Raw genomic sequence first — 112,688 nt, 5'->3', positions numbered from 1 at the left:
CCGGGCATGCTCCGCCGGCCCACAACTCGATGGACGGCGGCAGGTGGCTGCGCAGCTCGCCCAGGCAAGCCTGCGCCATCGCTCCGTTGTGTGCGCTGCTGAAGCTCAGCCCCACGATGTCGGCGCGATGCGCCCGCGCGGCCTGTGCCACGTCGCCGATGGGCGTCTGGGTGCCCAGCGATACGCAGTTGCAGCCTTCCAGGGCCAGCAGGGCTTCGACCATGAGCAGCCCAAGTCCATGCATCTCCTGCGGCAGCGTGGTCAGCAACACCTTGGGCGCGGGTGGCGGGGAAGGGGGGGCGAGCGAGGCGATTGCCTGCCTCAGGACGCCGGTGAGCACCTCGGTGTACAGGTGCTCTTCAAACACTTCAAAACGCCCCTGTGCCCAGAAATCGCCGACCGCCGTGGTCAGCGGGGCCACGAGCGTGGTCACGAAACCGGCCAGACCCATGCGCGACTGGGCCAGGCTCAGGCAATGCCTGAGCTGGGCGGGATCATGGGCGGCAATGGCGTTGAGCATGGGGGCGAAGCGGTCAGAGTCTGCTGCGTTCTCTGAATTTGTCCTGGACAAATCCTTGCCCGGCGAGGTGTCGGCGCGGGCCAGCAGCGTCTGCAGGCCGTCCAGATCCACGCCCATCAGCTTGCTGGGGCGCAGCCCCGTATCCATGAGCCGCCGGATCAGGGTCAGTTGTCGAACCTGGTCTGCCGGGTAGCGGCGATCGCCTGCCGAATCCCGTTCAGGCCTTGGAAAGCCGTAGCGTCTTTCCCAGACACGCAGGGTGTCCTTGGCAAGTCCGGTCTCGCGTTCGACGGCCGAGATAGGCAGCCCGGGGCCAGGCGCCAAAGGCAGGGGGTCAGAAAGTGGCGTCATTGATCTGAAGGGGACAAAACGTCCGGTCATGGCCGGGATGTTTTGAGGGATTTTCTGAATTGTCTAGGACAAAAATATGTTTTGTCCAATATATTACATAGAGAAACAAAGCGCAGGCCCGCTGGTCGCCACCCGGCAGCCGCTGGCGCGAGTGCTTTGTAGATCCCGGCCAGGAGATGACGGCCCCAGGCGCAGGCGAGGCTTCACACCATGATCGCCGCGCCCTTGTGCAGTCTTTCCGGCCACGCAGTTCGTACCGATGATCATCATGAATTTGTCCAACTGGCCACTGGCCCGCCGTCTCGCAGCTGCCTTCGCATGCGTCATCGCCATTTTTCTTCTTGTCATCGCGCTGGCCGTGAGCAGCCAGTCCCGGCTCAAGGAGGCCCAGCAATGGAACGAGCACACCTTCAAGGTCATGTCCCAGGGACAGCGCATGCTCACGGGCATGGTCAACATGGAGACGGCCTCGCGGGGCTATCTCCTGTCGGGTGACTCCCGTTTTCTTGCCCCCTGGGATGAAGGACTCAAGGAGTTCGAGGCCTCCTGGCAGGAGGCCGTACGCCTGACCGAGGACAACCCCGCCCAGCAGCGCCGGCTCGACGGTATCCGGCTGCGCCACCGTGAATTCGTGCAGGCGGTGCAGCCGCTGCAGGCGCTGCGGCGGCAAGTCCAGGACGGCACGGCGACGGTCGAGGATCTGGTCCGCGAGTTCTCCCTGGGGCGCGAGAAGGCGGCCATGGATGGGCTGCGCGCACTGCAGGCGGACCTGGTGCGAGAGGAGGAGCAGCTCATGGCCGAGCGCCTGACGCGCACCGAGTCGCTGGCGGCAATGACGCTGGCGTTCGAGCTGGGCGGCGCGCTGGTGGCCGTCGTGCTGGCCGCTCTGCTGGGTACCTGGGTCACGCGCTCCATCACCGGCCCCATCGGCCGGGCCATCCAGGTGGCACGTGCGGTGGCATGCGGGGATCTGACGCAGCGGGTGGAGGCCACCACCCACGATGAAGTGGGGACCCTGCTGCGCAGCCTCGGCGAGATGAGTGATGCGCTATCGCAGGTCGTGGCTGTCGTGCGCAGCGGCAGCGAATCCGTGGCAAGTGCAAGCACGCAGATTGCCCAGGGCAACACCGACCTGTCCTCGCGAACCGAAAGCCAGGCCAGCGCGCTTGAACAGACGGCGGCCTCGATGGAGCAGCTCGGAGCCACCGTGACCCAGAACGCAGAGGGTGCCGGCAAGGCCAACGCGCTCGCGCAGCGGGCCAGCGGCGTGGCCGGGCAGGCGGGCGAGGTGGTCACCCAGGTCGTGGACACGATGAAGGGCATCAGTGAAAGTTCGCGCCGCATCGCCGACATCATCAACGTCATCGACGGCATCGCGTTCCAGACCAACATCCTGGCGCTGAACGCTGCGGTGGAGGCTGCGCGTGCCGGTGAACAGGGCCGCGGCTTCGCTGTGGTGGCCTCCGAGGTCCGCAGCCTGGCCGGCCGCAGCGCGGCGGCGGCCAAGGAGATCAAGGCCCTGATCTCCGACAGCGTCGAGCGGGTCGAACAAGGCTCTGTGCTGGCCGACCGCGCGGGGGGCACCATGGCTGAAGTGGTGACGAGCATACGCAGCGTCACCGACCTCATGGGGGAGATCAGCGCGGCTTCCGCCGAACAACGCAGCGGCGTTGCGCAGGTGGGCGAGGCGGTCATGCAGATGGACCAGGCGACACAGCAAAACGCGGCCCTGGTGGAGGAAATGGCGGCGGCAGCCACGAGCCTGCGCCAGCAGGCGCATGACCTTGTGCAGTCCGTGAGCGTTTTTCGCCTGGGGCCTCAGGCGCAGGGTTGAGGCAGGGTTGATGCACCGGGTGAAGACACGGTGCGGGACCCTGGGAGAGCGGGCCCCTCTACAGGCGCCGGAGCATCAGCCGCTGCTGCCGTTCTGCCCGGGCACCGGCCGGCGTTCAAACAGTTGCGCCATGGCTTTGGCGGCTGCCTCGGCCGCTTCGGCGCGGCGCATCTCGGCCGCGTCTTCAAACCCGCAGCCCATGGCCTGGGCCTCGGTGCCTGCGTAGTCGGCCAGCGTCTCGGCGCTGTCGCGGATGCTTTGCAGGGCGCGGGCCACCACATCCATGTGGCGATGGCCCTTGGGCGTCTCCAGCCATGCCAGGGCGAGCTGGGCGATGGCAGAAATCTCTGCACAGCCTTGCTGCACTAGATGGTCCATCTGGGTGAGGGCATTGGACAGCTGCCGGGTGCTGTGGCTGTCCTTGGCGAGGGTGGGCTGGGTGGTGGGGTTCATGCCTTGGCCCTCCGTGTGGAAGGGGCGGCGCCAAGAGAGGGCGCGCAGGCGAGTGCGAGGAAAACGGTGTTCATGCTTGATGCTCCATTGCAAAGCGAATTCACTGGCCTTTGCGATTGCATTGATCCGTGAATTGCATTGACAGACCTCGCTTTCGAAGAGGTTGTGCCGCTGTGTGATGGAGGTGTTTTGAAGCACCGGCCCCGTGACAGGGGGCCGGTGCGGATGATAGCGCCGGCCGGGAGGGCCGGAGGCGGCATGCCCGGCCATCCGGTTTTCCGAACGACGCAGGCGTTCCATCGTTCGGATTTCCGTTCCACCTTATGCATAAAAGTAAGGTCGATATAGGCGAATCAAGCAGTTAGCGCGGGGTGCAGGTGCCGGATGCGGCTGGCACGGTCTGTGCACTGTCAGGCGCAGGCCACGTGCATCGTGGTTGTGTATGCAGGGAGACAAGCCCGTCTTCGCTGTGGCATCCGGCCCGTGGCCGGCAGCCGTGGTGGGCGGGCTCGCTTGCAAGACCGAAATACGTCCAACGAAAAAATCCGCATGAAATTCAACCGCTTGACCACCATGGTGCTCGTGGCCATGGTCCTCGGCGTGCTGGTGGGCTATGCCTGCAACAGCTACGCACCCACGCCCGAGGCCGCCAAGGAAATCGCCAGCTACTTCGGCATCCTCACCGATGTCTTCCTGCGCATGATCAAGATGATCATCGCGCCCCTGGTGTTCGCCACCCTGGTGTCGGGCCTGGCCAACATGGGCGACGCCAAGGCCGTGGGCCGCATCGGCGGCCGCGCGCTGGGCTGGTTCATCGTGGCCTCGTTCTGCTCGCTGGCCATCGGCCTGATCTATGCGAACGTGCTGCAGCCCGGCCATGGCCTGAGCGTGGCCCTGCCGTCGTCGGCCGAGGGCCTGAACCTCAAGACCTCGGCGCTGAACCTCAAGGACTTCATCGCCCACGTGTTCCCCAAGAACATCTTCGAGGCCATGGCCACCAACGAGGTGCTGCAGATCCTGGTGTTCGCGCTGTTCTTCGGCATTGCGCTGGGCAATCTGCACAACCAGGCCGCGCGCTCCATGGTGGGCCTGATGGACGAAGTGGTCCACATCATGCTCAAGGTCACCGACTACGTGATGCGCTTCGCCCCCGTGGGCGTGTTCGGTGCCGTGGCTGGCACCATCACCATCCATGGCCTGGGCATGCTGTCGGTGTTCGGCAAGTTCATGCTGTGCTTCTACCTGGCCCTGGCCACGCTGTGGGTGCTGCTGATCGTGGCCGGCTACTGCGTGCTGGGCCGTGACATCTTCCGCCTGCTGAACCTGATCCGCGGCCCGCTGCTGGTGGGCTTTTCCACGGCCAGCAGCGAATCGACCTATCCCAAGCTCATGGAGCAGCTGGAGAAGTTCGGCATCAAGCCGCGCATCATCGGCTTCGTGCTGCCGCTGGGCTACTCGTTCAACCTGGACGGCTCGATGGTCTACACCACCTTCCTGGCCATCTTCATTGCCCAGGCCTACGGCATCGACATGACGCTGACGGCCCAGATCACCATGCTGCTGGTGCTGATGGTCTCCAGCAAGGGCATTGCCGGCGTGCCGCGCGCCTCGCTGGTGGTGGTGGCCGCCGTGCTGCCCATGTTCGGCCTGCCCGAGGCGGGCATCCTGCTGATCCTGGGCATCGACCACTTCCTGGACATGGGCCGCACGCTGACCAATGTGCTGGGCAATGCCATTGCCACGGCCGTGGTGGCCAAGTGGGAAGGCGCCGTCGACCCGACCGCGGCCACGGATGACGACGAGTCCCTGCTGCCCACGGACCATTCCGAGCAAGGGCGGCCCGCTGTCTCGGCCTGAGGCCCAGGCGGCGCTGGGGGGCACTGATAACATCGGTGCCTTCACCATGCCCGCCCGCCGCCCCCTGCGCCAGCTCATCCTGCTTTTGCTGTGGCTTGCCCTGAGCGGGCTGAGCGGCTGGGGTGCGTACCTGCTGGCGCAGCGGCTGGGCATCGCCGATCTGCGTGCCACGGGCATGCACCGGCTGGAGCTGTACGGCGCCAGCCTGCAGCGCGAGATCGGCAAGTACGCCTTCCTGCCCGACGTGCTGGCACTGGAAGGCAATGTGCAAAGGCTGCTGGCCGAGCCCGGCGACGAGCAGCTCACCAACCGCGTCAACGCCTACCTGGAGCAGCTCAACGACCGCGCTGGCACGCTGACCGCCTACCTGGTCGATGCGCGCGGCCACGTCGTGGCCTCCAGCAACTGGCGGCGCTCCGACAGCTACATGGGCGAGGACCTGAGCTTTCGCCCCTACTACCGCACGGCCATGGCCACGGGCAGCGCGCGCTTCTTCGGCATAGGCACCACGCGTGGCGAGCCCGGCTACTACCTGGCCTCCACCCTGGGTGACGACACCCACACGTTGGGCGTGGCCGTGGTCAAGGTCAGCCTGGACCAGCTGGAGCAGTCGTGGTCCACGGTGGAGGCGCCCGTGCTGGTGGGCGACGAGAACGGCGTCGTCATCCTGGGCACGGTCTCCGACTGGAAATTCACCACCCTGCGCACGCTGGACGAGGGCACGCGCGCCGCCTTCGACCACACGCGCCAGTACAACCGCCGCGCGCTGGAGCCCCTGGGCCTGCAGGTGCTGCGCGATCTGGGCCAGGGCGCGCGCCTGGTGCGCATTGCCCGCCATGGCGAGGAATCGCCAGGCTCGGTCTACCCGGTCAGCGGCCGCTTCCTGGCCCAGTCGCGCCAGCTGCCTGGCACGCCCTGGACGATCACCGTGCTCTCGCACCTGGAGCAGGTCGACCAGCTGGCCCAGAGCCGCGCGCTGGCCGCGGCCGTGGGCGCGGCCTTTGTGCTGCTGCTGGCCATGATGGTCAACGAGCGCCGCCGCCACCTGCGCGACCGGCTGGCAGCGCGCGAGGCGCTGCAGGCCGCGCACGACGAGCTCGAGCGCAAGGTGGAGCAGCGCACGGCCGACCTGTCGGCCGCCAACGAGGCGCTGCAGGCCGAGGTGGCCGAGCGCACCCACGCCGAGGCCACGCTGCGCGCCGCCCAGGACGAACTGGTGCAGGCCGGCAAGCTGGCCGTGATAGGCCAGCTGTCCACGGGCGTCGCCCATGAACTCAATCAGCCGCTGACGGCGCTGCGCACCCTGGCCGGCAACAGCCAGCGCTTTCTGGAGCGCGGCGATACCGAAACCACGCGCGTGAACCTGGAGCGCATGGCGCAGCTGGCCGACCGCATGGGCCGCATCACCGGCCAGCTGCGCAACTTCGCGCGCAAGTCCAGCGGCGCCAGCCAGCCCGTGCCGCTGGCGCATGCGCTGGACAATGCGCTGGCGGTGCTGGAGTCGCGCGTGGCCGAGACCGGCGCCCGCATCCTGCGCGATGACGGCGTGCCCGAGGCCGTGGCCTGGTGCGACCGCAACCGCATCGAGCAGGTGCTGATCAACCTGATCAACAACTCCCTGGACGCCATGCGCGGCCAGCCCGCGCCCTGCCTGGAGCTGGCCTGCGCCGTGGCCGATGGCCGCGCCCAGGTCACCGTGCGCGACCACGGCCCGGGCCTGAGCGAAGCGGCGCAGGCCCATCTGTTCCAGCCGTTCTTCACCACCAAGGAAGAGGGCGTGGGCCTGGGCCTGGGGCTGGCGCTGTCGGCCGGCATCGTGCGTGAATGCGGCGGCACCCTGACGGGCAGCAACCATCCGGGCGGCGGCGCCGTCTTCACGCTGAGCCTGGCCCTGGCACCCTCCACACCTTCTGCCGACACACCATGACCGACGCCCTCAAAGTCCTGATCATCGAGGATGACCCCGACATCGTGCTCGGCTGCGAGCAGGCTCTGCAGCTCGAAGGCATCGCCTGCGAAAGCGTGGGCAGCGCCGAGCAGGCGCGCCGGCGCCTGTCGCGCGACTTCGCGGGCATCGTGGTCAGCGACATCCGCCTGCCGCGCATGGACGGCATGGCCTTCCTGCGCGAGCTGGTGGCCATGGACCCGGAACTGCCCGTGGTGCTGATCACCGGCCACGGCGACATCTCCATGGCCGTGCAGGCCATGAAGGACGGCGCCCAGGACTTCATCCAGAAACCCTTCGCCCCCGAAACCCTGGTCGGCGCCGTGCGCCGCGCCCTGGAGCGCCGCCGCCTGGTGCTGGAAGTGCGGGCGCTGCGCCAGCAGCTGGACCAGCGCGACAGCCTGGAGCACCGGCTGATAGGCCGCGCGCCCAACATGCGCCAGCTGCGCCAGATGCTCACGGGGCTGGCGCAAAGCGCGGCCGATGTGCTGATCCAGGGCGAGACCGGCACGGGCAAGGAACTGGTGGCGCGCTGCCTGCACGAAGCCAGCGCGCGGCGCGAAGGCAACTTCGTGGCGGTCAACTGCGGGGGCCTGCCCGACACGCTGTTCGACAGCGAAATGTTCGGCAGCGAGGCCGGCGCCTATACCGGCGCGGGCAAGAAGCGCATCGGCAAGCTGGAGCACGCCAGCGGCGGCACGCTGTTCCTGGACGAGATCGAGAGCATGCCCCTGCCCATGCAGATCAAGCTGCTGCGCGTGCTGCAGGAGCGTGTGCTGGAGCGCCTGGGCTCCAACACCCTGATCCCCATCGACTGCCGCGTGATCGCGGCCACCAAGGTGGATCTGCTGGAGTTGAGCCGGCAAGGGCTGTTCCGCGCCGACCTCTACTACCGCCTGAACGTGGCCACCGTCTCGCTGCCGCCGCTGCGCGAGCGGCGCGAGGACGTGCCGCTGCTGTTCGAGCACTTCGCGCTGCAGGGCGCCGCGCGCCACCAGCGGCCCGTGCCCGAGCTGACCACCGCGCGCGTGCAGCAGTTGCTGGGCTATGACTGGCCCGGCAACGTGCGCGAGCTGCGCAACGTGGCCGAGCGCACGGTGCTGGGCATCGAGACCGGCTCGCCCCCCTTCGGCCAGCCGGCCGGCACCACCGCGCAGGACGCCGCGCCCCGGCCGCTGTCCGCTGCTGTCGAGGCCTTCGAGCGCGCCCTCATCGCCGACGCCCTGCGCCGCCACGCCGGCAGCCTGGCGCGCACGGCCGAAGCCCTGTCCATGCCCAAGACCACGCTGCACGACAAGATCCGCAAGTACGGGCTGGATGGGTAGGGGCTGGTTGCCCGCCCCCAACCCGGATTTTCCGGAAACGGCCTGGCCTACCTGGATTCGTAGGACGGGCGCAGTGCCGCAATCGCCTTTTGAATCGCAGCACGCACGGCGGGCCGGTCGATCACCTCGCCACAGTGCAGCACGGGCAATGGCTTGCCCTGTCCGGGACGGGTTTCGTCGCGCATGACGGCCATATCGCCGTTGGCGCCGTTGGTGTTCTCTCGCTGCACCTGCTCGGCAATGCCCGCCAGCGTTTCGATGTCCCCGTGCATGCGCTGCACGACAACGGATGCCCAGGCATCTCCTTGGTCCTTGAGATAGGGCTCGGCCTGCTGGGTCAGGCAGCTTGCGATGGCATAGCTTTCAACGTCGCGCTGCACTTGCGTGCGAGCGCCACCTGCGGGATTCGTGTCGGGGGTGCAGCCGGCGATGGCTGGAACCAAAAGAAGCAAGGCCACGCGCATCAAGTCAGCTCCCAAATTTCGCCTGTTGAGGTTGTGAGGGTCGACTGGCCCGGCCCGGCCCGGCCCGGCCCGGCATGCGCAGCCGCTGTCTTGGCCTGGCTGTCCACAGTCCACTCCATTTAGCCAAGCAATATATGTGAAAGGCCTGAGGTACCGGGAGTACCCAGGCCCTCAGCCGTTCGCAGCCGCCCTCAACCCCGCTCCCCGAACTCCACGCTTTCGCGCGTCCAGCGCCGCGCCTGCTCGCTCAGGCTCAGTCCCAGGCCGGGGCGCGTGGGCACGAGCATGCGGCCATCGGCGATGTCCAGGCGTTCGTTGAACAGCGGCTCCAGCCAGTCGAAGTGTTCCACCCAGGGCTCGTTGGCGCAGGTGGCGGCCAGGTGCACGTGCAGTTCCATGGCGAAGTGCGGCGCCAGGCTCAGGTGGGCCAGTTCGGCCTGGGCGGCGATCTGCAGGAAGGGCGTGATGCCGCCCACGCGCGGCGCGTCGGGCATGAGGAAGTCGGCGCTGCGGTGGCGTATGAGGTCGCCGTGCTCGGCGGCGCTGGTCAGCATCTCGCCGGTGGCAATCGGCGTGTCGAAGCGCGTGGCCAGCGCGGCATGGCCTTCGTGGTCGTAGGCGTCCAGCGGCTCCTCGATCCAGACCAGGTTGAACTCCTCGAAGACACGGCACATGCGCTGGGCCGTGGGGCGGTCCCATTGCTGGTTGGCATCGACCATGATGGGCGCGGCATCGCCCAGGTGGGCGCGCATGGCCTCCACGCGCCGTATGTCCAGCGCGCAGTCGGGCTGGCCCACCTTGAGCTTGATGCCCCCAATGCCGCGCTCCAGCGAGGCGCTGGCGTTGCGCTTGAGCTCATCGAGCGGCGTGTGCAGAAAGCCGCCCGAGGTGTTGTAGCAGCGCACGGATTCGCGCTGCGAGCCCAGCAGCTTGGATAGCGGCAGGCCCGCGCGGCGCGCCTTGATGTCGTACAGCGCCACGTCAAAGGCCGCGATGGCCTGCACGGCCAGCCCGCTGCGGCCCACGGAGGCGCCGGCCCAGCACATGCGCGTCCACAGCCGCGCAATGTCGCTGGGGTCTTCGCCCAGCAGGGTGGGCGCGATTTCGCTGGCATGGGCGAACTGGCCCGGACCGCCTGCGCGCTTGGCGTAGCTCAGGCCCAGGCCCCGATGGCCGTCGCGGGTCTGGATTTCGGCGAACAGCATGGCGACCTCGGTCATGGGCTTTTGGCGGCCCGTGAGCACCTTGGCATCGCTGATGGGCCGGGCCAGGGGGAGGTAGCAGGACGACAGGCGTATCCACTGGATGCGGTCCTGGCTGGTGGTTTCGGAGAGCGCGGAAGAAGTCATGGCTGCGGGAGTGCGGTGGTTGGAAAAATGTCAGGGGCAGGCATCAGTCGATGCTGATCTTTCCGGCCTCGATGACCGACTTCCAGCGCGCGTATTCCTGGCGCTGGAATTCGGCGAACTGCTGGGGCGTGCCGGCCACCATCTCGTAGCCGATGGAGACGAACTGCTCGCGCACCCGGGGATCGTTGAGCGCCTCGACAAAGGCCGCATGGGCCTTGTCGCGCAGCGCAGGCGGCAGGCCCTTGGGCGCGACGATGGCCTGCCAGGAGGCGACTTCCACGTTCTTCACCCCGGCCTCGGCCAGCGTGGGCAGGTCCGGCAGCACGGGCGAGCGGCGCGGGCTGGTCACGGCCAGGGCGCGCATCTTGCCGGCCCGGATGTGCTGGATCACGGCATTGATGTTCTGGAACGAGGCATCGACCTGGCCGCCGATCAGGTCGGCATGGGCCGGTGCGCCACCCTTGTAGGGGATGTGCACGCCCTGGGTGCCCGTCTGCTGCCAGAACAGTTCGGCCGTCAGGTGGTCGCTGGAGCCGTGACCGGCCGAGGCAAAGCTCATCTTGCCCGGATGGGCCTTGAGGTGGGCGACCACGTCGGCCACGCTTTTGTGCGGCGAGCTTGCGGGCACGACCAGCACGTTGGGCGACTGCACGGCCACGGTGATCAGGTCGAAGTCCTTGAGCGCGTCGTAGGGCAGGTTCTTGATCAGGTGGGGCACGATGACCAGCGGGCCCAGCGAGGTGACGAGAAAGGTCTGCCCGTCCGCCGCCGCGCGCTGCACGAAGGCTGCGCCGATGGTGCCCGTGGCGCCGGCCTTGTTCTCCACCACGAAGGACTGCCTCAGCTTGTCGCCCAGCCTGGGCGCCACGGCGCGCGCGACCTGGTCGGTGGAGCCGCCGGCGGGGAAGGGCACGACCAGGGTGACGGGCCTGTCGGGCCAGGCCTGGGCCGATGCAGAAAAGGCGGTGAGCGCGGCCAGGGCCAGCGCCATGGCACGAAGAATGTGATTCATCTTGTCTCCTGATTTGTGAATGACATCGTTGTCATTTCCGAGGAAATGAAAAAGCGCCGATGCCAATTTGTAGATGCAAGGATTTGCGCTTTCAGCAAAATGATATCGTTGTCATTTTGGCTGTCAATCACGATTTCTGCGATGCAGGGCAGGCTTGGCACCCGTGCGTGGAGGGCGGTCTGCTATCTTCAGGCCCGTCCCCGATACCAGCCCGCGATCGCGCTTGCCCATGAACACACCCACACCACCCAGGCCCGCCACGCTGCACGACGTGGCCGAGGCGGCCGGCGTCTCGCTGATCACGGCCTCGCGCGCACTGGGCAATCCTTCCATCGTTTCGGAGAAGACGCGCGAGCGCGTGCGCCAGGCCGTGGAGGCCACGGGCTATATCCCCAATCTGCTGGCGGGGGGCTCAAGTCCAGGCGCAGCCGCATGGTGGCCGGCGTGGTGCCTGCGCTGTCGGTGTCGCAATTCCTGCCCACGGTGCAGTCATTGACGGCCACGCTGGCGCAGGAGGGCTATCAACTGCTGCTGGGCCAGACCTTCTACGACGAGCAGCGCGAGGAAGAGGTGCTCAACGCCATGATCGGGCGCCAGCCCGACGGCATTGTGATGATGGGCCTGGTGCAGTCCGACAAGGCGCGCGAGCGGCTGCGCAGGACCGGCATTCCCGTGGTGGAAACCTGGGACTTCAGCGACCGGCCGCTGGACATGGTGGTGGGCTTTTCCCACCTGAAGGTGGGCAGCGCGCTGGCCGGCTATTTCCTCTCGCGCGGCCTGCAGCGCGTGGGCATGGCCACGGGCAGCGACCACCGGGCCCAGCAGCGGCGCGAGGGCTTTCTTGCAGCCTGGGGCCGCGAGGTGCCCACGGTCACCGTGTCCGCGCCCGGCAGCCTGGAGCTGGGCCGGCAGGCGCTGGGCCAGTTGCTGGCGCAGCAGCCCGATCTGCAGGCCGTGGTCTGCAGCTCGGACATGCTGGCCCACGGCATTTTGGTGGAAGCCCAGGCGCGCGGCCTGCGCGTGCCCGTGGACCTGGCCGTCTCGGGCTTCGGCAATGCCGATTTCGCGGCCCACCTGCTGCCGTCGCTGACCACCGTGCATGTGGACGGACCGGGCATAGGCCGCCTGGCCGCCGAACTCGTGCTGGCCCGCTGCAAGGGCCACAGTGCCGGGCGCTCGGCGTGCGACCTGGGGTTCGAGCTGATCGAGCGGGATTCGACCCGCCGAGCTTAGAGGGTCAGCACACGGCAGCCGCCTGGCGCTCGGCCGCCAGCCCGAAAAGGCTGCCCAGCGCGTGCTGGATTTCATCAGGCGCCAGCTGCCTGGTCTCGGTGCCGCTGGCCGTGATGGTCTTGAGCGCGTCGCCCACCAGGATCATGCGGCCGGCCGGCTGGTGCAGCACCACCACCCGCTTTTGCACGAAGATGGCGTCCGGGTGCGTGGAGTTCAGGTAGTTGGCGGGGGCGAAATCCACCCATTCCTGGGGCGACAGGTTGAAGGCGTACTGGTTGGCCCATTCACCATCCACGCGGGCCTGCAGCAGGTATTCGCCCTGGTCGTCCAGGCTCAGGCGGAAGGTGTCGCCGTCCTGGCGGACCTCGGTATCCAGCTCGTCCAGTGCCATGGGGGCGCGTATGCCGTAGCTGCCAAAGCCCAGGTCGCACAGCCAGCGCCGTCCCTCGACCTCGGCCACCAGGGCCATGTGGGTGCGGGGGCGGCGTGCCGGATAGAACATGGGCCGCGCCGCCACAAAGCGGTAGGCAATGCCCAGGGCCTGCAGCGCCATGGCGAACAGGCCGTTCACCTCGTAGCAGTAGCCGCCTCGGGCGCCGCCGAGGATCTTGCCCGCAATGTCTTCGGGCACCAGAGAGACGATCTTGCCGGCCTGCACGTCGAGGTTCTCGAAAGGCACGGAAAACAACTGCTGGCGCATCAGCGCATGCAGGGTGGCGGCACTCGCCTGGGCGGAGTCCCCGGCACTGAAGCCGATGCGGCGAAAGTAGGCCTGGAGATCGAAATTGCTGGCTTGCATGGGTTTCCTCGGGTTGCTTGATGGCTGCAACGATAAATCGGGGCCACCAATGCCTGTATAAGCAGAATCCAAGAAAACTGACCTGTACAGATTGGCATGCCCATCACCAACGAACCCTTGCCCCAGTACCGCCGCATTGCCCAGGCCCTGCGCCAGACGCTGGCCTGCGGCGCACTGCGCCCCGGCGACAGGCTGATCTCCGCCCGCAGCCTGGCCGAGCGCGAACAGGTCAGCCTGCCGACCGCGCTGGAGGCGCTGCGCTGCCTGGAGGCGGAGGGCCTGATCGTGGCGCGCCCGCGCTCGGGCTACTTTGTGCGCCAGGCAACCGGCGGCGCGGCGCTGCAGGCGTCCCGCCCGTCGTCTCGTCCCGTGCCCGTGACCCTGTCGGCCCTGGCGCGCTCGCTGTTCAGCAGCCCCGACACGCGCCTGATCCCGCTGGGTGCGGCATTGCCCGATCCGGCCTGGCTGCCCACGGCCCGGCTGCAGCGCGCGCTGCAGACCGCCGGGCGCCGCCTGGACGCGCACGGGCAGACCTACAGCATGCCGCCGGGCCGTGCCGACCTGCGCGGCCAGATCGCAGCCCGGGCCGCGCAATGGGGTGCGCGCTTCGGCCCCGATGACCTGGTCCTGACGGCAGGCGCCACCCAGGCCGTGCGGCTGGCCCTGCGCGCCGTGTGCAAGCCCGGCGATGTCGTGGCCGTGGAGCGGCCCGCCTATTTCGGCAGCCTGCTGCTGCTGGAGGACCTGGGCCTGAAGGCGCTGGAGATTGCCACCGATCCCCGCGAAGGCCTGCTGCTGGAGCCGTTGGCCGAGGCCATTGCCCGCCACCGGCCGGCTGCCGTGCTGGCATCGCCCACTGTGCAGAACCCGCTGGGCGCCAGCATGCCGGTGGAGCGCAAGCAGGCCCTGGTGGCGCTGCTGGAGCGGGCGGGCATTCCCTTGATCGAAGACGATGTCTATGGCGACCTTGCAGGCGACGGCCAGCGCCCGCCGGCCTGCAAGGCCTTCGACGGCAGCGGCAACGTGCTGTATTGCGGCTCGGTGTCCAAGACCCTGGCGCCGGGCTGGCGCGTGGGCTGGATTGCGGCGGGCCGCTTCCATGCCCAGGTGCTGCAGGTGCGCCTGGCGGGCGACTGGGCCGGTGCGCCGCTGCTGGAGGCTGCCGTGAGCGAGGTGCTGGCCAGCGGCGACTACGACCGGCACCTGCGCCGTCTCAAGTCCCGAGTGCAGGCCGGGGTGCAGGCCGTCACGGCCAGGGTCGAGGCCAGCTTTCCGCCCGGCACCCGCGTCTCGGCCCCGCGCGCGGGCTTTCTGCTGTGGGTGGAACTGCCGCGCCAGGTGAATGCACTGGAGGTGCACCGCCGCGCGCTGGAGCTGGGCATTGGCGTCAGCCCCGGCCCGCTGTTCTCATCGCGCTCGGACCTGCCCAACCACCTGCGCCTGAACTGCGCCAACGAGCCCACGCCGCGCCTGCTGGGGCCGTGGGGCAGGTGGGGGAGATATGCCGGGGTTTGGTCGAGGGTGCTGCGGCGCGCCAGGGGGCACAGGTCGGCCAGCCTACTTCTTCTCGCGCGGCACGTGCTCCATGAGAAAGAACTCGGTCAACGCGCTTGCTTTTGAGTCGAATGTATTCGGATGGCTGAACGTTGCTTTATTGCAGGAAAAATTGCCATGCGCGCTATTTTTAAATAGAACTATTGAAATTTTGAATATGTAGGATATCTTTCATAAGAGATTGATGTTCCGACTTTTTTAGATTTATCCAATAAAATTGCATCTTCTCCAAAGATTTTTTGTCGCCGTCGATGATTTCTTTTGTTTTGACAATATGCAGTTGATTTTTCTTTCCAGAAGAGAACTCTAGTTCTAAGGAGGCAAGCAGCAAAAGATAGAGTGCAGTCTTTGCCTCGTCGTCGAATTTTCTCAATTCTAGTGCATTCAATAATCTGGGAATAATTTCAGGATCTGCAAATTCTATTTCCCAATCCTGTTCTTTGCCGCTAGTGGTTATTCCAATCAAAGTGCTGGCCATTTTGGCTGCCTTTACCGTGGGTCCATAGTATTCTGACATATTCATAGCTCAGGATATGCGGTTTTTACTCCATTGGTGCTGGGTACTATACGCACTGATGTTGCTGGTACATATTTTCCGTCAGGCATAATAATTCTGGCGGGAAAGTTTGGAGGTATTGGTACAGATATTGCTCCATTTTTTAGGTTGTTTAAATTATCAGAGATAAGCCGTGCTGCGGTCTGATCGTCGAGAAACTGCCCCGTTGGCAAACCTGATCCTGCTGCACGCTTTGTTAGGAAATCCGTCGAGTTTTGTCCATGAACTGTGAAGGTATGACCAAATTTCGCTTTAGTAATTGGAATTATGGAACTTGCGGAATTTGTTGCTCGATAAATGGAAAGACCAATACCCGCGCCTCCAGGTACCACAGGTATCGCCGCCGCAACCCCATCAATCGCGATACCCGCCGCATCCACCGTGGCACCGCTCCAGTTCCCTTCCTGGACATTGCTGACCAGGCTCTGGAAGCCCAGGGAAATATTGAACGCGTCCCAGACGGTTTCGGCAAGCTTGCCGTCCGGATCGATGTAGCTGTTGGGGTTGTTGTTGGCGTAGGCGTAGCGGTTGAAGCTGTGGATCTGCTCGGGATTCATCTCCTTGGGGTCCATGCCCGTGAACCGGCCCAGCAGCGGCATGTAGTACCGCGCGCCCATGTAGGTCATGCCCGTATCGGGGTCGTAGGGCCTGCCAGCGAACCACAGCTTGTTGTCCGCGCTGGCCGGTTCCACCTTCTGGCGGTAGCCATAGGGCAGGTAGTTTTCCTTCCAGAGGACGGTACCGGCCTGGTTGGTGGCCAGCCAGGGAGTGCCTGCCGCGTCGTTGTGGAAGTAGGTGATGGTGGCCTGGGCCAGCGCAGCGGGTGCGGTCAGCAGGACTGCCAGAAGCAGCGCGACAGCTGCGAGCAGGCGCCGGCAGGATTGGTGGATGGCGTTCTTCATCGGGCGCTCACTTTCTGTGCAATGCGCTTGCCGTTGAGGTAGATGTATTCGGTGAGCTGGCCGGAGCCGTATTCCGCGAGCAGGTTGCCGTGCACACCATGGAACTCGTAGGTGGTCACGCCTGCCTTGGTGGTGTGGGTGCGTTTCTGGTCGCCGTCGTAGGCATAACGGATGGGGGAATTGCCCCAGCAGTCGGCGCACAGCAGGTTGGGGACGGCGTCGTAGGTGTAGGACTTCTGGCTGCTCTGGATGAAGTTACCCGCCGTGTCGTAGGTGAAGTGGTTGGTCGGGCCGCCATTGACGGTGATGGAGGACAGGCGGTGGCGGCTGTCGTAGCGGTAGTCGATCAGTTCGCTGCCCAGGCTCTGGCGGGTGATGTTGCCGGAGCCGCTGTAGCTGATGCTTCCGCGCCCCCTGGAGGTGCCCATGGATACCAGTCTGTGCACGCCGTCATAGCCGAAGGTACGGTCATAGTCCGCATCGGCCCTGTCCCTCACGCTGGTGAGATTGCCCGTGCGGTCATAGGTCAGGATGGATCGGTGGAAATAGCTGCCCTGGCGCGAGGTGGCGAACGAAGCGGGAAGCAGCCTTTCGTTCTGGCCATATTCGGACTGCACTCCGTTGGCATAGGCGATGCGCTGGATCTGGCTGGACGGCCAGTAGCTGACGCTGCTGATGTAGCCGGGCATGGCCGTGGGTCTGCCCAGACTGTCCAGTGTGTAGCTGACGGTGGAGCCAGACAGTGGGTAGGTGATGGATGCCAATTGGTCATTGCCGTTGTAGCTGTAGCCAGCATTCCAATTGAAGCCACCTGCAGCCAACTCCTCCCGCGTGAGGTTGCCGTTGCGGTCGTAGGTGAAGCGACGTGTGGCTTCGGATGTGGCCGTGCTCAGCAGGCGGTGGGCCCTGTCGTAGCTGTGCGTGACGTCCGGGGTGGAGCCGGGGTAGCTGATGGACTGCAGGCGGTTGTGCCCGTCGTATCGGTATTGGATGGTGCCTACGGTCCCTGTGATCCTTGAGATCATGTTGCCTGCGGCATCGCGGCCCAGGCTTGTGGTGCCGGTCTCTGGGTGTGTGATGGATGTCAGTTGGTAGCTGCCGTTGTAGCCGTAGCTTCGTGTGATGCCCGCTTGCGTGACTGAGGTCACCAGTCCCCTGGCATTGCGGCCGATGGACAGGTTGGTGGACGGCTCCGGTGTGGAGATGGCCATCAGCAGCGGCTGGTCGGGGTCGCCGTAAGCGCGGTAGCGGTAGGTGGTTGTCAGACCGCGTTCGTCCACCACGGCGCGTGTGGCGGGGCCGTAGCCTATGCCCTGCGTGCTGCCATCCGCATGGCGTATGGAGATGACGCGGTCCAGGATGTCGTGCCGATAGGCGGTTCCTGCGCTGGTGCCCGGGTCGGATTCAAAGGTTCTGCGGCCCAGCGCGTCGACGCTGAAACTTCGCACGATGCCGCCATAGTTGACGGACACGGGCTGACCGAAGCCGTTGAAGCTGGTGGTCTGGGTGAGCGCTCCCCGGCTGACGGTGCGCGTGGTGGTGCCATGGCTGATCTGTACGCTGTTGCCTGCGGGATAGCCGACGGAGATGATGCGGTTGAGACTGTCATAGCCATAGGTCCAGGTACTGCCGTCACCCCGGGTCTCGTAAGTGACGTTGCCCGCATCGCTGACCGTCCGCGAGATGGAAATGCCCTCGGGCTGCGATTCCGATTGGGCTATTCCCCGCCTGTAGCCACCGTAGTAGTGTGTCAGCCCTCGCGGGAAGGTGGTGGCGCTCAGGTTGCCTTGGCCGTCATACGCGTGGCGGGTCTGGATGCCATCGCGGGTGATGGAGGTCATGTTGCCATTGCCGTCGAAGCTGCGCGATATGCTGCCGCCCGCATGGCTTTCGCTTTGCACCTGGCGCACTATCCATTTGGACGGGTTGATGTAGTAGCTCAGGCTGGTGGTGCGGTTGCCGCTCGATGGGCCGTATTCGGAGATCGTGCCAGGATTGCCATAGGTGTCGAAGTTGCTGTAGCGGGTCGTATAGCTGGCGTTGTCTCGGGTGATGGTGCGCTCTGCAAGAAGCGGGGCGTTGAATTCACCGATATCGACCTTGGTAGCGAAGGCGCCGGGACGGAAGTTGTTCTCGCTCGATATCTTCTGCTTGCCCCAGGTGTAGGTCTCGGTCTGGCTGCTACCCAGGCTTTTGGAGGCCAGCAGGCCCACCATCCATACGCTGCCCGAGCTAGAGTAATTGGGCCCTATGTGCCGGTAGGTCACGGTGCCTGAGGGGGTGTTGACGGTGGTTACGTCGTGTGCGCCGGGGCGTCCGGGCGCGTAGCTGAAGGACCAGTTGCCTCCCGTGCTTGTGGACTTGGCCGTGACCACGGTAGAGCGGCTGGCGGGATTGGCCTGGGTGTCGAAGTGGACGAAACCGTATTGATAGCCGATGGAGCCCCCTGAGGGTAGGTCAGGCGCCGCATGATGTGGCTGCCGGGGGTGTTGTTGAGGTTCCCGTTGTAGTCATAGATCCAGCGCAGACCGTCGGGCCGGGTGACGGAGCCGAGCTGGAATTTGTCCCTGACGTTTGAGATGCCCTGATAGGCGTAGTGGTAGGTCTGGCCTGCCGCGCTGATGGCGGTGATCCTCCGGCTCGCCATACCGCTGTCCGCATAGAAAAACTGGACTGAGCGACCATCGCTTGTGACCACGCTGGATATCTGCGGCGAGGCGGCCGCCGCGTACTGGATGGTGGCGTAGTTGCCGTTGCGGTCCGTGATGCGGCTCGTCAACCAGGCATATGTGGGATAGGGGCCGCCACCCAGATTGACCAGTTGGTTCATGTCGTAGCGCGTGCCGTCGGGTGATGTGACGGCCAGCCCACCCGCGCCGCTGGTGATGCAGTCGGCGCGCCAACGCTGCGTGGTGACCAGCAGTGGTGCGGTCGTGCCTGTGAAAGCCAGGAGCTGGCGGCTGCCGTCAGGCAGCTCCAGCACGGGGTTGTCAGCGATGGTCTGGCTGTTCTTGTTGAAGCAAATACTGGTTTCGCGGGACTTGAGCACCCTTCCAAAATGGATGTTCCAGCCCACGCCCGCCAGCGATTCATGGAGCGCCGGATTAGTGGGCTCTACCGATGTGCTGTTGTACGAACGTACTACTTTCAGGTCGAAGCCGCCATTGCCGGGCAGGTGGATATCCACGTAATGCAGTTGCAGTGCGCCGGTGAATGGATCAATGAATTCACCGAATCCCTGGTTTACATAGCTGCGATTGGGTTGAATTCCCGGATCTTTGTAGAAGTCGGGAATGACTTCCTGGGAATGGACGGGCCATGCCGCCATTGTCATCAGCAGCGCCAAGCTGCCCGCAATTGCCTTTATTGCCGGATTCATGGGTTCTCCCTGAAGAAACTGGACAGGTGCGCACGCGCGGCTCGGGCAGTTGGTTCTGCTCTTGGCTGGCTGCAGGGCCATGCTGTGCATTCTCAGGGAGGCCGGCAAGAGAGCCCCCTTGGGCGGCAGGGTGGCTTCGAACGGTTCTTTTTACGCCGGAGTGCGGGAATCCAGCTAATGCGCTACATCAGGAATCCCGTGTTAATGACTGTCAAGAAAAGAAAATAGCCAAGCGTCCATCTTGAAAAGCGCACCGAATCATGACCTTTGATCGGTATTTTTCCAGAATATCTCTCAGCTTATTTTCAGATTATTCCTAGGATCATTGGAGGCTACGGGATTGGATTTTCCATGAAGCCGTCCCACTCTGACGCCTTATTTCTTCTCGCGCGGCACGCGCCCCATGAGGAAGAACTCGGGATTGGGCTGCATGCCGGCAAAGCTGGCCATGCGGTTGGACAGGCCGAAGAAGGCGGTGATGGCGGCGATGTCCCAGATGTCCTCGTCGTCGAAGCCATGCGGGTACAGCGCCTCGAAGTCGGCCTCGCAGATTTCATGGCTTCGCTCGCAGACCTTCATGGCGAAGTCCAGCATGGCGCGCTGGCGGGCGCTGATGTCGGCCTTGCGGTAGTTGACGGCCACCTGGTCGGCCACGTAGGGCTGCTTTTCGTAGATGCGCAGGATGGCGCCGTGGGCCACCACGCAGTACAGGCACTGGTTGGCCGCGCTGGTGGTGGTGACGATCATCTCGCGCTCGCCCTTGGTCAGGCTGCCTTCCTCCTTGAGCATGAGGGCATCGTGGTAGGCGAAGAAGGCGCGCCATTCGGCGGGGCGGCGCGCAAAGGCCAGGAAGACGTTGGGAATGAAGCCTGCCTTTTCCTGCACTTCAAGGATGCGGGTGCGGATGTCCTCGGGCAGGCTGGACAGTTCGGGCTGGGGGTAGCGGGCGGTGGCCATGTGTCTTGTCTCCTGGGTGTGGTGGTTGTCGTTGCGGGCCATGTTCGCATGGCCTGCGCTGCGCGGGGTGAACGCGCATGACAGCCTGTCTGCCGCCGAGGTTGCAGATTGCGCCCGGGCTCAGGCGGGCGCCATCTCCGGCTCAGGCCGTTGTGCAAACCAGTCGCCCAGAAAGCCGGTGAGCGCGCGGATTCTGGCCGACATCTCGCTGCGCGTGGCGTGCACCAGGTAGATGTCGGCCGCAGGCAGTTGCCATTGGGGCAGGACCTCGCGCAGCGCGCCTGCGGCCAGCGGCGCGGCCACGTCCCAGAGCGAGCGCTGCAGGATGCCGTGGCCGTCCAGCGCCCAGGCCAGGGCCGCTGCGCCGTCGTTGGTGCTCATCACGCCGTTGACCTTGATGTTGTGCTCGCTCAGGCCCTGGCGCGTGCGCCGGCTCAGGCGCCAGCTGCCATAGGTTTCGTCGCTCTCGCGGATCACGATGCAGCGGTGGGCCTGCAGGTCGGCGGGCTGGCGCGGCTCGCCGTGGGCGTTGAGGTAGGAGGGCGCGGCGCACAGCACGCGGCGGTTGGGCAGCAGCAGGCGGGCGGTGAGGGCGGAGTCGGGCAGGGCGCCAAAGCGCACCACGGCGTCAAAGCCCTGCTCGACCAGGTTGACGGGCCTGTCCGTCAGCTGCAGTTGCACCTGCACCTCGGGATAGGCGCGCGCAAAGGCCGACAGCGCGGGCGCCAGCCGCTGGCGGCCAAAGCCCAGCGTGCAGGCAATGGACAGCGGGCCGCGCGCCGTGGCGCGCGTGCCCGAGATGCTGCGCTCCAGCGCCTCCAGGTCGGCCAGGATGCGCGCGCCGTCCAGCAGGTAGGCTTCGCCTTCGGGCGTCAGGTGGATGCGCCGTGTCGTGCGCTGCAGCAGGCGCACGCCCAGGCGCCGCTCCAGCAGGGACAGGCGGCGGCTGACGGCGGGCGGCGTTACGCCCATCTGCTGGGCCGCGGCGGCCAGGCTGCCTTCGCGGATCAGCAGCGAGAAGAAACGCAGGTCTGAAAAGCCGTCCATGGTGGATGCGGTGGATGGTTGATTCGTAAATTGAACTGATGGATCAATGCAGTATTTTGCTATTTATGCAGCCTGGTTTACTGATTAGCATGGCAGGCTGACAGTCATGAACAACGTAGAAGGAATCTCCGGGATGCACACAGATCCATGGATGCCGGGCCTGCGCCAGCAGCGCATCACGGTCGATGACGGGGTGGAGATCAACGCCTGGGTGGGCGGCCAGGGGCCGGCCCTGCTGCTGGTGCACGGCCACCCGCAGACCAGCGCCATCTGGCACCGCGTCGCGCCCCGGCTGGCGCAGCGGTTCACCCTGGTGCTGGCCGACCTGCGCGGCTATGGCGACTCCTCGCGCCCGGCCGGCGACCCCGAGCATGTGAACTACAGCAAGCGCACCATGGCCCGCGACCTGCTGCGGCTGATGGCCCGGCTGGGCCATGAGCATTTCAGCGTGCTGGCGCATGACCGGGGTGCGCGCGTGGCGCACCGGCTGGCCATGGACTATCCCGCCAGCGTGCAGCGCCTGGTGCTGCTGGACATTGCGCCCACGCTGGCCATGTACGAGCAGACCGGCGAGGCCTTTGCGCGCGCCTACTGGCACTGGTTCTTCCTCATCCAGCCCGCGCCGCTGCCCGAGCGCCTGATCGAGGCCGATCCCGCCGCCTATGTGCGCGAGATCATGGGCCGGCGCAGCGCCGGCCTGGCGCCCTTCGATCCCCGGGCGCTGGCCGAGTACCAGCGCTGCCTGGCGCTGCCGGGCAGCGCGCACGGCATGTGCGAGGACTACCGCGCATCGGCCGGCATCGATCTGGAGCATGACCGCGAAGACCGCCAGCTCGGGCGCAGGCTGTCCATGCCGCTGCTGGTGCTCTGGGGCGAGGAGGGCGTGGTGCACCGCTGCTTCGATCCGCTGCGCGAGTGGCAGCTCGTGGCCGACGATGTGCGCGGCCGGCCGCTGGCCTGCGGGCACTACATCGCCGAAGAGGCGCCCGATGCACTGCTGGACGCGGCCCTGCCATTTCTGCTGCAGGCCGGGTGAGTGCCGTCATTGGAGGCACTCGATACGGCATTCGGGCAAGCCGGCAAAGAGGGGAAAGGTGCATTCACGCCATATCCATGACGCCATATGCATGACGCCATAGCGTTTTCCTCCGAATTCAATTGGCATGCCAATCATGTGCGGCAATGGTAAGCAATTGAAAAATCCGGGTGCCTGTCTTGCGCGGGCAATGCCGGGGGCGCAGATCCTGAAAACCGCTGCAGGCAAGGCCTGGCAAGCCCTGGGCAGGGGCCTGCGTCCATGCGTGCCTGCGACAGGAGGCATGGCTGCGTCAATGCGCAGCCCACTGCCGATCTGTGGTGAAACGCCGAACTGATACAGTCGCGCGGCCCGCCCGAGGGGGAGGGTCTTATTCATCACGGGATATTCACAATGAGCAACAAGAAAACCGTAGTGGCCGCTGCCGTGGCATTGGCCGTCGTGGGCTATGGAGGAACCACCTGGTATACCGGCCAGCGGGCCGAGGCTGGCTACAAGGAGGCCGTGGCCGAATTGCGCAAGGTGCTGGGCGAGAAAGTCGTCGTGACCGACGAGTACCACAAGGGATTCCTCTCCTCCCAGGCCAAGCTGGTGCTGCAGTGGCCTGCGGCGGAAGCTCAGGCAGCCGAGGCGGCTGAAACGGCTGACGCGGCAAAAGCAGCCGACACAGCTGAAGCACCCGCCGCAGCAGAGCCGGTCGCTGCGTCCAAGCCCGTGCGCCTGGTGGTGGACACCACGGTGCGCCACGGCCCGCTGGCCGGTGGTCGACTGGCGGCAGCGGTTTCCGAGACGCGCTTTGCGCTCGACGGCCTGGACGAAAAGAGCACGCAGATGCTGGCCAAGGCCGCAGCCCCCACGCTGACCAGCGTGCACCACTTCACGGGCGGACAGGATGTGCGCCTGCTGCTGCCCGCCGGCGAGCTGGGCGACCAGGAAGTCACCATGCGCTGGCAGGAAATGGTGCTGGACACGTCCCTGGGCGGTGGCAGCGTCAAGGGCACCTGGCGCTGGCCCGAGGTGGCCCTGCTGGGCCTGCCCAGCCGCGACAAGTCCATGGGCGTGGAAGAGGAAGAGGGCGAGGAGGAGGAATCCGACAACGACGAGGCCCTCCCCACCCAGCCGGCCGCAGTGCCGGTGGAGCGCACCAGCATCATGCTCACGGGCCTGGAGAGCAGCTTCGAGAACAAGGTCATCGACGGCCTGTGGGGCCTGGGCCCCGGCAAGGCCAGCGTGCGCATCGCCCGCTTCGGCATGAGCAGCACGCCCGCCGAAGGTGGCGAGGCCAAGACGCTGCTGGACCTCAAGAACGTGGACGGCAGCTCGGTCATCGAGTCCGACAAGACCACGCTGGGCATGACCACCCAGGTCAAGGGCACGGGCCGCATCGGCCCCATCGATTTCGAGTCCGTGGGCTACGAGGAAAAGATCCAGCGCCTGGATATCGAGGCTCTGCGCGGCTTCCAGCGCGTCATGGTCGAGGGTTACCGCAAGGAGGGCCTGGCCAAGGCGCTGGAATCGCTGGAAGAGCAGGGCATGGGCGTGCTGATGCAGAACGCCCCGCGCCTGGTGGCGGCCCTGCCGGCCTACTCCATGAAGCTGCAGGCCACCTACCAGGGCCAGACCGGCCACCTGGAGTACGGCGCCGAAGTGCAAAGCGCGCCCACGCAGGAGCAGGTCGCCCAGGCCGGCTGGATGCCGGCGCTGCTCAAGACCTCGGCACTGCAGGCCAATGCCAGCCTGCCCAAGGCCTGGCTGGAGCCGCTGCTCAAGGCATCGGGCAAGCCCGATGTCTCGGCCGAGGATGTGGAAGGCATGCTGGGCATGGCCCAGGCCACGGGCTATGCCCGCCTGGAAGGCGACAAGCTGGTCAGCGCGCTCAAGATGCAGGCCGGCCAGGTCACGCTCAACGGCAAGCCCATCGCCCTGCCCATGGGCGCGCTGCAGTAAGCGGCCATCCACCTTCCGGGCGTCGCCCCGGAAGGGGGTCTCAGGGATGCCACTGGCTGGCGCGCACCACAGGGGCCTGTGTGCTGGCGCTGCCCGCCAGCGCATAGGACAGCTGGTTGGCCGCCGCCACCACGGTCTGCGCCATGGCTTCCAGCCGGGACTCGGGCAGGCGCGATGCCGGCCCCGAGATGCACACCGATCCCATCAGCCGCCAGTGCATGCCGAACACCGGCGCCGACACCGTGGCCACGCCCTGTTCGCGCTCGCCGATGGACCAGTGGTAGCCGCGCTGGCGGATCTGCTCGTACACCGGCCCCGGCTCGCCTGAAAACGCCAGGATCACGCGCCCTGGCGAGCCCTGGTCCAGCGGCAGCCCCTCGCCCATGCGCGCATGGTGGCGCAACGCCTGCGGCCCTTCCACGCGCACGAGGCAGGTGCGCACATTGCCTTCGCGCACATAGAAGGCCGCGCTCTCGCCGCTGGCCTGCGTGAGCGCGCGCAGCGCGGGCTCCAGCACGTTCTGCACATCGAAGCCCGCCTGGTAGCGCGCACCCAGCCAGCCTGCGGCCGGGCCCAGGCGCCAGTCCCCATCGTCCCTTTGCACCATGAAGCCCGACTGCGCCAGCGTGCGCGCCAGCCGCAGCACCGTGGTCTTGTGCAGCGTGCAGCGCCGGCTCAGTTCCGCCAGGGACAGGTGCGACTCCCCGAGGGCGAAGGCGCCAAGCAGCTGCAAGGCACGCGTGACGGCGATGACGCCGCCGTCCTTGGCCGCGCTGGCCCTGTCATCGGGTGGTTGCGCCGGGGAAGGGGTGCTGGGGGGCTTGTTCATGGTGCAAGGCATGCAATTGGTTGCGCTGTATGAAACGGCATTGTATGGGTTGAAACGTTTTCATAAAGTTCGTCCCACGCACCGCAGCCATGCGGGCGTTGGACACAACAAACGGAGACAAACCACCATGCCGATTCCCTCGCTTTCGCGTTGCCTCAACGCACGCCTTCTTGCCGCCCTGGTCGGCGTTGCTGCCATTGTGCCCATGGGTGCTGCACAGGCCCAGGACACCTATCCCCGCAAGCCCATCCGCCTGGTCGTGCCGTTCCCGCCCGGTGGCGGCACGGACATGATTGCGCGCACCGTGGCCCAGCGGCTGGCGGACCACAACAAGTGGACCGTGGTGGTGGACAACCGGCCCGGCGCAGGCGGCAACCTGGGCGTGGATGCCGTGGCCAAGGCCGCGCCGGACGGCCATACCCTGGTCATGGGCCAGACCAGCAACCTGGCCATCAACCCCTCGCTGTACGCCAAGCTGCCCTATGACCCGCTGAAGGACCTGGTGCCCGTGGCGCTGGTGTCTTCCGCACCCATCGTGATGGCCGCGCCGGCCAACTCGCCCTACAAGACCTTTGACGACCTGGTCAAGGCCGCCAAGGCCAAGCCCGACGGCCTCACGCTGGGCTACTCGGGCAACGGCACGGTGGCGCACCTGGCCGGCGAACTGGCCGAGAACGCAGCCGGCATCAAGCTGCGCCATGTGCCTTACAAGGGCGCGGCCCAGGCCATGACCGACCTGGTGGGCGGGCAGATCGATTTCTACATGTCGGCCGTGCCCACGCTGCTGGGCCAGGTGCGCAACGGCAAGCTGCGCGCGGTGATGGTGACCTCGCTCAAGCGCTCCGACCAGCTGCCGCAGACGCCCACGCTGGCCGAGTCGGGCTACAAGGACTTCGAGGCCGTCACCTGGTTCGGCGTGCTGGCCCCGGCCGGGACGCCCCAGGCCATCGTGCAGCAGCTGAACAAGGCCATCAACGACACGCTGCTGGTGCCCGAGGTGGCCGAGAAGCTGCGCTCCGAAGGCGGCGAGGTGCTGGGCGGCTCGTCCGAGAAGTTCGCCGCGCTGCTGCGCGCCGAGGTGCCGCGCTGGGCACGCATCGTCAAGGACTCGGGCGCCAGCCTGGACTGAGCCCCGGGGGCAGGGGCGCCAGCCCTTTCGCTTCCTCCGCGCTTCCTCCTCCCTTCCTTTTTCTTCCTCCATCGAGATCTCGCCATGGACTGCGACAGCCTTGCCGTGCCCGTCCGTTTGGCCTTTGCCTCGGGCGGCAGCGGAACCATCTTGCAGATGCAGGGCGAGCTGCTGCAAAGGCAGGGCGGCGTGCGCTTCATCCACGTGCCCTACGAGGGCGACACGCCCGCGCTGGCCGTGACCTCGGCGGCGCGCCTGAAGGCCCTGCCTGACGTGCCCACCATGGCCGAGGCCGGCATGGTCGGCGGCACGCCGCGGCAATTGGGCGAGCTGCAGAAATCCGACTCCGCCAAGTGGGCCCAACTCATCCGCGAGGCCGGCATCAAGGCCGACTGACGCGCGCACATCTTCCTGATCTTCCTGTTTTTCTTCCCCCCATCTCACCGAACCATCATGAGCCAACTCCCAGAAATCATCCGTGACATAGAGCGCGTGGACGCCCAGGTCGTGCAACGCGCAGCCGGCTTTCAGGCCGCCATCCTGGCCGACGTGGCGGGCCGCCGCGGCACCATGCATGCGCGCGTGGCGCCCGTGCACCAGGGCATGAAGGTGGCCGGCCCGGCCTTCACAGTCGAGGTGCGCCCCGGCGACAACCTCATGATCCACGCCGCCATTGCGCTGGCCCGGCCCGGCGATGTGCTGGTCATCGACGGCAAGGGCGACCAGACGGCGGCGCTCATGGGCACGCTGATGCTCAGCGCCTGCAAGAAGCTGGGCCTGGCCGGCGTCATCGTGGACGGCGCCATCCGCGACCGCCTGGAGCTGCTGGAGCTGGACTTCCCCGTGTTCAGCGCAGGCTTCAATCCCGCAGGCCCGACCAAGTTCGTACCGGGCCGCATCAACCACGCCATCTCCGCTGGTGGCACGACGGTTCACCCGGGCGACCTGGTGGTGGGCGATGCCGATGGCGTGGTCGTCATCGAGCGCGTCAAGGCACCCGCCATGCTGGAGCTGGCCGTGAAGAAGGTGGCGGACGAAGCCGCCCGCATCGAGGCCATTGCGCGCGGCGACACCGCATCGAAATGGCTGCCCGCAGCCCTGCGCGCGGCCGGCGTGCTCAAGGAAGGGGAAGCGCTGTGAGCACCATCATCGTCACCGGCGCCGATCTGGCGCAACAGGCGCTGGACCTGCTGGCCCGGCACGAGATCGTCTATGCGGGCAAGACGCCCACCGAACAGGACCTGGTCGCGCTGTGCCGCGCCCATGATCCCGTGGCCATCATCGTGCGCTACGGCAAGGTGGGCGCGGCCGTGATGGACGCGGCGCCCTCGCTGCGCGTGATCTCCAAGCACGGCAGCGGCATGGACACCATCGACAAGGTGGCCGCCGCCGAACGCGGCATTGCCGTGGTGGCCGCCGCTGGCGCCAATGCGGCGGCCGTGGCCGAGCAGGCACTGGCCCTGCTGCTGGCCTGCGCCAAGTCGGTGGTGGCGCTGGATGCACGCATGCACGCAGGCCACTGGGACAAGGCCACGCACAAGAGCCTGGAGCTGGGCGGGCGCACCGTGGGCCTGGTGGGGCTGGGCGCCATCGGCCTGCGCTTTGCGCGCATGGCCGATGCGCTGGGCATGCGCGTGATCGGCTTCGATCCCTTCGCAAAGAACCTGCCCCCCTACGTGCGGCCCGTGGACCTGGAAACCATCTGGCGCGAGTCCGACGCGATTTCGCTGCACTGCCCGCTGACCGAGGAAAACCGGGGCATGCTCGACGCCTCCACGCTGGCGGCCTGCAGGCGCGGCGTGATCGTGGTCAACACCGCACGCGGCGGCCTGATCGACGAGGCCGCGCTGCTGGCCGCCGTGCGCTCGGGCCAGGTGGCGGCCGCAGGGCTGGACAGCTTTGCGGTGGAGCCCATGGTGGCCGGCCATCCGTTCCAGGGCGAAAGGAACTTCTTGCTCAGCCCCCATATCGGCGGCGTGACCGGCGATGCCTACGTGAACATGGGCGTGGGCGCGGCCCGCAATGTGCTGGAGGTGCTGGCCCGCGTGCCTGCGGCGGCCGGCGCCTGAGCCAGGGCAGGGGCGCCGTGCGCGCCCTTGGCCGATGCATGTGCATGCATGTGATTTGAGGAGACAAGCGATGTCGAGGAATTTCCAAGAGGTCCGCCGCCTGGCCTTGCGCGGCAGCCTGCTGGCCGCCGTGGGGCTGGCCGCGCTGGGCGCCCAGCCCGCACTGGCGCAGAAGGACTATCCGGCCAAGCCCGTGCGGCTGGTCGTGGGCTTTGCGGCGGGCGGCCCCACCGATGTGGTGGCGCGCGCCTTTGCCGACCATGCGGGCAAGGCCCTGGGCCAGCCCTTCGTGGTGGACAACAAACCCGGGGCCAACACCATCGTGGCCGCGCAGGCCGTGGCTGGTGCGCCGGTCGATGGCTACACCCTGCTGTTCGGCGCCACCAACCACAGCATGATCCCGGCGCTGTACCAGGGCCGCGTGAAGTTCGACGTGGTGCGCTCGTTCCGGCCGCTGTGCACGGTGGCCAGCAGCCCCACGGTGCTGGTCGTGGGGCCGGGCATGCCGGCGCGCAGCCTGCAGGAGTACATGGACCAGGCGCGCAGCCGGCCCGGCAGCGTCACGGCCGGCACGGCGGGCATGGGCAGTTCGGGCCATTTCGCCACCGAGATGTTTGCGCGGGCCAAGGGCCTGAAGCTCAACCACGTGCCCTACAAGGGCGCGGCGCCCGTGGTCACGGATCTCATGGGCGGCCAGCTCGACAGCTCCTTCGCCACGCTGGGCTCGGTGCTGCCCCAGGTGCGCAGCGGCAAGCTCACGGCGCTGGCCGTGGCCTCGCCCAAACGCGCGTCCCTGCTGCCCCAGGTGCCGACCTTTGCAGAAGCGGGTGGCGGCGACTACTCGGCCGATGTCTGGTACGGCGTGCTCGCGCCGGCCGGCATTCCCGACGGCGTGGCCCAGGCGCTGGAGCGCGTGGCCGTGGAGTTCGCCAAGAGTGCATCGGCTGCGGAAAAGCTGCACGGCCTGGGGATGGATGCCGAGTCGAGCTGCGGCAGCGCCTTTGCGCAGCGCGTGGCAGGCGAAGTGGCGTCCTATGCGCAGATCGCCCGCGAACTGAACCTGAAGGCGGATTGATTCGGCCGCCGCCCCCTCTAAAAATCTGGAGACAAGCCATGAAATTCCTTGCCGGAACCCTGATCGCGGCCTGCGCCCTGGCCGCCGCCGTGGCCCAGGCCGCCTTTCCCGAGCGTCCCATCACCCTGGTCGTGCCCTATGCGCCCGGCGGCGGCGCCGACGCGGCCGCGCGCCTGCTGGCCACGCGCATGGGCGCGCGGCTGGGCACCAGCATCATCGTGGACAACCGGCCCGGCGCCAGCGGCACCATTGGCGCCAGCCAGGTGGCCAAGGCGCGCGCCGACGGCTACACGGTGCTCTACGACGCCACGCCGTTTTCCATCAACCCGCATCTGTTTGCCAAGCTGCCCTATGCGCGCAGCGCGCTGCAGCCGCTGTCGCTGGTGCTGCTCATGCCCAATGTGGTCGTGGTGAAGGCCGACTCGCCCGTGCGCAGCGTGGCCGACCTGGCGGCCAGGGCCAAGGCGCAGCCGGGCAAGATCAACTTCGCCTCGGGCGGCAGCGGCACGGTGCAGCGCCTGGCGGCCGAGCTGTTCCGCCAGCGGCTGGATCTGGACATGGTCCATGTGCCCTACAAGAGCGGCGGGCCGGCCATTGCCGATGTGATGGGCGGGCAGGTGGACTTCATGTTCGGCACCATGGCGGCCACCTATCCGCTGGTCACGGGCGGCAAGCTGCGCGCCCTGGCCGTGGCCGCGCCCCAGCGCTCGGCCCGCCTGCCCGATGTGCCCACCGTGTCCGAGACCGTGATTCCCGGCTACGAGGCCTATGAGTGGAACGGCATCTTCCTGCCCACGGGCACGCCCGAGCCCGTGGCCGCGCGCCTGCACCAGGCGCTGTCCGAGGTGCTGCAGGAAGCCGAGGTGCGCCAGCGCCTGAGCGACCTGGGCGCCCAGCCCATGGGAACGACGCCGGCCGAGTTCGCGGCCTTCCTCCAGAAGGAAGACGCCAAGTGGGGCGAGGTGGTGCGCAAGGGCGCCATCGTGCTGGACTGAGCGCATGGCCATGAACGCATCGACCATCGCCGTTGCGCATTCGGCCGGCACGAACCGGCCTTTGCGCACGTTGCCGCCGCTGGCCTGCGACAGCCACATGCACATCTTCGATGCGCGCTTTGCACCGTCGCCGCACTGGCCGCGCACGCCGCCGCATGCCGACGTGGCCATGTACCGTCAACTGCAGCAGCGCCTGGGCACTTCGCGCGCCGTGGTGGTCACGCCCTCGACCTATGGCACGGACAATGCCTGCACGCTGGATGCGCTGGAGCGCCTGGGCGATGTGGCGCGCGGCGTGGCCGTGGTCGCCCACGACGTGGCCGATGCCGAGCTGGACCGGCTGGCCGCGCACCGCGTCTGCGGGGTGCGCGTGAACTTTGTCTCGCCGCAGTCCTGGGGCGAGACCACGGCCCACATGCTGGTCACGCTGGCGCACCGGGTTGCACGGCTGGGCTGGCATGTGCAGGTCTTTGTGCAGCCCGAACAGCTGGTGGCGCTGGAGCCTGTGCTGGGTGCGCTGCCCGTGCCCCTGGTCGTGGACCACCTGGGCCGCATCGACCCGGCTGAAGGCATGGAGGGCGTGGAGGGCGCGGCCCATGCTGCGCTGCGCCGGCTGCTCGATGGTGGCAACACCTGGGTCAAGCTCTCCGGCGCTTATATGCGTTCATCGGTGGGCGGCCCTTCCTATGCCGACACGCTGCTGCTGGGCCGCGACCTGGTGCGCGCCGCACCCGAGCGCCTGGTCTGGGGCAGCGATTGGCCGCACACCACCGAGGCGCCGGGCTCCGTCAACGATGCCGACCTTGTCGATCTGCTGCAGGCCTGGGCGGGCACGGACGAGGCCATGGACCGCATCCTGGTGGACAACCCCGCAAGGCTGTATGGCTTCGACGGCGCGGCCTGACACTCCAAGAAAGACAGACACCATGTTCCTGCTGCAAGCCCCCCAGGTCTGCGACCTCGAATCGTTCACCACCATGCCCGACGCGCTGCGCCGCCCCGAGCGCAGCGACTGGGCCGATGCCAACCGAGGCGGCGCCGTCACCGACTCCTTCCTCGAAGGGCCGGTGTTCGACGCGGCCGGCCATCTGTACGTGGCCGACATTCCCTGGGGCCGCGTGTTCCGCATCGATCCGCAAGGCGCCTGGACCCTGGTGGCCGAGTACGACGGCGAGCCCAACGGCATGAAGTTCCTTGACGAGCGCACGCTGCTGATCACCGACTACAAGAACGGCCTGATGCGCCTGGAGGTGGCCACGGGGCGCGTCAGCCCCTATCTGCAGCGGCGCAACAGCGAGCGCTTCAAGGGCGTGAACGACCTGGTCTTCGATGCCGAGGGCAACCTCTACTTCACCGACCAGGGCCAGAGCGGCCTGCACGACCCCAGCGGCCGCCTGTACCGCCTGCGGCCGGACGGCCGGCTGGATCTGCTGCTGGCCAACGTGCCCAGCCCCAACGGCGTGGCGCTGTCGCCCGATGGCCGCGTGCTCTACCTGGCCGTGACGCGCGGCAACTGCGTCTGGCGCGTGCCCCTGCTGCCCGATGGCAGCGTGGCCAAGGTGGGGCAGTTCTTCACCTCCTACGGCCCCAGCGGCCCCGACGGCTTGGCCGTGGATGACCAGGGCCGGCTGCTGGTGGCCAACCCGGGCCTGGGCCTGGTGTGGGTGCTCAACCACCGTGCCGAGCCCGTGCAGGTGCTGCGTGGCGTGCCGGGAAGCTCGCTCACCAACTTGGCCTTTGGGGGCGTGGACCGCCGCACGCTGTATGTGACGGACTCCACGCACGGGCGCATTCTGCGTGCCCGGCTGGAGGCGCCGGGGCTGGTGCTGCACGGCTTGAACAAGGGCTGAGGCGGCCGTCGCACCGTCTCAGCCGTCTCAGTCGTCGCAACCGTTGCTCAGGGCCTGGCCGGCATGTCCAGGATCTCCCGGGCTTCCTGCAGCAGGCCTATCCACAGCTGCTCCTGCTGTATGCCGGCCTTGAGCACCAGGTGCTGCAGCCGCCGCTCGCGCGTGGGCGGCTTGTCCAGGAAGTCGCGCTGCTCCAGGCGCTGGTAGACGTCCAGCTGCGCCTGGTGCAGTGCCAGCAGCCGCTGCACTTCGTCCTGCAGTCCGCAGGGTCCCACCACCGCCTCGGCCCGCAGGCGGACCATCCATTCCTCGCGCAGCGGCTTGGGGTCTTCCTGCTCGGCCACCCAGCGCTTGAGCTCCTTGCGGCCGGTGGGCAGGATGCGGTACTGGCGCTTGCGGCCCCGGCCGGATTCGGCGGGCAGGGCCTCGATCCATTGCGCCTCTTCCAGCCGGGCGAGTTCGCGGTAGATCTGCTGGTGCGTGGCATTCCAGAAATAGCCGATGGAGCGGTCGAAGCGCTCGGCAAGTTCCGAGCCCGAGCAGGGGTGCTCGACCAAAGCGGTGAGAAGGGCGTGTGGCAGGGACATCGGCAACAAAGGGACTGGCGCTGGGCGCCATCTTACGGGCCTGCATGGAGGTGCGGCCAAGCGCTGCAGTCATTTCTGCAATTTTTTGCGCAACCAGTTGCATAAATAAAGGAGGCTAACTACATTCATGCAATCAGTTGCATAAAAAGCGAGACAGGCATGACCCACTACCCCCACCTGAATGCCGAACTGGACCTGGGCTTCACCACGCTCAGAAACCGCGTGCTCATGGGCTCCATGCATGTGGGCCTGGAGGAGGCGCCCAACGGCTTCGAGCGCATGGCCGCCTTCTACGCCGAGCGCGCGCGCGGCGAGGTGGGCTTGATCGTCACGGGCGGCATCGCCCCCAATGAGCGCGGCCGGCCCATGAAGGGCGGCGCCATGATGGTCAATGAGCACGAGGCGGACCAGCACCGCATCGTCACGCAGGCCGTCCATGCCGAGGGCGGCAAGATTGCCATGCAGATCCTGCACTTCGGCCGCTACGCCTACCAGCCCGGGCTGGTGGCGCCCAGCGCGCTGCAGGCGCCCATCAACCCCTTCGTGCCGCATGCGCTGACGGGCGACGAGGTGGAGCAGACCATCGAGGACTTCGTGCGCTGCGCAGCCCTGGCCCGGCATGCGGGCTACGACGGCGTGGAGATCATGGGCTCGGAGGGCTATCTGATCAACGAGTTCATCGCTGCGCGCACCAACCACCGCGATGACGAATGGGGCGGCAGCTACGCGGGCCGCATGCGCTTTGCGGTGGAGATCGTGCGGCGCACGCGCCAGCGTGTGGGGCCGGACTTCATCATCATCTACCGGCTGTCCATGCTGGACCTGGTGGAAGGCGGCTCCACGCTGGAGGAAGTGATCGCGCTGGCCCAGGCCATCGAGGCCGCGGGCGCCACGCTGCTGAACACGGGCATAGGCTGGCACGAGGCGCGCATCCCCACCATCGCCACCAAGGTGCCGCGCGCCGCCTATGCCTGGGTCACGCAGCGCGTGATGGGGCAGGTGGGCATCCCGCTGATCACCTCCAACCGCATCAACACGCCCGAAGTGGCCGAGCGCCTGCTGGCCGAGGGCTATGCCGACATGGTCTCCATGGCCCGGCCGCTGCTGGCCGATGGCGACTTCGTGCGCAAGACGCGCCAGGGCCGGGCCGACGAGATCAACACCTGCATTGCCTGCAACCAGGCCTGCCTGGACCATACCTTTGGCGGCAAGATCACCTCCTGCCTGGTCAACCCGCGCGCCTGCCATGAGACCGAGCTGGTGATTGCGCCCGCGCCCGCCGCCAAGCGCATCGCCGTGGTGGGCGCCGGCCCGGCGGGCCTGAGCTTTGCCGTCACCGCGGCGCAGCGCGGCCATGCGGTGACGCTGTTCGATGCGGCCAGCGAGATCGGCGGGCAGTTCAACATTGCCAAGAAGGTGCCCGGCAAGGAGGAGTTCCACGAGACGCTGCGCTACTTCCGCCGCCAGCTGGAGCTGGGCGGCGTGGCGCTGCGACTGGGCCACCGCGTGGAGGCCGCCCAGCTCATCGAGGGCGGCTATGACGAGATCGTGCTGGCCACGGGCATACGGCCGCGCGTTCCCGCCATCGACGGCGTGGACCATCCCAAGGTGCTCGGCTACCTGGACGTGCTGCAGGGCGACAGGCCCGTGGGCGAGCGCGTGGCCATCATCGGCGCGGGCGGCATCGGTTTCGATGTGGCCGAGTACCTGACCCATGCCGGCGACAGCGGCGCCGTGGCGCCCCGCAAGTTCTATGCGGAGTGGGGCATAGACACGGACTACGCCCAGGCCGGCGGCCTGGCGCAGCCGCAGGCCGAGCCCTCGCCGCGCCGCGTGCACCTGCTGCAGCGCAAGTCCACCAAGGTGGGCGACCAGCTGGGCAAGACCACGGGCTGGATACACCGCACCTCGCTGAAGGCGCGCAGCGTGGCCATGGGCTCGGGCGTGGCCTATGAGCGCATCGACGACGCCGGCCTGCACATCACCGTGGACGGCCAGCCGCAACTGCTGGAGGTGGACAACGTCGTGCTCTGCGCGGGCCAGGAGCCGCAGCGCGAGCTGCATGCGGCCCTGAGCGCGGCGGGCTGCAGCGTGCACCTGATCGGCGGTGCCGACGTGGCGGCCGAACTCGACGCCAAGCGCGCCATTCTGCAAGGCACCACGCTGGCGGCCAGCCTTTGAGGGCGCCGCCCGATTCCGTTTTCCACCTCAACCACCAGGAGACAAGCATGTCCCAGCCCCCGAAGAACGCCCATCCCGCAGTCGCCCGCTCCCTGGAGCTGTGGCATCGCATGGTTGCCGCCAGCGACCTGGGCGAGCTGCACACCATCGTCCATCCCGATGCAGTGTTCCGCTCGCCCATGGCGAACACGCCCTATGCCTCGGCACCCGCGCTGCTGCTGGCGCTGTCCACCGTGGTCCAGGTGTTCGAGAACTTCACCTACCACCGCCAGATGGCCAGCGATGACGGCCTGGACGTGGTGCTGGAGTTCAGCGCCAGCGTGGGCGGCAAGAACCTCAAGGGCATCGACTTCATCCGTTTCGACGAGCAGGGGCTGATCCGGGAATTCGAGGTCATGGTGCGCCCCATGAGTGGCCTGCAGGCCCTGGGCACGGAGATGGGCAAGCGGCTGGGCGACAAGCTTCCCGCCTTCAAGGCCGTGGCCTGAGGGCAGGGCGCGCCATGAAAAACGCCCCCGGCGATGCGGGGGCGTTTTGCCGTGGGCGTCAGCCGGTCAGAGCGTACCGGCCTTCTGGCGGGCAATGGCATCGGCCACGCCCTTGCCGTAGGCCGGGTCGGCCTGGGTGCAGTGCGCTATGTGCTTTTGCACGATGTGCTCGGACACGCCGGCGATGTTGCGCGCCGTGTTCTCGAACAGGCGCTGCTGCGCATCGGGCGTGAGCAGGCGGAACAGGTCGCCGGGCTGGGTGAAGTAGTCGGCATCGTCCTCGCGGTAGTTCCAGCGGTCGGCCGCGCCGTGCAGGGCCAGCGGCGGCTCGGCGAAGGCGGGCTGCTCCTGCCACTCGCCCTTGGTGTTGGGCTCGTAGGCGATGGTGCCGCCGTAGTTGCCGTCCACGCGCATGGCGCCATCGCGGTGGTAGGCGTGGTAGGGGCAGCGCGGCGCGTTCACGGGGATCTGGTGGTGGTTCACGCCCAGGCGGTAGCGCGCGGCATCGCCATACGAGAACAGGCGCGACTGCAGCATGCGGTCGGGCGAGGGGCCGATGCCCGGCACCAGGTTGGCCGGCGTGAACGAGGCCTGCTCCACATCGGCGTGGTAGTTGCGCGGGTTGCGGTTGAGCTCCATCACGCCCACTTCGATCAGCGGGTAGTCCTTCTTGCTCCAGACCTTGGTCAGGTCGAAGGGGTGGAAGCGGTAGGTCTCGGCTTCATGCTCGGGCATGATCTGCACGCACAGCTTCCAGCGCGGGAACTCGCCGCGCTCGATGGCTTCGAGCAGGTCGCGCTGGCTGCTTTCACGGTCGGAGGCGACCACGGCGGCGGCCTCGGCATCGCCGAAGTTCTCGATGCCCTGCTGGCAGACCCAGTGGAACTTGACCCAGTGGCGCTCGTTGCTGGCGTTGATGAAGCTGTAGGTGTGCGAGCCGAAGCCGTGCATGTGGCGGTAGCCGCGCGGAATGCCCCGGTCGCTCATGACGATGGTGATCTGGTGCAGCGCCTCGGGCAGGCCGGTCCAGAAGTCCCAGTTGTTCTCGGGCGAGCGCAGGTTGGTGTAGGGATCGCGCTTGACGGCCTTGTTCAGGTCGGGGAACTTGAGCGGGTCGCGGAAGAAGAACACCGGCGTGTTGTTGCCCACCAGGTCCCAGTTGCCTTCCTCGGTATAGAGCTTGACGGCGAAGCCGCGGATATCGCGCTCTGCGTCGGCCGCGCCGCGTTCGCCGGCCACGGTGGAAAAGCGCGCGAACACTTCGGTCTGCTTGCCGATGTCGGAGAACACCTTGGCGCGGGTGTAGCGCGTGATGTCACCCGTCACGGTGAAGGTGCCGAAGGCGCCCGAACCCTTGGCGTGCATGCGGCGCTCGGGAATCACTTCGCGGTTGAAGTGGGCCATTTTTTCCAGATGCCACAGGTCCTGCAGCAGCATCGGGCCACGCGGGCCGGCCGTGAGCGAGTCCTGGTTGTTGGCAACCGGGGCGCCTGCGGCGGTGGTGAGCTTGTGGGTCATGGTCTCTCCTTGATCGAGGGGTGGTAGCGGCGCCGGCTTGCACGCAGGCAGCGCGGCGCTTGGAAAATCAATAGCTGCGTGCTATCGAATTGCTTTTATTGTTGTTTCGTTCTATGGATGCGGCAAGGCTTTGGCGATTGGCAAATCTCAACTGCGCCATAGCCAAAAAATTTCACCGCCTCCCGCATGCGCCATGCCGGGCATGCTTTTTGCCAAGGCATTGTGTTGCGTGGGCGGATACGGCCCGTGTAGGCCGTCGCCCTGTCAGCCAGAGACCAGCTTGTGGACCAGATCGGCGGCAGTGGAGGCGCCGTACTTGCGCATCAGCCGTGCGCGGTAGATCTCCACCGTGCGGTGGCTGATGGCCAGGGCGCGGCCGATTTCCTTGGAGGTCAGCCCCTCCAGCAGGCGGGCGGCCACCTCGCGCTCGCGCCCCGTGAGCTCGGCCTTGACGGGACGGTGGGCGCTGAGGTCCTCGAAGCTCCAGATGCCCGAGGCATGCGGGTCGCTGCGGTCCAGCGTGCGGCCCGTGACATGGCACCAGAACGTTTCGCCGTTGGCGCGCTTCATGATGCGGTTGTCCGAGTAGAACCCCCGGGCGTTGAGAATGGGCGCGATGCGCGCGCCCAGCCGCTCGTACTCGTCGGCGCTGGGGTAGAGGATCTGGAAGGTCTGGCCGATCAGCACCTCGCGCGAGGCCTCGAACATCTCGCAGACCTGGCGGTTGCAGTCGATCATGGTGCGATTGCGCGAGATCACGAGGCCGACGGGGGCGGCTTCGAACGCCAGCCGGTAATCTATATCCATGGGCAAATCTTTACGAAAAACTACCTATGCAAGTACGTAGTATCGTAGCGCATCCAATCTGAAGGAGACATGTGTGAAAAAGCTCTACCCCTCCGCGGAGCAGGCGCTCCAGGGCGTCGTGGCCGACGGGCAATTGCTGGCTGTAGGCGGCTTCGGCCTGTGCGGCATTCCCGAGGCCCTGATCGACGCGCTGCGTGACAGCGGCGTCAAGGGCCTGACGGTGATTTCCAACAACGCGGGCGTGGACGGCTTTGGCCTCGGCAAGCTGCTGGAGACGCGCCAGATCAAGAAGATGATCTCGTCGTATGTGGGCGAGAACAAGGAGTTCGAGCGCCAGTACCTGGCCGGCGAGCTGGAGCTGGAATTCACGCCCCAGGGCACGCTGGCCGAGAAGCTGCGCGCAGGCGGCGCCGGCATTCCCGCCTTCTTCACCAAGACCGGCGTGGGCACCATGGTGGCCGAGGGCAAGGAACTGCGCGAATTCGACGGCGAGACCTATGTGATGGAGCGCTCGCTCGTGCCCGATGTCTCCCTGGTCAAGGCCCACCGTGCCGACAAGAGCGGCAACCTGCAGTTCCGCCTGACGGCGCGCAACTTCAACCCTGCCGCCGCCACGGCCGGCAAGGTCTGCATCGTGGAAGTGGAAGAGGTGGTCGAGGTCGGCGAGATCGCACCGGACGACATCCACCTGCCCGGCATCTACGTGCACCGCATCGTGCACAACCCGAATCCCGAAAAGCGCATCGAAAAGCGCACCATCACAGAAAAACAAGGAGCCTGACCATGCCGTGGACCCAAGACCAGATGGCCGCCCGCGCGGCCCAAGAACTCGAAGACGGCTTCTACGTCAACCTGGGCATCGGCATTCCCACCCTGGTGGCCAACCACACGGGTGACAAGGAAGTGTGGCTGCAGTCCGAGAACGGCATGCTGGGCATCGGCCCCTTCCCGACCGAGGATGCCGTGGACGCCGACCTGATCAACGCCGGCAAGCAGACCGTGACGACGATTGCCGGCTCGTCCATCTTCGGCAGCGACCAGTCCTTCGCCATGATCCGTGGCGGCAAGATCAACCTGTCCATCCTGGGCGCCATGCAGGTGTCCGAGAAGGGCGACCTGGCCAACTGGATGATTCCCGGCAAGATGGTCAAGGGCATGGGCGGCGCCATGGACCTGGTGGCGGGCGTCAAGCGCGTCATCGTGCTCATGGAGCATGTGGCAAAGAAGAAGGACGGCACGACCGACCTCAAAATTCTTCCCGCCTGCACCCTGCCTTTGACCGGCGTGGGCGTGGTGGACCGTATCATCACCGACCTGGGAGTGATGGACGTGACGCCGCAGGGCTTGAAGCTCGTGGAACTGGCCCCCGAAGTGAGCTTCGAGGACATCCAGTCCAAGACCGGCGTGACGCTGATTCGCTGATGTTGCCGTGCACGGCCTGCCTTGGCAGGCCTGCGCAACGAGAGCCCGCCTTGCGCGGGCTCTTTTGCTTATATTTCAGATTTCGAGCCAATGGGAGCCTCTATGACGGATGTCGCGGCCGTGCGCAATCCACCGACAGCGCAGGGATGGAAGGACGAGGGCGTGCATTTCCTGCGCGCCGTCACCGACATGGCCGAGCATTGCAACGTGGTCACCGGCGAGCCCATCTTCAACGACAAGGGCGTCAAGCTCGTGGACAAGGGTGCGCGCATCGACGGCAACATGTACGAGCGCCTGGTCAAGCACAAGCTGCGCGACCCCATCGACAAGCACCTGGGCGTGGACAACCGCGTGGACGTGCTGGCCATCGAGGCCCAGGCCATGGTGCAGTGCGAAACCGTGGACCTGATGCGCCGCCTGGTGCAGTCGCTGGGCGGCACGGACCGGCTGCTGGCGCCGCTGCGCCTGATGGTGCTGCCGCCGCAGATCGCCTTCAAGCTCACGGTCATGCGCGAGCAGCGGCCCGAGCTGTTCGCCCACAGCCTGCAGATGATGCTGGTGGCCATCTACCTGGCGCTGCAAAGCGAATGGAGCGAGCGTGAATGCGGCCCGCTGGCCACGGCGGCCCTGCTGCACGACGTGGGCATGCTCTACATGGACCCGGCCTGGACCGACCCCAACTACCGGCTCACGGGCGCCGAGCGCAAGCACCTGGTGGCGCACTCGGTCACGGGCATGCTCATCATGCGGGGCGCGGGCGCGTATTCGCAGGACGTGGAAATGGCCGTGCTCGAGCACCACGAGCGCATGGACGGCACGGGCTATCCGCGCGGCGTGCATGGCGAAGCCATCTCCAAAATGGGCCGTATCCTGTTGCTGGCCGAGGTGGTCTCGGCCTTCTTCGACAAATTCCAGGACCTGCCCGGCCAGCGCCTGTCGCTGATGCTGCGCATGAACCACCGCCGCTATCCGGCCGATCTGGTCGGCATCCTGCTGCCGCTGCTGTACGACGAGATCTCGCCGGGCACGCCGCTGCCGCCGCTGCAGGCCGAGGTCACGCACAGCGTGGCCGCCCTGTCGGCCGCCTTCCAGATGTGGGACACGTTCAGCCAGGCCTTCCCCGAGCGCTGGCAGGCCATGCCCGACCACCAGGCGGCTGTCTACATCGACTCCAGCATCGGCGGCCTGCAAAAGCAGCTGGCCGAGGCCGGCCTGCATCCCAGCCAGCAAACCGACCTGCTGGCCTACCTCAAGGACGATGTGCAGGGCATGAGCGAGCTGGCCCTGCTCAGCCGCGAGGCGCTGTGGCAACTGCAGGCCATCGTCAACGCCTGCCTGCGCTGCTGGCCCGCCATCAATGCCCGCACCCACGCCGTGGACACAGCGGTCGCGCAATGGTGCGAAGCCTGCATGCAGATCGACGCCACACCCCCAGCGGGCGGCGCAGCGAGAGCGCCAGCGCACTGAGACAGCCGGGCTTGCCCGGCTTTTTTACATCCGTGGATCTCTCGGAAATCAAGAGTGCTGTATATTTATACAGTATTTGAGATTTCCCCCATGACCACGCCCCACGCCTCCCAACCTGCGCAGCCCGCCCCCATGGCGGGCGCGGCGCGTGTGCTGCCTCAGTTGCAGGGCGTTTGGCGTGGCGATGGCTGGCAGCAGGCGCTGCAGCAGCGGGTCCAGCCTTCGGGCCATGCGCTGCTGGATGCGCAATTGCCGGGCGGGGGCTGGCCGCTGGGCGCCATGGTCGAGCTGCTGCAACCCGCGCATGGCCATGCCGAGTGGCCACTGCTGCTGCCGGGCCTGGCCGCCCTGATGCAGCGCAGCGCGGGCCAGGTGGTGCTGGTGGCGCCGCCTTGCAGGCCTTTTGCACCGGGGCTGGAAGCGGCAGGCGTGGCGGCGCACCGGCTGTGCTGCGTGGAGGCCGACACCCACCCCGGCGCCCACCCGGCAGGCGATGGGGCAGGGCTGGCCTGGGTCTGTGAGCAGGCACTGCGCTGCCGCGACGTGCTGGCCGTGCTGGCCTGGCTGCCAGCCGGTCTGCCCATGGCCACGCTGCGCCGGCTGCAATGGGCGGCCGCTGCGCAGGGGCGCATTCTGTGGCTGTGGCGCGAGGCCTCGGCCGCCCTGCAGACGGTGGCCTCGCCTGCGCCGCTGCGGCTGCGCGTGGAGACAGAGTTGGGGGAGCCGGGCGAAGGCGGCACGCCAGCCTGCCTGCGCGTGCAGTTGCTCAAGCGCCGAGGGCCTGCGCTGGAGCATCCCTTGAAGCTGCCGCTGCACCACTGGGCCTGGCAGGACGTGCTGCAGGCCCAGGCCCAGCGGCGCACCCGGCAGGCGGACGAGGCGCAGCGCTGGCTTCATGGACACGGGCAACTGCTGCCCGCCGAGGCGCCCGCCCTGCAGGCGGCAGCGCACACCCTGGGGTGAGATGCCATGGCACAGCCGAATCAAGCACTGCACTGGATTGCCTGGCCGCTGCATGTCGCGCAGGGCGATGGCCAGGGCAACGGCGACAGTGATGGCGAACGCAGTGCCTGCGCGCAGCAGGCCTGGTGGGCCCTGCGCTGGACGCCGCGCGTGGCCCTCTGGTACGGGGCAGGGCAGGCTGTGGCGTTGATGGAGGTGGGCAGCGTGGAGCGCCTGTGGGGCGGTCGCCAGGCCATGCTGCTGGGCCTGCTGCGCGCGCTGCGCGAACAGCAGCCCGAGGATGGCCAGGCGGGCGGCCCCCGGATGCCGTCCTGGGCCCGGGGCGCCACGGCATGGCAGGCGCTGGCGCGTCTGCGCTGGCGCATGCAGGGTACGGATTCGCGCCAGCCCTGGCCGCCTGCCGACGCACTGCCCATCTGGACACTGCCCGCACTGGAGCCGCATGCGCCGGCCCTGGAGCGCATGGGCTGCCGCCGCTGGGGCGAGCTGCGCGCCCTGCCGCGCGCGGGCCTGGCGCGGCGCATCGGGCTGCCGGCCCTGCTGGCGCTGGACCAGGCCTATGGCAGCAGCCCCCATGCGCTGGACTGGCTGGAGCTGCCCGAGCACTTTGCATTGCGCGCCGACCTGGGCTATCCGGCCAGCGACGCCCAGGCCCTGCTGCAGGCCGCCCGGCCCCTGCTGCGTGCGCTGCAGGCCTGGCTGCAGGCCCGCCACCAGGGCGTGCTGGGCCTGCAACTGCGCTGGCACCACGATCTGCGTCGCGTGGACGGCACGGAGCTGCCGGCCTGGGAAGCGCTGGACATCCGCACGGCCCGGCCCGCCCAGGCGCTGGAGCACATGGAGCGCCTGCTGCGCGAACGCCTGGCCCGCACGCCCTGGCGCGCGCCTGCGGACATGCTGGAGCTGGTGGCGCTGGACACCGCGCCTTTCGCGGCCGATGCCGGCAGTTGCCTGCCACCGGCCGCGCCCGGCCCGGCGCCACTGGGCGAGGCGGCAGGCGCGACAGACGCGGCCAGCGGCATGGCCTGGCATGAATGGGTGGAGCGCGTCTCGGCCCGCCGTGGTGCGCAGGGCGTGCGGGTGGCGCAGCTGCAATCGGACCACCGGCCCGAGGCCATGCAGCGCTGGACCCCGGCCTGCGAGGCCTTGCAGACCCCGCAGGCGCCGCGGCGGCCCGCGCACGCGCGCAAGGCGGCCAACCCCTGGCAGGGCCTGCTGCCGCCCTGGCTGCTTGATCCGCCCCAGCCGCTGCTCCTGCAGGGCAGCCGCCCCTGCTGGCAGGGGCCGCTGCAATTGCTGGCCGGCCCCTATCGACTGGAGGCCGGCTGGTGGGGAGAGCCGCAGGCCGATGCGGCGCTGGCTGTGCGCGACTATTTCGTGGCGAGCAACGCGGCCGTCGGCCATGTCTGGATCTACCGCGAGCGCACGCCTGCATCGGAGCGGCTGCCAGGCATGCCGGCCCTGCTGTCGCCCGCCGCCTGGTTTGCGCAAGGCATCTATGGCTGAACAGGACATCCTGCTGGAGCCGCCGCCCCCGCAGCTGCAGCGGCTGCAGCCCCCGCCCCAGGCCACCGGGCCGGTGTCCGGCATGGCATCGGGCCCGGGCCTGCCCGGCTATGCGGAGCTGCACTGCCTGTCGAACTTCAGCTTTCTGCGCGGCGCCTCTTCGCCCGCCCAACTGGTGCAGCGCGCCAAGGCCCTGGGCTACCAGGCGCTGGCCCTGACCGACGAATGCTCGGTAGCCGGCGCCGTGCGCGCCTTCGAGGCCGCGCGCGACTGCGAGATGGCCCTGATCCATGGCAGCGAATTCGCCTGGGGGCCGCTGCGCGTGGTGGCGCTGGCGCGCGATCTGAACGGCTGGGGCAACCTCTGCGAATTCATCAGCGCAGCGCGCGCCCGTGCCGAAAAGGGCCAGTACCTGGTCGATGCCGACAGCCCCTGGCATCTGCTGCGTGAAGGCTGCGAATGCATCGTTGTGCCGCAGCGTGCGCAGCTTTTGCCCGGCGATGTGCCCGCCATGGCCGAGGCCGTGCAGGCCGCCGTGGCGCAGCTGGGGCAGGGCTGCTGGCTGGGCGTGGAGCTGCTGCTGGCGCCCGACGACAGCCTGTGGCTGCAAAGCCTGCAGGACGTGGCAGGGTTACTGGGCCTGTCCTGCGTGGCCTGCGGCGACGTGCACATGCATGCGCGCTCGCGCAAGCCGCTGCAGGACCTGGTGACGGCGCTGCGCCTGGGCTGCACGGTGGCCGAGTGCGGCTTCGAGCTGCACCCCAATGCCGAGCGGCATCTGCGCTCGCGCTTGCGGCTGGGCGGCATCTATCCACGTGCCATGCTGGATGCAACCTTGCAGATTGCCGCGCGCTGCGATTTCAAGCTCAGTGAGATCAGCTACCACTATCCGCAGGAAAGCGTGCTGCCCGGCATGGACGCGCGCCAGACATTGGCCTGGCATACCTGGCAGGGAGCGGCGGGGCGCTATCCGCAAGGCATTCCCGAATCGGTCGCCAAGCAGTTGAAGGATGAGCTGGAGCTGATCGCCGAATGCCGCTACGAGATGTACTTTCTCACCGTGCACGACATCGTGCGCTATGCGCGCAGCGAAGGCATCCTGTGCCAGGGGCGCGGTTCGGCCGCGAACTCGGCCGTCTGCTATTGCCTTGGCATCACGGCCGTGGACCCGAACAAGACCACACTGCTGATGGCGCGCTTCATCAGCCGCGAGCGCAGCGAACCCCCAGATATCGACGTGGACTTCGAGCACGCGCGGCGCGAGACCGTAATCCAGTACATCTACGAAAAATACGGCCGCGGCCGTGCGGCGCTGACGGCCGTGGTCAGCTGCTGGCGCACGCGTGGCGCACTGCGCGACGCGGGCAAGGCCCTGGGCGTGGATGCGGTGCTGATCGATGCCATGGCCCGGCAGCACCACTGGTTCAGCGATGCCGAGGACCAGGCGGCCGAGCCGGAGCCCGAACCCGATGACCCCGCCCTGGGCTGGGTGCGCTCCAAGCTGCTGCGCCTGGCCCGGCTGCGCGAGCGGCTGGGCGACGACTGCCCGCAACTGTCGCCCCAGCGTGCGCGGCTGTGGCTGGAGCTGGCCCTGCAACTGCGCGACAGCCCGCGCCACCTGAGCCAGCACGTGGGCGGCTTTGTGCTGACCGACGGGCCGCTGACGCGGCTGGTGCCCGTGGAGCCGGCCGCCATGGAGGGCCGCTCGGTCATCCAGTGGGACAAGGACGACCTGGACACCATGAATCTGCTCAAGGTCGATGTGCTGGCCCTGGGCATGCTCACCGTGCTGCGCGGCAGCCTGCACGCGCGCGCCGCGCTGCGCGGCCCGCGCTGGGAGCTGGCCGACATTCCCAAGGACGACCCGGCCACCTACGACATGATCTGCCGCGCCGACACCGTGGGCACCTTCCAGATCGAGAGCCGGGCGCAGATGAGCATGCTGCCCCGGCTGCAGCCGCGCGAGTTCTACGACCTGGTGGTCGAGGTCGCCATCGTGCGGCCCGGCCCCATACAGGGCGGCATGGTCCATCCCTATCTGCAGGCGCGCGAGCGTCGGCGGCAGGGTGGCGAGCTGGTCCTGGAAAAGCCTGCGCTCGAGAAGGCGCTCAAGCGCACGCTGGGCGTGCCCATCTTCCAGGAGCAGGTGATGCAGATCGCCATGATCGCGGCGAACTTCTCGGCGGGCGATGCCGACGAGCTGCGCCGCTCCATGGCCGCCTGGCGGCGCAAGGGCGGCGTGCACCGCTTCGAGCGCCCATTGATCGACGGCATGCTGGCCAACGGCTACAGCGCTGATTTTGCCCAGGCCATCTTCCGCCAGATGCTGGGCTTTGGCGAATACGGCTTCCCAGAAAGCCATGCCTACAGCTTCGCCATGCTGGCCTATGCCAGCGCCTGGCTCAAGCGCCATGAGCCGGCCTGTTTCCTGATGGCCTTGCTCAATGCCCAGCCCATGGGTTTCTACACCCCCTCGCAGCTGATCCAGGACGCGCGCCGCCACGGCGTGCGCGTGCTGCCCGTCGATGTGCGCCACAGCGACTGGGACTGCACGCTGGAGGCGCCGCACGAGCGCATTGCCGGCGTCGAGCTGCCGCAGCCGGCCGTGCGCCTGGGACTGTGCATGGTGGCGCAGTTGCCAAAGACTTCGGGCGAGCGCGTGGCGCAGGTCCGCGCGCAGGCGCCGTTCAGGAGCACCGAGGACCTGGCCCTGCGCGCCCGGCTGCAGCGCGCCGAGCTGCAGGCCCTTGCGGCGGCCGATGCGCTGCAGGGCCTGTCAGGCCACCGCCGCCAGCAGATGTGGGATGCAGCGGCCCTGCAGGTGCAGCCGCCGCTGTTCGCGGGCGTGCCTGTGCATGAGGCGCCCGTGCAACTGGCCGCCGCGCCCGAGGGCGAGGAAATCCTGTTCGACTACGCGGCCACGGGCCTGAGCCTGCGCCGCCACCCGCTGGCCCTGCTGCGTGACCGCCTGCGCCGCCACGGGCTGCGCACGGCGCTGGAGCTGCGCGACACGCTGGCGGGCATGCGCGTGCGGGCCTGCGGCATCGTCACCGTGCGCCAGCGCCCGCCCACGGCCAAGGGCACGGTCTTCATCACGCTGGAGGACGAGACGGGCACGGTCAACCTGGTGGTCTGGCCCGATACCGTCACGCGCTGGGGCGAGCCCTTGCTGGGCGCGCGGCTGCTGGCGGTGGAGGGCATCTGGCAAAGCAGCTCGGATTGGGGCGGCGGCAAGGACTGCGGCGAGCCAGCGCCTGCAGAGCAGGCCAGCCAGGAGGTGCCCGCCGTGCGCCATCTCATCGTGCACCGCGCCCGTGACATGAGCCGCTGGCTGGGCCGCCTGGGCGGCGCCGGCGTGGCGAGCCGCAATTTCCACTGAGGGCTGTTGCTGCCGCTGCAGGCTCAGGCCATGCGGTCGTCCGCGCGGATGTCGGGCATCTGGTCGATACGCTTGCCGAACCAGCCTATGCGCTCGGTCTGGCGCACATCCAGCCTGGGCACGTAGGGCTTGATGTCGAGCACGGGCGTGCCGTCGAGCATGTCGTTGCCCAGGAAATGCAGCAGCAGTCCTTCTCGCCGCACCAGGCGCACGATGGACAGGCCCAGCCGGTTGGGCCGCGCCGGGGCGCGCGTGGCGAACACGCCGTGGCTGCTGTCGTCCATGAAGGGCACGACTTCCAGCTTTTCCACGGCCTGGTGCAGGTGGGTGATGAGGATCAGGTAGTCAAAGCCTTCGATGTCGCGCAGCCCGGCCTCGAACTCGGGCAGCAGCTCCACGCGGCCGGCCTCGTCGGCCGCGCCCGCCGTCTGTATGGGCATGCCCACCGGGTCGGTGAAGCGGCTGCGCACATGGCCGATGGGGCGGCAGGCGACGGCCTGCGCCGTGGAACCGGCCGCGCTCATGCGCTCGTTCCCTGGGGATTGAGCAGGCGTGTCAGCGCGGCGATATCGGCCGCCGCCGCCATGCGCGCCGTGGTCTCTATGGAGCGGTAATGCCTGACGATGGCTTCGCCCGTGGAGGTGAGCGATGCGCCGCCGCCATGGGCGCCGCCGGCGCTGGTGTTGACGGCCGGCGTCTGCAGCGCGCGGTTCATCTCGTCGACCAGCACCCAGGCGCGCCGGTAGGACATGCCCAGCGATCGCGCTGCAGCCGAGATGGAGCCCGCCTCGGCAATGGCTTCGAGCAACTGCACCTTGCCGGGACCGATGGCAATGGTGCTGTCGTTGTATACGCGCAGGCGGAACTGGACTTTGGAGGACATGGGGAAAAGACTTGGCACAGGAGAAAAGCGAACGTCAAGGTTAAGCGAAATCAACGGCTTGCGCCGTCACAGGGGCTAAGGGGAAATACGCAATGCATGGATCGCTACAGCGAAGGGGTGCTCTGGCAGGGCGTTCCTGCACACGGGCCGTCGGGGCCGGCGCGCTGGCGCTGCCGCCAGGGCGCCCGCTGCCTGCGCATCGTCTGCGAGTGCATTGGCGAGGCTCTTGACTTGCCGGCGCCGCGTCTCGATGCCTGTGTGCTGCGGCGCTATTTCGTCACATTGCCACCGGGTTTGCTAGCCTTTTTGCGCCAATGCAGCGCGGCGCTTGCCGCGCATCCGGGCCACGCGTTTACTTCTTGCTGCTTTCTGCCAGCAGGCGCTGGCATTGCGCATCTTCCTCGGCGGCCGGCACCGTCAGCGGCACCAGCGCCAGGGCGGCGGGTGCCACCACGGCGGCGGCCACGGCCGCGCCCGCGCGCAGCAGCAGCGGGCCGGGCTCCACCCCTACCTTGGGCTGGGCGAAACTGCCGCGCACATACAGCGGCGTGCGCAGCGAGAAGAACTTCCACTTCAGCGACTCGGGCACGATGCGCAGGTCCATGGTCTCCTGCGCCAGGCTGATCTGTCCGGTGGCCTCGATGATGGCCTCGGGCGTGGCCAGCTTGACGTTGCGGGTGCGCGCAATGCCCTGCTTCACGGTCAGGTCGGCAACGGCGCAGTTGAGCTGCACTTCCTTGTCGGCGCCGAACAGCTTGGTGACGATGACGCTGCCCAGGTTCAGCGCGGCCAGGTCCAGGAGCTGCTTGCTGAAGCGGCCATCGCGCACATACAGACGGATGTCGCCCGAGCTGGTGCCCAGCCATTCGGCAATGGACTGGCCCCGGCCCTCCAGCCCCAGCGCGCCGTCCATGCTGCCCAGGCTTTTCTTCATCAGTTCGATCTCGGGGAACAGGGCCGACAGCTGCAGCCCCTGCACCTTGCCCTGGAGGCTGGCCTTGGGCGGCTTGGCACCGCTGTCCACCACGGCCTCAATGTCCAGCCGGCCCTTGGCCATGCCGAAGCGCAGCGGGGACAGGCGCAGCACGCCGTTGTCCATGACGGCATGCACGCTGAAGTCCTCGATGGGCAGGGCCTGGGGGCGCTCGATGCGGTCGCTCTTGAAGCGCACATCCATGTCCATGGCGTTCCATTTGCTGGTGTCAAAGCGCTGCGTGGGCAGGGCCTTGCCGCTGGCCGCCTGCCGGGTCTTCTGTCCCTGCTTGGTGGACGGTGCTCCCACCACCGGCCCCAGGTCGGCCAGGCGCAGCTTGCGCGAGGCCAGATCGCCGCTGAGCTTGGGGCGCGGCTTGCCCGATGCGTAGTGCAGCGTACCGCGCAGATCGCTCTGGCCCACGCGGCCATCGAATTCCTCGTAGTCCCAGACGGCGCGCCCCGGCTCCAGGCTGCCGACCAGATGGCCATTGGTGTCGAAAGGCGGTGTGCGCGGCAGCAGCAGACCCGTCAGCGGGAACAGGTCGGCCATGCTGGAGCCGCGCAGGCGCACCTGCAGGTCCATGCCCTTGAGCGCCCTGGGATTGTCGAGAATGCCCTCGGCCCGGGCGCGCAGGCTGCCCGCATGGGCCCACAGCTTCACGGGAAAGCGTGCCTGTTCGCTTTGCAGGTCCAGCACGGGGCCGATGAGGCCCTGGGCCTCGACCGTGGCCTTGGCGATGCGGCCGGTCAGGCCGACGCGCATGCCATACGGAAAGTCTGGACTGGGCGGCTGCACAAGGCTGTCCAGACGTGCGCGCACCGCCATCTGGCGCACGCCATCGCTCCAGCCCACCAGGCCGCCGCGCAGGCTCAATTGCGCTACCTGAAAACGCCAGCGCGGCCCTGTGTGCTCGGGGCGCTTGAAGGTCCAGTTGTTGCTGCCATCCTTGCGCCGGGCAAAGACCAGGTCAGGGCCTTCCAGTTGCAGATGGTCCAGCAGCACATGCCGGCCCAGCAGCGGCCACAGCCGCAGGCTGGCCGTGGCGCGCGCGGCCGTGGCCATGGTGTCGGCGTCGCGCGGGGGTGGGACCATTTTCTCGTCGGCCAGGACGATGCTGTCGCTGTCGATCTTGGGCGCGGAAGGGCTGGCCTGCGAGTCCTTGTCCTTGCCTTCGTCCTTGTCCTTCGCCTTTCCCTTGGGCTGTTCCTTGGCTTTCTCCTCGGGCAGGCGGCCCTTGTTCAACTGGTCGGGCGGCGCAGGCAGGGCGGGCAGCTCGGCACTGCCCTTGGCCGGCTCCTGCTCAACCTCCCAGCCCTCGGGCTGGCCCAGGGTCAACTGCTCGGCCTGGACGGTGACGCCAGGAATCCAGTGACGCCAGCCCTGGTCCAGGGGCTGGGGCCAGGTCCAGCGCAGGCGCAGGTCGCCTTCAATGGCGAAGTGGCGGCCTGTGCTTTCGCTGACGCGCTCGTTGACCCAGGGCTTGGCCCGGTTCCAGTCGAAGGTGGCGATCAGGACCACAACCGCGGCGAGCAGCAGCACCAGGGCCGACACCGTCCACAAAAGGGCGCGCAGCCAGCGGCGGCGGGCTGGGCGGTGGGGTGCTGGTGTGGCGGGGCTGTGGTTCGCTGTGTCGGTCGCTGTGTCTGTCATGGCGCAGGGGGGCCGCTAAATGGGGTTCGGTCCATCCTATCGCCATGAAAACGCTTGCCAAGGCCCGGGACGCGCTGGCGGGCAGCCGGCAGGCCCGCATACAGGAGATTGACCTACAGCGCGGCCTGCGGCGGGGAAGGGGCCGTCATCACGGCGTCTCCTGGCCCTGGCGCAGCCGGGTGGATGCCAGGGCGGCCACCACCAGCAGGCCCGCCATGATGAACAGGCCGTTGCGCGTGCTGCCCGTGGCCTGTTCGATCATCCCCATCACCGTGGGGCCGATGAAGCCGCCCACCAGGCCGCAGGTATTGACCAGGGCTATGCCGCCCGCCAGCCCCGCGCCCGCCAGCCGCGAGGCGGGAAACAGGAAGACCACGGACTGCACCACGAAGAACATCAGCGCCGTCAGGCTGAAACCCAGCAGGCCCAGGGCGGGCGAGGCCTTGCCCGCCAGCGCGGCCACCAGCAGGCCGGCGGCCATGGTGGCCAGGCCCGCCAACAGCATGCGCCGGCAGCGCTGCGGGTGGGTGGCAAAGCGCGGCAGCCAGGCCGCACCGATGGCCGCTGCGATCCAGGGCACGGAGTTGAGCGTGCCGATCTGCAGCGGCGAGAGCTGGCCGTAGGTGCCGATGATGCCCGGCAGGAAGAAGATCACCGTGTAGATGCTGATCTGGTGGCAGAAGTAGACAAGGATGGCCAGCCAGATCTGGCGGTCGCGCAGGCAGTCCCGGAGCGAGTGGCCCACCTGGCCGGCGCTGGCCTGCTGGTCCTGCTCGGCCTGCAGGCGTTGCAGTACCTCGCGCGATTCGGCGGCCGTCAGCCAGGGCGCGCTGGCCGGGCCGTCTGGCAGCTTCTTCCAGACCACCCAGGCCAGGGCCACGGCGGGCAGGCCCTCGATCACGAACATCCACTGCCAGCCATGCCAGCCCAGGAAGCCGTCCATCTGCAGCAGCGCGCCGCCCACGGGGCCGCTGAGGATGTTGGCAATGCACACGCCCAGCAGGAAGTAGCCGATGGCGCGGGCCCGTTCCTCGCGGCCGAACCAGTAGGTCAGGTACAGCATCACGCCGGGGAACAGCCCCGCCTCGGCCGCGCCCAGCAGCACGCGCATCACGTAGAACGAGGTCTCTCCGGTGATGAAGGCCATGCCGGCCGACAGCAGGCCCCAGGTCACCATGATGCGAGTGATCCAGAAGCGCGCGCCCACCCTGTGCATGATGAGGTTGCTGGGCACTTCCAGCAGCGCATAGCTCAGGAAGAACAGCCCCGCGCCCAGGCCGTAGGCGGCCGCCGAGATGCCCAGGTCCACCTCGATGTGCGACTTGGCCAGCGCGATGTTGGTGCGGTCTATGAAGCTGATCACATAGGACAGCACCAGCAGCGGCATCAGCCTGCGGAAGATGCGGGCGTTGAGCAGCGATTGCCTGTCGCCGGCGGCAGGCTGCGGCCGTGCGGGCGGCGCGTGAACAGGGGAGGGCGATGGGTGATGGACCATGGCAAATCCTTGGAAAGATGGGTGGAGGAAAGCGGAGTCAGGCGGTGGCGGTGGAGGCGGCGTTGCCGCGCGTGCCCAGCTGCAGGGCCACGCCGCCCAGCGCGCAGCCGGCCATGACCAGGAAGCACAGGGCATAGCCGCCGGGGCTGGTCCAGCCGCCGCCCAGGGCGATCAGGCTGCCCATCAGCACGGGCGCGATGCCGCCGCCCACGAACATGGCGGTGGTGATGATTCCGTTGGCCGTGGAGGTGGCCGCGGGCTGGGCGCAGTCCGAGGCCACCGCGTAGTAGATGGGCCAGACCGCATTGGCGACCAGGCCGAACAGCAGCTGCATCACCACGACCAGGGCCATGGTGTCGGCGAAGTAGAAGGCGCCCACGCTGGCGGCCATCCACAGGCCGCAGATCACCAGGGTGACGCGGCGCCCGATCACGTCCGACAGGGCCGGCCAGACCAGCTGGCCCACGATGCCGGTGAGCGTGAACACCACGCTCATGCCTGCCGATTCGGCCAGCGACAGGCCCATGATGTTGTAGAGGTAGGCGGGCAGCACCACGTTGATGCCCATGTAGACCACCTGCGTGAGCAGGGTGTTTCCAGCCGTCAGGGCGATGCTGCGGTTGGCCAGCGTGCTGCGCAGGGTGCGCCAGGCCTGGCCTTTTTCCACCTGCGCCGCCACGCTGGCCTGCGGCGGGGTCATGCCCCGGGCGGCGATGTCGGCATACAGCAGTTCCATCTTCTGCGGCGTGGAGTAGCGCGCCCAGAACCACATCAGCGGGATGGCGACGACCAGCGCGACAAAGAACACATAGCGCCAGTTCTCCTCGCCGAAGGCATACAGCACAAAGCCGGCGACCAGGCCGCTGAGCATGGCGCCCACCGGATAGCCCGTGTGGTGGGCGCCCAGCGCGAAGCCGCGCCGCTCCACCGGCCACCACTCGGCGGTGTTGCTCACGCCCACAGGCTCGCCCCAGCCGGCGCCCAGGTTGACGCCGACGCGCAGCGCCACGAAGCCCGCCAGGCTGCCGCTCAGCGCCTTGAAACCCGAGGCGAACGACAGCGCCGTATAGCCCAGCACCAGGGGCACCTGAAAGCGTGCGCGCTTCCAGCCCGCGCCGTAGCGGTCGCTCCAGATCGCGCCGGGAATGTCCAGCACGGCCAGGGCCAGCATCACGATGGTGGCCACCGTGCCCCATTCGTCGGCCGACAGGCCGAAGTGCCGGGAGATGGTCGGCCCCAGCCGCAGCACGATCTCGCGGTCATAGGCATTCAGTACCCAGATCAGCCAGCAGACCAGCAGGGATACCCATGAATAGCGGTGGATCTGGCGCAGCGAAGCGCGCGGGGCCTGGGCCATGACAGTCTCCCGGGCACCAGCGGTGGGTGCCGTTTCATTGTTGTGTGGATGAAGGCGCCGCTTCGCGGGGCGGGCGGCGTTGCGGTGCGAAGGCTCCGGGCCTGCATGCCCGGCTCCGCGCTCAGGCGCCGAAGCGCTGCTCGGGCAGGCCACGCACGCCCAGCCCCTTGACGGCAAACAGCGCGCCACGGGACTGGCCGTCGCCCGGGAAACGCGGCAACGGCGGCTTGCCCATGGAGGTGACGTACAGCGTGTCGAGCCCGGGCCCGCCGAACATCACGCTGGTCACCTTGCGCACCGGCATCTCTATCACCCGGTCCACCCGGCCGTCCGGCGTGTAGCGCACCAGCTGGCCCGCGTACACCAGGGCCTGCCACAGGCAGCCTTCGGCATCGACCGTGGCCCCGTCGGCCGCGCCACCACCGCTGGTGTCGACCGGGGCAAAGGTCCGGCGGCCGCTGGCATGGCCCGTGGCCGTGTCGTAGTCGTAGGCCCGGATCTCGCCGCTCCACGTGTCCGAGAAATAGAGCGTCGTGCCGTCCGGGCTCCAGCACGGGCCGTTCGAGCAGATGATGCCCTCGTCCAGCACATGCAGGCTCAGGTCCGTGTCCAGCCGGTACAGCCGCGCCGAAGGCTGCTCCTCCAGGGTGTCCATGGAGCCGAAGACGAAGCGGCCCTGCCGGTCCACCTTGCCGTCGTTGAGCCGGTTGCCGGGAAGGTGGGACTCAGGGGCGACGACCAGCTCCAGCTCGCCGCTTTCCAGGTCCAGCGTGTGCACGCCGCCGTGCAGCGCCACCAGGGCCGAGCGGCCGTCGCGGCGCAGTGCCATGGAGCCAATCTTCTGGCCGACTTCCCAGGCGCGCAGTTCCCGCCCGTCGGCCGTGCAGCGGAAGATGCGGCCGTCGAAGCTGTCTATCCAGTACAGGCGCTGCTGCCCGACGTCCCACAGCGGGCCTTCGCCCAGCGTGGTCTTGAGGTCGGCGACGATATCGATCTGCATGGGAGTCTCCTGTTCGGTGGCATGGGGGCTGGCCCGGGAAGGCGATTCAGAAGGCCACGTTGGCCGCACCCTTGAGGCCCAGCATGCTGCGCGCCTCGTCAGGCGTGGCGACGTCGACATTCAGGGCCTCGAGCACGGTGCGGATGCGGCGCACCTGCTCGGCGCTGGAGGTGGCCAGCTGGCCCGGGCCTATCCACAGAGAGTCTTCCAGCCCCACGCGCACATGCGAGCCCATGGCCGCGCCCATGGTGGCCAGCGGCAGCTGGTTGCGCCCGGCGCCCAGGATGGACCACTGGTAGTTGCTGCCCAGCAGGCGGTCGGCCGTGCGCCGCATGTGCATCAGGTCCTCCGGGTGGCCGCCGATGCCGCCCAGGATGCCGAACACCGACTGCACGAACACGGGCCCCTGCACCAGCCCCCGGTCCACGAAATGCGCCAGGTTGTGCAGGTGGCTGATGTCGTAGCACTCGAACTCGAAGCGCGTGCCCTGGGCCTGGCCCAGCCGCAGGATGCCTTCGATATCGGCAAAGGTGTTCTTGAAGACCAGGTTGCGGCTGTTTTCCAGGTGCTCGCGTTCCCAGGCGTGTTCCAGGTTCGGGAAGCGCTCCAGCATGGGGAACAGGCCGAAGTTCATCGAGCCCATGTTCAGCGAGGCCAGCTCGGGCTGGAACTCGGTCACGGGCCGCATGCGCTCTGGCACCGTCATGTGCGGGCTGCCGCCCGTGGTGATGTTGACGATGGCATCGCTCTCGGCACGGATCGCCTTGAGAAAGGGGCGGAACAGCTCAGGGTCCTGCGAGGGGCGCCCGTCGCGCGGATCGCGGGCATGCAGGTGCACGATGGCGGCGCCAGCCTCGGCGGCATCGATGGCGGCGCGCGCAATCTGCTCGGCCGTCACCGGCAGGTGGGGCGACATGCTGGGCGTGTGGATGGCGCCCGTGGGCGCGCAGGTGATGATGGCTTTTGTGCGGGTGGCCATGGAAGATCCTTGCGAACGGTGAAAAAGGCGAGAGGAGGGGAGGAGAGGAGGAGAGGGCGCTCAGCTCAGCGCCTGTGTCAGCCCATCGACGGCCAGCTCCTGGCCCGTGACATGGCCGGCCAGCGGGCTGGCGGCAAACACGGCCATGTTGGCAATGTCGCGCGCCGTGGCCATGCGGCCCAGCGCGGCCTGGTGCGTGTAGCTGCGCGTGACGTCCTCCAGCGGCAGGCCGCGCGCCTGCGCCTTGGCGGCAATCACATCGCGGATGCGCGGGCCGTCCACGGCGCCCGGCAGGATGGCGTTCACCCGGATGCCGTCGGCGCCCAGCTCCAGCGCCAGCGACTTGGTCAGGCCGATCACCGCCCACTTGGACGCCGAATAGGCCGTGCGGCCCGGCATGCCCAGGTGGCCTGCCGCCGAAGACAGGTTGACGATGACCGCCTGCCGGCCCTCGCGTGCCGATTGCCGGAGCCGGGGCACGGCCAGCCGCGTGCACAGGAAGGCGCCGGTGATGTTCACATCCAGCGTGCGCTGCCAGTCGGCCAGGTCCAGCGTCTCCACCGCGCCCGTGGGGCCGGCCACCCCGGCGTTGTTGACGAGGATGTCCAGGCCGCCCAACTCGTTGTCCACGGCCTTGAACAGGGCCTGCACCTGCAAGGCATCCGACACATCGGCAAGACGGCCGCTGGCGCCGGGCAGGGCGGCAGCCAGCGCATCCAGGCTGGCCTGGGCCACGTCACAGACCATGACGCGCGCGCCGGCCTCGGCAAAGGCGCGGCTGATTTCCAGGCCGATTCCGGCGGCGCCCGCCGTCACCAGGACGCGCTGGCCGGCCAGAAGATCGTTTTTCCACATGCGGGGACTCCTTGGGAACTCAAACAAAGGTGAAAGGGATTCGGGTTGGGTTTGGATTTTGTATCTGTGATCACAGATCAAATATGGTGAATACCCTATGCGGCATGACAGCGGCGGCGCCGCGCTACCATCGCCGCCATGGCCATCAACGAACTAGTCACCCCACTCAAACGGCAGACCCTCAGCAGCGATGTCTATGCACAGCTCAGGGAATTGCTGATCACGGGCCAGATGATTCCGGGCGAGCAGATCTCGCTGCGCACCACGGCCAGCGCGCTGGGCGTCAGCGTCATGCCCGTGCGCGAGGCCGTGCACCGGCTGGTGGCCGAGCAGGCGCTGGAACTCACGCCCAACCGCGCGCTGCGCGTGCCGTTGATGACGGAAAGCGCCTTCCGCGAGATCACGCGCATCCGCGTCAACCTCGAAGGCCTGGCCACGGAGCAGGCGGCACGGCAACTGCCGGCCGCCGAGCTGGAACGCATCGCCGCCCTGCAGGACCGCTTTGCGGCCGAGATGGCCAGCGCCGCGCCGGACGGCGGGCGGCTCATCGCCTTCAACAAGGATTTCCACTTCGCCGTCTACAGCGCGGCCGGCATGCCCATGCTGCTGCAGATGATCGAGGCGCTGTGGCTGCGCATAGGTCCCATCCTCAACCACGACATGCGCTCGGGCTCGCGCCGCGTGAGCGAACAGGTGGCGGTCGGCCACCATGCGCGCCTGGTCGAGGCCCTGCGGCGCGGCGATGCGCCAGCCGCGAAGGAGGCGCTGCGCGGCGACATCGAAAGCGCGGCCGACTACATCGTGTCGGCGGGCGTGCTGGTGACGGCGGACGGTGCCGCGGGCGGTGGGGATGACGGCGCGCCGGAAGTCCTGCGCCGCTAGAATCGCCGCCCCATGCACAACGCCCACGACCCCAAGGTTCTTCCCATACGCGACGGCGTCAGCCCCAGCTGCGTGGTGCTGCCCAGCCAGGGCGGCGGGTTGCTGATCGATTTTCTGGCCGAGCGCCTGCCGGCCGTGGCGCGCGAAGACTGGCTGCGGCGCCTGGCGCTGCGCGAGGTGGTGGACGAGCATGGCCGCGCCGCCGATGCAGGCACGGCCTTTGCGCCGGGCCTGCGCTACTACTACTACCGCGAGCTGCAGGCCGAGCCGCCCATTCCCTTCGAGGCCGAGGTCATCCACCGCGACGCGCATCTGCTGGTGGCCGACAAGCCGCATTTCCTGCCCGTGGTGCCGGCCGGGAAGTACCTGCAGCAGACGCTGCTGGTGCGGCTCAAGCGCGAGTTCGACCTGCCCGAGCTGTCGCCCATCCACCGCATCGACCGCGACACGGCGGGACTGGTGGTGTTTTCGGTGCAGCGCGCCACGCGCGGCATCTACCAGGCGCTGTTCCGCGACCGCGCCATCCACAAGACCTACGAGGCCGTGGCCCCCTGGCGCGAGGACGTGGTTTTCCCGCGCACGCATGAAAGCCGCATGGAGGAAAGCGGCCATTTCTTTCGCATGCACGAGGTGGCCGGCACACCCAACACCCGCACCCACATGCAGGTGCTGGAGCAGCACGGCCCCTGGGCACGCTACCGGCTGGAGCCCGAAAGCGGCAAGCGCCACCAGCTGCGCGTGCACATGGCCGCCCTGGGCCTGCCGCTGTGGGGCGACGGCTTCTATCCCGAAGTGCATGACACGCCCGAGGGCGACTACTCGCGCCCGCTGCAGCTGCTGGCGCGCAGCCTGGCCTTCACCGATCCTCTGGACGGCCAGTCGCGGCGCTTTGACAGCCGCCGCCAGCTGCTGCTGCTGACCGACCTGTAGAGGCTTTTCCACTGCCGGAAACCGCTGGTTTTTTGCCCATGGCCCCGCCATGGGATAGGCCGGTTGCGGACATTTAACGGACAACTTTGTCCGATAATTGTCCGCATGACTTCCAAAAGACCCAGTGCCGATATCCGCCGCGCCCAGTTGCTGGACGCGGCCGATGCCGTGTTTTCCGAGCATGGCGTGACCGCGCCGCTGGACCTGGTGGTCGAGCGCGCCGAAGTCGGCCGCGCCACGCTGTACCGGCAGTTTCCTGACCGGCGCGCGCTGATGCTGGCGCTGCTGGAGCGTTCGCTGGACAACATGCGCCTCGCGGCCGAGGCCATGGCCGAGGATGACGATGCCTTCTACAAGCTGCTGTCGCGCCTGGCCGAGCGCATTGCGGTCTCGGCCCCCATCACCGATTACTGGCGCACGGTGGAGCGCGGCGACGAGGTCATCGCCCAGGCCCGCGTTGCCATGTGGCAGATCTTTCGGCCGGCCATGGACCGGGCCGTGGCCTGTGGCCATTGCCGCCAGCCGCTGACGCAGGCCGAGCTGTCCCTGGTCTTCGGCATGCTGGGCGCCTCGCTGCGCGGCGAGACGCCGCAGCAGCGGCGCACGCTGGCGCGCAAGGCGCTGCAGATCGTCTGGCAAGGCCTGAAGGCCTGACATGGCCACCACACCCACTCCACCGGGGCCCGTGCTGCCCCCGTCGCCCCCCGTCGTCTACCTCAAGCCCCCGCCGGACTGGGAAGAGCATGAAAAGCCCAGCCTGCCGGGCTCGCCGTCCATGCCGCTGCACCAGCCGGCCGTGCGCGCCGCCTATGGCCTGATCGCCGTGCTGGTGGCGTTGACGGGCGGCCTGGGCAATGCACTGTTCACGGCCAACCTGCCCACCATCCAGGGCCAGATGGGGCTGACGTCTTCCGAGGCCGCCTGGCTGACCGGCGCCTACGTCATGCTCAACATGACGGCCAACCTGCTGGTCTACAAGTTCCGCCAGCAGTTCGGCATGCGGCTGTTCGCCGAGATCGGCCTGGGCCTGTATGCGCTGCTGACGCTGCTGCACCTGGTGCTGGGCAGCTACACCAGCCTGCTCATGCTGCGCGCGGCCAGCGGCCTGGCGGGCGCCACCTGCAGCACGCTGGGCACGCTCTACATGCTGCAGGCCGCGCCGCGCAAGCATGTGCTCAAGATGCTGGTGATCGGCGTGGGCCTGGGGCAGATCGCCACGCCGCTGGCCTGGATCCTGTCGCCGGGCCTGCTGTTCAACAGCGAGTGGCACAACCTCTATCTGTTCGAGGCCGGCCTGGCCCTGATCTCGTTCGCGGGCGTGGTGGTGCTCAAGCTGCCGCCGGGCGTGCACATCCGCAGCTTCGAGCGGCTGGACTTCCTGACCTTCTTCCTCATGGTGCCCGGCGTGGGCCTGCTGATCGCCGTGCTGGTGCAGGGCTACAACCACTGGTGGCTGGACACGCCCTGGCTGGCCTGGATGCTGATCGGCTCCATCGTCCTGCTGAGCGTGGCGCTGTACATCGAGCACCACCGCCGCAACCCCATGCTGCAGACGCGCTGGTTCGTGCTGGCGCCCACGGTGCGCTTCGTGATCGGTGCGCTGCTGCTGCGCTTTCTGACCACCGAGCAGACCTATGGCGTGATCGGCATGCAGCGCATGCTGGGCATGACGGTGGACCAGATGCAGCCGCTGTTCATCGTCATCCTGCTGGGCACCATCGCAGGCATTGCCGTGTCGGCGCTGACCTTCGGGCTGGAGAACATGGGCAAGCAGATCGTGGGCTCCATCGTGCTGTTCGCGCTGGCGGCCTGGCTGGACCACAGCCGCACCAGCCTGGCCCGGCCCGAGGACTTCTTCGGCAGCCAGTTCCTCATGGCCGTGGGCGCGGGCCTGTTCATGGGGCCGCTGATGCTGATCGGCGTGGTGCAGGGCCTGAAGTTCGGCGCGCACTACATGCTGACGGCCATCGTCACCATCTCCATGACGCAGGCCATGGGCGCGCTCATGGGCTCGGCCCTGCTGAGCACCTACCAGATGCACCGCGAGCAGGTGTATTCGGCCGCCATCGTGGCCGATGTCGATCCCACCGACCCCATCGTGGCCGACCGCCTGCGCCTGCAGCAGCAAAGCCTGGCCCGCGTCATTGCCGACCCGGCCCTGCGCGCGGCCCAGGGCACGGCCCAGCTGGCGCAGGCCGCACGCCGCGAGGCCAATGTGCGCGCCTACAACGACGTGTTCGCGCTCACGGCCGGCGTGGCCGTGCTCTACCTGCTGTGGATGCTGGCCCTGGCCGGCCGCGCACGCCAGCGCGCCTTCGTGGAGCGCATGCGCGCCGCCGCAGCCGATGCCTCGGCCATGCGCGGCACCGATGCCGCCGCGCCGCAGGACGCGCCGGGCCAGCCGCCCACCCAACCCGTCGCCCGCGCCTGAAACCGTTCGCCCAGAGAAAAGACAACAACATGAGTGACTCCGAAAATACCAATGGCGGCACGGCCGCCTCTGCCTCGCCTGCGCCGGCTCCCGCTGCGGCGCCTTCGCCCTCGCCCTCGCCATCGCCATCGCCATCGCCATCGCCATCGCCATCGCCATCGCCCAAGCTCATCAAGCCCTCGCTGCGCAGCGTGCTGGTGATGCTGGTGGTCGCACTGGCCGGCGTGCTGCTGGTGCTGCGTGCCTGGAACCTGTTCCCCTTCGCGGGCACCGTGGTCAGCACCGACAACGCCTATGTGCGCGGCGCCGTCACCGTGCTCGCGCCCCAGGTCAGCGGCTATGTGACCGAGGTGCTGGTGCAGGACTACGAGAACGTCAAGGCCGGCCAGCCCCTGGTGCGCATCGACGCACGCACCTACGAAGCCGCCCAGGCCCAGGCCCAGGCCCAGCTGGCCAATGCCCGCGCACAGCTGGCCAATGCCGACCAGACGCAGGCCCAGAACCGCGCCACGCTGGGCGCCAGCCGCGCCGGCCTGGCGGCGGCGCAGGCCGAATCCGACCGTGCGGCGGCCGAGCTGCAGCGCGTGCAGGCGCTGTCCGAGCGCGGCTCCGTCTCGCTCAACGAGCGTGACAAGGTGCGTGCCACCGCGCGCCTGGCGGCCACCAACGTGGCCAAGGCCCAGGCCGACATCGAGATCAACGCCCAGAAGATCAAGGCGACGACGGTGAACCGCGCCTCGCTCGAAGCCCAGGTCCAGATGGCCGAGGCCCAGCTGCGCCAGGCCCAGATCAACCTGGACAACACCGTGGTGCACGCGCCAGGCGATGGCCAGGTCAGCGAAGTCGGCGTGCGCCGGGGCCAGTACGTCACGGCCGGCTCCCAGCTCATGTACGTGGTGCCGCACACGCTGTGGGTGGTGGCCAACTTCAAGGAGACCCAGACCGCCCAGGTGCGCATAGGCCAGGCAGTGCGCTTCAGCGTCGATGCGCTGGGCGGCGCCCACCTCACGGGCCGCGTGCTGGAGATCGCGCCGGCCACGGGCTCGGAATTCAGCGTGCTCAAGGCCGACAACGCCACGGGCAACTTCACCAAGGTCGTGCAGCGCCTGCCGGTCAAGATTGCAATCGATCCCGACCAGGAGCTGGCCGCGCGGCTGCGCGCGGGCATGTCGGTGGTGGTGCGGCTGGATACGGCGCAGCCTGAGTCCCAACCCGCACAGCAGCCCGCACGGCAACCCGCACTACAACCCGCACCCCAACCGGAGGCCCGCCCATGACCGCCCGCGCACTGGCCATGGCCATCGCCTGCGCCACCGCGCTGGCCGGCTGCAGCGTGCCGCCGCTGAGCACCGCGCCTGAAGCGGCCCGGCCCGTCATGCCCGCCCAGTGGAGCGGGGCAGGGCAGGAGCCGGCCGCCGCCGTCCAGGCATCGTGGTGGCAGGCCTTTGGCGATCCGCTGCTCACGCGCTGGGTGGAACTGGCCCAGTCCCGCAACAACGATGTGCTGCTGGCCCTGTCGCGCGTGGATGAGGCGCGGGCCAACCTGGATGTGGCAGGCGCTGCGGGCCTGCCCCAGCTCTCGGCCACGGCCGGCGCCTCCACGGGCCGCAGCCTGGGCGCGCGGGGCCTGGCGCACACGCGCTCGGTTCAGCCCGGCCTGCAGGCCAGCTGGGAGCCTGATCTGTGGGGCCGCATCGCCCACCTGGAAAAGGCCGCCGCCCTGCGCCTGCAGGCCAGCGAGGCCGACCGCGACGCCGTGGCCCTGGCCGTGGCCGCCACCACGGCCCAGGCCTATGTGGGCCTGCGCTCGCTGCAATCGCAGCTGCAAGTGGCCCAGGCCACGGCCCGCTCGCGCGAACAGGCCCTGCGCCTGGCCGATGAGCAGGCGCGCGTCGGCTACACCTCGCAATTGCAGCTCACCCAGGCCCAGGCCGAGCTGCAATCCGTGCAGCAGGCCGTGGAGCAGCTGGAGCTGTCGCTGGCGCGCCAGCGCACGGCGCTCCTGCTGCTGGCCGGCGGCGAGGGTGACGAGCAGGCAGCCGCGCTCATGGCAACAACCGACGGCCAGTCCGCTGCGCTGGGCGCACCGCCGCCTGCGCCGGCCGCCGGCCTGCCTTCTGCCTTGCTGCAGCGCCGCCCCGACATTGCACGGGCGCAGCTGCAGCTGGCGGCCGCCGACGAAAGCCTGGCCGTGCAGCGCACCGCCTTCCTGCCCCAGGTCTCGCTGACGGCCAGCGCCGGCAGCCTGCTGGTCAACGCCCTGCAATACCACCCGGCCACGGTCTGGGCCCTGGGCGGCAGCGTGCTGGCGCCGCTGTTCACGGGCGGCCGGCTGCAGGGGCAGTTCGACGCCGTGACCGCCCAGCGCGACCAGGCCGCCTATGCCTACCGTGGCGTGGTGATCAAGGCCCTGGCCGATGTGGAAAACGCCCTGGTCGGCACCCAGCGCCTGCAGTCGCAGTGGCAGCACGCCAGCGAGCGCGAGGCCGTGCTGCAGCGCTCCCTGGGCTTTGCCAAGGACCGCTACGAGGCCGGCTACGCCAGCTACCTGGAAGAGCTGGACGCCCAGCGCAATCTCTTCCAGGCCCAGCAGGAAGTCATACGCCTGCGCCAGAGCCAGCTGGAAAACGCCATTGCGCTGTACCAGGCGCTGGGGGGCGGCTGGCAGGCCGACGCTGCACCTGTCGCCAGCTCCGCCCGCTGATCAGACCTTCTCGATGCGCGCAGGCAGGCCCTGGCGCACCGTGGCGCCAGACACCCAGTCCACCCACACGTTTTTGCAGCCGGGCCGCGTGGGATCGGCAAAGCCCAGGTCGTTGAGGTTCACGCCATTGGCATGCTCGGCGTTCACCGGCATGGGCTGGCCGTCGATGCTGTGGCGGCCTGCGCCCAGTTCGCGGTGGCCGTAGCCGTGCTCGATGGCCACGGTCCCCGGCATCACGCCGTCGCGCACCATGGCCACGGCCGTCACCGCGCCGCCCGGCGTGCGGATGCGCACCGTGTCACCGTTGGCGATGCCCAGCCGCTCGGCGTCATCGCGGTGCAGGGACACCGGGTTGTGCGGATGCACCTGGCGCAGCCGCGAGACGGCAATCGACATGGAACTCATCAGGTTGGACTTGTACGAGGTCAGCAGCAGCGGCCATTGCTGCTCGCCGAAATGCGTGCGCATGGCGCTGCCGTCGGCCAGCCGCGCCGGATACCAGGTGGGGCAGCCGCTGTAGCGCTCGCCCGTCATGGCGTGGCGCATGCGGGCCAGCTCCTCGCTCCACACCTGCAGGGCAGGCGCGTGGGCCTTGCGGGTGTGGCCGTCCTTCCAGGCGTCCTCGATGCGGTCGAAGCGCCCGCCGCGCGTCAGCAGCATGGCCACCTGACGCCATTCATCGTCCTTCAGGCGCTGGCGCAGCGCGGGCACCAGCCTGTCCACGCCGGTGATGGCGATGTCGTCATCGCTGGCCGCCGGCACGGGCTTGCCACCTGCCCAGGCCACGTTGGCCAGGGCGTGGATGAAGAAGTCCTCGGCCGAGCGCAGCGCATGGGGCTGGCCCTGGGCGTCCTTGATGGCGGCCTCGCCAAAGCCGGGCAGGCCCAGCCGTTCTGCCACGGCAAAGAGGAAGCTCTCCACGTTCACGGGCTGGCCGCCGGCCGTGCGCGCCACGGCGGGCTGCACCACGGGCCAGCGCACGGTGGAGCTTTTGGCCACCACGTCGGCCCAGGGCGCCGAGATGCCCCAGCTCTCGTAGGTCACGGTATCGGGCACGATGAAATCGGCCAGCGCGCTGGTCTCGTTGATGAAGGGATCGATGGAGACGATCAGCGGCAGCTTCTTCGGGTCCTTGAGATCGTCCACCAGCGCGTTGCGAAAGCCCGCAATGCCGTAGACGGGGTTGCTCATGTGGTTGATCCAGGCCTTGGCGCGATAAGGGTAGCCGGCCAGCGCGCTGGCCAGCATCTCGCTGGACAGGCCGCCCACGGCCGGGTACCACGGGGCCTGGGCGGCGGGGTAGTCCTTCGCGCCCTCGGGCTGGCCCTCGCGCTTGCGCTGGAATTCCGCGCTTTTCTCGTAGGGCTGGCGGTGGCGTGACAGCGCCAGGCCGCGCGGCTTGACCTTGCCGTCGAAGTTGGCGAAGTCGTAGCGCGGGCCCGGGCCGAAGGGGCCGAACGGGCCGGCATCCAGCACCAGGCCGCCCTGCACGTTGAGGTTGCCCACCAGGGTGTTGAGCATGCTGATGGCGTAGGCGGTGTAGAAGCCCGCGCCGCTCATGGTGCCGCCATGCGCATCGGCCACGGCGCGCTTGCCATGGCTGGTGAACTCGCGCGCCAGCGCCTCGATCTCGCCGCGCGCCACGCCGCACAGCGCCGCGTATTCGTCCAGTGTCTTGAGGCTGGCCTGCTCATGCAGCTTGGCCAGCGAGGAGCAGACCGACAGCTCGGGGGCCTGGTCCGCGCCTTCTGCCTTCAGGCCGGGCACGGCCACGCGGGCGCGCACCATCAGCTGTGCAGGCTCGGCCTGGGTGTGCGGCGCCAGGCTGCCATCGGCACGCTGCACCACGAACACATCCTGGGCCGGCTTGCCGTCTTCGGCTGGCGCGGGCAGGGCCCAGCCCAGGTCGGCGCCGCGCAGAAAGCTGCCATGGCGCGGGTGGCCGGGCTCGTTGACCAGCAGGTGCGTGGCATTGCTCCAGGACGCCTCGCCCGCCGCCTGCATGGCGGCCGGGCCGGGCTGGGCGAGAAAGCCCGTGTCATGGCGCGCCTCGTCCAGGATGACGCGGATCAGCGCCATGGCCAGGGCCAGGTCGCTGGCCGGCTTGACGGCCAGCCAGCGGTTGCCGCTGCCGGCAGCCAGGCTGGACGAGGTCGGCAGCACGGGCGAGACCACCACGTAGCGGAAACGGTTGTCCTCGCGCGAGCGGGCCTCGGCCAGTTCGCGGCCCTGGCGCTGGAAGGGGTTGCCGGACTGCGCGGGCGCCGCGCCGATGAACAGGCCGAAGCTGGCATGGCTCCAGTCCGGCTTGCCGTGCGGCATGCCGGGCAGGTCGCCGAGCGCGGCAGCTGCACCCACACGAAAACTCTGGCCGCAGTAGGCGCCGTGGTTGCTGACGTTCACGGTGCCGAAGGACGGCCCCGCAAAGCGGCGCAGCAGCTGGGCGCGGCCTTCGTTGGAGGCGTCGGTCACCAGCAACTGGTTGGAGCGCGGGCCGAACTCGGGGTTGTCGGCGTCCAGCGGCGTCCTGGTGTCCCAGATGGCGCGCAGGCCCTCGACCTGGCCTTCGCCGAACAGATCGCCGCCCTCGCAGACTTCCTGCACCAGCTGCTCGAAGGAAATGCTCTGCCAGCGGCCGCTGCCGCGCGGGCCCACGCGCTTGAGCGGGGTGAGCACGCGGTGCGGCGCGTTCTGGTGCTCCAGCATGGACGAGCCGCGCGCGCAGGACGTGGCCCGGCCCTCCAGGCCCAGCTCCTTGCCCAGTTTGGCGTAGACCTCGCGCACGGGTTCTTCCATGGCGGCCGGGCGCGTGGTGGCCAGCGGGTGGTAGGGGTTGCCTGCCACGCGCAGGATGCGGTTGCTGGCGGTATCGACACGCACGCGCACGCCGCACTGCGTCCAGCAGCCCAGGCAGCTGGAGGGGCTGACCACCTGGCCGGGCTGGGTGGCGAGCGCGCCCGTGGCCGGGTCGATGCGGAACTCGGGCGTCAGCGAATTGCCGCGCGTGGCGCTGGCCGTGGGCGTGCCCGAGGTGCCTGCGACCAGGCCCTTGGCACCGCGCGCCAGTGTTTCACCGTAGCCGGCCGCAAAGGCGGCCAGCCCGCCGGCGGTGAGGCCCCGCGCAGCAGCAGGCGGCGGCGTGTGGCCTCGGCATCCAGGGAATCTTCGGGAGCTTGGGGGAGTTTCTTCTTGTCGGTCATGAAAGGCTTTCTGTGGCGCGGCCGGCCGGTGGCGGGCCGCGCTCCGTGAATGGGTGAGGGGGCGTCAGGGCGGCGGTGTCAGAGGGCGCGGGCCGCGGCCGAGCGCGCGGGAAACAGCTCCAGCGCCCAGGTGGCCAGCGTCACCAGTGCAATGCACAGGCCGGCCACGCCCAGCATGCCCAGCAGGCCGTCGCCGCCCAGCGGCATGTGGTAGATGTACAGGCCCGCGCCGTACTTGGGCACGCCTTGCACGCCCATGAACAGCGCCCAGCGGAAGGCCCAGGCCGCGGCGGCCAGGCCCAGCCCCAGGGCCAGCGTGTAGCGCGGGCAGGCCATGCGCTGCCCACCCCGCACCAGGGCCCACAGCAGGGCGGCACCGGCCACGGCCGAGCCCAGCATGCTCAGGCGCCAGACCGGAAACTGCTGCCACAGCTGCAGCGCCGCCTGGAAGGAGCGGCCCTGGCCCAGCCAGCCGGCAACGGCCCAGACCGCCACCATGGCCAGCAGGCACAGCGCCAGCGCCAGGCCCAGCACGCGCAGGGCCTGCAGGGCGCCGGCATCGGGGCGGTGGCGGGCGGGCAGAAAGCGCGCCGTCACCAGCATGCAGCCCACCGTGGCCAGCCAGCCCGTGAGTGCCAGGTTCAGCGGCACCCACAGCGTGTTCCACAGCGGGCGCGAGCGCACGGCCATCAGCTCGGCGCCGGTATAGGCGGTGATGGTCAGCGCCGACACGGCCAGCAGCGGCGCCAGCCAGCGCAGCCACTGCGGCCGGCCTAGCCACCAGGCCAGCACGAAGGCCAGCGCCAGCCCCACGAAGACGGGCAGCAGCAGGGCGCCCACCGACATCCACGACCACGGCGTGAAGTGCGCATAGAAATGCCAGAAGCGCGCAGGCTGGTGCAGGTCGGCCAGCAGCGACACGGGTGCGGCGATGGCGCTGACGGCCAGCACCAGCACGGCGGCCGGCAGCAGGCGCGCCATGGCGCTGCCGCGCGGCGCCCAGGCGCAGGCGGCGGCCAGCAGGGCGGCGCCCGTGGCAATGCCGGCCAGGAAGAAGTACTGCACGGCCCAGGGCAGCCAGGCCGATTCGTAGGCGGGGGTCAGGAGTTCGACGATGTGCATGGGGTGCTCCTTGCGTTCAGTGGGAAGTGACCAGCCGCACGCTGGCCTGCCCGTCCACGCCGTCGACGAAGGCGTCGGGCAATCCCAGGTAGTACACATGCGGGTCCGTGCCCATGGCGGGCTTGAGCACCTTGAGGTCCTTGGCGTGCTCGCGCATGCGCTGGCGGATCTCGCTGCCCTCGTCGTTGAGGTCGCCGATCACGCGGGCGCCGCCCACGCAGCTTTCCACGCAGGCCGGCAGCAGGCCGGCTTCCAGGCGGTGCTCGCAGAAGGTGCACTTGTCGGCGGTCTGCGTCTCGTGGTTGATGAAGCGTGCGTCATAGGGGCAGGCCTGCACGCAGTAGCCGCAGCCCACGCAGCGCTCGTTGTCCACCAGCACGATGCCGTCGCTGCGCTGGAAGGTGGCCTGCACCGGGCAGACCGGCACGCAGGGCGGGTTGTCGCAGTGGTTGCACAGGCGCGGCAGGTTGAGCATGGCCGGCGGCAGGTCCTCGTTGCCCGCGTGCTGCACCTCGTACTGCAGCACCGTGGTGCGGAACTGGCCCAGCGGCGGCAGGTTCTCCATGGAGCAGCTCACCGTGCAGGCCTGGCAGCCTATGCAGCGGCGCAGATCCACCAGCATGCCGTAGCGCCTGCCGGCCTCGCCGGGGCGGCGCGGTGGCTGGAAACCCGTGGTGCCGGGCGCGGCCGCCGCCACGGGCAGGGCCACGGCCGCCATGGCGGCGGCCAGCAGGTCCTGCAGGAAGCCGCGCTTGCCGGCGGCGGGCTGCGCATGGGCGGCGGTGCGGGCGGGGATGTCCTGGGAGGAGGGCTTGCAGCTGCAGTCGTTGCAGCCGCTGCCGGCGCGGGATGTTTTTGGCATGGCCTGTCTTTCATCGTCCTGCGGCCACGGAGGGTGGTCGCTTAAACTCAATAAAGCATTAAAAATATGCTTTTTATATTGAATTTAATATATGAAATTCAGGGCTTTGGCGGCTTGATGTGAGTCAAGCAATGGGCTTTCCAAGTGCCTGCAGAGTGCTTGCAAAGTGCCACCGACTGCCTGCCATGGACAGGCGCCCAAGGCAGTCCATAGCGTGTGGCGCAGGGATTAAGACGGGGTTAACAGGGTGACTGCATTCCTCGGGAATGCAGGGCGCGTATCGGAAATCACCCTCTTGTTTCCGTGCGCGGCCCCGGTCTACGCTGCTTGTGTCGCCACTGCCAAGGAGTTCTCCATGAACCATGCCCTGAACAGCCTTGCTTCGGAACTGGACCTTGCCGCCGAAGCCGGCGAGCACCTGAGGCTGCAATTCACACAGGCCTGCGTGGACCGCATCGCGCACCTGCTGGAAGACCCGGACGTCATCCGCTGCGCACAAGGCCTTCGCCGCTACCTGGACGGCCAGATCGACAGGCAGGAGCTGGACCGCCTGGCCCGCGAGGCGGCCAGCCTGGCCAACCACCACCAGGGATCACGCTCCCTCGACGGCTGCGGCCATGCCGCCGTGTCCGCCACCTATGCCACGGCCCATGGGCTGGCGGGCCGGGCGCTGCAGGCGGCCGACTATGCGGCCTACGCCATGGTCTATGGCGAGGGCGGCCACGGCGCCGTCACGGACCGCGAATCGTTCGAGCCTGAATACCAATGGCAGGCCCGCTGCCTGGCCTCGCTGGCGCAGGCCGCTCAGCAGCGCACGTAGCACCAGGCCGACTGCTGCAGCAGGGCCAGTGACTCGATGCCGCCCTGCGGCAGCACGCGCATGCCGGCAGGCGCCTCGCGGCCCAGCTTCTTGAGCGTGTTCGGGCAGACCAGCGCATGGGCCAGGGCGGCCGCATCCAGATGCTGCGGCGTGCCCGGCGCGGCGTCCAGCAGCGCCTCGACGGCCGGGCCGTTGATGACGATGCGGACCTCGGCACCGGGCCGGTCCTGGCGCAGGTTGGCCAGATTGCTGCGCGCACGGGCCAGGGCGCCGGGCGTGGGCGCATGCAGCACGATGCGCAGCGGCGGCGCATCCGGCCGGGCGGGGAACAGGTCGCTCCAGTCGTTGGAGGCGGTGGAAGCGGCGGGAGAACGGCTTGTGCTCATGGTCGTCCTCGTCATTTCCTGCCGCGCGGCCCCATGACCTCTTCCAGCAGGCCCGGCGGCAGGCCGGTGCGCACCTGCACCAGTCCCTTGTCATCCTTCCAGACCAGGGCCGGCGTGGCACGCAGGCCCCAGGTGGACATCAGCGAGGCATGGTTGGCCAGCACCTGCCGCGTGGCCTGCGGCACCGGGGCCAGCGGCGTGGCGCCCGCGCCCTCTGCGCTGGCGCGGCCGGCCTTGGCATAGGCGCGTGCGTGCTCGGCCAGGGCCTGCTCGGGCTGGCGCGCGGTCAGCAAGGCGGCGGCCTTGCCCTCGCTGCTGGGCTTGAGGATGCCCACCAGAATGTGGCGCAACTGCACCTGGCCGCTCTCCACCCAGGGCCGGGCATCGTTCCACAGCTGGTTGCAATAGGGGCAATTGGGGTCGGTGAACACATAGACCGTGCGCGGCGCGTCGGCGCGGCCATCCGGTATGGACTGGGCGCGCTGCACATCGCCCCACAGCTGCTCGCCCATGGGCTTTTGCACGGCGGCCTGCAGGGCCTGGGCGTTCACGTCGCGGCCCTGGGCGTCGATCACCGTGCCCAGCACCCAGTGCTTGCCGTCAGGCATGCGGTAGATGGGCACGGGCTGGCGGTCGCGGTAGGCGGCCCAGGCCTTGAGTCCGCCCACGGCCGGCAGCGGTCCCACCAGGGTCAGTCCCTGCTGGGCCAGGAAATCCTCCGATGGCAGCTCGGACGCCGCAGCCGGCAGGGCCAAGGCTGCCGACAGGGCCAGGGCTCCTGCCAGTGCAGGCAGGGGAAACAGGGGGGAAGCGCTCATGAACATTCCTTCAGATGCTGGGCCAGGCTGGCGCGCGACAGCTCGCCCATGCGCATGCCGCACAGCCGGCCGTCGGCGCCATAGAAATAGGTGGAAGGCAGGCCCCGCTGGCGCCAGTGCCGGCCGGCCTGCTGCTGCGGGTCGAACAGCACCTGGGCCAGCGGCAGCGGGGCCGTCGCCTGCTCGCGCTGCAGGTAGCCCATCACGGCCTCGGCTGACTCGCCCTGGTTGATCCAGATGAAGCGCACATCGGGCCGTTGCTGCTGGGCCTGGGCCAGCACCGGCATCTCGCGTCTGCAAGGCGGGCACCAGGTGGCCCAGAGGTTGATCACCATGGGCTTGCCATCGGCCTGCTGCAGCTGCTGCAGCGAGACCGGCTGCGCCTGCCCGTTGACCAGGGTGAAGGCCGGCAGGGCCGGTGCATCTGCGGAGGGCAGCGCCTGCAGCAGGCTGCCCAGCACCAGCAGGGCCGCCCCCGCGCCCAGCGCCAGCCCTGTGGCGCGGCGCAGCACCGGGGAGCGGCGGCTGCGCCACAGCATGTACAGCAGCGCGGCCAGCAGGCCGGCCCAGAGGTTCCATCCCCCGTCGCGGATATCGACGACACGGCCTGCGAAGGCCGGCATCCCGCTCCAATCCCAGGGGGCCGGCGCGACCTCGGTCCACCACTGCGCTACATAGGCCAGGCGCGCCGCCAGCAGGCCGGCCAGGGTGCTTTGCCACAGCAGCGCATCCACGGCTTGGCCCGTGCGCCTTTCATTCCTGCGCGCCAGCCACTGCGCCAGCAGCCAGGCCAGCATGGCCACCACCACGCCCATCGGCAGGACCAGCGGCCCCAGCGCCAGGCTGGCAGGCAGGTGCAGCCAGGCGCCCAGCGCCGATAGCGCTGACGGCCCGCCAGGCTCTGCCGCTCCGGCAAGAACAGGCGAAGGCGCCAGCAGCAGGCCGGCAAGCAAGGGCAGGAAGGACGAAAGAAGAGGGGATGACCGGAGATGCATGGAAGGGAGTTTCAGCCATGCAGGCTGACAGGTCGTGGATGCTGGCAGCGGGGAATTAACGGGGGGTTAACGGCCTCATGGCCATCAGGCTGCGACCGGTCCATTTCGCCCAACCAATCCCATGGCCGCAGACAGCAGCAAGGCCGCAGCGGCAAATCCGCCAGACAGCCAGAGCGTGGCGTGCAGCCCCCAGCCATCGACCAGTTGGCCGCCTGCCCATGAGCCCAGCGCAATACCGATGTTGAAGACGCCAACGTACAGCGCCGTGGCAATTTCCACGGCGCGTGGCGCAGCCTGCATCATCCAGGTCATCAGTCCCACCGATACGCCGCCGTAGGCCAGGCCCCAGACCAGCAGCACGGCGCCACCACCGGTTGGCGATGCGCCCACGGACAGGAACAGCACAGGCGCCAGCAGCAGGCCCAGGGCGATCGCCGCCAGACTCGGCACCGTGCGGCGCGCCGCGATGATGCCCGCCAGGAAGTTGCCCGCAATGCCCGCGATGCCGTAAGCCAGCAGCAGCGCGCTCATCCATTGCGCATCGAACCCCGACACCGTCAGCAGCAGCGGGCGCACGAAAGTGAAGGACATGAAATGCCCGGCCACCAGCAGCAGCGTCAGTGCCAGCCCGGCCTGCAGCCTGCGGTTGGCCAGCTGATGGCTGAACTGGCGCAGGCTGGCCGAGCCTGTGGCAGGCAGGGCGGGGAGAACGGCCACGTGCAGCGCCAGCACCAGTGCGCTGAAGCCTGCCATGCCACCAAAGGCCCAGCGCCATCCCGCGAAATCGCCGATCAGCGCGCCCAGCGACACGCCCAGCACCGAGGCCGCCGCCACGCCGCCAAAGATGATGGAGGTTGCCAGGCCCATCGACGCCTGGGGTACCAGCCGTGCCGCCAGCCCGCCCGCGATTGCCCAGATGCCGCCCATGCAAAAGCCCACCAGGACGCGCGCGGCCAGCAGCCAGATCAGCGACGGCGCCAGCGCCGAGGCCAGGTTGGCCAGCACGAGCAGGGCCAGCAGTCCGCACAGGATGCGGCGCCGGTCCATGCCACCCGCCGCCATCACCACCAGCGGCGCGAACAGCGCGGCCAGCAGCGCCGGCAGCGAGAGCATCAGGCCGGCCCTGCCCATGGAGGTGCCCAGGCTGCCGGCAATGGATGTGAGCAGGCCGACCGGCAGCATTTCCGTGGTCACCACGGAAAAGGTGGCCAGGCCCACGGCGGACACGGCCAGCCACGGGCGGCGCGCGGCGGGTTCGGGCCGCGTGGAGGAAGACGAATTCATGGTCCAGATCCCTTCAAACAGGTGGGGGGTGTTGCACCGCCGTCGCGGGACAGAGAAAATACATACGCTGCGTATGAATAGAATCCTATATACATACGCGGCGTATGTAAATAATCATGCACGCCGTATGTAAGGAGATTGGCCATGGTTCGCCGCACCCGCGCCGAGATGGAAGAAACCCGCGCCACGCTGCTGGCCACGGCCCGCAAGGCCTTTGGAGAGCAGGGCTACGCCGATGCCTCCATGGACGATCTCACCGCGCAGGTGGGCCTGACGCGGGGCGCGCTGTACCACCATTTCGGCGACAAGCAGGGCCTGCTGGCGGCCGTGGTCGAGCAGATCGATGCCGAGGTGGATGAACGCCTGAAGGCCATCACCGCCCATGCCCAGGATCCCTGGCAGGGCTTTCGCAGCCGCTGCCAGGCCTACCTGGAAATGGCGCTGGAGCCTGAAATCCAGCGCATCGTGCTGCGCGATGCGCGCGCGGCTTTGGGCGGTGCGCTGCCGCAATCGCAGCGCCACTGCATTGCGTCCATGCAGGCACTGATTGCGGACCTCATGGCGCAGGGCATCGTGGCCCGGGCCGATCCGCAGGCGCTGGCATCGCTGATCTACGGCAGCCTGGCCGAAGCGGCTTTCTGGATTGCCGAGGGCGAGGACGCCGACCTGCGGCTGGAGCGCGGCGCGGCGGCGCTGGACCTGCTGCTGGGCGGGCTGCTGGCCCAGCCCTGAGCGGGCCACCTGGCCGCATTCTTGTGCGCGTGCCTGCGAAATTCCGCCCGCCGCCGCGCCAGCGCGGCAAATCTGCGATGCTCAGTCGCTTTTCGTTCCCGACTTGGATACAGACGGCGGGGCCTGGCGCCAGGCCCTGCGGACAACAACATGCATGTTCTCTTGGTGGAAGACAACGCGCTGGTGGCCAGCGGCGTGCGAGCCGGCCTGCAGCTGCAGGGCTTCGGCGTGGATACCGTGGCCTCGGCCGGGCAGGCGGATGCGGCCATCCGTTCCTCGCATTTCGATGCCTGCGTGCTGGACCTGGGCCTGCCCGACGAGGATGGCCTCTCGCTGCTGGCGCGCTGGCGCGGCCAGGGCCTGCAGGTGCCCGTGCTGGTGCTGACGGCGCGCGATGCCGTGTCACAGCGCATCGAAGGCCTGCAGACCGGCGCCGACGATTACCTGGTCAAGCCCTTTGACCTGCACGAACTGGCGGCGCGCCTGCATGCGCTGCTGCGCCGCGCGGCCGGCCGCAGCGTGGACTGGATCGAGCTGGGCGAGGTGCGCATCAACCCCGCTGCAGGCCACATCCAGCGCCAGGGCCGCACGGTGGAGCTGTCGCGCCGCGAGTGGTCGCTGCTGCGCGCGCTGCTGCAGTCGCCGGGCCGCATTCTGAGCACCGAGCAACTGCGCGACAGCCTCTACGGCTACAGCCAGGACGTGGAGAGCAATGCCGTCAACGTGCATGTGCACCACCTGCGCCGCAAGCTGGGCCATGAACTGGTGGAGACGGTGCGCGGCGAGGGCTATCGCCTGGGCCTGCACCCATGATGCGCAGCCTGCGCGTGCGCCTGCTGGCATGTCTGTGCCTGGCGCTGTGCACGCTGTGGGGCGGGGTGGCGGCCTGGATGTTCTCGGACATGCGCAACGAGCTGCGCACCGTGCTGGATGACCGGCTGATCGCCTCGGCGCGCATGGTGGCCGGCATCGTCCACCAGTTCCGGCCTGCCCGGGAGCTGCCGCAGGACTGGAGCCCCATGCTCAACGTGATCGCGCGCGACGGCGTGGCCTGCGAGGTCAGCCTGGTGCGCGGCGAGGTCCAGCCCGTGCGGCCCGAATCGGCCCTGCCGCAGGTACTGGCCAAGACCGAAGGCAGTCCCGTGTTCCCGCAGAGCATGCCGCTGGGCTTCTCGACCATCATCAAGGGGGGCAAGCCCTGGCGCACCTATGTGCTGGAGGACCACGGCGTGCGCATCGCCACGGCCGACCGCATCGATGTGCGCGAGGGCCTGATCCACGGCTTTGCCTACACCATCGTCCTGCCCTTCGTGCTGGCGCTGCTGGCCAGCATGGGGCTGATGTGGTGGGCCGTGACCCAGGGCCTCAGGCCGCTGGAGGCCCTGCGGCGCGAACTGGCGCGCCGCCCGCCCGGCGACGACTCGCCCGTGGCCCAGGGCCTGCAGACGCGCGAACTGGCGCCGCTGGTGGGCACGCTCAACCAGCTGCTGCACCGCGTGCGCGCGGCCATAGACCGCGAGCGCCGCTGGAGCGACGACGCCGCCCATGAGCTGCGCACGCCGCTCACCGCCATCAAGACCCATGTGCAGGTGGCGCAGATGGCGCTGGCGGCGCCCGGCATGCCTGCCGGCCTTCTGGCCGCGCCGCCCGGCTCCATGGCCCGCGATTCGCTGGCCCAGGCGGGCGAGGGCGTGGAGCACCTGCAGCACACGCTGGAGCAATTGCTGCTGCTGGCGCGGCTGGAGCAGCATGAACCTGGCGCTGCCTCCGTGCTGGCCTGCGGCGATGCGCCTGCCGATGCGCTGCAGGCGCTGGACAAGGCCTGGCAACTGGCTGTGAATGCCGTGAGCGCCCAGGCCCCAGCGCCCGCGCTTCGTACATGGCTGGACAACGGCCAGCCCGTGCAGGACTGGCCGCTGGCCATCTCCGAGCCCCTTCTGGTCTCGGCCCTGCGCAATCTGCTGGAAAACGCCCTGCGCCATGCGCCGCAGCATCCCGTGGAACTGGCCGTGCGCCCCATTGGCGCCATGCCGGGCAAGACGCAGCAGCCGGGCACAGGCTATGTGGAGTTCACCGTGGCCGACCACGGCCCGGGGCTCAGCGCCGAGGAATGCGAAGAGGCCACGCGCCGCTTCTGGCGCAAGCGTCCCCAGGAGCATGGCAGCGGCCTGGGCCTGCCCATCGTGCAGCGCATCGCCGAATGCGCAGGCGGCTGCCTGCTGCTGCAGCCGCGCAGCCTGTGGCGGCCCGAGGAAGGCCAGGCCAGCGGCCTGGTCGCGCGCCTGTACCTGCCGCTGGCGGACGGTCCGGGCCCGCAGGCCCCGGCCGCCGGCCCATTAGCGCTGGCCCATTAACGCCGGCTTAATCTCGGTTCCGTATCGTGCGGGCCTGGCTGGCCAGCCCTGCGGGCATTGCGCCTTGCGGGGCGGCGGCCGGTATCCCTATTCGACCCTGTCCGCCGCAGCCGTGCGCTCCTGGGTGCGTGGCGCGGACGCATGGCAGGGCAAATGCCTCTTCCCACGATGATCCGCATGAACAAACAGACCCTGTCCCGGTCGTGCATCGCCATCGGCATCTGCATGCTGATGGGCAGCGCCTGGGCGCAAGACGCCGCGCCCAAGGCTCCAGCGCCCGCAGCAGCGCCCACAGCTGCGGTGCAAGGCAGTGCAGCAGCCGGCCAGAAAATCGCCCAGTCGGGCACGCCCCAGGGTGCGGCGGCATGTGCCACCTGCCACGGCGCCAAGGGCGAGGGCATGGCGGGCTTTCCGGCCCTGGCCGGCCAGCACGCCGGCTATCTGGTGCGCCAGCTTCAGCACCTGGCCGACGGCAGCCGCCAGGCCCCCGTGATGGCGCCCATGGCCAAGGCCCTGTCGGCCCAGGACCGTGCAGATGTCTCGGCCTACTACGCCAGCCTGCCGCTGCCCATCCAGCCCGTGCGCGGCCCCCTGCCCAAGGGCAAGGACGATGACGGCGCCTGGCTGGTCGAGCGCGGCCGCTGGGCGGACGGCATTCCCGCCTGTGCCCAATGCCACGGCCCGGGCGGCGTGGGCGTGGGCGCCGATTTCCCGGCCATCGGCCACCTGACGGCCGACTACATGCAAAGCCAGGTCGCCGCCTGGAACAAGGGCCAGCGCGAGGCCGGCCCGCTGGGCCTCATGGGCAAGGTCGCGCAAAAGCTCACGCCCGCGGACATCCAGGCCGTGGCGGCCTACTACGCCCGCCTGCATGGCGCCAGCACCAGCTCCAGCACCAGCACCGCAGCCACGGCCTCCGCGCCAGCCAAACCCTGATGGACCGGGAGCCGAACATGTCCGATACACAACCCACCCGCGCCTCTCAAAACTCCAATACCGCCGAGTACGTCGTCGTCGCCTGCCTGTTCGCCGGCCTGGCGGGCGCGCTCGCCTATGGCATGTACATCAGCCAGCCAGACATGCCACCTGCGCCGGCCCGCGTGGGCGCGGTCCCCGCTGCGGCTGCCACTGCAGCCAGGGCCGATGCAAATGCGAATGCCCAGGTCACTTCCCAGGCCGTGAAAGTGGCTGCCGACGGCGGCGCCTTCACACCCCCCGGCGCCCGCGACATCCCCGACACGCCCATGGGCGAGTGGATTCGCCGTGGCGAGGCCATCTTCCTGCGCACGCCGGCCAACGCCGTGGGCTTTTCGGGCAACACCCTCAACTGCGTGAACTGCCACCTGGACGCAGGCCGGCTCAAGGGCGCCGCACCCATGTGGGGTGCCTACCCGCTGTACCCGGCCTACCGCAAGAAGACCAACCACGTGGACACCTTCGCCGAGCGCGTGCGCGGCTGCTTCATGTACAGCATGAACGGCAAGGCCCCCGACGACGGCCACGACATCCTCGTGGCGCTGGAGGCCTACGCCTACTGGATGGCCCAGAAGGCGCCCACGGGCGAGAAGCTGCCGGGTGCGGGCTTCACCAAGGTGGGCAAGGCCGCGCAGGAGCCCAGCTTCGAGCGCGGCGCCAAGGTCTACGAGGCCAAGTGCGCGCTGTGCCACGGCGCGCAGGGCCAGGGCCAGGAAGCGGGCGGCGTGACCGTGTTCCCGCCGCTGTGGGGCAAGCAGTCCTACAACTGGGGTGCGGGCACGCATGAGGTGGACAAGGCCGCCAGCTTCATCAAGGGCAACATGCCCTACGGCAACCCCACGCTGGACGACCAGGAAGCCTGGGACGTGGCCACTTACATCAACAGCATGGAGCGCCCCCAGGACCCGCGCTTCACCGGCAACGTGGCCGACACGCGCAAGCATTTCCACGACACCCCGTTCTCGCTGTACGGCACCGAGGTCAACGGCCGGCTGCTCAAGGGTCTTTGAGCAGGTCGGACAGGCAACGGCAGGCAGGGCGCAGGCCTGCGTTGCCGTACATGGCAGGGCGCTGACGGCCGCCCTGCAAGCACATCTGCGCCGGTGCGGCCTTTGCACCAGACGGCGTACGGTCATCGGTTTGACGGCCGGCATTTCATGATTTAATAAGAATCATTCTCACTGATTTGCCAGCGCATCCGGCTTGCATCGCAGCACACCGCCTTGCCGGCAAGCCAGGCCCGTGCCGCACAGGGCCATGCGCAAAGGCCTTCGCGCGACCACCGCGCAATGCTCAGGTTTGCCGAGGAAACCATGACCCAGACCTTGGACGACATTCAGCAACTGGCGCATGAGCACCAGGTGCTGCTGCGTGGCTACGGCCACGCCCAGTTGCGCAGCAGCGAACTGCTGTGCCTTCAAGCCCAGGAAATAGAGAGGCTGCAAAGGCTGGTGATCCGCCAGCGCGCGGCCTTGATGGCCAAGGAAACCCAGCTGCTGTGGGCGCGCGAGGAGCGCGAGGCGCTGGAGAAGGCCATTCCTGGCCTCTCGCGCCGTGTCACATTGGCACGGCGCGTGGAGTCGCTGCTGGTGCGCGTGCAGGACCTGTTGCGCGAGCGCGCACGCTGGCAGCGCCAGACGGCCGCGCCCGTGGCCCAGCCCGCCATGCCTGCGCGGGAGCCCGAGCAGGACGCCGAGGCCTTCGAGGCCAGCCTGCGCGAGGCCGATCTGGTGATCTGCCAGACCGGCTGCCTGAGCCACGGCGAGTACTGGCGCGTACAGGACCATTGCCAGCGCACGGGCAAGACCTGCGTGCTGGTGGAGCAGCCCGATGCGCTGCGCATCGTCCGCATACACCGGGGTGCCGAAGGCGGCGACAACCCCGCCATGACACTGACACACGGAGACACCACCGCATGACACGCAGCAAGATGCCCCTGAGCCCGGGTGGCGAACCCGAACTGCGCAGCGTCGGCCTGAAGGCCACGCTGCCGCGCATGCAGGTGCTGGAAATCTTCAGGCAGAGCGCATCGCGCCACCTGCATGCCGAGGACGTGTTCCGCCTGCTGGCCGAGCGGCGTGCCGAGGTGGGCCTGGCCACCGTCTACCGCGTGCTGTCGCAGCTGGAGGCTGCAGGCCTGCTGCTGCGCCAGACCTTTGAAAGCGGCAAGGCGGTGTTCGAGCTCAATGAGGGGCCGCACCATGACCACCTGATCTGCCTGCAGTGCGGACGCGTGGATGAATTCAGCAACGACCACATCGAGGCGCTGCAGCACCAGGTGGCCCAGGCCCACGGCTACCGCCTGGCCGACCACCGCCTGGCCCTGTACGGCCATTGCGGCGCGTGCTCGCAGCTGCCACCCGAATCACCGGCACAGCCCGTGCAGGCAAGACAGCCTGCGCTGCAGGACAACGAATGAGCACCAACGACAGATCCCTGACCCTTGAGCAGCGCGCCGCGCTGGACCTGCTGATGTCGCGCCAGTCACGCTGGCCGCTGCAGGAGCCGGCGCCCGGCCCCGGCGTGATCGACACCGTCATCGACGCGGCCTTGCGCGCCCCCGACCACGGCCAGCTGCGCCCCTGGCGCTTCGTGCTGGTGCAGGGCGATGCGCGCCATGCGCTGGGCGAGGTGTTCGTGCAGGCCGCCAAGGCGCGCGATCCCCAGGCCGACGCCGAGCGATTCCGCGCCAAGGCCCTGTCCGCCCCGCTGATCATCGCGCTGGGCGTGCACCTGCAGCCCGAGCACAAGGTGCCTGAAAGCGAGCAGCTGCTGGCCGGTGGCGCTGCCGCCATGAACATGCTCAACGCCCTGCACATCCTGGGCTTTGGCGGCTTCTGGGCCAGCGGCGCCAACAGCCACGATGCGCGCGTGCGCGAGGCCCTGGGATTCGAGCCCCATGACCGGCTCGTCGGCCTGCTGTATGTGGGCACGCCCGTCTCGGCCGGCCGCGAAGCCCTGCGGCCGCCGCGCAACCGCTTTGTGCGCGAATGGCAGCCCGGGCAAGACCTGGTGCAAGGCCTGGCCCTGGCCCAGTCCTCCAGCGCGGCCGACGAAGGCTGATCCTGGTTCCCTGAAACAAGGATGCCCGGCTTGACCGGGCATCTTTCGTTGCGGCTGCGCAATCGGCCTAAGCGGCCGTCTCGACCGACTTCAACTGGTAGATGGCATAGAAGTGCACGCCAAAGGTCCAGCGGAATGCCGGCCCCACCAGCGAGTAGGGCGGGCCGTAGCCTTCCATCACCTGGTGCGCGGCCACCAGCTGCAGGCGCGGATGGGCTTGCGCCAGATCGGCCTCGCGGCGCAGGCCCCAATGGAACTGGGCCTGGGTGAGCCGGACCGAGGGGTGCTGGCTTGCGCGCCCGGCGGCCAGCCAGCACATGGCGTCGAACACCAGTTCCGAACCCGGCGGGCTGCATTGCGCAAACGTGGTCCACAGCGCCTGTATCTGCTCTTTTTGCAGGTACATGGAAACGCCTTCGGCCATCATGAAGACGGCAGGCCCTGACCTGTCGGCCGGCAGTCCCAGCCGCTGCCACCAGTCGGCGTCGGCCAGGTCGAATTCGCGGATCTCCTGGCGCTCCGATTGCCAGGGCAGCAACTGCCTGCGCAGTGCGACCACCGGCCCCAGGTCCGCATCCGTCATGCGCATCTGCCCGTTGTCCAGCCATTGGAAATAGTCGCTGAGGCCGCAGCCCAGGTTCACCACATGGCCCTGCGGCTGGCGCCGGAGAAAGTCCTGCGCCAGCGCGCGAAAGCAGTGCGTGCGCGCCAGCACGCCGTAGATGCTCTGCCTGTCCTGCAGCCAGCGGCTGCCGTCGTCGCCCAGCTGGGTCAGGGTGTCCAAGGCATGGGCATCGCTGACGGCCATGCCCGGGAACAGCCGGTCGCCCAGGGCGCGGGCGGTCAGCGGAATGCGCAGCGTCTCGCTGACGTCGGACAGTTTTTCCTGCCGGGGCATGGAGGGCGGCGCATCGGTGAAAGCCGGGCCGGCCGACAGTGCAAGAGGTTCGGGCATTGCTCGCTCCTGTGGTGCGCTGCAGGCCAGCATGCCAAGCCTGCGCACGTCATGAACCAGTTAACGGAAATCATTCATATTGGTTTGATGCAAGGCTGCCACGGCACGACCCGCGACGCTGCCATGGCCATCATGCGCGAAGTCCGTTCAGAACCGGCAGTCCGCAGTCTGCACCAGTTGCGCAAAGGCGCCGCCCAGCGTGCGGTTGTGGTGGCCGATGATGAGCTCGGCCTGCAGCAGCGGCGAATCGGTGGTGGTATGGGCATCCGCCACCAGCACCGGGCGAAAGCCCAGGCCGGCTGCGGCACGGCAGGTGGTGTCCACGCAGAACTCGGTCTTCATGCCGGCGATGACCAGTTCGGCAATGCCGGCTTCGGCAAGCCAGGTGGCCAGGCCGGTGCCCTCGAAGCAGCTGGGCCGTGTCTTGTCGAAGACGCGGTCCCGCTGCGCATCGATGCCCAACTGCGGCAGCAGTTGCGTGAGCGGGCTGCCCGGGGCGATCGGCGAGCCTGCAGGGCCGGTGTGGCGCGCAGCGAAGATGGGCGCGCCGGCTTCACGGGCGCGGGCGATCAGTTGTCGGGTGTTCGCCAGCACGCGGTCCTTGTCGAACGGCGCATCGCTGCCGTTGAAAAGGCCTTGCTGCATGTCGATGACGAGCAGGGCACGCCGTGGGGCGTCCGGTGCGGCCGTCGAGGATGGGGAGGAAGGGTCGGAAGGGGCGGAAGGGGCGGAAGGGGCGGAAGGGGGAATCTGCATGAAGTCTCTCCGGTGATGCCCTGGATGCACGGAGAAACGCAAAGGCCCCGTCCATCGTGGGCGGGGCCTTGGGGGATGGTGGCTGCCTTGCGGCGCTCAGGTATCCGTCCACGGTCCGCCGTTGGCGGTCGTGGTGGTGGTCGTGAGGCGGTGCGTGGCAAAAACCATCCGCGCATCCTGAGGCCGGCGATGCGGCCTGTCAACCCTTGCGTGCGCGGGCCTGGCCCTCACGACTTGTTGACCTTGTGGTCCTCGCCCTTGGCTTCTTCCATGGCCTCGGGCTCCAGCTCCTCGGCGGAGCGGTTGAGGTGGATGAAGGCGCCCCAGCCCAGCAGCAGGACACCCACGGCGCTGACCAGGGCGGCGGGGTAGAGCAGGTGGGCGGGTTCTTCCTGCGTCTTGAAGGCGGCGACCAGGGCCTCCACGGCCAGCGCGACGACCAGCACCACCAGAAAGCGCGAGAGAAAGCGGCGCACGCGCGTGGGGCCGCTGATGTGGGCCTCGCGGATGACTTCCTCTTCGGTGATGGTCTGGGCGATCTGCAGTGCAACCACGCCGGAGGCCAGGATGCCCAGCGCCTCGACGATGCGCAGGCCCGATTCGCCATCCACGCCATGCGCCATGGCGTTCCAGCCCTTCAGGCCCGCGATCCAGAGCAGGGCCACGGCGGCCAGCGAAAACAGCAGCGCGATGAGGGCGTGCAACACGGTGAAAAGGGTATGGATGGCTTTCATGGCAGAGGGCGGAGAGTGGGCCGTGGCGCATGTTTCCACGGCGCCGGCGCGCCGCTTGTAGGAAGCGGCGAACAGCGGTGGACAGGCGGCCTGCCTGTCTGCGGTTCACGGGCATGGATAGAATCCGAGGACCATGTCCAAATGGTTCATCGCGGTTTTCTCCCTGCACTTCGTCGTCAGCGTGGCCTTGTCCACGCTGGGGCTTGCGCCATGGCGCGCCCTGCCGCACGAGCCATGCGAGCCGCCCGGTGTCCACCCGCGCGCGGCCTGCGCCGGCCCGGAGCGCGAGGCGGCGCCGCGGGTGGACACGGTCTCCCTGCTCGATGACTTCGACCACGCGCTGATGGACGATCAGCAGGACCTCCCCGATGTCGTGCACGCCGTGGACGGCATGCCGGCACCCCGTCTGCAGGCCGGGCGCCACATCACCGCCAGCCTGCGCGAAGGCCCTTGGCGCAGCCTGGCCCCGCCCGACCGGCCTCCCCGGGCAGCCTGATCCCCATTGCCGTTTTTCTGACCTGCAGTGCCCTGCGCCTGCGGTGCCTCTGCCGCTTCGGGACCCTGTCCTGAAAGCCCGGCTGCCGGGCTTGCCCCTGGCTTTCCTTCTTCCCGGACCCATCGCCGCATGGGCCCTTTCTGCCGCAGCTGCGGCTCCCGGTTCCCACAACACGCATCATGGAAATTGCCATACTTTTTGCGCTGATCCTGCTCAATGGCGTCTTCGCCATGTCCGAGATCGCGCTGGTGACGGCGCGCAAGGCGCGCCTGCAAAAACTCATTGACGAGGGCGATGCCGGCGCCGCCGCCGCCGCGCAGCTGGGAGCCGATCCCACGCGCTTTCTGTCCACCATCCAGATCGGCATCACCTCCATCGGCGTGCTCAACGGCATCGTCGGCGAGGCCGCGCTGGCCGCTCCCCTGGCCGAGTGGCTGCAGCGCATGGGCGTGCCCACGCCCTATGGCGGCTACACGGCCACGGCGCTGGTGGTGGTGCTGATCACCTACTTCTCCATCGTCGTCGGCGAGCTGGTGCCCAAGCGCATCGGCCAGACCTATCCTGAGACCTTTGCGCGCCTGATCGCACGCCCAGTCAACTGGCTGGCCCATCTGACCAAGCCCTTCGTGGTGCTGCTGTCCGTGTCCACCCATGCGCTGCTGCGCCTGCTGGGCGTCAAGGAAAACAGCGGCAGCGTCGTCACCGAGGAAGAGATCCACGCCATGCTGGCCGAAGGCACGACGGCCGGCGTCATCGAATCGCACGAGCACACCATGGTGCGCAACGTGTTCCGCCTTGATGACCGCCAGATCGGCTCGCTCATGGTGCCGCGCAGCGACGTGGTCTGCCTGGATGCCGATGCGCCGTTCGAGGACAACCTGCGCGTGATCGAGCAGTCCGACCACGCGCGCTTTCCCGTGGTGCGCGGCGGCATGGACTCCATCATCGGCGTGCTCAACGCGCGCCAGTGGCTGTCGCGCGCGCTGCAGGGCAAGGAGCAGGGCCTGACCGACCAGCCCATGCAGACCGCGCTCTATGTGCCCGAGACTATCACCGGCATGGAACTGCTGGAGAGCTTTCGCCTGTCCGACGTGCACATGGCCTTCGTGATCGACGAGTACGGCGAGGTCCAGGGCATCGTCACCCTGCAGGACCTGGTGGAGGCCATCACGGGCGAGTTCCAGCCCCGCGATCCGCGCAACTCCTGGGCGCTGCAGCGCGAGGACGGCAGCTGGCTGCTGGACGGCCACATCCCCGTGCCCGAACTCAAGGACCGGCTGGAGCTGGCCACCGTGCCCGAGGAAGAGCGCGGCCGCTACCACACGCTGGCCGGCATGGTCATGCTGCTCACGGGCCGGCTGCCGTGTGTCACCGACACCGTGCAATGGGAAGGCTGGCGCTTCGAGGTGGTGGACATGGACGGCAAGGCCATCGACAAGGTGCTGGCCATGCGCGTGGACGTGTCGCTGCAGGTACCGGGTGATGAAGACGGCGGTGCGGCCCATGCCGCGCGCTGAACGCCGGGGCCCGCGCGGCGCATGGAAACTGCTGGCATGCGCGGCGGCCGTGATCTTCATGGCCGCCTGCCTGGATGGCGTGCAGGGCTATCCGCAGCAGCAGGCGCTCATCATCAGCCCCTACGACATGACCCAGGAGCAGCGGCTTGCCGAAATGAACGCCATGGGCGCGGCCGGCCATGCCGACCATCGCTGGACCTACGAACTGCGCCCCGGCTGCGTGCTGCGCGTGGACCTGGACGGCCCGCAGGGCCCCAGGCCTTCGCATGACATCGCCCTGCTGGGCAGCGTGGTGGCTGTCACGGCCCAGCGCGAACGCGGCAGTTTCCGCGTGGAGCTGCAGCCCGGCGACGGCCTGCAGGCCGCGCGCTCCCTGGTGCTGGAAAGCGCCAAATGGGCCGACGCCAGCTGGACCCAGCTGCTGCTGCGTCTGATGCAAAAGGGCTGCGTGGAAATGCAGGGCCTCTCGCACGGCAGGACCACCGGCAGGCACTGAGAGGCCACGCAAAGCGGCAGAGATCGGCAGGCCAGGCAAGCGCGGTTTGCCTGGCCCCGCAAATGAAAAGCGGCACCGAAGTGCCGCCGGTTTGAACGCGGGACGAGAGCCCCGCGCACAAGGCAGGTCGCCGGCTTACTTGGCCAGCGTCAGCGTGCCCTTCATCAGCGCGGAGTGGCCGGGGAAGGAGCAAAAGTAGCTGTAGGCCTCGCCGGCCTTTAGGGCGGCGGTGGAGAAGGTGACGGAATCGCTCTCGCCGCCGCCGATCACCTTGGTGTGGGCGATCACGCGGGCATCCTTTTCCTTCACGAAGTCCTTGGCCGCACCAGCGGCGATGCCGTCATTGGCCACGGGCTGCAGGTCGGCCGTCTTGCTCAGCACCCAGTTGTGGCCCATGGCCGTCTTGGGCAGCTTGCCCACGTGCTTGAGCTTGACCGTGAACTGCTTGCAGCTGGCGGGCACGCTGATGGTGGGCTTGTTGAATTGCATGGCGTCATTGCCTTCGATCTCGACGGCGCAGTCGGCGGCCAGCACAGGCGCGGCGACGGCAGTCATTGCGAGGGCCAAGAGGACGGGCTTCCATTGCTTTGCCATTGTTTTCTCCTTGAAAAGCGGGTGAGGTGGCTGGCATCCGAGGGCCATGGACCGGCAGGCGGTCTGTCGCCATGGATGCTTTGTATGGCTGCCTTAAGCATAGACAGGATCGGGGGCGGCAGGTTGATTTGAATCAAGTCAAAAGAGTTCGAAGACTTGCGCTTGGAGCATGCGGTATGGCGTCGCGCATGCAGGGCATGCATTCGGGCTGCCGCAGGAAAACGGTTTTGCCGCCCGTGGTCTTTTGGCGACGGGCAACCCCACAGCTCGCATGCCTCTACTCACGTCAGTCACATTTGGGTACGATTGCGGAAAATAGAGGGAATGTATGAGATTGCTTGTTTTCATAGGTTCGATCATCGGCGCCATCTTTCTGCTGACGGCGTTCTTCGTCGACAGCTCCCATCAACAGGCGGCGCTGGCGGCCATGGCCTGCGCCAGCGTCCTCATTCCCTATGTGCTGTTCAGATTGCACTCGATCGCCGTCGAGCATGACCAGCTCGACCAGATCCTGCAACTGGTGCGAAAGTCCGGCAGCCAGGGCGAGGGGCTGGCGCAGGGAGAAGATGGGGCCCCTGAGGCGAGCGGGCCCGTGGCGCCCAGGTCCTGGATGTCCTGAGGCCTGGCATCGACAGGTCTGGCATCAACAGGTCTGGGGGGTGTCAGGCGAACTGCACCACCACGCGCCGGTTGGTGCGGCTTTTCTTCTCGATCTTGGTGACGGCCACCGTGCCTATCTCGGCCGTGCTGCGCACATGCGTGCCGCCGCAGGGCTGACGGTCCAGGCCGGGGATGTCGATGATGCGGATCGTCGCCGTGCCGCCTGGGGGCGCGGCGCCTGCGGTGCGCACCAGGTCGGGCTGTGCAGCCAGTTGCTCGGGCGTGATGCGGTCCACGTTCACGGCATGGCTGGCGGCGATCAGGGCGTTCAGGCGCTCCGTCAGATCGGCCTTGTCCAGCGTGGACTCGGGTAGGTCGAAATCCAGGCGCGCCGAGTCGGGCGAGATGCTGCAGCCCGTCACGGGCACAGGCACCAGCACGCCCAGCAGGTGCAGGCAGGTGTGCAGGCGCATCAGCCGGTGGCGCCTGTCCCAGTCAATCACCACCTGGACACGTTCACCCACCTGGGGCGGGGCATCGGTCTGCAGCACATGCAGGATGCGCTGCCGGTCATCGGCATAGACGGTGTCGATCAGGGCCAGTCTGCGTCCGTCGGCCAGGGTCAGAGTCCCGGTGTCGCCGGCCTGGCCGCCGCTGCGGGCATAGCAGACCGTGGCATCGAGCTCGATGCCTTCGGGGCTGACGGCCGTCACGGTGGCTTCGCAGCGGTCCAGGTAGGCGTCGTCGTCAAAGAGCTTGTGCGTCTGGGACAGGGGCATGGGCATGGGGTGTCTCTGGGGTCATGTCGCGGTCCATGGTATCGGCGGCATGGCAGGGCCGGGCAGTACGCCTGGGCGAAAAGTCCCCAGTACAGTCCATGGCCCGCAGCGGTGGCAGTCGCCTGCTTGACAGCCTGTCAAGTGGCGGTGCCCGCGACCTGACAAGATCGGCGCCCGCACCGCGTGCGTGCCGGGGAACAATGGCATGGCCGTTGCGGATGGCGCTACAGATTTTTCCAAAGCTGACGACATACGCAGGGCATGAATCTGTGAGTTTTCCGAGGGACTGTCCGGATGGATCAAGAACTTCTGCTTCCGTCCGGTGCAGGCTCCACCCCGTCTCCATCCCGGCAGGCCCTGGTTTGCGGCTGCCCACATTGTTCATCTCCTCATCTTTATGAGCACTACCGATCTTCACGCAGCTTCCCTGAGCGATCTCTATGACCGGCTGGACGAAGGCCTCAGCGAAGAGGCCTTTGCCGCCGAACTTGATGCCCGGCTTCATGACGGGCGGGCCGATGAGGCATGCACCTTCCTGCGCGGCTGCGAGGAGCGTTGTCTCAACATCCTGGGGCATCTGAGCGGCAGCGACGCACCCTGGTCGCGTGACGGCGATCGCTGGCTGGCCTTTGCGCGGCTCACCGTGCCGCGCGGCCATGTGCTGTCGGGCCGCAGCGAGGAGCTGACCAATGCCCATGTGGCTGCCGAAGTGCGGGTGCTGGCCGAGCAATGGCTGGCCCACGCCCGCAGCGCCGACCTGCCTGTGTACAAGGGCATAGGCTTGGTGCTCGGCAGCCTGCTGCCCTGGCTCAGTTATCCCGGCATGCCCTATGACGAGGTGACGTCCACGCTGGACTGGGCGCTGGCGCTGCGCGAGGAGGCCGGGTTCCGCCGCAACCATGAGTACCACGCGGCCTGGAAGCCCCTGGTCGCCCAGCTGAACGATGCCGACCTGCTGCGCTATGCCGCCGTGGGCGGCAAGTTGTTCGACGATGTGCTGGACCACTACCGCAACGAGCGCCAGCCCAGGCAGCCCAAGGGTCAGGGCTGGAAGGACTGGCTGCCTTTTTTTGCCGAGCATCCCCAGCTCTTCGACAAATCCTACATAGATGATCCCGACCTGATCGGGCAGCGCTGGGCCAGTGCCGGCGCGCCCCGGCGAGAGGAACTGGCCGCGCTGCTGCTCAGCCAATTGACCTACTCCCAGCGCGCCGAGCGGACGAGCGCATTGCAATTGCTGGACCGCCTGGTGGCCGAGGATCCCGCGCCCTTTGCCAAGCAGCTGCGTGAGAACGGCCGCTACCAGATCAGCCTGGCGCTGGCCATGCATGTCATGAAGCAGGACGGTGCCGCCTTGCTGCCCCTGCTGCTGCCCGCCATGGCCCAGCGCTGCGACCGCGAGGACGAGCTGCGCCGCTACCGCAGCGTGATCCGCGAACTGGTGACCCGCCGCCCCGCCGATCTGGCCGAGGTGCCTGTCAAGGATCTGGTCAATGTGCTGCCCGCGTTCGACACCGCCAGCCTGAAGGCCACGCTGCCCACCTTGACCCCGCTCATCGCAGGCAGCAGCGCAAAGGGCCTGCGCGCCGCCATGGCCGGTCTGGCCGCCCATATTCCGCTGGCCAGTTTGGTGGATGCCGGCTGGCTGAACAAGCCGCCCAAGAACCTGCTGCTGACCTGCCGCGACGTGCTGCTGGCCCACCCCGACCCCGCCGTCGGTCCCTTGCTGGCGCAGTTGCTGGCCGGCGGCAAACTGGATGCGGCCTCGGCCAGCAGCGTGCAGCAGCGGCTGCAGCAGTTGGGCCTAACAGGGCAGGGCGCCTCGACATCGGATGAAAGCCAGGCAGATGCCGCATCGCCAGCGTCTGCCGCTGGCGGCGTGGATCTGGACGCCCAGCTCGCCTCCATCAAGCGCCTGAGCGCGGCCATCAAGCCCTTCGATACGCCCGAGCTGCTGGCGCTGTGCGCGCCGCTGTCCGAACACGCGGCCCGCGTGCTGCTGCATGTATCCGCCATTGCCGAAGGCGGCCTGCCGCCGCTGGCCGGCGAGCTGCTGGCGCGCATTCCGGCCGACAACCGTGCCCGCCTGGCGCTGGCCCTGGTGCAGCAATGGATTGCTTCCGAGGGCGAACCCAAGCAGCGCTGGGCGCTCAGGCTGCTGCCCGGCCATGCCGATGACCGCGTGGTCGATGCGCTGGTGTCCGCCGTCCAGGCCTGGAACCGCCCGCGCCTGCAGCGCGCGGCCGCCGCCGTGGAGCATCTGGGCGAGGTGGACAGCCTCTACGCTCTGCTGCGCGTGCAGGAGATCTCCGAGTCGCGCTCGCTCAAGGACCAGGTGCAGCGCACGGCGCGCATCGCCCTGCGCGCTGCCGCTGCCCGCCGCAAGATGAGCGTGCCCGAACTCTTCGACGAGCTGACGCCGGACTTCGGCCTGGGCCAGGGCCTGACGGTCACGGTCGGGCCGCAGAGCTACCGCGTGGAGCTGCAGGGCGATCTGAGCCTGCGCGTCATCAACGACAAAAACAAGGCCAGCAAGACCATTCCTGCGGTCAAGGACGAGGCGCTCAAGCCCGAATGGGAGGCCGCCACCGCGCAGCTCAAGACCCTGGCCACCAGCCTCAAGACCGTGGTCAAGCAGCAGGCGCCGCGCATGCTGGCGGCCCTGGTCAGCGGCAAGCGCTGGCCGCTGGATCGCTGGCAGCGGCTGTTCGTGGCCCACCCGCTGCTGCGCATCGTGGGGCGCAGCCTGATCTGGCGCGCAGAGGATGCGCCGGGCCTGGCGCGCACCAGCTTCCGCCTGGCCGAGGATTTCTCGCTGGTCGATGTGGAGGATGAAACCGTGACCCTGCCTGCTGGCTGCAGCATCAGCCTCTGGCACCCGGCCACGGCCCAGCCCGGCGAGCGCGAAGCCTGGCAGGCCTACATGGCCGACTATGAGCTGGATGCCCTGGTTGACCAGCTGGGCGCCTGCGCCGAGCAGCCCGCGCCAGGCCAGTTCAAGAACGGCATGCTGCTGCCGCCCGCGCCGATCACGCTGGCGCAGGAGCAGCTCGGCGGCCTGCTCAAGAAATTCGGCTACCGGCCGGGACCCGTGGGCGACGGCCCCAGCATCAACGAGCATGTGTGGCGCCTGCCCGCGCTGGAGCTGAGCCTGGAGCTGTCGCACGGCTATTTCCCGCCCTACCTGGACCTGGGTCTGCCCGTGGCCGTGGAAGGCCTGCGCGTGCACGACCTGAGCAAGGAATACGGGGCCAGCGCCGACCCGGCGCGGCTGCCCAAGCCGCTGCTGGCCACGCTGCAAGGCCAGTGGCTGGCCCTGGCGGCCAAGGCGGCTGCCTGAGCCTTTGTGAACCTTTGCTCCCTTGAAACGTTGGCCGCCCGACCGCCCATCACCCAAGACTCCACAGACCATGAGCAACAACGAGACAGCAGCGCTTCCCCTGCAGGCTTTGTACGAACTGCACACGGCCGCGCCGGCCGGGCGCGAGGGCATGCCGGCCTTTGCCGCCGAACTGGCAAAGCGCCTGGCCCAGGGGCGCGATGCCGAGGTGGCGGACTTCCTGCGCGACAGCAGCAGCCTGTGCCAGGAGCGGCTGCACCAGTTGCCCGGCGAGCATGCGCCCTGGCAGCGCGACCACGCGCTGTGGCTGGCGCTGGCGCGCATCAGCCTTCCGCTGGGACAGTTCTATGGGGGCAACTCGGGCGTGCCCCGGCGCAGTGCCGAGCTGACCGCGGAGCTGACGGCACTGGCCCGCGCCTGGCTGGATGACTGGGGCAGCCGCACCCACCAGCCCTGGAGATTGCGCGATGGCTACGACCTCGTGCTCAGGCAGGTGTTTGGCGTGCTGGGCCATGAAGGCATGTCCAGTGCCGAGATCATCGGCCTGCTGCGCTGGGCGCGGGAACTGAGCGCAAAGGCCGGCATTGCGCCCGGCGCGCAGTACTACTGCCACTGGCAGCACCTGCTGCACCAGCTGCCCGAGCCCGAACTGCTGGCCATGGCCATCGAGGACGGCGGCGGCCAGCTCAGCCGCGACATCGTCCAACGCCAGCTGCCGCTGCAGCGCACGCGGCCTGCAGCGCAGCGCTGGGCGCTGTGGCGGGATTTTTTTGCGCAATTCCCCGCCGTGCTTGACCAGTTGCGCCTGCCCGAGCCCGTGCTGATTGCATCGCGCTGGGAGACGGCCGATGCCGCGCGCCGCGACCTGCTGGCCCAGGACCTGTTCAAGGCCCTGTGCTTTGCTTCGGACGATGACTGGCCGCATGACCGTGTCCTGGTGGAGCGCATGCTGCAGACCGATGCCGCACCGCTGGTCGCCTGGTTCAAGCAACTGGGCCACCTGGCGATCAATCCCGTCGTGGCGCAGCGGCTGTGGGACGCTCGGTGGCCGGCCCTGCTGCCGCTGCTATTGCCGGCCTGCGCAGACGGCTGCAAGCACGAATCCGACCGCGCCGGCTACGCCGCGGTGGCCGAGACCTTGCTGGCCGATCGCCCTGGCGACCTGGCCCGGCTGGCCGCCGGCCCGCTCACGCACCTGCTGCCCGCGCTGCGCGTGGACACGCTGCAGCGGCTGCTGCCGCAACTGGGCAAGGCCGCCTCCAGCAGTGCCTCCAAGGGCTTGCGTGCGGCGCTGGCACAGGCCCTGTCTGCCCTGCCCGTGGATGCGCCTCAGGCCGCCGGCTGGCTGGCCAAGCCCAACAAGAACCTGGTGCTGGCCTACCGCGATGTGCTGGTGGCCCATCCTGATCCGGCGTCTGGCAGCCTGCTGTCGGCACTGCTGTCCGGTGGATTGCTGGAGGTGGCCGAGCAAGGCCCGGTGCAGGCGCGCCTGAAGGATCTGGGTGCCGCAGCCCCGGTTGCGGACGCAGCCAGGCCACCTGGCGGCGAGGCCGCGCCAGCTGGCAGCGATGGTGCCGGCTCCCTGGCAGAGCTTGAAGCCCAGGCCGCCAGCCTGCAGCGCCTGTCGCCCGCCATTGCCGCGCTGGACCAGCCGGCGCTGCTGGACCTGCTCGCGCCCCTGTCGGCCCAGGCCGCGCGCGCGCTGCTGCACCTGGCGGCCACCAGCCCGCAGGAGCTGCCTGCGCTGGCCCACCAACTGCTGGCCCAGGCCGGCGCCGAGAACCGTGCGCGGCTGGCCCTGGCCCTGGTCCAGCACTGGGTGGCTGCCGATGGCGCGCCCGAATCGCGCTGGGTGCTCAAGCTGCTGCCCGGCGCGGCGGACGACCGCATCGTCGATGTGCTGTCCTCGGCCGCCCTGGCCTGGCACAAGACGCGCAAGGAGCGCGCCGTGGTCGCGCTGCAGCAGCTGGGCCGGCTCGACACGGTCTATGCCCTGTCCTGCGTGCAGGCCCTGGCCACCGGCAAGACGCTCAAGCCCAGCGTGCTGGCCGCTGCACAGGCCGTGCTGGCCGAGGCCGCCACGCGGCGCGGCATGGCGCTGGCCGACCTCGGCGATGAGCTGACCCCGGACTTCGACCTGGGCCGGGGCGTGCAATTGCAGGTGGGCGCGCAGACCTATGACGTGCTGCTGCAGGGCGACCTGTCGCTGCGCCTGCGCACGCCGGCCGGCAAGCTGGTGCGCAGCCTGCCAGCCCTGGCCGACGAGGGGCTGCGCACGGAGTGGGATGCGGCCGCCGCGCGGCTCAAGACGCTGTCCAAGGGCATCAAGGCCGTGCTGCAGCAGCAGGCGCCGCGCCTGCAGTCCTGCCTGATGCTGGGCCGGCACTGGCCGCTGGACACCTGGCGCCGCCTCTTCCTGGAGCACCCGCTGCTGCGCGTGGTGGCACAGGGCCTGGTCTGGCGGGTGGAGCCGGCGGCCGGCCAGCCGTTCAGCCTGCGCATTGCCGAGGACCTGTCCCTGGTCGATGCCCAGAGCGATGCGGTGCAACTGCCGGCCGAGGGCCGCATCGCCCTGTGGCACCCCGCGCAGGCCACCGAACAGGAGCGTGCGCAGTGGCGCGAATGCCTGGCCGACTACGGCCTCAAGGCCCTGATCGAGCAGGTCGATGCGCCCGCCGACCTGCCGCTGGCCAGCCAGTGGCAGCAGGAGCTGCTGCAGCCCCTGGCACCGATACGGCTGACGCAGCAGGCGCTGGACGGCCTGGCAGGGCCATGGCGCTTTCATGCCGGCCCCGTGTGCGATGGCCCCGGCATCTACCTGCACCTGCGGGACTTTGCCGTGCAGCGCTGGCGCGTGGAACTGCTGCACAGCGCGGCCATGCCGTACTACGAGCCCGGCCATGAGATCGACATCGAAGGCTTTGCCCTGCGCGACATGGCCGCCGACCGCCTGCTGCCCCCGGCCGAATGGCCGCTGCCGCTGCAGGCATCGCTGTGCGCCATGCTCCAGGCCCTGGCCTCGCGCGCTGCGGGCGCGGCGGCCGCAGCAGCTGCAGCCCAGGTTTGACTCCCTCCAGAACCCCTGAATCCATGACCTCTTCGACCCTAGAACACACCGACCAGGCCACGCTGGAGGAACTGAGCGCCTCGCTGCCACCCGCCGAGCTGGTCCAGGTGCTGGCCAGCCGCATGCGCGCGGGCCGGCATGACGAAGTGGGCGCCTTCACGCGCAAGGCCTTCGACGACTATTCCAACCCCATCCGCGCCCTGGGCAACTTCGATCTGCCCTGGACCCATGACCATGACCTGTGGCTGGCCTTCGCGCGGCAGACCATCCCCTTCGGGCGCAGGATTGACGGCAGCCTGGACGGCGACATTCCACGCCACAGTCCCGAGCTTGCGGCCGAGTTCGAGCAGATGGCGCGCGCCAGCCTGGCCCGTCCACCTGCGCCGGACGGCGACAACGACTATCGTGAAATCCGCATCCTGGACATGTTCGGCTGGCTCTGGTACCCGGGCATCAGCCGCGAACGGGTGATGCAGCTGCTGGACTGGGCCGCGGAGCTGAACGTCCAGTCCGGCGCCAGGTATGACAGAGTCGACTGGAAGCTGCTGCTGGGCAGCCTGGACGACCAGGACCTGATGGAGCTGGCCGAGCGCGGCGGCGCGCTCTATGCCGACATCCGCGATGTCTACATGAAGCGGCACCGCGACGTTCCGCACCCGCAGCGCTGCGCGCCCTGGTACGACTTCTACCGCCGCCATCCCGACTGGTTCGACGACAAGCCCATCAACGAAGATCCGGGCCTGATCGCGCTGCGCTGGGACCTGGGCGCCGATGCCCAGCGGCGGCTGGAACTGGTCAACCTGCTGCTGGGCAGGGCGGACCGCGAGCCGGCTGATTACTTCATTCCCATTTTCGACCGCCTGGTGCGGGAGGATGCCGCGCCCTTCGTCGCCTGGATCGAAGGATGGCAGCCCAAGTACCACTTCGATGCGGTGGTCGCCCGCCAGATCTGGAAGGCACGCTACCCGGAGCTTTTGCCCCATCTGCTGCGCTGCATATTGCAGGTGTCGCGCATTGAGCCCTTCATCGGCCTGCTCAACCAGATGCTGGCCGAGCAGCCCGACTATCTGCGCGAGATTCCCACCGTGCGCCTGGCCCCGCTGCTGGCGCAGCTGGACCCGGCCATGCTGCATGCCCGGCTGCCCCTGCTGGGCGAACTGCTGGCGGCCAGCAGCTCGCGGGCGCTGCGCGAAGCGGTGGCGCGCTTCATGCAGGGACTGGATGCGCAGGCCGTAGGCGCTGCCTTCGAGTCCAACGCCTGGCTGCAGCGGCGCGAGAAAGCGATGCAGCTGGCCTGCCGCGACATCCTGCTGGCCCATCCCGATCCCGGGGTCGCGCCGCTGCTGCAGGCGCTGCTGCGCACGGGCCTGGACCTGGGCTCCGAAAGCATGGTCGAGGGCCGGCTGCTGGCCCTGGGTGTCCCAGTGCCGGGCGCTCTGACCGTGGCGCAGGGGGAGGGGGGCCGGGTCCCGCTCGATGCGCTGGAGGCCCGCGTGGCGCGCTTCAAGCGCTTTTCCAGCAGCATCAAGGCCTATGACCAGCCCGAGACCCTGGCGCTGTTCGCGCCGCTGTCCGGGCATGCGGCCCGCACCGTGCTGCACCTGGTGTCCACGGCCGAGGAAGAGCTGCCGCCGCTGGTGGAGCAGTTGCTGGCCCATGTGCCGGCCGAAAGCCGCGCCCAGCTGTCCCTGCACCTGGTCAATGCCTGGGTGGCCCTGGAGGGCGAGCCCAAGGCGCGCTGGGCGCTGCGACTGGCCACCGGCCATGTCGACGACCGCCTGGTGCAGACCCTGGTGGCCGCCGTGAAGGCCTGGGGCTGGAGCAAGAAGCTGCGCGCCATCATCGCCGTGGAGCAGCTCGGTGCGCTGGACACGCTGTACGCGCTGTCCCAGGTCCAGACCCTGTCCACCTCGCGCAAGCTCAAGGACCTGGTGATTGAAGCCACGCATGACGCGCTCAAGGCGGCCGCCCAGCGGCGCGGCCTGAGTCTGATGGAGCTGTATGACGAGCTGACGCCCGATTTCGGCCTGGGCGGCGAAGGCCTGGTGCTGGAGGTGGGCCCGCAGCGCTACCGCCTGCAGCTGCAGGGCGACCTGAGCCTGCGCGTGGTGGGTGACAAGGGCAAGGCCTCCAAGACCCTGCCTGCGCTCAAGGACGAATCGCTGCGCCTGCAGTGGAATGCGGCCCAGGCCGAATTCAAGACCGTTGCCGCTGGCGTCAAGGCCATCGCCAAGCAGCAGGTGCCGCGCCTGGGTACCGCCTTCATGACGGGACAGCGCTGGTCCGTCCCGCGCTGGCGCAGATTGTTCCTGCTGCATCCCCTGCTGCGCATCGTGGGCCGCAGCCTGATCTGGCGGCTGGAGCAGGGCGCCAGCTTTCGCATTGCCGAGGATTTTTCCCTGCTCGACGCCACCGACGATGCCGTGGAGCTGCCAGACGACGCACAGGTGCTGCTCTGGCATCCGGTCGATGCCGCAGCAGGCGAGGTTGAGGCCTGGCGCACCTGCCTGGCCGACTACGAGCTGCAGCCGCTGATCGACCAGCTGAACGCAGGCGCACAACTGCCCGAAGCCGGGCAGTGGAAGAACCATGCACTGCATCCTGCCGGCCCGCTGCAGATACGCCAGGGCGCGCTGTCCGGCCTGCTGGCCAAGTGGAACTACCGCCCCGGCCCCGTGGGGGACGGCCCCGGCATCTACGAGCACAAGCTGGACCTGGCAGGCCCGCAGCTGTACATCGAACTCCACCACGGGCGCTACCTGCCGTTCATGGACCTGGACAACCGCGTGGACATCACCCATGCCGTGGTCTACGACAGCAGCCATCGCGGCGAAGATGGCCGCTGGCCCCGGCTGCAGCCGCAGCAGTGGCCGCGCGCGCTGCAGGCCACGCTGATGGCGCAGTTCGCGGCCATCGCCGCCAAATCGGCCAGCACCAAAGAGAGCGACTGATGGCCACCAAACGCATTGCAGCGGCCACCCCGGAGCCTGCCGCCCAGCGGCTGCCGGCCGAGATGGCCCACGCCCAGGAACTCGCGGCCCTGCAGGCCGCCGACCAGGGCCCGCGCCCCGACGGCTGGCGCCTGAGCCCGCGCTCCGTGCGGCGCTTCATCCTGGGCGGTGCGGAACCTGACGGCGGCGGGCCGGCCATCGCGCGCAAGATCCACGGCAACGATGCCCTGGTCGAGCGCGCCATCGTCACCCTGGCCGGCCAGCGCGGACTGATGCTGGTGGGCGAGCCGGGCACGGCCAAGTCCCTGCTGTCCGAGCTGCTGGCCGCCGCCATCAGCGGCGACAGCAAGCTCACCGTGCAGGGCGGTGCCGGCGTGGTGGAGGAGCAGATCCGCTACGGCTGGAACTACGCCCTGCTGCTGCGCGACGGCCCAGGCCCCGAAGCCCTGGTGCCCGGCCCGCTGCACCGCGCCATGGGGGAAGGGCGGCTGCTGCGTTTCGAGGAAATCACGCGCTGCTCCACCGAAGTGCAGGACTGCATGGTGCCCGTGCTCTCCGAGCGGCTGCTGCAGATTCCCGAACTCAAGCACGAGCAGCCCTGGCTGCTGGCACGGCCGGGCTTCAATGTGATTGCCACGGCCAACCTGCGCGATCGCGGCGTCAACGAGATGTCGGCCGCGCTCAAGCGTCGCTTCAACTTCGAGACCATGCGCCCGCTCGAAGGCGTGGCCGCGCAGGCCGCATTGATAGGGCAGGAGGTGGGCCGCGCACTGGCGCAGCAGCGCATCGGCACCACCGTCGCGCCCGATGTGCTGGCCCTGCTGGCCACGGCCTTCCAGGAGCTGCGCAGCGGCAGCGTGGAGGGCACGGCCGTGGAGCGGCCGGGCACCGTGCTGTCCACGGCCGAGGCCATCGACGTGGCCTTCAACGCCGCCTGCCAGTGCTGGTACTTCGGGCAGGAGCAGGTGGGTCCGGCCCACCTGGCGCGCCACCTGCTGGGCACGGTGATCAAGGACGACGACGAGGACCGGCGCCGTTTCGCCGAATACCTGCGCGTGGTGGCACGCCAGCGCGCAGGGCAGCCGCAGTGGCAGGACTTTGTCGCAGGCGGCCGTGAGCACTGACGCTGCCGCGTGGCTGGCGCCGCTGCCGCAGCTGCGCCTGGTGCCCGTGCGCCACCACAGCCCACGCTGCGCCCACCACCTGCGCGCGCTGATGCGCGAGTTCAAGCCCACCCACGTGCTGATCGAAGGCCCGGGCGAGCTCGATGCCCTGCTGCCCGCGCTGCAGCACGCCCAGGCGCGTCCCCCGCTGGCCGCCTACCTGCATGCGGCCATGGCCGGGCCCGGCACGGCCGAGCAAGACTGGCGCTGCCGTTGCTACGTGCCCTTTGCCGCCTTCTCGCCCGAATGGGTGGCCCTGCGCGAGGCGGCGCGGCTGCGCAGCGCCGTGCGCTTCATCGACCTGCCCTATGCCGACAGGCTGGCGCAGGCCGCGCAGCTGGACTACTTCGCCTGCGCGCCCGAGCCCCTGCTGGCCGACGAGCCCGCGCGGCGCGCGCCCGATGTGCTGGCCGGCCTCATCCAGGCCAGCGGCTGCCGCGACTTCGACGAATGGTGGGACCGGCATTACGAATCAGGCAACGAGGACGCCTCGCCCCAGGCGTACTTTGCCGGCGTGCTGGCCTTCAGCCAGCTGTTGCGCGAGCGCGAGCAGGGCGCGGGCGGCAGCGGCATGGATGCCGAGGACGTGGCGCGCGAGGCCCACATGGCCGCCCAGGTCAGCGCGGCCCTGGCCGAAGGCGGGCGCTGCCTGGTGGTCTGCGGCGGCTTCCATGTGCCCGGCATCGTTGCCGGCCTCTCGGCCCCCGCCCGGCCTGCGGACGCCAGGCCCGCCATCGATGTGGGCGTACACCTCATTGCCTACACGCTGCAGCGGCTGGAGCGCGCCAGCGGCTACGCGGCCGGCATGCCCATGCCTGGCTACTACCAGGGCGTATGGCAGGCGCTGGAGCAGGGCGCTTCGCAACCCGATGCCCAGGCCTGGCCCGAGATGGCGGCACGCACCGTGAACAGCCTGCGTGCTCGGGGCATGCCCGCCAGCCTGCCCGATGCGGCAGAGGCCGTGCGCCTGGCCCATGGCCTGGCCGCCTTGCGCGCCTGCCGCGGCGGCCGGGCCGAGCTGCTGGAAGCGCTGGACAGCGCCGTGTTCAAGGAGCATGCCCAGGCCCTGCGACCGCAGCCTATGGTGCAGCAGACCGGGCAGCAGATTGGTCAATGGCTGCTGGACGCCGACGACTACGGCCAGTTGCCACCCAACGCGCCGGCTGCCCCGCTGCTGGTCGATGTGCAGGCCTTCTGCCTGCGCCACCGCCTGCCCGTGCGGCCCGCCGCACCCGTGCGCAAGGAGCTGGACATCTACCGCAGCGCGCGCCACCGCCGGCTGTCGCAGGGGCTGCACCGCCTGTGCTACCTGGGCGTGCCCTATGCGCAGCGCCTGGCCGGGCCGGACTTCGTGGCGGGCACGGGCCTGGCGCGTGTGCGCGAGGTCTGGACGCTGGGCTGGCAGGTCGAGACCACGGTGGCCCTGACCGAGGCCATGTGCCATGGCTCCAGCCTGGAGGAAGCCGCGGTGCACCTGGTACGCGAGCGCCTGGCGCAGACGGCCCACACGGAGCCCGCGCAGCGCGTGCTGGAGGTGCTGGTCATGGGGCTGGACGGCATCGCCCAGCAGGTGCTGGATACCGTGCAGGCCTGGATGGAGCGCAGCCACGACGCGCTGGCCCTGGCCCGCGCCACGGGCTGCCTGGCCCTGGCCTACGAGGCCCGCCATGCGCTGGGCGGCGTGGGCCTGGCGCGCCTGCTGCCGCTGCTGCGGCGCTGCTTTGCCCAGGCCTGCCTGCGCCTGCCCTGGCTGGGCGAGGGCGATGCATCCCAGCAGGTACAGGCCCTGGATGCCCTGGCCGATCTGCACGGCATGGTCTGCCGCCACGCGCCCTGGGCCGACGCCGGCCTGTTCCACGATGCCTGTGCCGCCCTGCATGAGGCAGGCGCCGACAGCACGCCCGCGTGCGTGCGCGGCGCCACGGCCGGCATCCTGAGCATGGCCGGCCGCTGGCAGATCGCGCAGACCGATGCCGCCCTGCGCGCCATGCTGGGCCTGGCGCAGGTCGATGGCGCCGCCATGGGCGAATACCTGCAGGGCTTTGTGCGCGTGGCCAAGGGCTGGCTGCTCAGCCATCCGCCGCTGCTGCGCCTGCTCAGTGACGGCATTGCGCACTGGCCGGAAGACGCCTTCCTGGCCGGCCTGCCGGCCTTGCGGCTGGCCTTTGCCCAGCTGACCCGTGCCGAACTGCGGCAGCTGGCCGGGCGGCTGGCGGGTCTGTCGGGCGCGGCCACGCCACCCGGCGCAACCACGCTGGGCCCGGTGCACCTGCCATCGGACGAGGCCCTGGCGCACAGCCGCGCCTTGGCGGCCCAGGTGGGCCGGCTGCTGCAACCCTGGGGACTGTCATGAGCCGGGAAGATCCGCCAATGCACGAATCGCCAATGCACGAGCCGCCAATGCAGGAACAGGCAATCGATGCCGCCACCCTGCGGCGCTGGCGCCTCATCCTCGGGCCCGAGGCCGCCCAGCCCCTGGCTGCGGCGCAGCCACTCGATGCCGCCGATGCGCGCCGCGACGCGGCACTGGACTATCTCTACCAGCGCGAGCATCGCCTGCGCGAGCAGGCGAACACCTCGGGCACCAATGCGTGGCAGGGCGGGGGCGGGCAGTCCGCGCGCCAGGGCGGCAGCGGCGTGCCTGAGCCGCAGGCCGTGCACTGGCTGGGCGAGGTGCGCGATCTGTTCCCGCGCAGCGCCGTGGAAACGCTGCAGCGCGATGCGCTGTCGCGCTATGGGCTCCATGGCCTGCTCAGTGACCCGCAGGTCCTGGCCGAGGCCACGCCCAGCATCGAACTGGTGGCCGCCTTGATGGCGGTGCGCACCAGCCTGCCCCCCGAGGTGATGGCCGAGGCCCGCCGGCTGGTGGCGCGCGTGGTGGCCGATCTGCAGGCGCGGCTGTCCTCGCGCGTGCACTCGGCCCTGGGGTGGCGGCGCAGGCGCCGCAGTAGCCGGGGCCAGGGGCAGATGAGCGATCTGGACTGGCCACGCACCCTGCGCCACAACCTGCGCCACTACCAGAGCGAGGAGCAGGTGCTGGTGCTGGAGCGCCTGTTCTTCAGGGAGAACGAAGCACAGCGCCTGACCTGGGACCTGTGGCTGGTGGTGGACCAGAGCGGGTCCATGCATGAATCCGTCATCCACAGCGCCGTCATGGGCAGCATCTTTGCGCGCGTGCGCGCCCTTCGCACTCATGTGCTGCTGTTCTCCGACGCGGTGGCCGATGTCACCGGCCAGCTGCATGCGCCCGAAGAGCTGCTGCTGGGCGCGCAACTGGGCGGGGGCACCAACATCGGCGCGGCACTGGCGCATGTGGCCGGGCAGCTTGCCGCGCCGCGCCGCAGCGTGATCGTGCTGATCACCGACCTGTACGAAGGCCATGACGAGGCCCGTGTCATCGCCGAGACCGAGCGGCTGGTTGCCAGTGGCGCCCGCGTGCTGGTGCTGGCTGCGCTGGACCGCCGCGCCCACCCCGACTATGACCGCGACCTGGCCACGCAACTGGTGGCGCGCGGCGCCCAGGTTGCCGCCATGACGCCCGACCATCTGGTGGATTGGCTGGCCCAGGCCATGCAGGGAGGGCGGCCCTCATGATGCAGGAATGGCTGCGCACCCTGGACGATGACGCCATTGCCGACTGGGCCAACAAGGGCCTGCTCAAGCGCGGGGCCAAGGCCCTGGCGGCGGTGGATGCAGGGCAGTGGGAGCTGGCGGCCAACCAGGCCCGCGCCGGCATCGAAGGCCATGTCCAGACCCTGGCCGGCGCGGGCTTTGCCACGCTGCAATGCAGCTGCCCCGCCTTTGGCCCCTGCCACCATCTGTGCGCTTTGCTGCTGGGCCTGCGGGCGCGGCTGGCCCACGAGACCCCGGCCGATGGCATGGCCCAGGCGCCCGCTGCTCCGTGGCTCGACGGCGATGCCGGCGCCGTGGCCCAGGCCTTTGGAATGGCCGCCCAACGAAAGGCCCTGCGCTGGATGGCCCAGGGCTTCGAGGCAGTGCTGGAAGAGGCCCCGGCCACCCTGATCGGCGAACTGTCCAACCCCGACGAAGTCACCGTGCGCCTGCCGCGCGCCGGTGGCCTGGCAGCGGCCAGTTGCAGTTGCAAGGCAGCGGCCTGCGCCCACCGCGCCCTGGTGGCATTGCAGGCCCGGCGCCTGGCGGGCGCACCCATGCCGGAGCTGCCGGCGCATGCGCTGGAAGCCGGCGCACTGCAGCGGCTGGCCCAGGCGCGCCAATGGCTGACCGGCTGGGTGCTGCAGGGCCGTGCCGGCATGAGCCCGGCCTTCCTCGACCAGGGCGAGGCACTGGCCACCGAACTGCGCCAGGCCGACCTGCCGCGCCCTGCCAGCGTGCTCAACCTGCTGGTACGCGCCTTGCGTGACGAGCGCGCAGGGCGTGCCGGTGCAGCCGAACGCGTGGCGCCCTTGCTGGCCGCGCTGTGGATGCTGCTGCGCGGCCTGGCGCAACAGCCCATGCCACGGCCCCTGAGCGAACTGGCGGGCGTGCACAGGCGCAGCTACCGGCGCGTGCAAGGCCTTTGCCTGCACGCCGTGGCAGCCGAGCTATGGCATGCGCGCGGCGGGCAGCGCGGGTTTTCCGTGCATTTGCAGGACGCGGCCAGCGGTCGGTATCTGACCTGGTCCGCATCGCGCGCCGAAGGTTTCGACCCGGAGTGGGAACCGGCCGGGGCGCTGGACTCGGAAACCCTGGGCGGCCTCACCGCAAGGCAGCTGCTGCAAGGCCTCCATGTGCTGCTGGACGGCTGGGCCAGCGACGATGGCCGCCTGTCGGCGCGCGACGCCACGCGGCTGGCACCGACCCAGGCGACCGGCCCACAGCCGGTGGCCGACGATCCCCAGGCCCTGCTGCAGCGCCATCTGCAGGAGCTGCATGCCGACCCCTGGCGTCAGCAGCCGCCCCTTTGGGCACGGCTGCAGGTGGCCGGCAGCGGCCTGGCGCAGCGTGACGAGCTGCTGCAGCGCTGGACGATTGCATTGCAGTCGCCGGTGCCAGGGCCTTCCCTGTCCCTGGTGGGCGATCTGCACGGCATGCAGGGCAGGGCGGGTGAGGCATTGCGCAGGGAACTTGCGCGCGGCCGGGTGCTGCAGGAAGTCTTTGGCCGCGTGGAGATCGCGGCAGGGCAGTTGCAGATTGCCGTGGCTTCCGTGCGCTGGCAGGACAGCGCGGACTGGCACCATCCCAGCACGGCCTGGCCGGCGCCGCTTGCCGAAGTCAGTGTGGAGAAGGCTCCATGAGCAATTCAAGCAAAGCAAGCAACGAGAGCACCACCGCACCGCTGCGCCATTGGCTGGCACAAGGTCAGGCCTGGCTGGCCGACATGCAGGCCGCAGGCCTGGCGGGGGCAGGCATGCCGCTGCTGGCCGCCGGCCGCGCCTGGGCCGACGAGGGCGCGCTGCTGGGCTGGGGCGCCCTGGCAAGGCAGATGGACGGCGTGCTGGACCTGCAGCTGCCGCCGGCGGAGCGCGCGGCCGCCCTGCTCGATATCGCAGTCTGGGTCATGACCGCGCAGCGGCTGCAGGCCGGTGCGGATCAGTCCTTGCCCTGAAAAAAGCCATTCAGTTCGGCGCCCGGCGTGGCCTGGGCGAACGCGTCGAAGCGCCCCGTCTCGGCAATGGAGCGCGCCGCATGCAGAAAGCCGCCCCAGGCTGCGCGCGCCAGTGCGCCGCCCACGCTGATGCGGCGCACGCCCATGGCCTCGGCATCCTGCAGGCTCCATTCGCTGGCCCCTCCGATCAGCAGATTCACCGGCTTGGGTGCCACGGCCGCCACCACGGCACGGATCTGCTCGGCGCTGCGGATGCCGGGTGCGTACAGGCAGTCTGCGCCAGCCTCGGCATAGGCCTTGAGCCGGGCAATGGTGTCGTCCAGATCGGGCCGGCCCACGAAGAAATTCTCCGCACGCCCGACCAGCAAGGTGCCGCCACCGGCCTCGTCGATGGCGGCACGGGCGGCGCGCAGCCGGGCCACGGCTTCCTCGATGCTGCGCAAGGGGTTGGCTGCATCGCCCGTCGAGTCTTCGATGGACAGGCCCGCCACGCCGGTGTCCACGGCCATGCGCACGCTTTCGGCAACCTCCTGCGGGTCCAGGCCGAAGCCGCTTTCAAAGTCCGCATTCACGGGCAGATCTGTGGCCGCGACCAGGCTGCGCAGATGCTCCAGCGTCATCCCGCGGGAGATGGCGCCATCGGGCTGGCCCAGCGACCAGGCATGGCCCGAGCTGGTGCTGGCCAGCGCCTTGAAGCCCAGGCCCTGCAGCATGCGGGCGCTGCCCGCATCCCAGGGATTGGGCAGCACAAAGCAGCCCTGGCGGTGCAGGGCGTGGAAGGTGGCGCGCTTTTGTTCGGTGGTGGGGGTCATGGGGGCACTCCGTTGCGGGGTCAGGGCGCTGGTGGAAACAGCAGGGGCCGCGCGGCCAGGGACGGCAGCACGCAAGCCACATCATGGGCGCAGTCCGGCACCACGACGAAGCGGCGTGGCCGCTGCGGCGCAAGCAGCTCGCGCTCGTAGGCCGCGAAGGCGTGGCCTCGCTGCAGCCGGAACGGGCCTTGCAGCATGGCGGCGCAGGACTTGTCGAGGATGGGATAGAACGCGCCCTTGTCAGCGCTGCTGTCCAGGGCGCCTTCCAGGTAGTCGATCTGCGCGGCCGCATAGCGGGCCCGTGCGGCAGCCGCATCGCGCCCCAGGTGGCCGGGCAGGTCCTGCAGGCCGTACTTCCAGCGGTCATGGCCCGGGCAGGCGCTGGCGGCGGGCGGCACCTGGAAGACAAAGCTGCACGCCCCCGGAAACGCCGCGCCTGTGCCGCAGGCTGCCCAGTCGGTGCTCTGCCCGGCCATCTGCGGCTGTGGCCGCACGGGATCGAAATACAGCCAGGTGCCCGGGTCGGCGATCACGTAGCGCAAGGTCACGGAGCCCGGCGCATCGGCCGCAAAGGCCACGCTGTGCTGCAGCATCTGCGCCCCTGCCGAAAACCCCGCCAGGGTCACGATGCGCAGGCCGGGCCAGCGCTGCACGAGCTCGGCCACCAGCGCATCCAGCGCGGCGAAAGAACCTATCGGATGCGGCCCCAGCGAGGGCTCGCCGGCCAGCCAGCCCGCGCAGGTCCATGCCGCGTCTGCGTTCCCGGCTGCGGGCACGCCACGGCTGTGGCAATGCGCAGCCTGGTCCTCGGGCACCTGGTACAGCGGGGCGATGACCAGGGTGTCCTGCAGCCGCTGCGCGCCTTCGGCGGCCCGCAGGCCGGCCTCGAAGCTGCGGTTGGCATCGCGCGGATGCCCGTGCATCACCACCAGCGCGGACCGGGGCATGGCGCCGTTGCTGGCCCCCGGCGCCTGCGATGCGTAGTAGCGCATGCGCCCCGCGTCGCCGGGCAGGTTGAAGGATTGCAGGCAGGCGGTGTCGGCCCGGTGCCTGCAAACGGAAGCATCGGCGGATGCAGTGGCAGACGCAGCCGCGGTGACAGGTTCGGGTGCTGGCGCTTGCGCCAGCGCCTCGACCGAGATCGCCAGAAACAGCAACAGCAGGGAGCGCAGAGGACGGATGGACGGCATGTGCGGGACGTCATTCGCAGGGGTGGGTCGGCCTGCTAGTATGCGGGCGGCCGCAAGCCATGGCCTGGCTTGTTTCTCAAGACCCACTCCCTTGTCGCATATGCCACTTCTGCCGCGTTTCAGCCTTGTCCTCGCCTGTCTCGCACTGCCGGCCTTCGTTCACGCCGCAGACTTCGACAAGAAAAACTGCACCTACAAAGGCATCCGTCTCTACGGCAAGGTCCAGATCGTGCACTCCTTTCCCGACATCAAGGTCCAGGCCACCAGCTCTTTCCCGGACCTCAAGGTCAAGGTGGTGGACTCCTTTGCAGACAGTTGCGGGGAGTGGAAGATCGTCACCTCCTTCCCCGACTTCAAGGTCCAGATGGTCAGTTCCTTCCCGGACCTGAAAGTCGACATGGGCAGCTCGTCGCCCGGCGTGCGATAGCCGCCTGGCACTGTCCAGCATTGCCCCATCGCAGCACCGTGACCTCCTCCACACCCGACGAATTCGAAGCCCTGCACGACCAGGCCTATGCCGACATGGAACGCGGCGCGCTGGCCGAGGCCGCCCAGGCCTTCGAGGCGCTGGCAGCCCACATGCCGGACAACCGCCACTACCACTACATGCTGGGCCTGGCGCGCAAGTACCAGCGCGATTGGCAGCCATCGCTGGAGCACAACCTGCGCGCCATTGCACTGGCGGGCGAAGACGATGAAGCCAGCCTCTGGAATGGCGCCATCGCGGCCACGGCGCTGTCCGACTGGACCACGGCGCGCAGGCTGTGGAAGGCCTGCGGCATCCAGGTGCCCGGCGAGCAGGGCCCCATCGAGGGTGACTACGGCGTGGCCGTGGTGCGCCTGCACCCCTGGCAGGGCGGCGAGACCGTGTTCATGCGCCGCATCGACCCCGTGCGCGCCCAGTTGCTCAACGTGCCGCTGCCCGAAAGCGGCCATCGTTTCGGCGACATCGTGCTGCACGACGGCGCCTCCACCGGTCAGCGGTTCAACGGCCAGCGCGAAGTGCCGGTCTTCAACGAGCTGCAGCGGCTGGAGCCCTCGGCATTCCAGACCTTCGTGGTCTTCATCACCTGCGCCAATGCGCAGGACTTGCAGGAATTGCTGGGTACCGAAGCCCCGGGCATCGGCTATGCCGAGGACTGGACGGCCAGCATCCGCCACTACTGCATGCGCTGCAGCTACGGCACGCCCCACCAGCATGCCGAGGCAGCTTCGCCACGCGAGGGCGAACCGTCCTGGCAGACCGATCGCAACCTGGGCATCGCCGCAGTGGACCGCGCCGCCGTCGATGCCGTGCTCAACGCATGGCAAGCCGGTGGCGCCGGGCGCCGTATCGACGCAGTGCAGACCCGCGAACTGCCCGTGCCCGACGAGGAAGAAAGCTGGGCCTGGTGGGTAGGGCCCGAGGGCGCGGAGGATGAGGCGCCGTAGCTGAGCAATGCGAGCGAGCATGGCCCGCAATGATCACCGACCCTGTGCGCGGGCCCCCTCAAGTCCGGGCGCGTGAAGCCGGACCCTGAAGCCTTCCGACACGCTGTAGCGAGGGATGCCGTGCCCCTCATACCGCCGCATCAGGCAAAGAAAGCGGTGCTTGAGCTGCATGGCCGCGCTGAACTCTTCCCAGGCGATCAGCGCACAGGGTGAATCGCCGTAGGTACTGCAGATGCGCACCTGGCGCTGGTCCGGCTCCATCTGCGCCCAGCCGTCCTCACGCAGGCTGACTGCGCGCACCTGAGGATTGCGCAGATCCAGAAGCTCGGCGAGATAGGGCAGGTCCAGGTCGTTGAGCCAGTGGTAGTTGAAGAAGTGGTGCATCACGTCCAGTGCATCGGGCGAGCCCCTGGCTTCGAGATCCATGTGCATGCGTGCGATGCCATTGCAGACGCTCATGCCCCGCACACGCACGGCGCTCAGCTGGATGTCTTCGGTGGTGTTCTCGCAAGAGAGGGTGTGCAGCATGCTGTCTGGTGAGGTGGGACGGATACGGTGCTTGCCAATGTAGCGTGCGCGGCCCCGGATGGACGATGGACTTGCTTGATCCGCGACGGATTGACCTTGGCCGTGCGTTGAAGTGATGTGGCAAGCCGACATCGGCTTTCTGCAAGCCACGTCCATCCACATCCTTTCAAGGAGAAACACCATGTCCCTGCGCAAAGCCTTTATGCTCGTCATTGCCACTGTTTCGTTGGCCGGCCTCGGCAGCGCCGCATCCGCCGCCACCTGGGACCAGGCCCATCCGCGCCGTGCCGAGGTCAACGGCCGCCTGGCCAACCAGGACCGCCGTATCCACAACGAAGTGCGCAAGGGCGAGATCAGCCATGGCCAGGCGGCTGCGCTGCACCAGCAGGACCGCAACATCCGCCAGGAAGAACACCTCATGGCCAGCCAGAACGGCGGTCATATCACGCGCAGCGAGCAGCATGTGCTGAACCAGCAGGAGAACCAGGTCAGCCGTGAGATCGGCCACTGAGCTGCCGCCGGTCAGATCTCGCCAGTTCTTGCGCACATGACACAAGGGCCGGCCGCCTTGAGGCGCCGGCCCTTTTTCATGTTGGCGTGCGGCCCGCGTTCAGGCTCTCAGCAATGGCGGCAGCGACCGCGCCGGGGCACCGCCTGGCAGGGCATGGCCTTGGGGGAACAGGTTGCGCGCCAGCCGCTGCGGGTCGATGCCGAAGCACTCGCCGGCTGCCGAGGCAATCAGCGCATCGACGCTGGTGGTCGGTTTCAGGTCCCGGTTCTCCAATAGCTGGGCGGGCTGCAGGCCAGGCCAGTCGGCCAGCACGCGGCCGCCCTGAACCGCGCCGCCCATCAGCATGGCGACGGCGCCTGTTCCGTGGTCGGTGCCGCCGGTGCCGTTGGCCGCAGCCGTGCGGCCGAACTCGGTGGCCACCAGCACCACGGTCTGCGACCAGGCATCGCCGAGGCCGTCATGCAGCGCCGCAATCAGTGCATCGAGGTTCTTGAGCTGGGCTGCCAGCCGGTTGTTTTGTGCACTGTGCGTGTCCCAGCCGCCGGTTTCGATCATGGCGATGCGCGGCCCGTCCTGGCGGGCAAGAAAGCCGGCTGCCAGCTTGCCCAGGCTGGCGCCATCCGGGCGCGGCCGGTTGTTGCCACCGTCCATGGCCACGCCGCGCGTGTCCATGGCGGAAGTCCAGAGAGCATGCAGCTGCGCATCTCCCTCGTAGAGCCTGGCCACGCGCAGCAGCAGGTCGTCACTGGCCTGAGGCAGGGAGGAAGGCGCGTAGGAGGCCACTTGCGCCGGCCCGCGCAGCGCCATGGGCACGGTGGGCGCGAAGGCAATGGCCTCTTCCCGGTGCGGCAACTGGGCGACCAGGCGGTTGAGCCAGCCGTCCTTGACCTGGTAGGGCGCGCTGCCTCCGGTTTCCAGCACGTTCTGGCCGTCGAAATGAGAGCGGTCACTGTAGGGCGATGCGACCGCGTGCACGAACAGCGCCTGGCCCCGGGCGTAGAGCCTGCCGGTCTCGGCCAATGAGGGATGCAGCGCGAACATGCCGTCCAGCCGCGTGGCCGCAGCCGTGTCCACGGCGATGGCGCCGCGCAGCCGGGCGTAGCCGGGGTCGGCATAGGGAATCAGGGTCTCCAGCCCGTCGGCCGCGCCGCGCTGGATGATGAACACGAAGCGGCGCTCGGTGGCTGCACGCGCCAGCGCCAGGTGGGGCGCGGCCAGTGCCAGCCCGGTGCCTGCGGCCAGCAGGCCCAGGAAATGTCGGCGATTGCGCCTGGCCATCGTGCTGGGCGCGATGTTCGTGGCGGTCGTATGGATCGTGGTCATGGTGTTCACCTGCGCAGGAAGTCGGGCGAGACCAGCAGCAGCGCGAGTGCGCCGCTGCCGCTTTCGGATCGGGCAATGGCCTCGGCCGTGCCCGCGCCCAGTGCATCGCCGGGCAGCAATCGGGGTGCCAGCGCGCGCGCATCGACGCTGTTGCCGGCCTGGGCTGCGAGCCGCTGCGCCAGCTCGACACGGCGCACCAGCGCATCGGGCGCAGCCCAGCTGGCGGCGATGTCGTCGTAGCCGGCCGGCGAGCCGGGGCGCCACACCGGCTGGCCGAGCTGGTTGAGCAGGCCGGCGGCCTGAGCACCCTTCAACTCGCGCCGGCCCAGTGCGCGCATGGAAGAGACGGCCCATTCCCAGGGTGTCTTGAACTTCGTGGCTGGCGCGGCCCAGGGTTCTGGCGAATCGATCAGCGCGCGGTAGACGGCTGGCAGGTCCCCGCCGCTGCGCTGGTAGGCGGCCGCAAGGCTCTGCACCAGCGCGGGCGGCGGATCGTCGGCGACGAAGTGTCGTGCCAGCTTGGTCGCGACATGGAGCGCGGTAGCGGGGGAGGCCGCCAGGTCGCGCAGGATGGCCAGCGCCTGCTCCTGCCCGCCTGCGGCATAGCTGCGGCCCAGCAGGCGGCGCGGTCCGGGCTCGTGCAATGCCGGGCGGTACTGGAAGCCGGCGCTGGCGGCCGGGCTGCCTGCGTCATTGCCCAGGCTCCAGCCGGTGAGCGCGCGGGCGAACTCGGTCACGTCCTGCTGGGTGTAGCCGCTGCGCGCGCCCAGGGTGTGCAGCTCCATGATTTCCCGCGCCAGGTTTTCGTTCAGGCCGCGTGTCTTGTCCGGGTTGCGCCGGGCGGCGCGCTGTGCAGCGGGGCTGGCGGGTCCCACCGACTGGGCCTGGTCCAGATAGACCAGCATGGCCGGGTGGCGCACGGCGGCAAGCAGCAGGTCCTCGAATCGGCCCAGCACGTGCGGGCGTATGGCCTCGGCCTCGTATGCGCCGGCCAGGTCGAGCACCACGGGCTTTTCCACCGAGACCGCGAAGTGGTTCGACCAGAAATGCACCAGGCGTTCCACAAACGGCGCGGGTGTGTCGATGGCGCTGGCCAGGCGCGCGTTCACTGCGTCCAGGTAGCCGTTGCGTGCGCCACGGCGCAGCTGCTGGCGGGCGGCGGCGCGCTGGTCTTCAGGCAGGCTGCGCAGCTCGCGCTGCCGGGACTGGTAGTCGGACAGCAGCGCGTCCGTGTCCGCGTGACCGGCCCAGGCAGGGGGCTGTGGCTGGTAGCGCACGAACTGGTCCAGCAGCCAGCGCTGCGGGTCGGCGGGCAGTGCGTCGTCAGGGCGGGCACCCAGGCCGAAGCGGTTCAGGGCGATGGCGGCAGAATTCATGGCTTCACCTCGAAAAATCGCGGGCGCGGCGGGCGCGGCAGGCGTGTCCTGTGCTCCTCAGCGCCTGGCCGGGGATGCGGGCACATGGAAGGGGCCTTGCTGCGCTGCCAGCCCCTGCACCAGTGTCTGTCGCTCGGCCGGCGTGAGCTGGGCCGCGAAGTCGACCACGTGCGCCTCCACGCGCTCGCGCACCGCCGTGTCGGCGGCCCGGGTACGTGCCAATGCAGCCTCGACGGCAGCGCGATCGAACTGCGGCGCAGCCAGCAGGCGAACCACCTCGGCGCGGCCTTCGCGGCTGCCTTGGGTCAGCGCAGCAGCCTCGCGCCGCACTTCACGCAGTCCTGTGCGGAAAGCCTGGCGCCGCTCGGGCGGCAGGCCGTCTGCGGCAAAGCGCAGTCCGCGCGCAGTGGCCGGGGGGCTGCCCGCCGGTGCTCCGGTGGGTGTTCCTGTCTGCGTGGACGTGGCTACCGACCTGGCCTCGGCCTGGTGTGCCCACCAGCGCCAGGTGCCACCGGCAATGCCGCCCACCAGAAACAGATTCAGCAGGGCAGAGGCCCACAGCCAGCGGCGCAGGTGCGTCGTGCGGGGGGCATCGCCGATGGGGGATTCGTTCATCGTCATTCCTCGCTTCCTTCCACCAAGGCGCTGCCCGTGTCGAAGGCGGTGCCGGGCCACCAGCCGCCTTCGGACTGTGCCGGCCGGGCCGTGGGAAAGACCGTGCCTATCAGCAAGGCCACGGCCAGGGCGCCTGCGGCCACACCGGCCAGGCCCGCACCGGCGATGCTGGCGCCGGACCACCAGCCATGCCAGGGCTTGCGGCCGCTGGCGCGCACCGGCTGTGCGGGCGCAGTACCACGGGGCCGCGGCCATGCATGCGGCGATGGTTGACCTGGTGCAGTCGCCATGCCTGGGCGCGCTTGCAAGCCGGCCAGCACTGCGCTTGCCAGCGCTGCGCTGGGGGGCGCGACGGCATGGCTGCCCAGCAGCGTGTCGAGTTCATTTGCACGGGCGAGCACGGCCTGGGCCGCAGGCGCAAAGGCCGGCTGTTCCATCAGCGCACGTGCCGCAGCCTGCTCCTGTGCCGGCCAGCGCCGCAGGTCGGCGCCCCAGGCGTCGGCCAATTGTTCAAAGCGTTCTGGCGTCATGGCGGTGATCCTCCAGGGTCTGCGGGTGCGGCGATTGCGCTCGTGCTTGCGTCCTGCAGGCGGGCGCGCAAGCTGCGCCGCGCACGGGCCAGCAGGCTTTCCAGGGCATCCACGGAGACGCCCATGAGTGCTGCCGCCTCGGCCTGGGGCAGCGCCTGGTAGTAGTGCAGCACCAGCGCCTCGCGCTGGCGCGGCGGCAGTGCATCCAGGGCAGCGGCGACCCGGGCACTGTGCTGCGCGTGGTCCAGCTGCTGCTCCGGTGTGGGGCCGGGGTCGGCGAAGGCGGCGGCTTCGGCGTGCTCGTCCAGCGCTTCTTCGCGCCGCACCGCGCGCCGTCGGAGCCGATCGCGGCACAGGTTGAGCACCACCTCATGCAGCCAGGTGTCAAAGCGGGCCTGGCCCGGCCGCCAGAGGCCAACCTGCTGCCAGGCGCGCACCAAGCCTTCCTGCGCCACCTCTTCAGCCTCTGCCCGGCTGCCCAGCAGGCGCTGGGCCAGACCCAGCATGCGTGGCAGCTTGCGCTCCACCAGTTCGCGGGCGGCCTGCGGCTCACCGCGGGCCAGTCTCGCCAGCAGGTCGGCATCCGGGTCATCGATTTCAGCCAAAGGGCATCGGTGTAGTGGCGGGGTCAGCCAGTGTCGCGCGGCTCAACGCCAGCCGCGATGCCAGCCGTAGACCGGATGGTGCCAGCCCCAGCCGTAGCGCGGGTGGTATTGCCATACGAAGCCGACGCTGGGCATCGGATAGGCAGGCGCCACATAGGCGACGCCCGGCGGCACCACGTAGGGTCCAGGCGCCACGGGCGCAACAGGCGCTACCACGCAGCCGGCCAGCGCGGCCAGGCTGCCGGCGGCAAGCGCCAGCGCAAGCGGACGGACAGCGCGGCGAACAGTCAAACGCAATGAGGACATGAAAGACTCCTGCATCGGCCACATCAAGCGGCCTTATTGCGTTCAACGCGCGGGCAGCACGGATCCGTCGCGGGGGAGAGAAAAAATGTCGCGGAGAAAAGCGGGGGAGAGGTCGGCGGAGGGAGAGATCGGGCCCGCGCGGAAGGCGGCCCGTGGGATATCAGTGGCGGATGTGCATCCGGGACTGATGGACTTTGCTCCAGGAAATCTGGAGCGGGCGAAGGGAATCGAACCCTCATCATGAGCTTGGGAAGCTCAGGTCCTGCCATTGAACGACGCCCGCTTCTACTGGTGGATCAGCATCTTACGCGATGCCGGCATTTGACCCAATGCGGAGCGGTCCGCATCTTCAACATCCTGTCCTTCATGCCGCACCGGCACAAGCCTGTGCTTGGTCGCCTGAACCTTGGCGCCGCTGGCGCTTCGCTGTGCGCACCCGATGTATGCCCGCCTTGCATCTCTACAAGGCGGGCCAAAGCCGCAAGCGGACCCCGCAAAAAAGAAGCTCGCCAGCGGTGCTGCGAGCTTGTGAATGCCTGCGACGTGCAGGCACGGGGAAGAAAAAGTCCGGTGCCCTTTTCAGGGCATGCCTATGAATTCCAGGAGGAGAACCATGAGTCAACCATAGGCCCGGCGATTAACCGCATTTCAGCTCGTGACCGGGAACATCGGCCCTGCCAGCGTGGAGATGTACAGGGAGATGAGGGTCACCACGGACCAGAAAAATGTGAGAAAGATATGTCGCATCACGGTCCTCCTCAAGTCATCGAACAAGCGCGCGAAACGCCCGAATGCAAGCCTTCGCAAAACGTCGCAAGGGGCTGCGAGATCTGGTGCTGCGCAACTGAATGAGCTGGTAGCTACCCCTTACCGGAAAGGCATCCAGGAGACTCCGGTGGTAGCGGGCAT

At 68.8% G+C, this 112,688-nt stretch carries 96 protein-coding genes, 1 tRNA gene and 3 pseudogenes (1 of these 100 only partly in view); 54 read left to right on the top strand and 46 right to left on the bottom strand.

Annotated features, from left to right (window positions below; all coding sequences use genetic code 11):
* Window positions 1-871: the 5' portion of a MerR family transcriptional regulator gene (locus CLV01_RS19985; RefSeq protein WP_099733393.1), read on the bottom strand. It extends 113 nt beyond the left edge of the window; the window shows 871 of its 984 coding nt (coding positions 1-871); it begins with the start codon at window positions 869-871; the stop codon falls past the left edge of the window.
* Between the two features lie 259 nt (window positions 872-1,130).
* Here CLV01_RS19985 and CLV01_RS19980 point away from each other — a divergent pair, with 259 nt between their 5' ends.
* Window positions 1,131-2,705 carry a methyl-accepting chemotaxis protein gene (locus CLV01_RS19980; protein ID WP_099733394.1) on the top strand — a complete coding sequence of 525 codons (1,575 nt, stop codon included), beginning with the start codon at window positions 1,131-1,133 and terminating at the stop codon, window positions 2,703-2,705.
* Between the two features lie 75 nt (window positions 2,706-2,780).
* Here CLV01_RS19980 and CLV01_RS19975 read toward each other — a convergent pair whose 3' ends face one another.
* A complete protein-coding gene (locus tag CLV01_RS19975; RefSeq protein WP_099733395.1) occupies window positions 2,781-3,158 on the bottom strand; it encodes a hypothetical protein in 378 nt (125 codons plus the stop codon).
* 549 nt (window positions 3,159-3,707) lie between these two features.
* On the opposite strand from CLV01_RS19975, the gene CLV01_RS19970 reads away from it, so the two are divergent.
* From CLV01_RS19970 to CLV01_RS19960, 3 genes are read left to right on the top strand one after another with little or no spacing between them, the layout of a single operon-like run.
* Entirely contained in the window at window positions 3,708-5,015 is a 1,308-nt protein-coding gene (locus CLV01_RS19970; RefSeq protein WP_043821572.1) for a dicarboxylate/amino acid:cation symporter, read from the top strand.
* A 46-nt stretch (window positions 5,016-5,061) separates the two neighbouring features.
* Window positions 5,062-6,942, top strand: a complete 1,881-nt coding sequence (locus CLV01_RS19965) for a sensor histidine kinase (protein ID WP_099733396.1) — start codon at window positions 5,062-5,064, stop codon at window positions 6,940-6,942.
* Window positions 6,939-8,285 carry a sigma-54-dependent transcriptional regulator gene (locus CLV01_RS19960; RefSeq protein ID WP_043821568.1) on the top strand — a complete coding sequence of 449 codons (1,347 nt, stop codon included), beginning with the start codon at window positions 6,939-6,941 and terminating at the stop codon, window positions 8,283-8,285. Before CLV01_RS19965 ends, CLV01_RS19960 begins: the two co-directional genes overlap by 4 nt.
* 47 nt (window positions 8,286-8,332) lie before the next feature.
* On the opposite strand, the gene CLV01_RS19955 is transcribed toward CLV01_RS19960, so the two are convergent.
* From CLV01_RS19955 to CLV01_RS19945, 3 genes are all read right to left on the bottom strand, one after another.
* On the bottom strand, window positions 8,333-8,749 hold the full coding sequence (locus CLV01_RS19955) for a hypothetical protein (protein WP_099733397.1): 417 nt from the start codon (window positions 8,747-8,749) through the stop codon (window positions 8,333-8,335).
* A gap of 191 nt (window positions 8,750-8,940) precedes the next feature.
* The gene (locus tag CLV01_RS19950) at window positions 8,941-10,098 is read right to left on the bottom strand and encodes an L-talarate/galactarate dehydratase (protein WP_099733398.1); all 1,158 of its coding nucleotides are present in this window, start codon (window positions 10,096-10,098) and stop codon (window positions 8,941-8,943) included.
* 43 nt (window positions 10,099-10,141) lie between these two features.
* Window positions 10,142-11,110, bottom strand: a complete 969-nt coding sequence (locus CLV01_RS19945) for a Bug family tripartite tricarboxylate transporter substrate binding protein (RefSeq protein WP_099733399.1) — start codon at window positions 11,108-11,110, stop codon at window positions 10,142-10,144.
* Window positions 11,111-11,339: 229 nt separating this feature from the next.
* Here CLV01_RS19945 and CLV01_RS19940 point away from each other — a divergent pair.
* A pseudogene (locus tag CLV01_RS19940) lies at window positions 11,340-12,343 on the top strand (LacI family DNA-binding transcriptional regulator).
* A 4-nt stretch (window positions 12,344-12,347) separates the two neighbouring features.
* On the opposite strand, the gene CLV01_RS19935 reads toward CLV01_RS19940, so the two are convergent.
* Window positions 12,348-13,142: an arylamine N-acetyltransferase family protein gene (locus tag CLV01_RS19935; protein ID WP_099733401.1), complete on the bottom strand. Its 795-nt coding sequence runs from the start codon at window positions 13,140-13,142 to the stop codon at window positions 12,348-12,350.
* Window positions 13,143-13,238: 96 nt separating this feature from the next.
* Between CLV01_RS19935 and CLV01_RS19930 the strand changes: the two genes are divergently transcribed.
* A complete protein-coding gene (locus tag CLV01_RS19930; protein ID WP_257221415.1) occupies window positions 13,239-14,762 on the top strand; it encodes an aminotransferase-like domain-containing protein in 1,524 nt (507 codons plus the stop codon).
* 64 nt (window positions 14,763-14,826) lie between these two features.
* Here the strand turns inward: CLV01_RS19930 and CLV01_RS28930 are convergent, their stop codons facing one another.
* From CLV01_RS28930 to CLV01_RS19905, 6 genes are all read right to left on the bottom strand, one after another.
* Window positions 14,827-15,213 carry a hypothetical protein gene (locus tag CLV01_RS28930; protein WP_180288431.1) on the bottom strand — a complete coding sequence of 129 codons (387 nt, stop codon included), beginning with the start codon at window positions 15,211-15,213 and terminating at the stop codon, window positions 14,827-14,829.
* 2 nt (window positions 15,214-15,215) lie between these two features.
* Window positions 15,216-16,154, bottom strand: coding sequence for an RHS repeat domain-containing protein (locus tag CLV01_RS19925; RefSeq protein WP_099733403.1), 939 nt, complete (start codon window positions 16,152-16,154; stop codon window positions 15,216-15,218).
* The gene (locus CLV01_RS19920; RefSeq protein WP_218968195.1) at window positions 16,151-18,421 is read right to left on the bottom strand and encodes a hypothetical protein; all 2,271 of its coding nucleotides are present in this window, start codon (window positions 18,419-18,421) and stop codon (window positions 16,151-16,153) included. The genes CLV01_RS19925 and CLV01_RS19920 overlap by 4 nt, the downstream gene beginning before the upstream one ends.
* A gap of 26 nt (window positions 18,422-18,447) precedes the next feature.
* Window positions 18,448-19,533 carry a DUF6531 domain-containing protein gene (locus CLV01_RS19915; protein ID WP_099735318.1) on the bottom strand — a complete coding sequence of 362 codons (1,086 nt, stop codon included), beginning with the start codon at window positions 19,531-19,533 and terminating at the stop codon, window positions 18,448-18,450.
* 375 nt (window positions 19,534-19,908) lie between these two features.
* Window positions 19,909-20,490: a peroxidase-related enzyme gene (locus tag CLV01_RS19910; RefSeq protein ID WP_013801997.1), complete on the bottom strand. Its 582-nt coding sequence runs from the start codon at window positions 20,488-20,490 to the stop codon at window positions 19,909-19,911.
* A 120-nt stretch (window positions 20,491-20,610) separates the two neighbouring features.
* Window positions 20,611-21,537, bottom strand: coding sequence for a LysR family transcriptional regulator (locus CLV01_RS19905; protein WP_099733404.1), 927 nt, complete (start codon window positions 21,535-21,537; stop codon window positions 20,611-20,613).
* 133 nt (window positions 21,538-21,670) lie between these two features.
* Between CLV01_RS19905 and CLV01_RS19900 the strand changes: the two genes are divergently transcribed.
* Window positions 21,671-22,573 carry an alpha/beta fold hydrolase gene (locus tag CLV01_RS19900; RefSeq protein ID WP_099733405.1) on the top strand — a complete coding sequence of 301 codons (903 nt, stop codon included), beginning with the start codon at window positions 21,671-21,673 and terminating at the stop codon, window positions 22,571-22,573.
* A gap of 393 nt (window positions 22,574-22,966) precedes the next feature.
* Entirely contained in the window at window positions 22,967-24,520 is a 1,554-nt protein-coding gene (locus CLV01_RS19895; protein WP_099733406.1) for a YdgA family protein, read from the top strand.
* A gap of 40 nt (window positions 24,521-24,560) precedes the next feature.
* On the opposite strand, the gene CLV01_RS19890 is transcribed toward CLV01_RS19895, so the two are convergent.
* Window positions 24,561-25,349, bottom strand: a complete 789-nt coding sequence (locus CLV01_RS19890) for an IclR family transcriptional regulator (protein ID WP_099733407.1) — start codon at window positions 25,347-25,349, stop codon at window positions 24,561-24,563.
* A gap of 127 nt (window positions 25,350-25,476) precedes the next feature.
* Here CLV01_RS19890 and CLV01_RS19885 point away from each other — a divergent pair, with 127 nt between their 5' ends.
* From CLV01_RS19885 to CLV01_RS19850, 8 genes and pseudogenes are all read left to right on the top strand, one after another.
* Entirely contained in the window at window positions 25,477-26,478 is a 1,002-nt protein-coding gene (locus tag CLV01_RS19885) for a Bug family tripartite tricarboxylate transporter substrate binding protein (protein ID WP_099733408.1), read from the top strand.
* 102 nt (window positions 26,479-26,580) lie between these two features.
* Window positions 26,581-26,874, top strand: a pseudogene (locus CLV01_RS19880) (tripartite tricarboxylate transporter substrate-binding protein); the annotation flags it as partial.
* A 57-nt stretch (window positions 26,875-26,931) separates the two neighbouring features.
* Window positions 26,932-27,618, top strand: coding sequence for a methyltransferase (locus CLV01_RS19875; protein WP_099733410.1), 687 nt, complete (start codon window positions 26,932-26,934; stop codon window positions 27,616-27,618).
* On the top strand, window positions 27,615-28,547 hold the full coding sequence (locus tag CLV01_RS19870) for an NAD(P)-dependent oxidoreductase (RefSeq protein ID WP_099733411.1): 933 nt from the start codon (window positions 27,615-27,617) through the stop codon (window positions 28,545-28,547). Before CLV01_RS19875 ends, CLV01_RS19870 begins: the two co-directional genes overlap by 4 nt.
* 70 nt (window positions 28,548-28,617) lie before the next feature.
* Window positions 28,618-29,622 (top strand): Bug family tripartite tricarboxylate transporter substrate binding protein, encoded by a 1,005-nt coding sequence (locus tag CLV01_RS19865; protein WP_099733412.1) that lies wholly within the window; start codon window positions 28,618-28,620, stop codon window positions 29,620-29,622.
* 38 nt (window positions 29,623-29,660) lie between these two features.
* The gene (locus tag CLV01_RS19860) at window positions 29,661-30,617 is read left to right on the top strand and encodes a tripartite tricarboxylate transporter substrate binding protein (protein WP_099733413.1); all 957 of its coding nucleotides are present in this window, start codon (window positions 29,661-29,663) and stop codon (window positions 30,615-30,617) included.
* A gap of 4 nt (window positions 30,618-30,621) precedes the next feature.
* Window positions 30,622-31,521, top strand: a complete 900-nt coding sequence (locus CLV01_RS19855) for an amidohydrolase family protein (RefSeq protein ID WP_180288430.1) — start codon at window positions 30,622-30,624, stop codon at window positions 31,519-31,521.
* 22 nt (window positions 31,522-31,543) lie between these two features.
* Window positions 31,544-32,467 carry an SMP-30/gluconolactonase/LRE family protein gene (locus CLV01_RS19850; protein ID WP_099733414.1) on the top strand — a complete coding sequence of 308 codons (924 nt, stop codon included), beginning with the start codon at window positions 31,544-31,546 and terminating at the stop codon, window positions 32,465-32,467.
* Window positions 32,468-32,514: 47 nt separating this feature from the next.
* Here the strand turns inward: CLV01_RS19850 and CLV01_RS19845 are convergent, their stop codons facing one another.
* A complete protein-coding gene (locus CLV01_RS19845; protein ID WP_016446262.1) occupies window positions 32,515-33,054 on the bottom strand; it encodes a PadR family transcriptional regulator in 540 nt (179 codons plus the stop codon).
* A 159-nt stretch (window positions 33,055-33,213) separates the two neighbouring features.
* Between CLV01_RS19845 and CLV01_RS19840 the strand changes: the two genes are divergently transcribed.
* Window positions 33,214-35,235: an NADPH-dependent 2,4-dienoyl-CoA reductase gene (locus CLV01_RS19840; protein WP_099733415.1), complete on the top strand. Its 2,022-nt coding sequence runs from the start codon at window positions 33,214-33,216 to the stop codon at window positions 35,233-35,235.
* A 47-nt stretch (window positions 35,236-35,282) separates the two neighbouring features.
* Window positions 35,283-35,723: a nuclear transport factor 2 family protein gene (locus tag CLV01_RS19835; protein WP_013802009.1), complete on the top strand. Its 441-nt coding sequence runs from the start codon at window positions 35,283-35,285 to the stop codon at window positions 35,721-35,723.
* 66 nt (window positions 35,724-35,789) lie between these two features.
* Here the strand turns inward: CLV01_RS19835 and CLV01_RS19830 are convergent, their stop codons facing one another.
* Together CLV01_RS19830 and CLV01_RS19825 are read right to left on the bottom strand one after the other, a co-directional pair.
* On the bottom strand, window positions 35,790-37,241 hold the full coding sequence (locus CLV01_RS19830) for a catalase (protein WP_013802010.1): 1,452 nt from the start codon (window positions 37,239-37,241) through the stop codon (window positions 35,790-35,792).
* A 264-nt stretch (window positions 37,242-37,505) separates the two neighbouring features.
* Window positions 37,506-38,048 carry a PAS and helix-turn-helix domain-containing protein gene (locus CLV01_RS19825; RefSeq protein ID WP_012206070.1) on the bottom strand — a complete coding sequence of 181 codons (543 nt, stop codon included), beginning with the start codon at window positions 38,046-38,048 and terminating at the stop codon, window positions 37,506-37,508.
* A gap of 73 nt (window positions 38,049-38,121) precedes the next feature.
* Between CLV01_RS19825 and CLV01_RS19820 the strand changes: the two genes are divergently transcribed.
* The 6 genes from CLV01_RS19820 to dnaE all read left to right on the top strand — a co-directional run bounded on the left by CLV01_RS19820 (window position 38,122) and on the right by dnaE (window position 46,785).
* Window positions 38,122-38,829 carry a CoA transferase subunit A gene (locus tag CLV01_RS19820; protein WP_016446257.1) on the top strand — a complete coding sequence of 236 codons (708 nt, stop codon included), beginning with the start codon at window positions 38,122-38,124 and terminating at the stop codon, window positions 38,827-38,829.
* A 2-nt stretch (window positions 38,830-38,831) separates the two neighbouring features.
* Entirely contained in the window at window positions 38,832-39,470 is a 639-nt protein-coding gene (locus CLV01_RS19815; protein ID WP_012206068.1) for a 3-oxoacid CoA-transferase subunit B, read from the top strand.
* A gap of 102 nt (window positions 39,471-39,572) precedes the next feature.
* Window positions 39,573-40,937: an HD-GYP domain-containing protein gene (locus CLV01_RS19810; RefSeq protein WP_099733416.1), complete on the top strand. Its 1,365-nt coding sequence runs from the start codon at window positions 39,573-39,575 to the stop codon at window positions 40,935-40,937.
* A 90-nt stretch (window positions 40,938-41,027) separates the two neighbouring features.
* The gene (gene imuA / locus CLV01_RS19805) at window positions 41,028-41,900 is read left to right on the top strand and encodes a translesion DNA synthesis-associated protein ImuA (protein ID WP_013802013.1); all 873 of its coding nucleotides are present in this window, start codon (window positions 41,028-41,030) and stop codon (window positions 41,898-41,900) included.
* Window positions 41,901-41,906: 6 nt separating this feature from the next.
* Window positions 41,907-43,406, top strand: a complete 1,500-nt coding sequence (locus CLV01_RS19800) for a Y-family DNA polymerase (RefSeq protein ID WP_099733417.1) — start codon at window positions 41,907-41,909, stop codon at window positions 43,404-43,406.
* Complete coding sequence (gene dnaE / locus CLV01_RS19795; protein ID WP_099733418.1) at window positions 43,399-46,785, top strand: DNA polymerase III subunit alpha; 3,387 nt, start codon at window positions 43,399-43,401, stop codon at window positions 46,783-46,785. Before CLV01_RS19800 ends, dnaE begins: the two co-directional genes overlap by 8 nt.
* A 23-nt stretch (window positions 46,786-46,808) precedes the next feature.
* On the opposite strand, the gene tsaA is transcribed toward dnaE, so the two are convergent.
* The 8 genes from tsaA to CLV01_RS19755 all read right to left on the bottom strand — a co-directional run bounded on the left by tsaA (window position 46,809) and on the right by CLV01_RS19755 (window position 55,980).
* Entirely contained in the window at window positions 46,809-47,309 is a 501-nt protein-coding gene (gene tsaA / locus CLV01_RS19790; protein ID WP_013802016.1) for a tRNA (N6-threonylcarbamoyladenosine(37)-N6)-methyltransferase TrmO, read from the bottom strand.
* A complete protein-coding gene (locus CLV01_RS19785) occupies window positions 47,306-47,668 on the bottom strand; it encodes a winged helix-turn-helix domain-containing protein (protein ID WP_013802017.1) in 363 nt (120 codons plus the stop codon). Before CLV01_RS19785 ends, tsaA begins: the two co-directional genes overlap by 4 nt.
* Window positions 47,669-48,020: 352 nt before the next feature.
* Window positions 48,021-50,294, bottom strand: coding sequence for an AsmA family protein (locus CLV01_RS19780; RefSeq protein WP_099733419.1), 2,274 nt, complete (start codon window positions 50,292-50,294; stop codon window positions 48,021-48,023).
* A gap of 148 nt (window positions 50,295-50,442) precedes the next feature.
* Window positions 50,443-51,789: an MFS transporter gene (locus CLV01_RS19775; protein ID WP_013802019.1), complete on the bottom strand. Its 1,347-nt coding sequence runs from the start codon at window positions 51,787-51,789 to the stop codon at window positions 50,443-50,445.
* Window positions 51,790-51,826: 37 nt separating this feature from the next.
* On the bottom strand, window positions 51,827-53,146 hold the full coding sequence (locus CLV01_RS19770; protein WP_071956142.1) for an MFS transporter: 1,320 nt from the start codon (window positions 53,144-53,146) through the stop codon (window positions 51,827-51,829).
* Between the two features lie 121 nt (window positions 53,147-53,267).
* Window positions 53,268-54,146, bottom strand: coding sequence for an SMP-30/gluconolactonase/LRE family protein (locus tag CLV01_RS19765; protein ID WP_016446247.1), 879 nt, complete (start codon window positions 54,144-54,146; stop codon window positions 53,268-53,270).
* A gap of 46 nt (window positions 54,147-54,192) precedes the next feature.
* Complete coding sequence (locus CLV01_RS19760) at window positions 54,193-55,125, bottom strand: 3-keto-5-aminohexanoate cleavage protein (protein WP_043790520.1); 933 nt, start codon at window positions 55,123-55,125, stop codon at window positions 54,193-54,195.
* Between the two features lie 60 nt (window positions 55,126-55,185).
* On the bottom strand, window positions 55,186-55,980 hold the full coding sequence (locus CLV01_RS19755; RefSeq protein WP_099733420.1) for an SDR family oxidoreductase: 795 nt from the start codon (window positions 55,978-55,980) through the stop codon (window positions 55,186-55,188).
* A gap of 138 nt (window positions 55,981-56,118) precedes the next feature.
* Here CLV01_RS19755 and CLV01_RS19750 point away from each other — a divergent pair, with 138 nt between their 5' ends.
* From CLV01_RS19750 to CLV01_RS19725, 6 genes are all read left to right on the top strand, one after another.
* Window positions 56,119-56,862, top strand: coding sequence for a GntR family transcriptional regulator (locus tag CLV01_RS19750; protein ID WP_099733421.1), 744 nt, complete (start codon window positions 56,119-56,121; stop codon window positions 56,860-56,862).
* Window positions 56,863-56,874: 12 nt separating this feature from the next.
* Window positions 56,875-57,792, top strand: coding sequence for a pseudouridine synthase (locus CLV01_RS19745; RefSeq protein ID WP_099733422.1), 918 nt, complete (start codon window positions 56,875-56,877; stop codon window positions 57,790-57,792).
* 105 nt (window positions 57,793-57,897) lie between these two features.
* Window positions 57,898-58,446: a TetR/AcrR family transcriptional regulator gene (locus tag CLV01_RS19740; RefSeq protein ID WP_013802028.1), complete on the top strand. Its 549-nt coding sequence runs from the start codon at window positions 57,898-57,900 to the stop codon at window positions 58,444-58,446.
* Between the two features lies 1 nt (window position 58,447).
* A complete protein-coding gene (locus CLV01_RS19735) occupies window positions 58,448-60,223 on the top strand; it encodes an MFS transporter (RefSeq protein WP_012206052.1) in 1,776 nt (591 codons plus the stop codon).
* 29 nt (window positions 60,224-60,252) lie between these two features.
* Complete coding sequence (locus CLV01_RS19730; protein ID WP_099733423.1) at window positions 60,253-61,500, top strand: efflux RND transporter periplasmic adaptor subunit; 1,248 nt, start codon at window positions 60,253-60,255, stop codon at window positions 61,498-61,500.
* Entirely contained in the window at window positions 61,497-62,927 is a 1,431-nt protein-coding gene (locus CLV01_RS19725) for an efflux transporter outer membrane subunit (protein WP_099733424.1), read from the top strand. The genes CLV01_RS19730 and CLV01_RS19725 overlap by 4 nt, the downstream gene beginning before the upstream one ends.
* Here CLV01_RS19725 and CLV01_RS19720 read toward each other — a convergent pair.
* The 3 genes and pseudogenes from CLV01_RS19720 to dsrO form a co-directional block, all read right to left on the bottom strand.
* Window positions 62,928-66,127: pseudogene (locus tag CLV01_RS19720) on the bottom strand (tetrathionate reductase subunit A).
* A gap of 78 nt (window positions 66,128-66,205) precedes the next feature.
* Window positions 66,206-67,249, bottom strand: a complete 1,044-nt coding sequence (gene nrfD / locus CLV01_RS19715; RefSeq protein ID WP_099733426.1) for an NrfD/PsrC family molybdoenzyme membrane anchor subunit — start codon at window positions 67,247-67,249, stop codon at window positions 66,206-66,208.
* Between the two features lie 16 nt (window positions 67,250-67,265).
* On the bottom strand, window positions 67,266-68,111 hold the full coding sequence (gene dsrO / locus CLV01_RS19710) for a sulfate reduction electron transfer complex DsrMKJOP subunit DsrO (protein WP_099733427.1): 846 nt from the start codon (window positions 68,109-68,111) through the stop codon (window positions 67,266-67,268).
* 355 nt (window positions 68,112-68,466) lie between these two features.
* On the opposite strand from dsrO, the gene CLV01_RS19705 reads away from it, so the two are divergent.
* The gene (locus tag CLV01_RS19705; protein ID WP_012206046.1) at window positions 68,467-68,931 is read left to right on the top strand and encodes a hypothetical protein; all 465 of its coding nucleotides are present in this window, start codon (window positions 68,467-68,469) and stop codon (window positions 68,929-68,931) included.
* Here the strand turns inward: CLV01_RS19705 and CLV01_RS19700 are convergent.
* The 4 genes from CLV01_RS19700 to CLV01_RS19685 form a co-directional block, all read right to left on the bottom strand.
* Entirely contained in the window at window positions 68,916-69,317 is a 402-nt protein-coding gene (locus tag CLV01_RS19700) for a DsrE family protein (protein ID WP_099733428.1), read from the bottom strand. The genes CLV01_RS19705 and CLV01_RS19700 overlap by 16 nt on opposite strands.
* Before the next feature lie 11 nt (window positions 69,318-69,328).
* The gene (dsbG, locus tag CLV01_RS19695) at window positions 69,329-70,135 is read right to left on the bottom strand and encodes a thiol:disulfide interchange protein DsbG (RefSeq protein ID WP_099735096.1); all 807 of its coding nucleotides are present in this window, start codon (window positions 70,133-70,135) and stop codon (window positions 69,329-69,331) included.
* Window positions 70,132-71,130 (bottom strand): TlpA family protein disulfide reductase, encoded by a 999-nt coding sequence (locus CLV01_RS19690; RefSeq protein WP_099733429.1) that lies wholly within the window; start codon window positions 71,128-71,130, stop codon window positions 70,132-70,134. Before CLV01_RS19690 ends, dsbG begins: the two co-directional genes overlap by 4 nt.
* An 84-nt stretch (window positions 71,131-71,214) precedes the next feature.
* Window positions 71,215-72,414, bottom strand: coding sequence for an MFS transporter (locus CLV01_RS19685; RefSeq protein ID WP_099733430.1), 1,200 nt, complete (start codon window positions 72,412-72,414; stop codon window positions 71,215-71,217).
* A gap of 144 nt (window positions 72,415-72,558) precedes the next feature.
* On the opposite strand from CLV01_RS19685, the gene CLV01_RS19680 reads away from it, so the two are divergent.
* From CLV01_RS19680 to CLV01_RS19645, 8 genes are all read left to right on the top strand, one after another.
* A complete protein-coding gene (locus CLV01_RS19680) occupies window positions 72,559-73,146 on the top strand; it encodes a TetR/AcrR family transcriptional regulator (RefSeq protein WP_099733431.1) in 588 nt (195 codons plus the stop codon).
* Between the two features lie 150 nt (window positions 73,147-73,296).
* On the top strand, window positions 73,297-73,959 hold the full coding sequence (locus CLV01_RS19675) for a response regulator (RefSeq protein ID WP_012206042.1): 663 nt from the start codon (window positions 73,297-73,299) through the stop codon (window positions 73,957-73,959).
* Complete coding sequence (locus CLV01_RS19670; RefSeq protein ID WP_099733432.1) at window positions 73,956-75,500, top strand: ATP-binding protein; 1,545 nt, start codon at window positions 73,956-73,958, stop codon at window positions 75,498-75,500. The genes CLV01_RS19675 and CLV01_RS19670 overlap by 4 nt, the downstream gene beginning before the upstream one ends.
* A 168-nt stretch (window positions 75,501-75,668) precedes the next feature.
* Complete coding sequence (locus tag CLV01_RS19665; RefSeq protein ID WP_099733433.1) at window positions 75,669-76,436, top strand: c-type cytochrome; 768 nt, start codon at window positions 75,669-75,671, stop codon at window positions 76,434-76,436.
* Between the two features lie 17 nt (window positions 76,437-76,453).
* A complete protein-coding gene (locus CLV01_RS19660; protein WP_099735097.1) occupies window positions 76,454-77,485 on the top strand; it encodes a c-type cytochrome in 1,032 nt (343 codons plus the stop codon).
* A 303-nt stretch (window positions 77,486-77,788) separates the two neighbouring features.
* Window positions 77,789-78,394, top strand: coding sequence for a DUF2325 domain-containing protein (locus CLV01_RS19655; RefSeq protein WP_063325936.1), 606 nt, complete (start codon window positions 77,789-77,791; stop codon window positions 78,392-78,394).
* The gene (gene fur / locus CLV01_RS19650) at window positions 78,391-78,894 is read left to right on the top strand and encodes a ferric iron uptake transcriptional regulator (protein WP_012206037.1); all 504 of its coding nucleotides are present in this window, start codon (window positions 78,391-78,393) and stop codon (window positions 78,892-78,894) included. Before CLV01_RS19655 ends, fur begins: the two co-directional genes overlap by 4 nt.
* A complete protein-coding gene (locus tag CLV01_RS19645; protein ID WP_099733434.1) occupies window positions 78,891-79,538 on the top strand; it encodes a nitroreductase family protein in 648 nt (215 codons plus the stop codon). The genes fur and CLV01_RS19645 overlap by 4 nt, the downstream gene beginning before the upstream one ends.
* A 67-nt stretch (window positions 79,539-79,605) precedes the next feature.
* Here CLV01_RS19645 and CLV01_RS19640 read toward each other — a convergent pair whose 3' ends face one another.
* The 3 genes from CLV01_RS19640 to CLV01_RS19630 form a co-directional block, all read right to left on the bottom strand.
* Window positions 79,606-80,493 carry a class I SAM-dependent methyltransferase gene (locus CLV01_RS19640; protein WP_099733435.1) on the bottom strand — a complete coding sequence of 296 codons (888 nt, stop codon included), beginning with the start codon at window positions 80,491-80,493 and terminating at the stop codon, window positions 79,606-79,608.
* 147 nt (window positions 80,494-80,640) lie between these two features.
* Window positions 80,641-81,249, bottom strand: a complete 609-nt coding sequence (locus CLV01_RS19635; RefSeq protein WP_099733436.1) for a cysteine hydrolase family protein — start codon at window positions 81,247-81,249, stop codon at window positions 80,641-80,643.
* A 227-nt stretch (window positions 81,250-81,476) separates the two neighbouring features.
* Window positions 81,477-81,983, bottom strand: coding sequence for a hypothetical protein (locus CLV01_RS19630; protein WP_012206033.1), 507 nt, complete (start codon window positions 81,981-81,983; stop codon window positions 81,477-81,479).
* A gap of 133 nt (window positions 81,984-82,116) precedes the next feature.
* Between CLV01_RS19630 and CLV01_RS19625 the strand changes: the two genes are divergently transcribed.
* The 3 genes from CLV01_RS19625 (at window position 82,117) to CLV01_RS19615 (ending at window position 84,492) form a co-directional block, all read left to right on the top strand.
* Window positions 82,117-82,479, top strand: coding sequence for a hypothetical protein (locus CLV01_RS19625; RefSeq protein WP_099733437.1), 363 nt, complete (start codon window positions 82,117-82,119; stop codon window positions 82,477-82,479).
* 179 nt (window positions 82,480-82,658) lie between these two features.
* A complete protein-coding gene (locus CLV01_RS19620) occupies window positions 82,659-83,996 on the top strand; it encodes a hemolysin family protein (RefSeq protein ID WP_099733438.1) in 1,338 nt (445 codons plus the stop codon).
* Window positions 83,983-84,492, top strand: coding sequence for a hypothetical protein (locus CLV01_RS19615; RefSeq protein WP_099735098.1), 510 nt, complete (start codon window positions 83,983-83,985; stop codon window positions 84,490-84,492). The genes CLV01_RS19620 and CLV01_RS19615 overlap by 14 nt, the downstream gene beginning before the upstream one ends.
* 135 nt (window positions 84,493-84,627) lie before the next feature.
* On the opposite strand, the gene azu is transcribed toward CLV01_RS19615, so the two are convergent.
* Window positions 84,628-85,086 carry an azurin gene (gene azu, locus CLV01_RS19610; protein ID WP_012206029.1) on the bottom strand — a complete coding sequence of 153 codons (459 nt, stop codon included), beginning with the start codon at window positions 85,084-85,086 and terminating at the stop codon, window positions 84,628-84,630.
* 328 nt (window positions 85,087-85,414) lie between these two features.
* Between azu and CLV01_RS19605 the strand changes: the two genes are divergently transcribed.
* A complete protein-coding gene (locus CLV01_RS19605; RefSeq protein WP_099733439.1) occupies window positions 85,415-85,705 on the top strand; it encodes a hypothetical protein in 291 nt (96 codons plus the stop codon).
* A gap of 43 nt (window positions 85,706-85,748) precedes the next feature.
* Here the strand turns inward: CLV01_RS19605 and CLV01_RS19600 are convergent, their stop codons facing one another.
* A complete protein-coding gene (locus CLV01_RS19600) occupies window positions 85,749-86,471 on the bottom strand; it encodes an alanyl-tRNA editing protein (RefSeq protein WP_099733440.1) in 723 nt (240 codons plus the stop codon).
* Between the two features lie 391 nt (window positions 86,472-86,862).
* Between CLV01_RS19600 and CLV01_RS19595 the strand changes: the two genes are divergently transcribed.
* From CLV01_RS19595 to CLV01_RS19560, 8 genes are all read left to right on the top strand, one after another.
* Window positions 86,863-89,805 (top strand): DUF4132 domain-containing protein, encoded by a 2,943-nt coding sequence (locus CLV01_RS19595; protein ID WP_099733441.1) that lies wholly within the window; start codon window positions 86,863-86,865, stop codon window positions 89,803-89,805.
* Between the two features lie 70 nt (window positions 89,806-89,875).
* Complete coding sequence (locus CLV01_RS19590) at window positions 89,876-92,872, top strand: DUF4132 domain-containing protein (RefSeq protein ID WP_099733442.1); 2,997 nt, start codon at window positions 89,876-89,878, stop codon at window positions 92,870-92,872.
* A gap of 23 nt (window positions 92,873-92,895) precedes the next feature.
* On the top strand, window positions 92,896-95,823 hold the full coding sequence (locus CLV01_RS19585) for a DUF4132 domain-containing protein (protein ID WP_099733443.1): 2,928 nt from the start codon (window positions 92,896-92,898) through the stop codon (window positions 95,821-95,823).
* Window positions 95,823-96,947: an ATP-binding protein gene (locus CLV01_RS19580; RefSeq protein WP_034394609.1), complete on the top strand. Its 1,125-nt coding sequence runs from the start codon at window positions 95,823-95,825 to the stop codon at window positions 96,945-96,947. The genes CLV01_RS19585 and CLV01_RS19580 overlap by 1 nt, the downstream gene beginning before the upstream one ends.
* Window positions 96,937-99,339: a DUF5682 family protein gene (locus CLV01_RS19575; RefSeq protein ID WP_099733444.1), complete on the top strand. Its 2,403-nt coding sequence runs from the start codon at window positions 96,937-96,939 to the stop codon at window positions 99,337-99,339. The genes CLV01_RS19580 and CLV01_RS19575 overlap by 11 nt, the downstream gene beginning before the upstream one ends.
* A gap of 47 nt (window positions 99,340-99,386) precedes the next feature.
* Entirely contained in the window at window positions 99,387-100,580 is a 1,194-nt protein-coding gene (locus CLV01_RS19570) for a VWA domain-containing protein (RefSeq protein WP_099733445.1), read from the top strand.
* Window positions 100,577-102,241: an SWIM zinc finger family protein gene (locus CLV01_RS19565; RefSeq protein WP_099733446.1), complete on the top strand. Its 1,665-nt coding sequence runs from the start codon at window positions 100,577-100,579 to the stop codon at window positions 102,239-102,241. The genes CLV01_RS19570 and CLV01_RS19565 overlap by 4 nt, the downstream gene beginning before the upstream one ends.
* Entirely contained in the window at window positions 102,238-102,552 is a 315-nt protein-coding gene (locus tag CLV01_RS19560; protein ID WP_099733447.1) for a hypothetical protein, read from the top strand. Before CLV01_RS19565 ends, CLV01_RS19560 begins: the two co-directional genes overlap by 4 nt.
* Here the strand turns inward: CLV01_RS19560 and CLV01_RS19555 are convergent.
* Together CLV01_RS19555 and CLV01_RS19550 are read right to left on the bottom strand one after the other, a co-directional pair.
* Window positions 102,537-103,364 carry an isocitrate lyase/PEP mutase family protein gene (locus CLV01_RS19555; protein ID WP_099733448.1) on the bottom strand — a complete coding sequence of 276 codons (828 nt, stop codon included), beginning with the start codon at window positions 103,362-103,364 and terminating at the stop codon, window positions 102,537-102,539. The two genes, CLV01_RS19560 and CLV01_RS19555, sit on opposite strands and share 16 nt — an antisense overlap.
* A 20-nt stretch (window positions 103,365-103,384) precedes the next feature.
* Complete coding sequence (locus CLV01_RS19550; RefSeq protein ID WP_099733449.1) at window positions 103,385-104,554, bottom strand: hypothetical protein; 1,170 nt, start codon at window positions 104,552-104,554, stop codon at window positions 103,385-103,387.
* Between the two features lie 100 nt (window positions 104,555-104,654).
* Between CLV01_RS19550 and CLV01_RS19545 the strand changes: the two genes are divergently transcribed.
* Window positions 104,655-104,981 carry a hypothetical protein gene (locus CLV01_RS19545; protein WP_225971107.1) on the top strand — a complete coding sequence of 109 codons (327 nt, stop codon included), beginning with the start codon at window positions 104,655-104,657 and terminating at the stop codon, window positions 104,979-104,981.
* A 38-nt stretch (window positions 104,982-105,019) separates the two neighbouring features.
* Window positions 105,020-105,985, top strand: coding sequence for a hypothetical protein (locus CLV01_RS19540; protein ID WP_099733450.1), 966 nt, complete (start codon window positions 105,020-105,022; stop codon window positions 105,983-105,985).
* A 33-nt stretch (window positions 105,986-106,018) separates the two neighbouring features.
* Here CLV01_RS19540 and CLV01_RS19535 read toward each other — a convergent pair whose 3' ends face one another.
* On the bottom strand, window positions 106,019-106,513 hold the full coding sequence (locus tag CLV01_RS19535) for a hypothetical protein (protein WP_099733451.1): 495 nt from the start codon (window positions 106,511-106,513) through the stop codon (window positions 106,019-106,021).
* A 181-nt stretch (window positions 106,514-106,694) separates the two neighbouring features.
* On the opposite strand from CLV01_RS19535, the gene CLV01_RS19530 reads away from it, so the two are divergent.
* On the top strand, window positions 106,695-107,024 hold the full coding sequence (locus tag CLV01_RS19530) for a hypothetical protein (RefSeq protein ID WP_099735099.1): 330 nt from the start codon (window positions 106,695-106,697) through the stop codon (window positions 107,022-107,024).
* A 99-nt stretch (window positions 107,025-107,123) separates the two neighbouring features.
* Here CLV01_RS19530 and CLV01_RS19525 read toward each other — a convergent pair whose 3' ends face one another.
* From CLV01_RS19525 to CLV01_RS19495, 7 genes are all read right to left on the bottom strand, one after another.
* Window positions 107,124-108,347, bottom strand: coding sequence for a DUF1501 domain-containing protein (locus CLV01_RS19525; protein ID WP_099735100.1), 1,224 nt, complete (start codon window positions 108,345-108,347; stop codon window positions 107,124-107,126).
* A 5-nt stretch (window positions 108,348-108,352) separates the two neighbouring features.
* A complete protein-coding gene (locus tag CLV01_RS19520; RefSeq protein ID WP_099733452.1) occupies window positions 108,353-109,723 on the bottom strand; it encodes a DUF1800 domain-containing protein in 1,371 nt (456 codons plus the stop codon).
* A 57-nt stretch (window positions 109,724-109,780) separates the two neighbouring features.
* Window positions 109,781-110,344, bottom strand: coding sequence for a periplasmic heavy metal sensor (locus CLV01_RS19515; protein ID WP_099733453.1), 564 nt, complete (start codon window positions 110,342-110,344; stop codon window positions 109,781-109,783).
* Complete coding sequence (locus tag CLV01_RS19510) at window positions 110,341-110,868, bottom strand: hypothetical protein (protein ID WP_099733454.1); 528 nt, start codon at window positions 110,866-110,868, stop codon at window positions 110,341-110,343. Before CLV01_RS19510 ends, CLV01_RS19515 begins: the two co-directional genes overlap by 4 nt.
* The gene (locus CLV01_RS19505; RefSeq protein ID WP_099733455.1) at window positions 110,865-111,473 is read right to left on the bottom strand and encodes an RNA polymerase sigma factor; all 609 of its coding nucleotides are present in this window, start codon (window positions 111,471-111,473) and stop codon (window positions 110,865-110,867) included. The genes CLV01_RS19510 and CLV01_RS19505 overlap by 4 nt, the downstream gene beginning before the upstream one ends.
* A gap of 42 nt (window positions 111,474-111,515) precedes the next feature.
* Window positions 111,516-111,779, bottom strand: coding sequence for a hypothetical protein (locus CLV01_RS19500; protein ID WP_071957157.1), 264 nt, complete (start codon window positions 111,777-111,779; stop codon window positions 111,516-111,518).
* Between the two features lie 209 nt (window positions 111,780-111,988).
* Window positions 111,989-112,062, bottom strand: a tRNA-Gly gene (locus tag CLV01_RS19495).
* Window positions 112,063-112,688: the final 626 nt, after the last annotated feature.

Source organism: Delftia sp. 60, from assembly GCF_002754395.1.
In the GTDB taxonomy this organism is placed as follows: domain Bacteria; phylum Pseudomonadota; class Gammaproteobacteria; order Burkholderiales; family Burkholderiaceae_C; genus Comamonas; species Comamonas acidovorans.
This window is presented reverse-complemented; position numbering and strand designations above follow the sequence as displayed.

Coding starts and splice junctions, on each gene's coding strand:
- CLV01_RS19910 (WP_013801997.1), bottom strand. CDS start 20,490: ATGGCCACCGCCCGCTACCCCCAGCCCGAACTGTCCAGCCTGCCCGAG.
- CLV01_RS19725 (WP_099733424.1), top strand. CDS start 61,497: ATGACCGCCCGCGCACTGGCCATGGCCATCGCCTGCGCCACCGCGCTG.
- tsaA (WP_013802016.1), bottom strand. CDS start 47,309: ATGAGCGCGGCCGGTTCCACGGCGCAGGCCGTCGCCTGCCGCCCCATC.
- imuA (WP_013802013.1), top strand. CDS start 41,028: ATGACCACGCCCCACGCCTCCCAACCTGCGCAGCCCGCCCCCATGGCG.
- CLV01_RS19600 (WP_099733440.1), bottom strand. CDS start 86,471: ATGCCCATGCCCCTGTCCCAGACGCACAAGCTCTTTGACGACGACGCC.
- CLV01_RS19780 (WP_099733419.1), bottom strand. CDS start 50,294: ATGACAGACACAGCGACCGACACAGCGAACCACAGCCCCGCCACACCA.
- fur (WP_012206037.1), top strand. CDS start 78,391: ATGACACGCAGCAAGATGCCCCTGAGCCCGGGTGGCGAACCCGAACTG.
- CLV01_RS19735 (WP_012206052.1), top strand. CDS start 58,448: ATGGCCACCACACCCACTCCACCGGGGCCCGTGCTGCCCCCGTCGCCC.
- CLV01_RS19915 (WP_099735318.1), bottom strand. CDS start 19,533: ATGAATCCGGCAATAAAGGCAATTGCGGGCAGCTTGGCGCTGCTGATG.
- CLV01_RS19745 (WP_099733422.1), top strand. CDS start 56,875: ATGCACAACGCCCACGACCCCAAGGTTCTTCCCATACGCGACGGCGTC.
- CLV01_RS19730 (WP_099733423.1), top strand. CDS start 60,253: ATGAGTGACTCCGAAAATACCAATGGCGGCACGGCCGCCTCTGCCTCG.
- CLV01_RS19550 (WP_099733449.1), bottom strand. CDS start 104,554: ATGCCGTCCATCCGTCCTCTGCGCTCCCTGCTGTTGCTGTTTCTGGCG.
- CLV01_RS19810 (WP_099733416.1), top strand. CDS start 39,573: ATGACGGATGTCGCGGCCGTGCGCAATCCACCGACAGCGCAGGGATGG.
- CLV01_RS19670 (WP_099733432.1), top strand. CDS start 73,956: ATGATGCGCAGCCTGCGCGTGCGCCTGCTGGCATGTCTGTGCCTGGCG.
- CLV01_RS19825 (WP_012206070.1), bottom strand. CDS start 38,048: ATGGATATAGATTACCGGCTGGCGTTCGAAGCCGCCCCCGTCGGCCTC.
- CLV01_RS19555 (WP_099733448.1), bottom strand. CDS start 103,364: ATGACCCCCACCACCGAACAAAAGCGCGCCACCTTCCACGCCCTGCAC.
- nrfD (WP_099733426.1), bottom strand. CDS start 67,249: ATGCACATCGTCGAACTCCTGACCCCCGCCTACGAATCGGCCTGGCTG.
- CLV01_RS19785 (WP_013802017.1), bottom strand. CDS start 47,668: ATGTCCTCCAAAGTCCAGTTCCGCCTGCGCGTATACAACGACAGCACC.
- CLV01_RS19760 (WP_043790520.1), bottom strand. CDS start 55,125: ATGGCCACCCGCACAAAAGCCATCATCACCTGCGCGCCCACGGGCGCC.
- CLV01_RS19545 (WP_225971107.1), top strand. CDS start 104,655: ATGCCACTTCTGCCGCGTTTCAGCCTTGTCCTCGCCTGTCTCGCACTG.
- CLV01_RS19930 (WP_257221415.1), top strand. CDS start 13,239: ATGCCCATCACCAACGAACCCTTGCCCCAGTACCGCCGCATTGCCCAG.
- CLV01_RS19770 (WP_071956142.1), bottom strand. CDS start 53,146: ATGGCCCAGGCCCCGCGCGCTTCGCTGCGCCAGATCCACCGCTATTCA.
- CLV01_RS19905 (WP_099733404.1), bottom strand. CDS start 21,537: ATGGACGGCTTTTCAGACCTGCGTTTCTTCTCGCTGCTGATCCGCGAA.
- CLV01_RS19865 (WP_099733412.1), top strand. CDS start 28,618: ATGTCGAGGAATTTCCAAGAGGTCCGCCGCCTGGCCTTGCGCGGCAGC.
- CLV01_RS19585 (WP_099733443.1), top strand. CDS start 92,896: ATGACCTCTTCGACCCTAGAACACACCGACCAGGCCACGCTGGAGGAA.
- CLV01_RS19975 (WP_099733395.1), bottom strand. CDS start 3,158: ATGAACCCCACCACCCAGCCCACCCTCGCCAAGGACAGCCACAGCACC.
- CLV01_RS19845 (WP_016446262.1), bottom strand. CDS start 33,054: ATGTCCCTGCCACACGCCCTTCTCACCGCTTTGGTCGAGCACCCCTGC.
- CLV01_RS19955 (WP_099733397.1), bottom strand. CDS start 8,749: ATGCGCGTGGCCTTGCTTCTTTTGGTTCCAGCCATCGCCGGCTGCACC.
- dsrO (WP_099733427.1), bottom strand. CDS start 68,111: ATGCCAAAAACATCCCGCGCCGGCAGCGGCTGCAACGACTGCAGCTGC.
- CLV01_RS19705 (WP_012206046.1), top strand. CDS start 68,467: ATGAACCATGCCCTGAACAGCCTTGCTTCGGAACTGGACCTTGCCGCC.
- CLV01_RS19980 (WP_099733394.1), top strand. CDS start 1,131: ATGATCATCATGAATTTGTCCAACTGGCCACTGGCCCGCCGTCTCGCA.
- dnaE (WP_099733418.1), top strand. CDS start 43,399: ATGGCTGAACAGGACATCCTGCTGGAGCCGCCGCCCCCGCAGCTGCAG.
- CLV01_RS19850 (WP_099733414.1), top strand. CDS start 31,544: ATGTTCCTGCTGCAAGCCCCCCAGGTCTGCGACCTCGAATCGTTCACC.
- CLV01_RS19840 (WP_099733415.1), top strand. CDS start 33,214: ATGACCCACTACCCCCACCTGAATGCCGAACTGGACCTGGGCTTCACC.
- CLV01_RS19800 (WP_099733417.1), top strand. CDS start 41,907: ATGGCACAGCCGAATCAAGCACTGCACTGGATTGCCTGGCCGCTGCAT.
- CLV01_RS19885 (WP_099733408.1), top strand. CDS start 25,477: ATGCCGATTCCCTCGCTTTCGCGTTGCCTCAACGCACGCCTTCTTGCC.
- CLV01_RS19765 (WP_016446247.1), bottom strand. CDS start 54,146: ATGCAGATCGATATCGTCGCCGACCTCAAGACCACGCTGGGCGAAGGC.
- CLV01_RS19815 (WP_012206068.1), top strand. CDS start 38,832: ATGCCGTGGACCCAAGACCAGATGGCCGCCCGCGCGGCCCAAGAACTC.
- CLV01_RS19685 (WP_099733430.1), bottom strand. CDS start 72,414: ATGAATTCGTCTTCCTCCACGCGGCCCGAACCCGCCGCGCGCCGCCCG.
- CLV01_RS19970 (WP_043821572.1), top strand. CDS start 3,708: ATGAAATTCAACCGCTTGACCACCATGGTGCTCGTGGCCATGGTCCTC.
- CLV01_RS19500 (WP_071957157.1), bottom strand. CDS start 111,779: ATGTCCTCATTGCGTTTGACTGTTCGCCGCGCTGTCCGTCCGCTTGCG.
- CLV01_RS19515 (WP_099733453.1), bottom strand. CDS start 110,344: ATGACGATGAACGAATCCCCCATCGGCGATGCCCCCCGCACGACGCAC.
- CLV01_RS19750 (WP_099733421.1), top strand. CDS start 56,119: ATGGCCATCAACGAACTAGTCACCCCACTCAAACGGCAGACCCTCAGC.
- CLV01_RS19860 (WP_099733413.1), top strand. CDS start 29,661: ATGAAATTCCTTGCCGGAACCCTGATCGCGGCCTGCGCCCTGGCCGCC.
- CLV01_RS19645 (WP_099733434.1), top strand. CDS start 78,891: ATGAGCACCAACGACAGATCCCTGACCCTTGAGCAGCGCGCCGCGCTG.
- CLV01_RS19665 (WP_099733433.1), top strand. CDS start 75,669: ATGATCCGCATGAACAAACAGACCCTGTCCCGGTCGTGCATCGCCATC.
- CLV01_RS19640 (WP_099733435.1), bottom strand. CDS start 80,493: ATGCCCGAACCTCTTGCACTGTCGGCCGGCCCGGCTTTCACCGATGCG.
- CLV01_RS19675 (WP_012206042.1), top strand. CDS start 73,297: ATGCATGTTCTCTTGGTGGAAGACAACGCGCTGGTGGCCAGCGGCGTG.
- CLV01_RS19605 (WP_099733439.1), top strand. CDS start 85,415: ATGAGATTGCTTGTTTTCATAGGTTCGATCATCGGCGCCATCTTTCTG.
- CLV01_RS19875 (WP_099733410.1), top strand. CDS start 26,932: ATGAGCCAACTCCCAGAAATCATCCGTGACATAGAGCGCGTGGACGCC.
- CLV01_RS19655 (WP_063325936.1), top strand. CDS start 77,789: ATGACCCAGACCTTGGACGACATTCAGCAACTGGCGCATGAGCACCAG.
- azu (WP_012206029.1), bottom strand. CDS start 85,086: ATGGCAAAGCAATGGAAGCCCGTCCTCTTGGCCCTCGCAATGACTGCC.
- CLV01_RS19520 (WP_099733452.1), bottom strand. CDS start 109,723: ATGAATTCTGCCGCCATCGCCCTGAACCGCTTCGGCCTGGGTGCCCGC.
- CLV01_RS19635 (WP_099733436.1), bottom strand. CDS start 81,249: ATGCAGATTCCCCCTTCCGCCCCTTCCGCCCCTTCCGCCCCTTCCGAC.
- CLV01_RS19700 (WP_099733428.1), bottom strand. CDS start 69,317: ATGAGCACAAGCCGTTCTCCCGCCGCTTCCACCGCCTCCAACGACTGG.
- CLV01_RS19965 (WP_099733396.1), top strand. CDS start 5,062: ATGCCCGCCCGCCGCCCCCTGCGCCAGCTCATCCTGCTTTTGCTGTGG.
- CLV01_RS19510 (WP_099733454.1), bottom strand. CDS start 110,868: ATGACGCCAGAACGCTTTGAACAATTGGCCGACGCCTGGGGCGCCGAC.
- CLV01_RS19775 (WP_013802019.1), bottom strand. CDS start 51,789: ATGGTCCATCACCCATCGCCCTCCCCTGTTCACGCGCCGCCCGCACGG.
- CLV01_RS19660 (WP_099735097.1), top strand. CDS start 76,454: ATGTCCGATACACAACCCACCCGCGCCTCTCAAAACTCCAATACCGCC.
- CLV01_RS19560 (WP_099733447.1), top strand. CDS start 102,238: ATGAGCAATTCAAGCAAAGCAAGCAACGAGAGCACCACCGCACCGCTG.
- CLV01_RS19590 (WP_099733442.1), top strand. CDS start 89,876: ATGAGCAACAACGAGACAGCAGCGCTTCCCCTGCAGGCTTTGTACGAA.
- CLV01_RS19570 (WP_099733445.1), top strand. CDS start 99,387: ATGCAGGAACAGGCAATCGATGCCGCCACCCTGCGGCGCTGGCGCCTC.
- CLV01_RS19690 (WP_099733429.1), bottom strand. CDS start 71,130: ATGCATCTCCGGTCATCCCCTCTTCTTTCGTCCTTCCTGCCCTTGCTT.
- CLV01_RS19835 (WP_013802009.1), top strand. CDS start 35,283: ATGTCCCAGCCCCCGAAGAACGCCCATCCCGCAGTCGCCCGCTCCCTG.
- CLV01_RS19740 (WP_013802028.1), top strand. CDS start 57,898: ATGACTTCCAAAAGACCCAGTGCCGATATCCGCCGCGCCCAGTTGCTG.
- CLV01_RS19925 (WP_099733403.1), bottom strand. CDS start 16,154: ATGAAGAACGCCATCCACCAATCCTGCCGGCGCCTGCTCGCAGCTGTC.
- CLV01_RS19945 (WP_099733399.1), bottom strand. CDS start 11,110: ATGAATCACATTCTTCGTGCCATGGCGCTGGCCCTGGCCGCGCTCACC.
- CLV01_RS19615 (WP_099735098.1), top strand. CDS start 83,983: ATGCCGCGCGCTGAACGCCGGGGCCCGCGCGGCGCATGGAAACTGCTG.
- CLV01_RS19535 (WP_099733451.1), bottom strand. CDS start 106,513: ATGCTGCACACCCTCTCTTGCGAGAACACCACCGAAGACATCCAGCTG.
- CLV01_RS19630 (WP_012206033.1), bottom strand. CDS start 81,983: ATGAAAGCCATCCATACCCTTTTCACCGTGTTGCACGCCCTCATCGCG.
- CLV01_RS19755 (WP_099733420.1), bottom strand. CDS start 55,980: ATGTGGAAAAACGATCTTCTGGCCGGCCAGCGCGTCCTGGTGACGGCG.
- CLV01_RS19580 (WP_034394609.1), top strand. CDS start 95,823: ATGGCCACCAAACGCATTGCAGCGGCCACCCCGGAGCCTGCCGCCCAG.
- CLV01_RS19680 (WP_099733431.1), top strand. CDS start 72,559: ATGGTTCGCCGCACCCGCGCCGAGATGGAAGAAACCCGCGCCACGCTG.
- CLV01_RS19525 (WP_099735100.1), bottom strand. CDS start 108,347: ATGACCACGATCCATACGACCGCCACGAACATCGCGCCCAGCACGATG.
- CLV01_RS19900 (WP_099733405.1), top strand. CDS start 21,671: ATGCACACAGATCCATGGATGCCGGGCCTGCGCCAGCAGCGCATCACG.
- CLV01_RS19830 (WP_013802010.1), bottom strand. CDS start 37,241: ATGACCCACAAGCTCACCACCGCCGCAGGCGCCCCGGTTGCCAACAAC.
- CLV01_RS19895 (WP_099733406.1), top strand. CDS start 22,967: ATGAGCAACAAGAAAACCGTAGTGGCCGCTGCCGTGGCATTGGCCGTC.
- CLV01_RS19565 (WP_099733446.1), top strand. CDS start 100,577: ATGATGCAGGAATGGCTGCGCACCCTGGACGATGACGCCATTGCCGAC.
- CLV01_RS19960 (WP_043821568.1), top strand. CDS start 6,939: ATGACCGACGCCCTCAAAGTCCTGATCATCGAGGATGACCCCGACATC.
- CLV01_RS19950 (WP_099733398.1), bottom strand. CDS start 10,098: ATGACTTCTTCCGCGCTCTCCGAAACCACCAGCCAGGACCGCATCCAG.
- CLV01_RS19935 (WP_099733401.1), bottom strand. CDS start 13,142: ATGCAAGCCAGCAATTTCGATCTCCAGGCCTACTTTCGCCGCATCGGC.
- CLV01_RS19625 (WP_099733437.1), top strand. CDS start 82,117: ATGTCCAAATGGTTCATCGCGGTTTTCTCCCTGCACTTCGTCGTCAGC.
- CLV01_RS19530 (WP_099735099.1), top strand. CDS start 106,695: ATGTCCCTGCGCAAAGCCTTTATGCTCGTCATTGCCACTGTTTCGTTG.
- CLV01_RS28930 (WP_180288431.1), bottom strand. CDS start 15,213: ATGTCAGAATACTATGGACCCACGGTAAAGGCAGCCAAAATGGCCAGC.
- CLV01_RS19855 (WP_180288430.1), top strand. CDS start 30,622: ATGGCCATGAACGCATCGACCATCGCCGTTGCGCATTCGGCCGGCACG.
- CLV01_RS19595 (WP_099733441.1), top strand. CDS start 86,863: ATGAGCACTACCGATCTTCACGCAGCTTCCCTGAGCGATCTCTATGAC.
- CLV01_RS19620 (WP_099733438.1), top strand. CDS start 82,659: ATGGAAATTGCCATACTTTTTGCGCTGATCCTGCTCAATGGCGTCTTC.
- dsbG (WP_099735096.1), bottom strand. CDS start 70,135: ATGAGCGCTTCCCCCCTGTTTCCCCTGCCTGCACTGGCAGGAGCCCTG.
- CLV01_RS19890 (WP_099733407.1), bottom strand. CDS start 25,349: ATGAACAAGCCCCCCAGCACCCCTTCCCCGGCGCAACCACCCGATGAC.